Source organism: Streptomyces sp. NBC_01198 (genome assembly GCF_036010485.1).
GTDB lineage: Bacteria > Actinomycetota > Actinomycetes > Streptomycetales > Streptomycetaceae > Actinacidiphila.
In genome coordinates this window covers 7,437,834-7,553,176 of record NZ_CP108568.1, presented here as the reverse complement: position 1 = coordinate 7,553,176, position 115,343 = coordinate 7,437,834, and the positions used below count along the sequence as shown (strand labels likewise).

General features: G+C 73.6%; 72 protein-coding genes and 3 pseudogenes (2 of these 75 cut by a window edge). 43 read left to right on the top strand and 32 right to left on the bottom strand.

Annotation, left to right across the window (positions count from 1 at the left end; genetic code table 11):
• The 13 genes and pseudogenes from OG702_RS33620 to OG702_RS33560 form a co-directional block, all read left to right on the top strand.
• On the top strand, positions 1 to 4,316 hold the end of the coding sequence (locus OG702_RS33620; protein WP_327292735.1) for a type I polyketide synthase. It extends 10,588 nt beyond the left edge of the window; 4,316 of the gene's 14,904 nt are visible here — the last part of the coding sequence; its start codon lies beyond the left edge, outside the window; its stop codon occupies positions 4,314 to 4,316.
• A gap of 113 nt (positions 4,317 to 4,429) precedes the next feature.
• Positions 4,430 to 11,062: pseudogene (locus OG702_RS33615) on the top strand (beta-ketoacyl synthase N-terminal-like domain-containing protein); the annotation flags it as partial.
• 67 nt (positions 11,063 to 11,129) lie between these two features.
• Positions 11,130 to 17,738: an SDR family NAD(P)-dependent oxidoreductase gene (locus OG702_RS33610; RefSeq protein WP_442814758.1), complete on the top strand. Its 6,609-nt coding sequence runs from the start codon at positions 11,130 to 11,132 to the stop codon at positions 17,736 to 17,738.
• Between the two features lie 114 nt (positions 17,739 to 17,852).
• Entirely contained in the window at positions 17,853 to 29,708 is an 11,856-nt protein-coding gene (locus OG702_RS33605) for an SDR family NAD(P)-dependent oxidoreductase (protein ID WP_442814757.1), read from the top strand.
• Positions 29,709 to 29,901: 193 nt separating this feature from the next.
• Positions 29,902 to 31,776 carry an HAD-IIIC family phosphatase gene (locus tag OG702_RS33600; protein WP_327292731.1) on the top strand — a complete coding sequence of 625 codons (1,875 nt, stop codon included), beginning with the start codon at positions 29,902 to 29,904 and terminating at the stop codon, positions 31,774 to 31,776.
• Positions 31,773 to 32,921, top strand: a complete 1,149-nt coding sequence (locus OG702_RS33595; RefSeq protein ID WP_327292730.1) for an alpha/beta hydrolase — start codon at positions 31,773 to 31,775, stop codon at positions 32,919 to 32,921. Before OG702_RS33600 ends, OG702_RS33595 begins: the two co-directional genes overlap by 4 nt.
• A 77-nt stretch (positions 32,922 to 32,998) precedes the next feature.
• Positions 32,999 to 37,474 (top strand): annotated as a pseudogene (locus tag OG702_RS33590) (type I polyketide synthase); the annotation flags it as partial.
• A gap of 232 nt (positions 37,475 to 37,706) precedes the next feature.
• The gene (locus tag OG702_RS33585) at positions 37,707 to 39,368 is read left to right on the top strand and encodes an ABC transporter substrate-binding protein (protein ID WP_327292728.1); all 1,662 of its coding nucleotides are present in this window, start codon (positions 37,707 to 37,709) and stop codon (positions 39,366 to 39,368) included.
• Positions 39,365 to 40,399 carry an ABC transporter permease gene (locus OG702_RS33580; protein ID WP_327292727.1) on the top strand — a complete coding sequence of 345 codons (1,035 nt, stop codon included), beginning with the start codon at positions 39,365 to 39,367 and terminating at the stop codon, positions 40,397 to 40,399. The genes OG702_RS33585 and OG702_RS33580 overlap by 4 nt, the downstream gene beginning before the upstream one ends.
• On the top strand, positions 40,396 to 41,658 hold the full coding sequence (locus OG702_RS33575) for an amidohydrolase family protein (RefSeq protein ID WP_327292726.1): 1,263 nt from the start codon (positions 40,396 to 40,398) through the stop codon (positions 41,656 to 41,658). The genes OG702_RS33580 and OG702_RS33575 overlap by 4 nt, the downstream gene beginning before the upstream one ends.
• Positions 41,655 to 42,554, top strand: a complete 900-nt coding sequence (locus OG702_RS33570; RefSeq protein ID WP_327292725.1) for an ABC transporter permease — start codon at positions 41,655 to 41,657, stop codon at positions 42,552 to 42,554. Before OG702_RS33575 ends, OG702_RS33570 begins: the two co-directional genes overlap by 4 nt.
• The gene (locus OG702_RS33565; protein ID WP_327292724.1) at positions 42,554 to 44,662 is read left to right on the top strand and encodes an ABC transporter ATP-binding protein; all 2,109 of its coding nucleotides are present in this window, start codon (positions 42,554 to 42,556) and stop codon (positions 44,660 to 44,662) included. The genes OG702_RS33570 and OG702_RS33565 overlap by 1 nt, the downstream gene beginning before the upstream one ends.
• A gap of 63 nt (positions 44,663 to 44,725) precedes the next feature.
• Positions 44,726 to 45,562, top strand: a complete 837-nt coding sequence (locus tag OG702_RS33560; RefSeq protein ID WP_327292723.1) for a thioesterase II family protein — start codon at positions 44,726 to 44,728, stop codon at positions 45,560 to 45,562.
• Between the two features lie 75 nt (positions 45,563 to 45,637).
• Here OG702_RS33560 and OG702_RS33555 read toward each other — a convergent pair whose 3' ends face one another.
• From OG702_RS33555 to OG702_RS33515, 9 genes are all read right to left on the bottom strand, one after another.
• Complete coding sequence (locus OG702_RS33555; protein WP_327292722.1) at positions 45,638 to 46,774, bottom strand: AfsR/SARP family transcriptional regulator; 1,137 nt, start codon at positions 46,772 to 46,774, stop codon at positions 45,638 to 45,640.
• A 232-nt stretch (positions 46,775 to 47,006) separates the two neighbouring features.
• Positions 47,007 to 49,121 carry an MMPL family transporter gene (locus OG702_RS33550; protein WP_327292721.1) on the bottom strand — a complete coding sequence of 705 codons (2,115 nt, stop codon included), beginning with the start codon at positions 49,119 to 49,121 and terminating at the stop codon, positions 47,007 to 47,009.
• Positions 49,122 to 49,221: 100 nt separating this feature from the next.
• A complete protein-coding gene (locus OG702_RS33545; protein WP_327292720.1) occupies positions 49,222 to 50,859 on the bottom strand; it encodes a prenyltransferase/squalene oxidase repeat-containing protein in 1,638 nt (545 codons plus the stop codon).
• Positions 50,860 to 50,962: 103 nt separating this feature from the next.
• The gene (locus OG702_RS33540) at positions 50,963 to 52,480 is read right to left on the bottom strand and encodes an FAD-dependent oxidoreductase (protein WP_327292719.1); all 1,518 of its coding nucleotides are present in this window, start codon (positions 52,478 to 52,480) and stop codon (positions 50,963 to 50,965) included.
• Positions 52,481 to 52,592: 112 nt separating this feature from the next.
• Entirely contained in the window at positions 52,593 to 54,365 is a 1,773-nt protein-coding gene (locus OG702_RS33535; protein ID WP_327292718.1) for an FAD-dependent monooxygenase, read from the bottom strand.
• A 116-nt stretch (positions 54,366 to 54,481) separates the two neighbouring features.
• On the bottom strand, positions 54,482 to 55,414 hold the full coding sequence (locus tag OG702_RS33530; RefSeq protein WP_327292717.1) for an aromatic prenyltransferase: 933 nt from the start codon (positions 55,412 to 55,414) through the stop codon (positions 54,482 to 54,484).
• 91 nt (positions 55,415 to 55,505) lie between these two features.
• The gene (locus OG702_RS33525; protein ID WP_327292716.1) at positions 55,506 to 57,335 is read right to left on the bottom strand and encodes an AfsR/SARP family transcriptional regulator; all 1,830 of its coding nucleotides are present in this window, start codon (positions 57,333 to 57,335) and stop codon (positions 55,506 to 55,508) included.
• Positions 57,336 to 57,684: 349 nt separating this feature from the next.
• Positions 57,685 to 60,687, bottom strand: a complete 3,003-nt coding sequence (locus OG702_RS33520; RefSeq protein ID WP_327292715.1) for an AfsR/SARP family transcriptional regulator — start codon at positions 60,685 to 60,687, stop codon at positions 57,685 to 57,687.
• A 155-nt stretch (positions 60,688 to 60,842) separates the two neighbouring features.
• The gene (locus OG702_RS33515; protein ID WP_327292714.1) at positions 60,843 to 63,521 is read right to left on the bottom strand and encodes an AMP-binding protein; all 2,679 of its coding nucleotides are present in this window, start codon (positions 63,519 to 63,521) and stop codon (positions 60,843 to 60,845) included.
• Positions 63,522 to 64,004: 483 nt separating this feature from the next.
• Between OG702_RS33515 and OG702_RS33510 the strand changes: the two genes are divergently transcribed.
• Complete coding sequence (locus OG702_RS33510; protein ID WP_327292713.1) at positions 64,005 to 64,361, top strand: DoxX family protein; 357 nt, start codon at positions 64,005 to 64,007, stop codon at positions 64,359 to 64,361.
• Between the two features lie 113 nt (positions 64,362 to 64,474).
• Here OG702_RS33510 and OG702_RS33505 read toward each other — a convergent pair whose 3' ends face one another.
• The 4 genes from OG702_RS33505 to OG702_RS33490 all read right to left on the bottom strand — a co-directional run bounded on the left by OG702_RS33505 (position 64,475) and on the right by OG702_RS33490 (position 67,774).
• A complete protein-coding gene (locus tag OG702_RS33505) occupies positions 64,475 to 65,266 on the bottom strand; it encodes an ABC transporter permease (protein ID WP_327292712.1) in 792 nt (263 codons plus the stop codon).
• The gene (locus tag OG702_RS33500; RefSeq protein ID WP_442814667.1) at positions 65,263 to 66,246 is read right to left on the bottom strand and encodes an ATP-binding cassette domain-containing protein; all 984 of its coding nucleotides are present in this window, start codon (positions 66,244 to 66,246) and stop codon (positions 65,263 to 65,265) included. Before OG702_RS33500 ends, OG702_RS33505 begins: the two co-directional genes overlap by 4 nt.
• A 76-nt stretch (positions 66,247 to 66,322) precedes the next feature.
• Positions 66,323 to 67,168, bottom strand: a complete 846-nt coding sequence (locus OG702_RS33495) for a DUF4097 family beta strand repeat-containing protein (protein WP_327292710.1) — start codon at positions 67,166 to 67,168, stop codon at positions 66,323 to 66,325.
• A gap of 84 nt (positions 67,169 to 67,252) precedes the next feature.
• Entirely contained in the window at positions 67,253 to 67,774 is a 522-nt protein-coding gene (locus tag OG702_RS33490) for a toxin-antitoxin system HicB family antitoxin (protein ID WP_327292709.1), read from the bottom strand.
• A 323-nt stretch (positions 67,775 to 68,097) separates the two neighbouring features.
• Here OG702_RS33490 and OG702_RS33485 point away from each other — a divergent pair, with 323 nt between their 5' ends.
• Positions 68,098 to 68,469 (top strand): DoxX family protein, encoded by a 372-nt coding sequence (locus tag OG702_RS33485; protein ID WP_327292708.1) that lies wholly within the window; start codon positions 68,098 to 68,100, stop codon positions 68,467 to 68,469.
• 27 nt (positions 68,470 to 68,496) lie between these two features.
• On the opposite strand, the gene OG702_RS33480 is transcribed toward OG702_RS33485, so the two are convergent.
• The gene (locus tag OG702_RS33480) at positions 68,497 to 69,156 is read right to left on the bottom strand and encodes a TetR/AcrR family transcriptional regulator (protein WP_327292707.1); all 660 of its coding nucleotides are present in this window, start codon (positions 69,154 to 69,156) and stop codon (positions 68,497 to 68,499) included.
• 125 nt (positions 69,157 to 69,281) lie between these two features.
• Here OG702_RS33480 and OG702_RS33475 point away from each other — a divergent pair, with 125 nt between their 5' ends.
• Both OG702_RS33475 and OG702_RS33470 read left to right on the top strand, forming a co-directional pair.
• A complete protein-coding gene (locus OG702_RS33475) occupies positions 69,282 to 69,812 on the top strand; it encodes a carbonic anhydrase (protein ID WP_327292706.1) in 531 nt (176 codons plus the stop codon).
• Positions 69,813 to 69,959: 147 nt separating this feature from the next.
• Positions 69,960 to 71,222, top strand: a complete 1,263-nt coding sequence (locus tag OG702_RS33470) for an NAD(P)/FAD-dependent oxidoreductase (protein WP_327292705.1) — start codon at positions 69,960 to 69,962, stop codon at positions 71,220 to 71,222.
• A gap of 22 nt (positions 71,223 to 71,244) precedes the next feature.
• Here OG702_RS33470 and OG702_RS33465 read toward each other — a convergent pair whose 3' ends face one another.
• The 3 genes from OG702_RS33465 to OG702_RS33455 all read right to left on the bottom strand — a co-directional run bounded on the left by OG702_RS33465 (position 71,245) and on the right by OG702_RS33455 (position 73,664).
• Positions 71,245 to 71,913, bottom strand: a complete 669-nt coding sequence (locus OG702_RS33465) for a DNA-3-methyladenine glycosylase family protein (RefSeq protein WP_327292704.1) — start codon at positions 71,911 to 71,913, stop codon at positions 71,245 to 71,247.
• Between the two features lie 96 nt (positions 71,914 to 72,009).
• Positions 72,010 to 72,687 (bottom strand): RraA family protein, encoded by a 678-nt coding sequence (locus OG702_RS33460; protein WP_327292703.1) that lies wholly within the window; start codon positions 72,685 to 72,687, stop codon positions 72,010 to 72,012.
• Positions 72,688 to 72,710: 23 nt separating this feature from the next.
• Positions 72,711 to 73,664 (bottom strand): DUF5996 family protein, encoded by a 954-nt coding sequence (locus OG702_RS33455; protein ID WP_327292702.1) that lies wholly within the window; start codon positions 73,662 to 73,664, stop codon positions 72,711 to 72,713.
• A 198-nt stretch (positions 73,665 to 73,862) separates the two neighbouring features.
• On the opposite strand from OG702_RS33455, the gene OG702_RS33450 reads away from it, so the two are divergent.
• Complete coding sequence (locus tag OG702_RS33450; protein ID WP_327292701.1) at positions 73,863 to 75,524, top strand: RecQ family ATP-dependent DNA helicase; 1,662 nt, start codon at positions 73,863 to 73,865, stop codon at positions 75,522 to 75,524.
• Positions 75,525 to 75,690: 166 nt separating this feature from the next.
• Positions 75,691 to 76,446, top strand: a complete 756-nt coding sequence (locus tag OG702_RS33445) for a flavodoxin family protein (RefSeq protein WP_327292700.1) — start codon at positions 75,691 to 75,693, stop codon at positions 76,444 to 76,446.
• A 37-nt stretch (positions 76,447 to 76,483) separates the two neighbouring features.
• Here the strand turns inward: OG702_RS33445 and OG702_RS33440 are convergent, their stop codons facing one another.
• Together OG702_RS33440 and OG702_RS33435 are read right to left on the bottom strand one after the other, a co-directional pair.
• Positions 76,484 to 77,332, bottom strand: coding sequence for an ABC transporter permease (locus OG702_RS33440; RefSeq protein WP_327292699.1), 849 nt, complete (start codon positions 77,330 to 77,332; stop codon positions 76,484 to 76,486).
• On the bottom strand, positions 77,329 to 78,306 hold the full coding sequence (locus OG702_RS33435) for an ATP-binding cassette domain-containing protein (RefSeq protein ID WP_327292698.1): 978 nt from the start codon (positions 78,304 to 78,306) through the stop codon (positions 77,329 to 77,331). Before OG702_RS33435 ends, OG702_RS33440 begins: the two co-directional genes overlap by 4 nt.
• Before the next feature lie 192 nt (positions 78,307 to 78,498).
• Between OG702_RS33435 and OG702_RS33430 the strand changes: the two genes are divergently transcribed.
• Entirely contained in the window at positions 78,499 to 79,644 is a 1,146-nt protein-coding gene (locus OG702_RS33430; protein ID WP_327292697.1) for a PP2C family protein-serine/threonine phosphatase, read from the top strand.
• Between the two features lie 30 nt (positions 79,645 to 79,674).
• Here OG702_RS33430 and OG702_RS33425 read toward each other — a convergent pair whose 3' ends face one another.
• On the bottom strand, positions 79,675 to 80,694 hold the full coding sequence (locus OG702_RS33425; RefSeq protein WP_327292696.1) for a LacI family DNA-binding transcriptional regulator: 1,020 nt from the start codon (positions 80,692 to 80,694) through the stop codon (positions 79,675 to 79,677).
• 219 nt (positions 80,695 to 80,913) lie between these two features.
• Between OG702_RS33425 and OG702_RS33420 the strand changes: the two are divergent.
• A pseudogene (locus tag OG702_RS33420) lies at positions 80,914 to 81,702 on the top strand (class II aldolase/adducin family protein); the annotation flags it as partial.
• A 53-nt stretch (positions 81,703 to 81,755) separates the two neighbouring features.
• Here the strand turns inward: OG702_RS33420 and OG702_RS33415 are convergent.
• The 6 genes from OG702_RS33415 to OG702_RS33390 all read right to left on the bottom strand — a co-directional run bounded on the left by OG702_RS33415 (position 81,756) and on the right by OG702_RS33390 (position 85,888).
• Entirely contained in the window at positions 81,756 to 83,036 is a 1,281-nt protein-coding gene (locus OG702_RS33415; RefSeq protein ID WP_327292695.1) for an RNA polymerase sigma factor, read from the bottom strand.
• A gap of 56 nt (positions 83,037 to 83,092) precedes the next feature.
• Positions 83,093 to 83,443: a YciI family protein gene (locus OG702_RS33410; protein WP_327292693.1), complete on the bottom strand. Its 351-nt coding sequence runs from the start codon at positions 83,441 to 83,443 to the stop codon at positions 83,093 to 83,095.
• Between the two features lie 47 nt (positions 83,444 to 83,490).
• Positions 83,491 to 83,967 carry a YunG family protein gene (locus OG702_RS33405; RefSeq protein WP_327292691.1) on the bottom strand — a complete coding sequence of 159 codons (477 nt, stop codon included), beginning with the start codon at positions 83,965 to 83,967 and terminating at the stop codon, positions 83,491 to 83,493.
• A 56-nt stretch (positions 83,968 to 84,023) separates the two neighbouring features.
• The gene (locus tag OG702_RS33400; RefSeq protein WP_327292690.1) at positions 84,024 to 85,214 is read right to left on the bottom strand and encodes an alpha-hydroxy-acid oxidizing protein; all 1,191 of its coding nucleotides are present in this window, start codon (positions 85,212 to 85,214) and stop codon (positions 84,024 to 84,026) included.
• Positions 85,215 to 85,247: 33 nt separating this feature from the next.
• The gene (locus OG702_RS33395; RefSeq protein ID WP_327292689.1) at positions 85,248 to 85,439 is read right to left on the bottom strand and encodes a DUF6381 family protein; all 192 of its coding nucleotides are present in this window, start codon (positions 85,437 to 85,439) and stop codon (positions 85,248 to 85,250) included.
• 95 nt (positions 85,440 to 85,534) lie between these two features.
• Positions 85,535 to 85,888, bottom strand: coding sequence for an FCD domain-containing protein (locus OG702_RS33390; RefSeq protein WP_327292687.1), 354 nt, complete (start codon positions 85,886 to 85,888; stop codon positions 85,535 to 85,537).
• Here OG702_RS33390 and OG702_RS35595 point away from each other — a divergent pair.
• The 16 genes from OG702_RS35595 to OG702_RS33310 all read left to right on the top strand — a co-directional run bounded on the left by OG702_RS35595 (position 85,791) and on the right by OG702_RS33310 (position 103,222).
• Positions 85,791 to 86,447: a hypothetical protein gene (locus OG702_RS35595; RefSeq protein ID WP_442814666.1), complete on the top strand. Its 657-nt coding sequence runs from the start codon at positions 85,791 to 85,793 to the stop codon at positions 86,445 to 86,447. The two genes, OG702_RS33390 and OG702_RS35595, sit on opposite strands and share 98 nt — an antisense overlap.
• On the top strand, positions 86,381 to 86,548 hold the full coding sequence (locus OG702_RS33380) for a hypothetical protein (protein ID WP_327292685.1): 168 nt from the start codon (positions 86,381 to 86,383) through the stop codon (positions 86,546 to 86,548). The genes OG702_RS35595 and OG702_RS33380 overlap by 67 nt, the downstream gene beginning before the upstream one ends.
• Before the next feature lie 330 nt (positions 86,549 to 86,878).
• Complete coding sequence (locus OG702_RS33375) at positions 86,879 to 87,928, top strand: LacI family DNA-binding transcriptional regulator (protein ID WP_327292684.1); 1,050 nt, start codon at positions 86,879 to 86,881, stop codon at positions 87,926 to 87,928.
• On the top strand, positions 87,925 to 88,878 hold the full coding sequence (locus OG702_RS33370) for a carbohydrate ABC transporter permease (protein WP_327292683.1): 954 nt from the start codon (positions 87,925 to 87,927) through the stop codon (positions 88,876 to 88,878). The genes OG702_RS33375 and OG702_RS33370 overlap by 4 nt, the downstream gene beginning before the upstream one ends.
• A gap of 53 nt (positions 88,879 to 88,931) precedes the next feature.
• Positions 88,932 to 89,786, top strand: coding sequence for a carbohydrate ABC transporter permease (locus OG702_RS33365; protein WP_327293466.1), 855 nt, complete (start codon positions 88,932 to 88,934; stop codon positions 89,784 to 89,786).
• Positions 89,786 to 91,102 carry an ABC transporter substrate-binding protein gene (locus tag OG702_RS33360; RefSeq protein ID WP_327292682.1) on the top strand — a complete coding sequence of 439 codons (1,317 nt, stop codon included), beginning with the start codon at positions 89,786 to 89,788 and terminating at the stop codon, positions 91,100 to 91,102. The genes OG702_RS33365 and OG702_RS33360 overlap by 1 nt, the downstream gene beginning before the upstream one ends.
• 126 nt (positions 91,103 to 91,228) lie before the next feature.
• Entirely contained in the window at positions 91,229 to 92,332 is a 1,104-nt protein-coding gene (locus tag OG702_RS33355; protein WP_327292681.1) for an ADP-ribosylglycohydrolase family protein, read from the top strand.
• Positions 92,329 to 93,699 (top strand): ADP-ribosylglycohydrolase family protein, encoded by a 1,371-nt coding sequence (locus tag OG702_RS33350; RefSeq protein ID WP_327292680.1) that lies wholly within the window; start codon positions 92,329 to 92,331, stop codon positions 93,697 to 93,699. The genes OG702_RS33355 and OG702_RS33350 overlap by 4 nt, the downstream gene beginning before the upstream one ends.
• The gene (locus OG702_RS33345) at positions 93,683 to 94,828 is read left to right on the top strand and encodes an ADP-ribosylglycohydrolase family protein (protein WP_327292679.1); all 1,146 of its coding nucleotides are present in this window, start codon (positions 93,683 to 93,685) and stop codon (positions 94,826 to 94,828) included. The genes OG702_RS33350 and OG702_RS33345 overlap by 17 nt, the downstream gene beginning before the upstream one ends.
• Positions 94,825 to 96,264 carry an ADP-ribosylglycohydrolase family protein gene (locus OG702_RS33340; protein WP_327292678.1) on the top strand — a complete coding sequence of 480 codons (1,440 nt, stop codon included), beginning with the start codon at positions 94,825 to 94,827 and terminating at the stop codon, positions 96,262 to 96,264. Before OG702_RS33345 ends, OG702_RS33340 begins: the two co-directional genes overlap by 4 nt.
• Entirely contained in the window at positions 96,261 to 97,190 is a 930-nt protein-coding gene (locus tag OG702_RS33335) for a ribokinase (protein ID WP_327292677.1), read from the top strand. The genes OG702_RS33340 and OG702_RS33335 overlap by 4 nt, the downstream gene beginning before the upstream one ends.
• A gap of 53 nt (positions 97,191 to 97,243) precedes the next feature.
• Positions 97,244 to 98,509 carry a CaiB/BaiF CoA transferase family protein gene (locus OG702_RS33330; protein WP_327292676.1) on the top strand — a complete coding sequence of 422 codons (1,266 nt, stop codon included), beginning with the start codon at positions 97,244 to 97,246 and terminating at the stop codon, positions 98,507 to 98,509.
• A gap of 92 nt (positions 98,510 to 98,601) precedes the next feature.
• On the top strand, positions 98,602 to 99,432 hold the full coding sequence (locus OG702_RS33325) for an HpcH/HpaI aldolase/citrate lyase family protein (protein WP_327293465.1): 831 nt from the start codon (positions 98,602 to 98,604) through the stop codon (positions 99,430 to 99,432).
• 86 nt (positions 99,433 to 99,518) lie between these two features.
• Positions 99,519 to 100,322, top strand: a complete 804-nt coding sequence (locus OG702_RS33320) for a thioesterase family protein (RefSeq protein ID WP_327292675.1) — start codon at positions 99,519 to 99,521, stop codon at positions 100,320 to 100,322.
• 128 nt (positions 100,323 to 100,450) lie between these two features.
• Positions 100,451 to 101,950 (top strand): NADP-dependent phosphogluconate dehydrogenase, encoded by a 1,500-nt coding sequence (gene gndA, locus OG702_RS33315; protein WP_327292674.1) that lies wholly within the window; start codon positions 100,451 to 100,453, stop codon positions 101,948 to 101,950.
• A 633-nt stretch (positions 101,951 to 102,583) separates the two neighbouring features.
• Positions 102,584 to 103,222, top strand: coding sequence for a right-handed parallel beta-helix repeat-containing protein (locus tag OG702_RS33310; protein WP_327292673.1), 639 nt, complete (start codon positions 102,584 to 102,586; stop codon positions 103,220 to 103,222).
• 56 nt (positions 103,223 to 103,278) lie between these two features.
• Here the strand turns inward: OG702_RS33310 and OG702_RS33305 are convergent, their stop codons facing one another.
• Both OG702_RS33305 and OG702_RS33300 read right to left on the bottom strand, forming a co-directional pair.
• Positions 103,279 to 104,142 carry a DMT family transporter gene (locus OG702_RS33305; protein WP_327293464.1) on the bottom strand — a complete coding sequence of 288 codons (864 nt, stop codon included), beginning with the start codon at positions 104,140 to 104,142 and terminating at the stop codon, positions 103,279 to 103,281.
• Between the two features lie 284 nt (positions 104,143 to 104,426).
• Positions 104,427 to 105,395, bottom strand: coding sequence for an SDR family NAD(P)-dependent oxidoreductase (locus OG702_RS33300; protein ID WP_327292672.1), 969 nt, complete (start codon positions 105,393 to 105,395; stop codon positions 104,427 to 104,429).
• Between the two features lie 220 nt (positions 105,396 to 105,615).
• Between OG702_RS33300 and OG702_RS33295 the strand changes: the two genes are divergently transcribed.
• Genes OG702_RS33295 through OG702_RS33280 form a run of 4 tightly spaced genes read left to right on the top strand, consistent with a single transcriptional unit; the run spans position 105,616 to position 109,743 of the window.
• Positions 105,616 to 107,292 (top strand): FAD-dependent oxidoreductase, encoded by a 1,677-nt coding sequence (locus OG702_RS33295; protein ID WP_327292671.1) that lies wholly within the window; start codon positions 105,616 to 105,618, stop codon positions 107,290 to 107,292.
• A gap of 19 nt (positions 107,293 to 107,311) precedes the next feature.
• Complete coding sequence (locus OG702_RS33290; RefSeq protein WP_327292670.1) at positions 107,312 to 108,760, top strand: ATP-binding protein; 1,449 nt, start codon at positions 107,312 to 107,314, stop codon at positions 108,758 to 108,760.
• Positions 108,757 to 109,113, top strand: coding sequence for a UBP-type zinc finger domain-containing protein (locus OG702_RS33285; RefSeq protein WP_327292669.1), 357 nt, complete (start codon positions 108,757 to 108,759; stop codon positions 109,111 to 109,113). Before OG702_RS33290 ends, OG702_RS33285 begins: the two co-directional genes overlap by 4 nt.
• A gap of 21 nt (positions 109,114 to 109,134) precedes the next feature.
• Positions 109,135 to 109,743, top strand: a complete 609-nt coding sequence (locus OG702_RS33280; protein ID WP_327292668.1) for a GOLPH3/VPS74 family protein — start codon at positions 109,135 to 109,137, stop codon at positions 109,741 to 109,743.
• Positions 109,744 to 109,805: 62 nt separating this feature from the next.
• Here the strand turns inward: OG702_RS33280 and OG702_RS33275 are convergent, their stop codons facing one another.
• Genes OG702_RS33275 through OG702_RS33265 form a run of 3 tightly spaced genes read right to left on the bottom strand, consistent with a single transcriptional unit; the run spans position 109,806 to position 113,088 of the window.
• Complete coding sequence (locus tag OG702_RS33275) at positions 109,806 to 110,573, bottom strand: ABC transporter permease (protein ID WP_327292667.1); 768 nt, start codon at positions 110,571 to 110,573, stop codon at positions 109,806 to 109,808.
• Complete coding sequence (locus OG702_RS33270) at positions 110,570 to 112,171, bottom strand: ABC transporter permease subunit (RefSeq protein WP_327292666.1); 1,602 nt, start codon at positions 112,169 to 112,171, stop codon at positions 110,570 to 110,572. The genes OG702_RS33275 and OG702_RS33270 overlap by 4 nt, the downstream gene beginning before the upstream one ends.
• Complete coding sequence (locus OG702_RS33265; protein ID WP_327292665.1) at positions 112,168 to 113,088, bottom strand: ABC transporter ATP-binding protein; 921 nt, start codon at positions 113,086 to 113,088, stop codon at positions 112,168 to 112,170. Before OG702_RS33265 ends, OG702_RS33270 begins: the two co-directional genes overlap by 4 nt.
• A gap of 174 nt (positions 113,089 to 113,262) precedes the next feature.
• On the opposite strand from OG702_RS33265, the gene OG702_RS33260 reads away from it, so the two are divergent.
• Both OG702_RS33260 and OG702_RS33255 read left to right on the top strand, forming a co-directional pair.
• Positions 113,263 to 114,570: a sensor histidine kinase gene (locus OG702_RS33260; RefSeq protein ID WP_327292664.1), complete on the top strand. Its 1,308-nt coding sequence runs from the start codon at positions 113,263 to 113,265 to the stop codon at positions 114,568 to 114,570.
• Positions 114,567 to 115,259, top strand: a complete 693-nt coding sequence (locus OG702_RS33255) for a response regulator transcription factor (RefSeq protein ID WP_327292663.1) — start codon at positions 114,567 to 114,569, stop codon at positions 115,257 to 115,259. Before OG702_RS33260 ends, OG702_RS33255 begins: the two co-directional genes overlap by 4 nt.
• Before the next feature lie 57 nt (positions 115,260 to 115,316).
• Here the strand turns inward: OG702_RS33255 and OG702_RS33250 are convergent, their stop codons facing one another.
• Positions 115,317 to 115,343, bottom strand: the end of a protein-coding gene (locus OG702_RS33250; RefSeq protein WP_327292662.1) for a hypothetical protein. Its footprint extends 627 nt past the window's final position; 27 of the gene's 654 nt are visible here — the last part of the coding sequence; its start codon lies beyond the right edge, outside the window — the gene reads right to left on this strand; the stop codon is at positions 115,317 to 115,319.

Here is a 115,343-nt window from a genome sequence, read left to right as displayed (position 1 = left end):
GGCACCGGGCGGTGGTGCTCGCCGACGACCGGCAGGCCGCGCTGGGCGGGCTTGCCGCCCTCGCGGCGGGCGGGACGGCGGCGGGCAGGCAACCTGACGCGGCGAACGTGGCGCAGCTGGTCCAGGGCACGCCGGGCCGTACCGGCGGCACCGCGTTCCTGTTCACCGGGCAGGGCAGCCAGCGGCTGGGCATGGGCCGCGAACTGCACGCAGCCTTCCCGGAGTTCGCCGCTTGCTTCGACCGGCTGTGCGACCTGCTGGACACCGCGCTGGAACGGCCGCTGCGGGCGGTGGTCTGGGCGGCGGAGGGCTCGGCGGACGCCGACCTGCTGGACCGCACGGAGTACGCACAGCCGGCGCTGTTCGCCCTGGAGACGGCGCTGTACCGGCTGCTTGAGGCGCACGGGCTGGTGCCCGACGTGGTCATCGGGCACTCGCTCGGCGAGATCACCGCGGCCCATGTGGCCGGCGTCCTCTCGGAGGCGGACGCCTGTACGCTGGTCGCCGCCCGCGGCCGGCTGATGGGCGCCGTGCGTCCCGACGGGGCGATGGCGGCGATCGGCGCGCCGGAGGCGGAGGTCGCGGAGACCATGGCCGGATACGCCGGCCGGCTGTCGATCGCGGCCGTCAACGGCCTCTTGTCGACCGTTGTCTCGGGCGACGCGGACGCGGTCGCCGCGGTGGTCGGCACCTGGCGGGAGCGCGGCGCCCGCAGCAAGCGCCTGACGGTGTCGCGGGCCTTCCACTCCGCGCACATGGACGAGGTCGCGGCACCCTTCCGCGAGGTGCTGGCCGGGTTGCGGTTCGCCGCGCCCTCGATCCCGCTGGTGTCCAACCTGACCGGTGCGCTCGCCGGCGCCGCCGACCTCGCCGACCCCGAGCGGTGGGTGGACCACATCCGGCAACCGGTGCGGTTCGCCGACGGGGTGGCCGCTGCCGCGGCGCTCGGGGTCTCCCGCTGGGTGGAGTTGGGTCCCGACCCCGTACTGACCGCGATGGCAGGCGAGACGTTGCCGGCCGAGGGCGAGGGCGCGGACGGCTCCGCCGCCGGTGGCGCTTCGCTGATCGCGACAATGCGCTCGGGCCGCCCCGAGGTCCGCGAAGTCGTCGCGGCGCTGGCCGGCGCCTGGGCGGACGGGGTCGGTGTGCGTCTGCCGGGACTGCCCGGGCGGTCCGACGGCCCGCTGCCTGAACTGCCCACCTACGCCTTCCAGCGCCGCCGGTTCTGGCTGGCCGCCGAGGACGGTGGAGCCGGTGGCGGCGAGGCAGGTGCGGACCGGCTCGGCCTGGATGCGGCGGGGCACCCGTTGCTGGGTGCGGCCGTGCCGGTGGCCGGGGACGACGGGCTGCTGCTGACAGGGCGGTTGTCGACGGCGGCACACCCGTGGCTGGCCGATCACGTGGTGGGCGGTGCCGTGCTGCTGCCGGCCACCGCCTGGGTGGAGCTGGTGGCAGCCGCCGGCCGCCGGGTGGGCGCCGGGCAGGTCGCCGAACTCACCCTGGAACAGCCGCTGGTGCTGCCACCCTCCGGTGCGATGCGCGTGCAGCTCGCCGTCGCCGCGGCGGGACCTGACGGGTCCCGCCCGGTCACCGTGCACAGCCGGCCCGCAGGTGACGACGTGCAGCCGTGGACCCGGGTGGTGGCGGGTGTCCTCGCGCCTGAGCCTGACCCGGCAGCGGGCGGCTCGTGGGCGGGCGCCTGGCCGCCGGAGGGCGCGGAACCGGTCGCCGTGGACAGTGGCTACGCCCGGCTGGCCGAGCTGGGCCTCGGCTACGGGCCCGCCTTCCAGGGCCTGCGGCGGCTGTGGCGGCACGGCGACGACACTTACGCGGATGTCACGCTGCCGGCCGAACTCGAAGGCGCCGCAGGCGGATACGCGGTGCACCCGGCTCTCCTGGACGCCGCCTTGCAGGCACTCAACCTGACCGGGAGCGACGAGGCCGCCGCGCAACTGCCGTTCTCCTTCAGCGGCGTGACCATCCACGCCGACGGCGCCGAGTCCTTGCGGGTCCTGCTGTCGCCGACCGAGGGTGCCGCGGTCGCCGTACGGGCCTGGGACCCGGCGGGATCGCCGGTGCTGACCGCCGGGTCGCTGCTGCTGCGGGCGCTGCCGGCGGACGGCGGACGGCCCGCCGCGCCGCTGTACCGGACGCAGTGGCGGCCTGCGAGCGGGCCGGCGAACCGCGGCGGCACGGCGCCGGAAACGGAATCGGGTCCGGCATCCGGCTTCGCCGTGGTCGGGCCCTCCGGTGCCGGGCTCGCGGCCTCATTGCCCGTCCAGGCGAGGGTCTTCGCGGACGTCGAGACGCTGCTGGCCGCGCCCGGGCCGTTGCCGGACGTGGTGCTGCTGCCGTCAACGAAGGCCGGGCAAGGTCCTGTTGGCTCGGGTACGCCGGCCCCGCTCACCGGCCCCGAGGACGTAGCCACGCTGCACGCGCGGCTGCATCGGCTCACCCGCGAGGTGCAGGCCTGGACGGCCGGCGAGCGGTCGGCGGGGGCGAGGCTGGTCGTCGTCACCCGTGGAGGCGTCGCGGACGGATCGGACGACGGTGCCGTCGATCCTGGCGAGGCGCTGGCCTGGGGCCTGGTGCGCAGCGCGCAGACCGAACACCCGGGCCGCCTCTGCCTGGTGGACGTCGACGGGCAGACCGCGTCCTGGGCGGCCCTCGGCTCCGTGCTCGCGGGCAGCAGCGACTCCTCCGAGCCACAGGTCGCCATCCGGCAGGGCGAGGCTCTGGTTCCGCGGCTGGCCATGCTGCCGAGTGCGGCGGCACCCGGCACGCCGGCCCGCGACGGTAGGACCGCCGCCGTACCCGCTGCCCACTTCGGCCCTGACGGCACCGTCCTGATCACCGGCGGCACCGGCTCGCTGGGCGCGCTGGCGGCCCGCCACCTGGTGACCGACTACGGCGTACGGCACCTGCTGCTGGTCAGCCGGCGCGGCCAGGCCGCACCCGGCGCCGAGCTGCTGGCACAGGAGTTGACCGCGCTCGGCGCCGACGTCACCGTGGCCCGCTGCGACCTCGCCGACCGGGCCGCGCTGGCCGCACTGCTCGCCACGGTGCCGCAGGACCGGCCGCTGACCGCGGTGGTCCACGCGGCGGGCATCGCCGACGACGCGGCCTTCGACCGGCTGACCGACGACCGTACCGACCGGGTGCTCGCGCCGAAGCTGGACGCCGCCGTACACCTGTCCGACCTGACCGGCGGCACCGGCGCACCCGCCCTGGTGCTGTTCTCGTCGGTGGCGGGCACCTTGGGCACCGCGGGGCAGGCCCCCTACGCCGCCGCGAACGCGTTCCTTGACGCGCTGGCGGTACGGCTGCGCGCCGAGGGCCGGACCGCCCAGTCGCTGGCCTGGGGCTGGTGGGATCTCGATGCCGGCCTGGCCGCGGGGCTCGGCGCCGGCGACCGGCGCCGGCTGCGCTCCCTCGGGCTCGCCCCGCTCAGCGCGCAACAGGGCCTGGCCCGGCTGGACTCGGCTCTGACGAGCGCCGAGCCCGCGGTGGTCGCCGCTCGTCTCGACCTGGCCGGCCTGCCCGGGGCGGCAGAACCGCCCCTCGTCCTGCGGGACTTGCTGCGCCCGTCCGGACCTCGCCGGTTCGCGGCGAGCGGCGCGGCCGGACTCGGCGGGTACCGGGACGGGGAGGGCGAGGGCCCGCCCGAGGCGGAAGGCCGCAACGGCAACCGCGGTTCGGACGGCGACACCTTGCGAGCCAAGCTCGCCGACCTGTCCCCAGCCGATCAGCACACGCTGCTCGCCGACCTCGTCGGCACGCACGTCTCAGCCGTGCTCGGACATGCGGGCACCGATGCCGTCAGCGCCGAACAGCCCTTCCGCGAGCTGGGATTCGACTCGCTCACCGCCGTCGAGCTGCGCAACCGGCTCGGCCGGGCGACGGGCCTGCGCCTGCCGGTCGGCGTCGTCTTCGACCACCCGACGCTCGCGGCGCTCGCCGGACACCTGCACACCGCGCTGGCACCCGCGCCCGTGGACCCGCGCAGCCGCTTCCTCGACGAGCTCGAACGCCTCGAAGCGGTACTCGTGACCCTCGGCGCGACCGACCTGGGCGACCGCGCCGACGGTGCGGACGCCGGACAGGACGCGGCGGTCGCCTCACGGCTGCAGTCCCTGGCGTCCCGCTGGAACGGGCTCACCGAGGGCTCGGCCGCCGGCGGCGAGGCGCCCGCGGCCACCACGACCTCGGTTGCCGACGAGGTCGCCACCGCCACCGACGACGAGATCTTCGACCTGCTCGACCAGCGGTTCGGTCTGGGCCGGCACGACCCGCGACCCGACCTTCTCGACGACTGAGACGGATGACACAGATGGCCAACGAAAACCGGCTGCGCGACTACGTGAACCGGCTCGCCGTCGAACTGGACGACGCCCGCGAGCAGTTGCAGCAGGCAGCGGACCGCGAGCGCGAGCCGGTCGCCGTCATCGGCATGGCCTGCCGCTACCCGGGCGGCGTCCGTACCCCGGACGATCTGTGGACCGTGCTGCACGAGGGCACCGACGCGGTGGGACCGTTCCCCGCCGACCGCGGGTGGGACGTCGAGCGGCTTTACGACCCTTCGCCTGAGGCCGTCGGGCACTCGTACGTCCGCGAGGGCGGCTTCCTCCACGACGCGGCCGACTTCGACCCGGCCTTCTTCGGGATGTCCCCGCGCGAGGCCGCCGCCACCGACCCCCAGCAGCGACTGCTGCTGGAGACGGCGTGGGAGGCGTTCGAGCACGCACGGCTGGATCCGACGACACTGCGCGGCACCGCCACCGGCGTGTTCGCCGGGGTGATGTACGACGACTACGGCTCACGGCTCAAGCCCGCCCCGCCCGGCTTCGAGGGCTATCTGGTCAGTGGCAGCGCGGGCAGCGTGGCCACGGGCCGTATCGCCTACGCCCTCGGCCTTGAGGGCCCGGCCGTCACCGTGGACACCGCGTGCTCGTCGTCGCTGGTCTCGGCCCACCTGGCGTGTCGCGCGCTGCGCGACCGCGAATGCTCGCTCGCGCTGGCCGGCGGGGTCACGGTGATGGCGACCCCGGCGACTTTCGTGGAGTTCAGCCGGCAGCGGGGCCTGGCCCCCGACGGCCGGTGCAAGCCGTTCGCGGCCGCCGCCGACGGCACCGGCTGGGCCGAGGGCGCAGGACTGCTGCTGCTGGAACGGCTCTCCGACGCCCGGCGCAACGGCCACCGCGTGCTGGCCGTCATCCGCGGCAGCGCCGTCAACCAGGACGGCGCGAGCAACGGCCTCACCGCCCCGAACGGCCCCTCCCAGGAGCGCGTCATCCGTGCCGCGCTGGCCCACGCCCGGCTGGCACCGCACGACGTCGACGCGGTCGAGGCGCACGGCACCGGCACCGAACTCGGCGACCCCATCGAGGCGCAGGCCCTGGTCAACACCTACGGCCGCAACCGGCCCGCTGAACGGCCGTTGCGGCTTGGCTCGGTGAAGTCCAACCTCGGGCACACCCAGGCCGCCGCGGGTGTGGCCGGCATCATCAAGATCATCCTGGCGCTGGAGCACGGCTCCCTGCCGCGCACCCTGCACGTCGATGCCCCGTCGCCGCACGTCGACTGGGCGGACGGGGCGGTCTCGCTGCTCACCGAGCCGGTGCCGTGGCCGCGCACGGACCGGCCCCGGCGGGCGGCGGTCTCCTCGTTCGGCATCAGCGGGACGAACGCGCACGTGATCATCGAGGAGGCGCCGCAGCCGGCGGCCGGGGCGCAAGCGCACGAGCCCGCTCAGGAAGGCGGGTCCGCAGTGGGAGGCGGGGCTGCTGCCTCCGCGGCAACCGGGGCCGGCCCCGCGACCGAAGCCGGCCCGCCCTTCGTTCCCTGGGTACTGTCCGCACGCACCGAGGGGGCGCTGCGGGCGCAGGCCGAACGGCTGCTCGACCACGTGAGCCGCACGCCCTCCGCGGCGCCCGCCGACGTCGGGCTGACGCTGGCGACGGCGCGCACCGCGTTCCCCCACCGGGCAGTGGTCGTCGCGGCGGACCGTGACGGGCTGCTGGACGGGCTGCGGGCGGCGGCGGCCGGGCGGCACGCTCCCGGCCTGACCACCGGGAAGCGCCGTCACGGTGTGCGCACCGCGTTCCTCTTCACCGGCCAGGGCAGCCAGCGGCCCGGCATGGGGCGCGAGCTGTACGAGTCGTTCCCGGTGTACGCGGCCGCCTTCGACGAGGTGTGCGCGCAGCTGGATCCCCTGCTCGAACTCCCGCTCAAGCAGGTGGTGTTCGCAGCCGCGGACGATCCGCGCGCGGCGCTCGTCGACCGTACCGACGTCACCCAGGCCGCGCTGTTCGCCCTGGAGGTGGCGGCCTACCGCCTGGTGACCTCGTGGGGCGTGGTCCCCGACGCCCTGCTCGGCCACTCCATCGGCGAGCTGGCCGCCGCGCATGTCGCGGGCGTCCTCGACCTGCCCGATGCGGCCGCCCTGGTCGCCGCCCGGGGACGGTTGATGGCCGCCACCCGCAAGGACGGCGCCATGGCCGCGCTGGAGGCGACCGAGGAGGAGCTGCGCCCCCTGCTCGACGCCGAACCCGCGCTGAGCCTGGCCGCGGTCAACGGACCCGCGTCCACCGTCGTTTCGGGCGACGAGGACGCGGTCACCCGCACCGTCGAGTTGTGGCGGGCACGAGGGCGCCGCACCAAGCGCCTCGTGGTCGGACACGCGTTCCACTCGGCGCACATGGACCCCGCCCTCGACGCCTTCCGCGAGGTCGCCGGGACGCTGCGCTTCGGTACGCCGTCCGTGCCGATCGTCTCGGACGTCACCGGCCGGCCCGCCACCGACGCGGAGCTGCGCTCCCCCGACTACTGGGCCCGCCACCTGCGCGGCACCGTGCGATTCCACGAAGGGGTGACGTGGCTGCACGACAGCGGCGTCACGGCGTATCTGGAACTAGGGCCCGACGCCACCCTCACCGCACCGGCGCGGGAGACCGTCGAGGCAGCGTCAGACCCCGCTGCGGAGGCAGCGGCCGACGCGGCCGAGCCCGCGCATGACGGCGATGCAGCCGCGCCCGCCTTCGCGGCGCTGCTGCGGGCCGACCGGCCCGCCGCCCACACCGCCCTGACGGCCATGGCCGAACTCCACGTCCACGGTGGCACCGCGGCCTGGGGCACCTTCTTCGACCAGGCCGACGCACACCTGGTGGATCTGCCGGCCTACCCCTTCCAGCGGCAGCGCCACTGGCTGGACGTTCCCGCCGGGGCGTCCGGCGGCGACCCGGCCGGTGTCGGCCAGTCGGCCGCCGCGCATCCGCTGCTCGGTGCGGTGGTGCGGCTGGCGGCCGACGGCGGTTCGGTGCTGACCGGACGGCTGTCGACAGCGGACCACCCGTGGCTGGCCGACCACGCTGTCGGCGGTACGGTGCTGCTGCCCGGCACCGCTTTCGTCGAACTCGCCCTGCACGCGGGCGAGGACACCGGTCACGACACCGTCGAGGAACTGACCCTCGAAGCCCCCCTCGTCCTCGACCCGGACCGGGCGGTCCAGCTCCAGGCGACCGTCGGAGCACCCGACCCCAGCGGGCGGCGTAGCGTCAGCGTCCACTCCCGGCTCGAACCCTCCGACGAGGCCGAGGCGCCGCCGTGGACCCGGCACGCCACCGGGACCCTGGCGGCGGGCGGGGCGGCATCCGACTCGGCCCGGGACCGCGGCAGTTGGCCGCCGGCCGGCGCACGTCCGGTCGACCTCACCGGGGCCTACGACGCCCTCGCCGAGCGCGGGTACGACTACGGCCCGGCCTTCCGCAACCTCACCGCCGCCTGGCAGGACGGCGACCACCTCTACGCCGAGGTCCGGCTCGCAGCGGACGGGCAGGAAGAAGAGCAGGCACCGCGGTACGGGATCCATCCGGCGCTGCTCGACAGCGCGTTGCACGCCCTGGTGGTGGCGGCGGAGGGCGGGACGCGGCTGCCGTTCGCCTGGAACGGGGTACGGCTGCACGCCACCGGCGCGACGGCCGCGCGCGTCCACCTGACCCGGCACGGCGAGGACGCGGTGGCTGTCGAACTCACCGACGCTGCCGGGCATCCGCTGGCAGGCGTCGAACGGCTCACGACCCGCCCGCTGGATCCCGCCGCGCTGGCCGCCCTCACCGCACCTGCCGCCCGGGAGGGTGACGCCGCCTTCTACCGGATGGAGTGGACCGCGCTCCCGCTGGCGGACACGGCCGCGAGCACGGCCCGTTGGACGATCTGGGGCGACGAGGATCCGCTCGGACTCGGCCTGCCGAGCCATCCCGGCCTGGACACACTGGCCGACAGCGGCCCGGCACCCGAGGCCGCGGTGTTCTTCGTCGCACCGCCGGAGGGCGCGGACGTGGTGGAACAGGCCCATGCGGCAGCCGAGGACGCGCTGCTGCGGCTCCAGGGCTGGCTGGGCACTCCACAACTGGATGACACCCACCTGATCGTGGTCACCTCCGACGGCAGCACGGTCGAGCTCGCGGACGACCCGGATCTCGTGCAGGCCACCGTGACGGGTCTGGTGCGGACGGCGCAGAGCGAGCACCCGGGACGGATCACGCTCATCGACCTGGACCGCCACCCCTTCTCCCGCTCGGCTCTCGTCGCAGCGGTCACCGCGGCCCGGGCGGCCGACGAGCCGTACACCGCCTTACGCAAGGGCGAGTTGTACACACCACGGCTGACGAACAGCCCCCAGGCCCAGCTCACGATCCCCGACCCCGACAGCAGTGCCTGGCGGCTGGGACTCACCGCACCGGGCAGCCCCGACCAGCTCGCCCTCCTCCCCGCACCCGACCTGGAACAGCCGCTCCAGCCAGGCCAGGTACGCATCCGGCTCGAAGTGGTGGGCCTGAACTTCCGGGACGTGCTGATCACCCTGGGCATGTATCCCCAACCTGCCCCCCACGTGGGATCGGAGGGGGCCGGTGTCGTCACCGAAGTCGGCCCCGAGGTGACCGGCCTCGAAGTCGGCGACCGGGTGATGGGCATCCTCACCCACGGCACCGCGGCCACCACGGTCACCGACCACCGGCTGGTCATCCCGGTCCCGGACGGCTGGACGCCCGCCGAAGCCGCCGGGGCCATCGTCGTGTACGCGACGGCGTACTACGCGCTGGTGACACTGGCGGATCTCAAGGCCGGCCAGAACCTGCTGATCCACACCGCCACCGGCGGCGTCGGCCAGGCAGCCACCCACCTCGCCCGCCACCTCGGCGCCCACACCTACGCCACCGCCAGCCTCCCCAAACACCACACCCTCACCACCGAACTGGGCTACACACCGGACGACATCGCCAACTCACGCACCCACGAATACGCCGACCACTTCCTCGCCCGAACAAGTGGCGCAGGCATGGACGTCGTCCTGCACTCCCTCGCCCACGAGCACACCGACACCACCCTGCGGCTGCTCCCACACGGCGGCCACTTCATCGACATGAGCAAGACCGACATCCGCGACCCCGCCACCATCACCGCCCAACACCCAGGCACCCACTACCAGGCCATCGACCTCAACGACGCCGGACCGGACCTCACCCGGCAGATCCTGGGTGCGTTGAGCGGCCTGTTCGCCGACGAGACACTGCCCGCGCTGCCCACGGTTGGCCATCCTCTGCAGCAGGCCCCGCAGGCGATACGGCAGTTGAGTCAGGCCCGGCACGTCGGCAAGCTGGTACTGACCCTGCCCGCGCCGGTCCACCCCGAGGGCACCACGCTGATCACCGGCGGCACCGGCGCCCTCGCCGGACTCACCGCCCTGCACCTCGCCGAACACCACGGCCACCGACACTTCCTCCTCGCCAGCCGCTCAGGACCCGACTCCCCCACCGCAACCGACCTCACCACCCGACTCACCCAACTCGGCGCCACAGCCACCCTCACCGCCACCGACACCGCCGACCCCACCCAACTCACCCAACTCCTCGCCACCATCCCCGACAACCACCCCATCACCACCATCATCCACACCGCAGGCACCCTCAACGACGCCACCCTCACCACCCTCACCCCCCAACAACTCCACGCCACCCTCACCCCCAAAATCGACACCGCACACCACCTCCACACCGCACACCTCCCCCACCTCCACCACTACCTCCTCTACTCCTCCGCAGCCGCCACCCTCGCCAACCCCGGCCAAGCCAACTACAACGCCGCCAACACCTACCTCAACGCACTCGCCCACCACCGCCACACCCACCACCAACCCGCCACCACCCTCGCCTGGGGCCTCTGGCAACACACCAGCACGATGACCGGCAGCCTCGACACCGGACAGCACCAACGACTGCACCGCAACGGCGTCTCCGCCCTCGCCACACCGCACGCCCTCGCGCTGCTCGACAGTGCCCTGCGGTCAGGCCTGACGCTCGCGGTGCTCACCCCCATCGACAGTGGTGTGCTCCGCCGCCACCCGGATCCCCGCTCGCTGCCCTCGGTGCTGCGCGACCTCGTACGCCTGCCCCGACGCGCGGCGGTGGCCGCGCCTGCGACCGGTGACGCGGCCGACGCGCCGTCTTTCGCCGCGAACCTGAGTCGGCTGCCCGCCCCCGACCAGCGCAGCACCGTCCTCGCCCTGGTCCGCAGCCACACCGCCACCGTGCTGGGGCACGCCACTGCTGACCTCGTCCGCGGCGACAACGCTTTCAAAGAGCTGGGCTTCGACTCCCTCACCGCGGTGGAGCTGCGCAATCTGCTCAACGCGGCGACCGGAATGCGCCTCCCCACCACCCTCGTCTTCGACTACCCGACTCCGGCCGCGCTCGCCGGCCGGATCGTCGCCCTGGTCGCGGAGAGCACCGGCACCACCCCGCCCGTCGGCGGCGCCGACCCGCTCGGCGCGGAACTCGCGTCGCTGGAGGCCGCCATGGCGGCGCTCACCGGAGACGGGCCGCCCACGGAGGCGGATCCCGCGCAGCACGCCAAGACCGCTGCCCGCCTGCAGGACCTGCTGCGCGCGTGGAACTCCGCGTACGCCCCACAGGGCGGGACGAGTTCGGTGGGCACCGACTTCGACTCCGCCTCCGACGACGAGCTCTTCGAGGCGTTCGACAAGGGGCTCGGCTCCATCCCCTGACCCGCGTCCCCGCACCCGCCAGGCCCCGGCCGCCCATGGCGACGCGCCGCTCCGAGAGGAATGAGACCTGATGGACACCGAAGAAAAGCTCCGCACCTATCTCAGGCGTGCGATGGCCGATCTTCAGCAGGCTCGCGAGCGCCTGCACGACGTCGAGGCGGAGCGGCACGAGCCGATCGCAATCGTGGGGATGGCCTGCAGGTTCGCGGGCGGCGTACGCAATCCGGACGAGCTGTGGTCGCTGCTGGCCGAAGGAACCGACGCCACCGGGCCCTTCCCCACGGACCGCGGCTGGGATCTGGACCGCCTCCACGACCCCGACCCCGACCACCTCGGCACCAGTTACGCGCGCCGGGGTGGATTCCTCGATGACGCGGCCGAGTTCGACGCCCCCTTCTTCGGGATCAACCCGCGCGAGGCGTTGGCCACGGACCCGCAGCAGCGGCTGCTGCTCCACACCGCCTGGGAGGCACTGGAGAACGCCCGGCTGGACCCGACCACGCTGCGCGGCACCCGGACCGGCGTCTTCACCGGCGTGATCGCCCAGGAGTACGTGCCAGGCAGCCGCGACGCGTCAGGCACGGCCTGCGAGGGGTACCTCCTCATCGGTAACACGGCGTCGGTCGCGTCCGGGCGGGTGGCGTACACGCTCGGCCTTGAGGGGCCCGCGGTCAGCGTGGACACCGCGTGCTCGTCGTCCCTGGTCGCGCTGCACTTCGCAGCGCAGTCGCTGCGCCGTGGCGAGTGCTCGCTGGCACTGGCCGGCGGCGTGACGGTGCTGCCCAGCCCGAACCCCTTCCTGGAGTTCAGCCGGCAGCGCGGGCTGGCTCCCGACGGCCGCTGCAAGCCCTTCTCGGACAGCGCCGACGGCTTCAGCCTCGCCGAAGGCGCGGGCCTGGTCCTGCTGGAACGGCTCTCGGACGCCGAGCGGAACGGGCACCGTGTGCTGGCCCTCATTCGTGGCAGCGCGGTCAACCAGGACGGTGCGAGCAACGGCCTCACCGCTCCCAACGGGCCCTCCCAGGAACGGGTGATCCGGGCGGCGCTGGCCGACGCGCGACTGACCACGGGCGACATCGACGCCGTCGAGGCCCATGGGACGGGGACGCCCCTGGGGGATCCCATCGAGGCGCAGGCCCTCCAGGCCACCTACGGGAAAGACCGCCCGGCCGAACGGCCGCTGCTGCTGGGCTCGGTGAAGTCCAACATCGGCCACGCCCAGGCCGCCGCCGGGATCGCGGGGGTCATCAAGATGGTCCGCGCGCTACAGGAAGGGAAGTTGCCCGCCACCCTGCACCTCGACACGCCCTCAGGACACGTCGACTGGAGCGAGGGAAGCATCGCACTCACCCAGACGGCCGTCACCTGGCCCGAGGTGGACCGGCCGCGACGCGCGGCCGTCTCCTCCTTCGGGATCAGCGGCACCAACGCCCATCTCATCCTGGAGCAGGGGCCGGACACAGGAGAGGTGGCGCGGCACGAGGTCGGGACGAACCGGGACGGCGCGGAGTCGGCTGCGGTTCCGGTGGTGCTGTCCGGGCGCACGGCGGATGCGCTGGTGGCGCAGGCGGAGCGGCTGCGAGGCGCGCTGACGCGGAGTCCTGAGACGCCGGTCGCCGATATCGCGCTGGCGACGCTCACGACGCGGACGCATTTCGAGCACCGGGCGGCGATCGTCGCGTCCACCCGGGAGGACCTGACCGAGGCACTGGACCGCCTCGTGAAGGGCGAACCCTCACCCGACCTCTACACCGCCATCGCCCCGCCCGAAACACCGAAGACGGTGCTCGTCTTTCCCGGTCAGGGCTCGCAATGGCCCGGTATGGCGCAGGAGTTGCTGCGGACCGACCCGGCGTTCGCCCAGCACATCGAAGCCTGCCACCACGCCCTGGCACCCTTCACCGACTGGCACCTCATCGACACCCTCAACCAAGCCCCCAGCTCCGCAGATCCGGAACGTGTCGACGTCATCCAGCCCATGCTCTGGGCAACCATGATCTCCCTGGCCCGCCTCTGGCAACACCACGGCCTCACACCCTCAGCCGTCATCGGCCACTCCCAAGGCGAAATCGCCGCAGCACACATCGCCGGCGCCCTCACCCTCAACGACTCCGCCCGCATCATCGCCCTCCGCAGCCAGACCTTCAGCTCCATCGCCGGCCGAGGCACCATGCTCCACGTCCCACTACCAGCAGACGAGATCACCACCCGACTGCCCCAACACCCCGGCGTCACCATCGCCACCCTCAACAGCCCCATCAGCACCACCCTGTCCGGCGACACCGACGCCATCCACCACCTCCACCAGGCACTACAAGACGAGCATGTCGACAGCCGCCTCGTCCCCGTCGACTACGCCTCCCACTCCCCCCACATCGACCCCCTCAAAGACCAGATCCTCCGCGACCTCGCACCCATCACCCCCCAGCCCGCGACCATCCCCTTCTACTCCACCACCCGACCCCAACCCGACCCCACCGACACCACCACCCTCAACCCCACCTACTGGTACGACAACCTCCGCCAACCCGTCCAACTCCACACCACAACCACCCACCTCATCACCACCGGACACACCCTCTACATCGAACCCAGCCCCCACCCCGTCCTCACCCACGCCATCCACCAAACCGCCGAAAACCACCCCCACGGACAACCCATCACCGCCCTCGGCACCCTCCGCCGCAACCACGGCGGACCCACCCAACTCACCACCGCCCTCGCACACGCCCACACCCACAACGCACCCCTCACCTGGACCAACCACCCCGCACTCCACCACGCCCACCCCACCGACCTCCCCACGTATGCGTTCGAGACGAGTCGCTACTGGCTGATGCCGTCCGCCAACGCGGGCATCAGTGACCCGGGAGGAGTCGGCCAGCAGGCGGTGGCGCACGCCCTGCTGGGAGCAGCCGTCCACTTGCCGGATGGCGGAGTGCTCCACACAGGGCGGATTTCCCTCACCGAGCATCCGTGGCTCGCGGACCACGCCGTCGGCGGCACCGTGCTGCTGCCGGGAACGGCGTACGTGGACATCGCACTGCACGTGGCTGACGCCGTCCGGGCCGACGTGGTCGAGGAGTTGACGCTCGAAGCGCCGCTGGTGCTCACCGAGCGGCGGGCCGTGCAACTGCAGGCGACGGCGGCCGCGGCGGACGACACCGGCCGGCGGACCCTCACCGTCCACTCCCGCCCCGAGCCGCCCGACGCCGACGACCCCGGCACCACCACCTCGTGGACCCGCCACGCCACCGGCACCCTCACACCCTCCCAGGCGCCCGCCCCGAGTCGGCCGAACGCCCCCTGGCCGCCCGCCGGCGCCACCCCGCTCGACCTCACCGACGCCTACGCGGCCCTCGCCGGTCGCGGATACGAGTACGGCCCGGCCTTCCAGAACCTCACCGCCGCCTGGCAGCACGGTGACGACTTCTACGCCGAAGTCGTACTCGAACCCTCCGACACGACGGCTGACGCCGGCTCGGCCGACAGCGACACCGCCGATGCCTTCGCCGTCCATCCGGCGCTGCTGGACAGCGCGTTGCACCCGTTGGTGCTTGCAGCGGAGGGCGGGACTCGACTCCCGTTCGCCTGGAACGGGGTACGCCTGCACGCCACCGGCGCCACGGCTGCCCGCGTCCACCTGACCCGCACCGGCGAGGACTCCCTCGCTATCGAGCTCACCGACCCGGCCGGACACCTGGTGGCCGACGTCGAACGGCTCACCACCCGCCCGCTGGACCCAGCCGCGCTGGCCGCCCTGGGGGCCGCGGACCGCGACGCCTCCCTCTTCCGTGTCGAGTGGACTCCGCTCCCGATCGCCGACCCGTCTGCGGACGCGCCACGTTGGACGGTCTGGGGGGACGAGGATCCGTTCGGGCTCGGCGTGCCCGCGCAACACGACCTCGACGCCTTCGCCACAGCCGGACCGGAGGCGGCTCACGACGCCGTCCTGCTCGTGTTCGCCTCCGCGAACACCGCAGGCGACGTGGTGGCACAGGCGCACTCCGCCGCCGAAGACGTGCTCCTGCGCCTCCAGGACTGGCTGGGCCGAGCCGAGTTGGCAGCCGTCCCACTCGTGGTGGTCACCCGCAACGCCGCACCCGCCGAGCCCGCCGACGACCCGGATCTCGTGCAGGCCACGGTGACCGGCCTGGTGCGGACGGCGCAGAGCGAGCACCCGGGACGGATCACGCTCATCGACCTGGACGACCATCCCTTCTCCACCGCCGCGCTCGCAGCGGCCGTGGCCGCCGCACAGGGTGCCGACGAGCCCTACGCCGCCGTGCGCAAGGGCCAGGTGCTCACCCCCCGGCTGACGAACTCGCCACTGCCCACCCTCACCGCCCCTGCTGCGGACAGCGGTGCGTGGCGGCTGGAGCTGAGCTCGCCCGGCAGCCCCGACCACCTGGCGCTGCTGCCAGCCCCCGACCTCGACAAGCCCCTCGAACCGGGCCAGGTCCGCATCTCCTTGGAAGCGGTGGGCCTGAACTTCCGGGACGTGCTGATCACCCTGGGCATGTACCCCGAGCCCGCACCCCACCTCGGCTCGGAGGGGGCCGGTGTCGTCACCGAAGTCGGCCCCGACGTGACCGGCCTCGAAGTCGGCGACCGGGTGATGGGCATCCTCACCCACGGCACCGCGACCACCACCGTCACCGACCACCGGCTGGTCATCCCGGTGCCCGACGGCTGGACGGCAGCTCAAGCGGCGTCGGCGCCCGTCGCCTACGCGACGGCGTATTACGCGCTGGTGACACTGGCGGATCTACAGGCGGGCCAGAACCTGCTGATCCACACCGCGACCGGCGGCGTCGGCCAGGCAGCCACCCACCTCGCCCGCCACCTCGGCGCCCACACCTACGCCACCGCCAGCCTCCCCAAACACCACACCCTCACCACCGAACTCGGCTACGCACCAGAGGACATCGCCAACTCACGCACCCACGACTACGCCGACCGCTTCCTCGCCCGAACAAGTAGCGCAGGCATGGACGTCGTCCTGCACTCCCTCGCCCACGAACACACCGACACCACCCTGCGGCTGCTCCCACACGGCGGCCACTTCATCGACATGAGCAAGACCGACATCCGCGACCCCGCCACCATCACCGCCCAACACCCCGGCACCCACTACCAGGCCATCGACCTCAACGACGCCGGACCAATGGGGATCCACGCGGTGTTGGACGCTCTACGTGTGCTGTTCCAGGTCGGCGCGCTGCCTCCACTGCCCACCGTGACATACCCGATCGCCCGTGCACCCCAGGCGCTGCGCCACCTCAGCCAGGCGCGGCACACCGGCAAGCTCGCCCTCACCCTCCCCCGGCAGCCGCACCCCGACGGCACCACGCTGATCACCGGCGGCACCGGCGCCCTCGCCGGGATCACCGCCCTCCATCTTGCCGAACACCACGGCCACCGGCGTTTTCTCCTCGCCAGCCGCTCAGGACCGAAGGCCGAGCGGGTGGACGAGTTGACCCGACGCCTCGCGGAGTTCGGCGCCAGCGCGACCGCGGTGGCCGCGGACACGGCCGACGCCGATGACGTCTCCACGCTGCTGGCAGCCGTTCCCGACGGCCACCCGGTCACCACGGTCGTCCATGCCGCCGGGACCCTGCACGACGCCACGTTCAGTGCCCTCACCCCCGAGCAGTTGCACGGCGTCCTCACCCCGAAGGTCGACACCGCCCACCACCTGCACACTGCCGACCTCCCCCAGCTCCGCGAGTACGTGCTCTACTCGTCGGCTGCCGCGACCTTCGCCAACCCCGGCCAGGCCAACTACAACGCCGCCAACGCCTTCCTGGACGCACTCGCCCACCACCGGCACCGCCACCACCAGCCCGCCATCAGCCTTGGCTGGGGCCTGTGGGAGGACACCAGTTCCCTCACCGAGAACCTGGACTCCGGGCAGCACCGGCGGCTCGCCCGCCACGGCGTCTCCGCCCTCGCCACCTCGCACGCCCTCACCCTGCTCGACACCGCGCTCGCGGCGCCTGATCCGCTGCTCGTCCCGGTCGGCCTGGACGCGCGACGGCTGGACCCCGGCGTGGTACCGGCTCTGCTGCGCGGCCTCGTCAGGGCTCCGGGGCGGCGACGTGCGGCAGGTGCCCTGGCTGGTGGGGCGGACAGCAGAGCCGCGGGCCTGGCGGACCGGCTCGCGAGGCAGTCGCCGGGCGAGGGCGCCGAGACGGTGCTGTCGCTCGTGCGGGCCCACGCCGCCACGGTGCTCGGGCACTCCGCCCCGGACGCCGTCGATGCCGGCCGGGGCTTCCTCGACCTCGGGTTCGACTCGCTCACGGCGGTCGAACTGCGCAACCGGCTCGGTGCGGCGACCGGCCTGCGGCTCGGCAGCACCCTGCTGTTCGACTATCCGACGGCCGGGGCGCTCGCCCGGCACCTGTACGCCGAACTCGTGCCCGACAAAGCGGAGTCGGAGGCCTCACCCGCGGCCCTGATCACCGACCTCGACCGGTGGGAGGCGGCGTTGAGGGCCCCCGGCCTTGACCACGACGCACGCGCGACGGTCGCCGCACGGTTGCGCACCCTGCTGGCGACCGTGACCGGGCGCGACGACGATCCGAACGGCGGCCCGGACGCCGAGGACCGTATCGCCGACGCGACCGACGACGACCTTTTCGCCTACATCGACAACGAGTTGGGCGCTCCCTAGGCCGTGTCCCCGCTCACGACCCCTGGATCTCCGCTCATGGGAGATCGTCCTTCACCTACCGAGGGCTGATACCGGATGGCGAACGAAGAGAAGCTCCGCGACTACCTCAAGCGCGTGACGGCCGACCTCCAGCAGGCGCGCCGCCAGTTGGGCCAGGTGGAGGCAGCACGGCGCGAGCCGATTGCGATCGTGGGAATGGCCTGCCGGTTCCCGGGCGACGTACACACCCCGGACGAGCTGTGGTCGCTGCTGGTCGCGGAGACCGACGCCACCGGCCCGCTGCCGGACGACCGGGGCTGGAGCCTGGAGGAGCTGTACGACCCGGACCCCGACCGTACCGGGGCCTCGTACGCGCGTACCGGTGGATTCCTGCACGACGCAGGGGAGTTCGACGCCTCGTTCTTCGGGATCAACCCGCGCGAGGCGCTGGCCACGGACCCGCAGCAGCGGCTGCTGCTGCACACCGCCTGGGAGGCGCTGGAGAGCGCCCGGCTGGATCCGACGACGCTGCACGGGACGCGGACCGGCGTCTTCACCGGCGTGATCGCCCAGGACTACGCGGCCCGACTCGCCCCCGAGCACGCCCACGACCTGGAGGGTTATCTGGCCACCGGCAATACGACGTCGGTCGCGTCCGGGCGGATCGCCTACACCCTCGGGCTCGAAGGCCCGACCCTCACCGTGGACACGGCCTGCTCGTCGTCCCTGGTCGCCATCCACCTCGCCATGCAGGCGCTGCGCAACGACGAGTGCGGGCTCGCGCTGGCCGGGGGCGCCACGGTGATCTCCGCCCCGAACCCCTTCCTGGAGTTCAGCCGGCAGCGCGGGCTGGCTCCCGACGGCCGCTGCAAGCCCTTCTCGGACAGCGCCGACGGTTTCAGCCTCGCCGAAGGCGCGGGCCTGGTCCTGCTGGAGCGGCTCTCGGACGCGCGCCGGAACGGTCACCGTGTACTGGCCGTCATCCGCGGCAGCGCGGTCAACCAGGACGGCCAGAGCAGCCAGTTGACCGCGCCGAACGGGCCGTCCCAACAGCGGGTGATCCGGGCGGCGCTGGCCGACGCGCGACTGACCACGGGCGACATCGACGCCGTCGAGGCCCATGGGACGGGGACGCCCCTGGGGGATCCCATCGAGGCGCAGGCACTCCAGGCCACTTACGGGCAAGACCGCCCGGCCGAACGGCCGCTGCTGCTGGGCTCGGTGAAGTCCAACATCGGCCACACCCAGGCCGCCGCCGGGATCGCCGGGGTCATCAAGATGGTCCGCGCCCTCCAGGAAGGGCAGCTGCCCGCCACCCTCCACCTCGACACGCCCTCAGGACACGTCGACTGGAGCGAGGGAAGCATCGCACTCACCGACCGCGCCACCCGCTGGCCGGACGTCGACCGACCGCGACGCGCGGCCGTCTCCTCCTTCGGGATCAGCGGCACCAACGCCCATCTCATCCTGGAACAGGCGCCGGTGGAAGAGGACGAACCCGCGGTCGCTGCCCCGGGGTCACACTCGGTAATCGGGCCTTGGCTGCTGTCCGCCCGTACGCCCGAGGCCCTCACCGACCAGGCCCGCCGCCTGCACGCCCATCTCGACCAGCACCCCGAGCAGGACCCGCACCACATCGCTGCCGCCCTGGCCACCACCCGCACCCGCTTCGCCCACCGCCTCGCCGTCACCAGCACCACCCGCGACGACCTGGCCACGGCGCTGGACAGCTTCGCGAAAGGTGAGCCGTCACCCGACGTCTACCAGGCCGTTGCGGCGGCGGACGTACCGAAGACGGTGCTGGTCTTCCCCGGCCAGGGCTCCCAGTGGCCCGGTATGGCACAGGAGTTGCTGCGGACCGACCCGGTGTTCGCCCAGCACATCGAAGCCTGCCACCACGCCCTGGCACCCTTCACCGACTGGCACCTCATCGACACCCTCAACCAAGCCCCGGGCTCGGCCGACCCGGAACGTGTCGACGTCGTCCAGCCCATGCTCTGGGCGACGATGATCTCCCTGGCCCGCCTCTGGCAACACCACGGCCTGGCCCCTTCAGCTGTCATCGGTCACTCCCAAGGCGAGATCGCCGCAGCGCACATCGCCGGCGCCCTCACCCTCAACGACTCCGCCCGCATCATCGCCCTGCGCAGCCAGACCTTCAGCTCGATCGCCGGCCGGGGAACCATGCTCCACGTCCCGCTACCAGCAGACGAGATCACCACCCGACTGCCCCAACACCCCGGCGTCACCATCGCCACCCTCAACAGCCCCATCAGCACCACCCTGTCCGGCGACACCGACGCCATCCACCGACTGCACGAAGCACTACAAGGCGAGCGTGTCGACAGCCGCCTCGTGCCCGTCGACTACGCCTCCCACTCCCCCCACATCGACCCCCTCAAAGAGCGGATCCTCCGCGACCTCGCACCCATCACCCCCCAGCCCGCGACCATCCCCTTCTACTCCACCACCCGACCGGACACCGACCCCACCGACACCACCACCCTCAACGCCACCTACTGGTACGACAACCTCCGCCAACCCGTCCAACTCCAAGCCACAGCAAGTCAGCTCATCACCACCGGACACACCCTCTACATCGAACCCAGCCCCCACCCCGTCCTCACCCACGCCATCCACCAAACCGCCGAAAACCACCCCCACGGACAACCCATCACCGCCCTCGGCACCCTCCGCCGCAACCACGGCGGACCCAGCCAAATCGCAGGTGCGCTGGCCCGCGCCCACGTCCACAACGCCCCCCTCGACTGGACCACACACTTCGCCGACACCCCCGCCACCGACCTCCCCACCTACGCCTTCCAGACCACCCACTACTGGGTGAGGAGCAGTGCTGGGACGGGCGACGTGGCACAGGCCGGGCTCAGCCGCACCCGGCATCCGCTGCTCGGTGCGGTGGTGCGACTGGCGGAGGACGGCGGCTCGGTGCTGACCGGACGGCTGTCGGTACGCGACCACCCGTGGCTGGCCGACCACGCCGTCGCCGGTACGGTGCTGCTGCCCGGCACCGCCTTCGTCGAACTCGCGCTGCACGCGGGCGAGGACACCGGCCACGACACCGTAGAAGAGCTGACCCTCGAAGCTCCGCTCGTGCTGCACTCCCAGAGCGCGGTCCAGCTCCAGTTGACTGTCGGCGCACCTGACGAGGCCGACCGCCGCAGCCTCACAGTCCATTCGCGGCCCGAGCCGCCCGACGCCGACGACCCCGGCACCACCACCTCGTGGACCCGCCACGCCACCGGCACCCTCACACCCTCCCAGGCGCCCGCCCCGAGTCGGCCGAACGCCCCCTGGCCGCCCGCCGGCGCCACCCCGCTCGACCTCACCGACGCCTACGCGGCCCTCGCCGGTCGCGGATACGAGTACGGCCCCGCCTTCCAGAACCTCACCGCCGCCTGGCAGCACGGCGACGACCTCTACGCCGAGCTCGACCAGGGCGACGGCGCCGATCCCCAGGCCTACGGCATCCACCCCGCGCTCCTCGACGCCGCCCTGCACCCGCTGGCGCTGGCGGCGGACGGGGAGACGCGGCTGCCCTTCGCGTGGAACGGGGTACGGCTGCACGCCACCGGCGCGACGGCCGCGCGCGTCCACCTGACCCGGCTGGGTGAGGACGGGGTGGCCATCGAGATGTCGGACGCGACGGGGCAACCTCTCCTCACAGTCGAGCAGTTGGCGACGCGGCCGTGGAATCCGGCGGCTCTCGGCGCCGCGGTGGCGGCACGTCGCGACACCTCCCTCTACAGGGTCGAGTGGACCGCGCTCCCGCTGGCGGACACGGCCGTGGACACAGGCCGTTGGGTGATCTGGGGAGACGAGGATCCGGCCGGACTGGGCCTGCCGAGGCACCCGGAGCTCGATGCCATGGGCGACCCGGCACCCGCCACGGCGCTGCTGTTCGTGAGCCCGCAGGGCGGTGTGGACGTGGTGGGACAGGCGCACGCGGCCGCCGAGGACGCACTGCTACGGCTCCAGGAGTGGCTGGACCGACCGGACGTGGCGGATACGCACCTGGTGGTGGTGACGGTGAACGCCGCACCCGTCGAGCACGCGGACGATCCGGATCTCGTGCAGGCCACGGTGACCGGCCTGGTACGGACGGCGCAGAGCGAGCACCCGGGACGGATCACGCTCATCGACCTGGAAGGCCACCCCTTCTCCACCCGGGAACTGGTCCGCGCGATCACCGCAGCCCGGGCGGCGGAGGAGCCGTACACCGCGCTGCGCAAGGGCGAGTTGTACACGCAACGGCTGACGAACAGCCTGCAGAGCCGGCTCACGATCCCCTCTGTGGATGCCGGCGCCTGGCGGCTGGGACTCACGTCACCCGGCAGCCCCGACCGGCTCGCGCTGCTGCCGGCGCCCGACCTCGACAAGCCCCTCGAACCGGGCCAGGTCCGGGTCTCCTTGGAAGCGGTGGGCCTGAACTTCCGCGACGTGCTGATCACCCTGGGTATGTATCCCGAACCCGTGCCCCACCTCGGATCGGAAGGCGCCGGTGTCATCACCGAAGTCGGCCCCGACGTGACCGGCCTCGAAGTCGGCGACCGCGTGATGGGCATCCTCACCCACGGCACCGGCGCCACGACCGTGACCGACCACCGCGTACTCACCAGGGTGCCGCAGGAGTGGACGTCCGCGGAGGCGGCCTCGGCGACGCTGGCCTACGCGACGGCGTACTACACCCTCGTCACCCTGGCGGACCTCAAGGCCGGGCAGAACCTGCTGATCCACACCGCGACCGGCGGCGTCGGCCAGGCAGCCACCCACCTCGCCCGGCACCTGGGCGCCCACACCTACGCCACCGCCAGTCTCCCCAAACACCACACCCTCACCACCGAACTGGGCTACGCACCAGACGACATCGCCAACTCACGCACCCACGAATACGCCGACCACTTCCTCGCCCGCACCGACGGCCACGGCATGGACGTCGTCCTGCACTCCCTCGCCCACGAACACACCGACACCACCCTGCGGCTGCTCCCGCACGGCGGCCACTTCATCGACATGAGCAAGACCGACATCCGCGACCCCGCCACCATCACCGCCCAACACCCCGGCACCCACTACCAAGCCATCGACCTCAACGACGCCGGACCGGATGTTCTGCGGGACATCCTCGGCACGCTGCACCGGCTGTTCGCCGACGGCACACTTCCGCCGCTGCCGACCACCGCCTACGCCATCGAGGACGCCCCCCGGGCGCTGCGCCACCTGAGTCAGGCCCGGCACACAGGCAAGCTCGCCCTCACCCTCCCCCGGCAGCCGCACCCCGACGGCACCACGCTGATCACCGGCGGCACCGGCGCCCTCGCCGGACTCACCGCCCTGCATCTCGCCGAACACCACGGCCACCGGCACTTCCTCCTCGCCAGCCGCTCAGGACCCAAGGCGCCCCAAGCGGTTGCCCTCCTCGACCAACTGGCGGAGCACGGTGCCACGGCCACCGTCACGGCCACCGACACCGCCGATCCCGGCCAGCTGGCCGCGCTCCTGGCCACCGTCGGCGACGACCGCCCCATCACCACCGTCGTGCACGCCGCCGGCACCCTCAACGACGCAAGTTTCACCGCTCTGACCCCCGAGCAGCTGCATGCGACCCTCACCCCCAAGATCGACACCGCCCACCATCTGCACGCCGCCGGCCTTCCGTACCTCCACCAATACGTGATCTACTCCTCCGCAGCCGCAACGCTCGCCAACCCCGGGCAGGCCAACTACAACGCCGCCAACGCCTTCCTGGACGCCCTCGCCCACCACAGGCACCGCCACCACCAACCCGCGACCAGCCTCGCCTGGGGGCTTTGGGAGCAGACGAGTGCGCTGACCGGCGCCCTCAGCGCGGTCCAGCGCCAGCGCCTCAACCAGCAGGGACTGCGGGCGCTTTCCACTCCACGCGCCCTCGACCTCCTCGACTCCGCGCTCGCCGCACCGGACGCACTGCTCGTACCGGTCGAGCTCGACGCCCGGCGGCTGGACCCCGCCCTCGCGCCGGCCGTTCTGCGCGGCCTCGCCCGGCGTCCGAGCCGGCGGACGGCAGCGGGCAGGACGGTGGGCGGCGGGACGACCACGGACGCGCTGCGGCAGCAGTTGCGGCGGCAGCCGGCAGCGGATCAGAGCGAGACACTGCTGAGGCTGGTCCGTACGCAGGCGGCCGCGGTGCTCGGCCACCCGGACGGCGCGGACGCCATCCAAGTGGACGCGGCTTTCAAGGAGTTGGGCTTCGACTCACTGACCGCGGTGGAGCTGCGCAACCTGCTGGGCGCGGCCACCGGTCTGCGGCTGCCCACGACAATGATCTTCGACTACCCGAGCCCCGCTCGCCTGGCGGCCCACCTGCGGGACGAGTTGGTGGATCCGGCCACCGGCGGCTCGGGCAACGCCGGCGCCCTGGGTGTCGCTCAGACGCGTCCGGCCGGTGGCGCCGCCGGCGCGGCGGACGAACCGATCGCGATCGTGGGGATGTCCTGCCGCTTCCCGGGCGGGGTACGCAACCCGGAGGAGCTGTGGTCGCTGCTGACCGAAGGGGCCGACGCCACCGGGCCGTTCCCCACCGACCGGGGCTGGGACCTGGACCGCCTCTACGACCCCGACCCCGACCACTTCGGCACCACGTACAGCCGCGGTGGCGGATTCCTGCACGACGCGGGCGACTTCGACGCGGACTTCTTCGGGATCAACCCGCGCGAGGCGCTGGCCACGGACCCGCAGCAGCGGCTGCTGCTACACACCGCCTGGGAGGCACTGGAGAACGCCCGGCTCGACCCCGCCGCTCTGCACGGCAGCCGCACCGGCGTCTTCACCGGCGTCGTGGCGCAGAACTACGCGGGCCAGATCAGCGCCGAGAACACGCAGGAGTTGGAGGGGTACCTCGCCACCGGCAACACGACGTCGGTGGCGTCCGGCCGGATCGCCTACACCCTCGGCTTCGAGGGCCCGGCGATGACGGTCGACACCGCGTGCTCGTCGTCACTGGTGGCCATCCACCTGGCCGCCCAGGCGCTGCGCGGCGACGAGTGCACGCTCGCGCTGGCCGGCGGCGCGACGGTGATGGCGGTGCCGAGCCCGTTCCTGGAGTTCAGCCGGCAGCGGGGTCTGGCTCCCGACGGCCGCTGCAAGCCCTTCTCGGACAGCGCCGACGGCTTCAGCCTCGCCGAGGGCGTCGGAATGGTGCTGCTTGAGCGGCTGTCGGACGCCGAGCGCAACGGGCACCGCGTGCTCGCCGTCCTGCGTGGCAGCGCGGTCAACCAGGACGGCGCCAGCAACGGCCTCACCGCACCCAACGGCCCTTCCCAGGAACGCGTCATCCGCCAGGCCCTTGCCAACTCCGGCCTCGCACCAGGGGACATCGACGCAGTCGAGGCGCACGGGACGGGGACGCGGTTGGGCGACCCGATCGAGGCGCAGGCACTCCAGGCCACTTACGGTAAGGATCGCCCGGCCGAACGGCCGCTGCTGCTGGGCTCGGTGAAGTCCAACATCGGCCACACCCAGGCCGCCGCCGGGATCGCCGGGGTCATCAAGATGGTCCGCGCCCTCCAGGAAGGGCAGCTGCCCGCCACCCTGCACCTCGACACGCCCTCGGAGCACGTGGACTGGAGCTCCGGAACCATCGCACTCACCCAGACGGCCGTCACATGGCCCGAAGTGGACCGCCCGCGCCGGGCAGGAGTCTCCTCCTTCGGGATCAGCGGCACCAACGCGCACCTCATCCTCGAACAAGCCCCTGAGACAGCGGAGTCGGCAGCTCCGGTGGAGCGGCCAGCCTTCGGGCCCTGGCTGCTGTCCGCCCGCACTCCCGAGGCCCTCACCGACCAGGCCCGCCGCCTGCACGCCCATCTCGACCAGCACCGCGAACAGGACCCGCACCACATCGCTGCCGCCCTGGCCACCACCCGCACCCGCTTCCCCCACCGCCTCGCCGTCACCAGCACCAACCGCGACGACCTAGGCGGGGCGCTCGGCGATTTCGTCAACGGCCGGCCGCACTCGGACCTTTACGCGGCCGTCGCGCCCTCAGGGATACCGAAGACGGTGCTGGTCTTTCCCGGTCAGGGCTCGCAATGGCCCGGCATGGCACAGGAGTTGCTGCGGACCGACCCGGTGTTCGCCCAGCACATCGAAGCCTGCCACCACGCCCTGGCCCCCTTCACCGACTGGCACCTCATCGACACCCTCAACCAAGCCCCCAGCTCCGCAGACCCGGAACGTGTCGACGTCATCCAGCCCATGCTCTGGGCAACCATGATCTCCCTGGCCCGCCTCTGGCAACACCACGGCCTCACCCCCTCAGCCGTCATCGGCCACTCCCAAGGCGAAATCGCCGCAGCACACATCGCCGGCGCCCTCACCCTCAACGACTCCGCCCGCATCATCGCCCTCCGCAGCCAGACCTTCAGCTCCATCGCCGGCCGAGGCACCATGCTCCACGTCCCACTGCCCGCAGACGACCTCGAACAACGCCTGACCCAACACCCCGGCGTCACCATCGCCACCCTCAACAGCCCCATCAGCACCACCCTGTCCGGCGACACCCACGCCATCCACCACCTCCACCAGGCACTACAAGACGAGCATGTCGACAGCCGCCTCGTCCCCGTCGACTACGCCTCCCACTCCCCCCACATCGACCCCCTACGCGAACGCATCCTCACCGACCTCGCACCCATCACCCCCCACGCATCCACCATCCCCTTCTACTCCACCACCCGACCGGACACCGACCCCACCGACACCACCACCCTCAACCCCACCTACTGGTACGACAACCTCCGCCAACCCGTCCAACTCCACACCACAACCACCCACCTCATCACCACCGGACACACCCTCTACATCGAACCCAGCCCCCACCCCGTCCTCACCCACGCCATCCACCAAACCGCCGAAAACCACCCCCACCGACAACCCATCACCGCCCTCGGCACCCTCCGCCGCAACCACGGCGGACCCACCCAACTCACCACCGCCCTCGCACACGCCCACACCCACAACGCACCCCTCACCTGGACCAACCACTTCACCGACACCCCCACCACCGACCTCCCCACCTACGCCTTCCAGACCACCCACTACTGGGCGAAGTTGGCGGCAGGGAGCGGTGACCCGAGCGGGTTGGGGCAGCAGGCAGCGAATCATCCGTTCCTCGGGGCTTCGGTGCACCTGCCGGACGGCTCGGCACTGTTCACCGGGAGGTTGTCCACGGCGGACCATCCCTGGCTGGCGGACCACGCCGTCGGCGAGACCGTGCTGCTGCCCGGCACCGCCCTCGTCGAACTCGCGCTGCACGCAGGGGAGAACACCGAACAGCAGGCGATCGAGGAGCTGACGCTCGAAGCTCCACTCGTCCTGCGCGACGGCCGGGCGATCCAGCTCCAGGTCACGCTGGGCGCGTCCGACGATGCCGACCGGCGCACCCTCACCGTCCACTCCCGCCCCGAACCCGGCACCGACACGGCCCACGACGACCCCGACGCCACCGCCTGGACCCGGCACGCCACCGGCACCCTCACCGCTGCCGCGGCCGCGGGCTCCGCGTCAGCTGCGGGCGGCACCGTATGGCCGCCCGCGGGTGCGACGCCGATCGACCTCGCCGACGCGTACGGCATCCTCGCCGACCACGGCTATCTCTACGGGCCGGCCTTCCAGAACCTCACAGCGGCCTGGCAGGACGGCGACGAGCTGTACGCCGAGGTCGGCCTCGCCCCGGACCAGCAGGCGCAGAGCGCGCGGTTCGGCGTGCACCCGGCGCTGCTGGATGCGGCGCTGCACCCGCTGGCGCTGGCGGCGGACGGGGAGACGCGGCTGCCGTTCGCGTGGAGCGGGGTGCAACTGCACGCCACCGGTGCCACGACTGCCCGCGTGCACCTGACCCGCACCGGCGAGGACTCCCTCGCTATCGAGCTCACCGACCCGGCCGGACACCTGGTGGCCGGCGTCGAACGGCTCACCACCCGCGTACTGGACGCCGAACAGGTCGCGGCCATCGGGCGGCAGCCGGTGGAGGGCCTGTACCGGGAGGAATGGGCGCGGCTGGCGGTCGAACCGGTCGAGCCGAGCGCCGTGGACGTCTCGCGGTGGGCGGTGCTGGGCGAGGCCGGGGAGGGGGCTCCGGGCCGGGTGTATGCCGAGCAGGCCGCGGTGCCTGACGGCGACGAGCGGCCGGACACGCTGGTGCGCTTCCTCTGCCCGGCCGCCGACGACGTCCCTCCCGCGGACGGTGCCTCTCCGGACATACCTGCCCAGGCACATGCCGCGGCCGAGGCGGCGCTACTGTCGCTGCAGTCCTGGCTGGCCGACGACCGCCTGCTGGACGTGCACCTCGTCCTGGTCACCCGCGGCGCCGCCGTGGTGGATCCCGCCGAGGACCCGGACCTGGTGCAGGCCACGGTGACCGGGCTGGTGCGGACCGCGCAGAGCGAGTTCCCGTGGCGGATCACGCTGGTCGACACCGATGGCACGGCGGAGTCGGCGCAAGCGCTGGCAGGTGTGGTCGCGGCGGCCCGGGCGGCGGGCGAGCCGTATGTCGCGGTCCGCGCCGGTACGGCCTACGGGCTGCGGCTGGCACGCCATCTCCCGCAGGCGGACGACGCGGCGGCAGTCCGGAGCACCCCTCACCCCGAGGGCACCACGCTGATCACCGGCGGCACCGGCGCCCTCGCCGGACTCACCGCCCTGCACCTCGCCGAACACCACGGCCACCGACACTTCCTCCTCGCCAGCCGCTCAGGACCCGACTCCCCCACCGCAACCGACCTCACCACCCGACTCACCCAACTCGGCGCCACAGCCACCCTCACCGCCACCGACACCGCCGACCCCACCCAACTCACCCAACTCCTCGCCACCATCCCCGACAACCACCCCATCACCACCATCATCCACACCGCAGGCACCCTCAACGACGCCACCCTCACCACCCTCACCCCCCAACAACTCCACGCCACCCTCACCCCCAAAATCGACACCGCACACCACCTCCACACCGCACACCTCCCCCACCTCCACCACTACCTCCTCTACTCCTCCGCAGCCGCCACCCTCGCCAACCCCGGCCAAGCCAACTACAACGCCGCCAACACCTACCTCAACGCACTCGCCCACCACCGCCACACCCACCACCAACCCGCCACCACCCTCGCCTGGGGCCTCTGGCAACACACCAGCACGATGACCGGCAGCCTCGACACCGGACGCCGCAGGCGGCTCAACCAGCACGGTCTCCAGGCCCTGGCCACACCGCACGCCCTCACGCTCCTCGACACCGCGCTGGCCGCCCCTGACCCGGTGCTGCTGCCGGTCAGCCTCGACACCCGGGCGCTGCGGGCGCTCTCACCGACGCCCGCGCTGCTGAGGCAGCTGGTGCGGCGGCCCGCGCGCCGGGCGCAGGACGGGCCCGCAGGGGTGGCGGCGCTGGCCGGGCTGCCGCCCGAGGAGCAGCGGGGCGAGGTGGCGCAGTTGGTACGTGGCACGGTCGCCGCGGTTCTGGGGCACGCGGATCCGTCCGCGGTGGACGTCGAACGGCCGTTCAAAGAGCTGGGGTTCGACTCGCTGACCGGGGTCGAGCTGCGCAACAGGCTGGACGCGGCGACCGGGCTGCGGATGCCGGCGACGCTGGTGTTCGACGAGCCGACGCCGTCCGCGGTGATCGAGTTCGTACTGGGGCGGCTGGCGGACTCGCGGCCGGGCCCGGCGGCCCAGCTGTTCGCGGAGCTGGACCGGGTGGACGCGGCGGTCGCCGGCTTCGGCGCCGCCGACGAGGGGGCACGGGAGAAGGCGCTGGCCCGGCTGCGCGGCATCCTGTGGAGCCTGGAGGAGGCCGCGGGCGGCGGCTCCGCCGCCGGGGTGGCCGCGGGCGTGGCGGCGCCGTCCGACGGGGCCGACATCAGCACGGCGACCGCCGAGGACCTGCTGGATCTGATCGACCGGGAGTTCGATCTCGGCGGCTCGGCGGCGGAGGGTGCGTGAGCCGACGGCCCTGCCGCACCAGCCCGCTCACCCGACGCGCCGACCGTGTCACGAGCCGCGCCGACAGGTCTCCGTAAGGCGGACTTTAGCGCTGCTTATGAGCATGGGGCAGTACGGCCACGGAGCAGTGTCCACGCCACCACCGCACCACCACCCTCATCGCCCTATAGCTGATCTCGCCGAGAGGACCAGGATGTCCGTGCCCGAGGAGGATGTGTTCGGGTTGCTGCGAGCGGGGCTCGCGGTCAGCGGGTACCCGCGCCTGCGGGGGCTGCTCGCCGGTCTGCCCGACGCCGAACTGCAGCGAGCCGGGCGCCTGTTGGCGCGCCTGGATCCGGCGGAGATACTGCGCGAGCACCCCGGCACGCCGGTGGTGAAGGTCGCCGTCACCGGTCATGGCACGCTGTCGGCGCTGGTGCCCGCGCTCACCGCGCAGGCGGCCAGGCACGGATTGCTGCTGCGTCCGCACACGTCGGCCTTCGACAGCTGGATCTTCGAGCTGTCAGACCCCGACAGCGCGCTGTACGCGGCCGACGCCGACCTGACGCTCTGCGTGCTCGACCCCTTCGTGGTCTTCGACGAGGTGCCGGTCCCGTGGGGGCCCGAGGATGTCGAGCGGGTGCTCGCCGAGAAGCTGGCCACGCTGGAGCGGCTGGTGAAGACCTTCGACGCGGCTGGCCGTGGCGGCGTGCTGGTCGTCAACACGATCCCGCTCCCGAGGCGTTGGACCGCGCAGCTGGTGGACCTGCGGTCGCGGGCGGAGCTGGGCGCGATGTGGCGGGAGGCCAACGCGCGGCTGCTGCGGCTGGCGGGGGCCTCCGTCGCGGTGGTCGACCTCGACCCGTTGCTGGCCGAGGGCCTGCCGGTCACCGATCCGCGGCTGAGCGCGTACGCCAGGGAGCACCTGTCGCCGGAGCTGACGGCGGCCTACGCCCGCGAGGTGGTCCACCTGGCCCGCGGCGGGGCGGGGCGGACGAAGAAGGCGCTGGTGGTCGATCTGGACGAGACGTTGTGGGGCGGGATCCTCAGCGAGGAGGGAGTCGACGGCATCGAGATCGGCGAGGGCTTCCGGGGTGAGGCGTTCGCGGCGTTCCAGCGGGTGGTCAAGCAGATCGGCTCGCAGGGCGTGGTGCTCGCGGTGGCCAGCAAGAACGACGCCGGGCCGGTCGCGCAGGCCCTGCGTGACCGGGCCGGAATGGTGCTGCGCGAGGAGGACTTCGTCCGGGTGGCGGCCAACTGGCGGCCCAAGCACGACAACCTGACGGAGCTGGCCGCCGCGCTGAACATCGGTGTCGACAGCCTGGTCTTCGCCGACGACAGCCCCTTCGAGTGCGGCCTGGTCGGGCGGCAGTTGCCGGAGGTGGCAGTGGTGCGGCTGGACGACGAACCGGCGCTGCACATCGAACGGCTGCTGGCGGACGGCTGGTTCGACGTTCGCGAGGTGACCGCCGAGGACCGGGCGCGTACGTCCCGCTACCGCGACGAGCTGGCGCGGGCGGACTTCCGCGAGGGCTTCACGTCGGTGGGCGACTACCTGGCGGAACTGGACATCCGGGTGGAGCTGGCGGTGCCCACCGAGCGGGAGGTGCCACGGGTGTCCCAACTGACTCTGCGCACCAATCAGTTCAACCTCACCACCCGCCGACTGCAGCCTGCCGAGGTGAGCGCGTGGATCGCCGACCCGGCCGGTCTCGTGCTGCGGATCGCCTCCTCGGACAGATTCGGCGAGAACGGCCTGGTGGGCGCGGTCTTCGCCCGCTGGGAGGAGAAGGTGCTGCGGATCGACAACGTGGTGCTGAGCTGCCGGGTGTTCTCCCGCGGTATCGAGCAGACCTGCCTGGCCGCGGTGCTGGCGCACGCCAGGGCCTCGGGGGCGTCCGCGGTCGCGGGCGGCTACCGGGCGTCGGCGAAGAACGCGATGGTCAGGGACTTCTATCCGCGGCACGGTTTCACCCCGCAGGACGGGGGGGACGAGGCCGCCGCGTCCTTCCTGCACGACCTGCACGACACGGCCGATCCGCCGGCGCACGTACGGCTGACGACGACACTGAGCGGAGTAGCGCGATGACCGAGGGCAGGACGACGGCCGGCAGCGTTCCGACGGCGGGCGCCGCCAACGACGTCGAGGAGCTGAAACAGTTCGTCGAAGTGCACGCCAAGGCGCAGCAGTTGAGTCCCGACCGGTATCACCCGCTGCTGGCACGGATCACCGACGACGGCGAGGGCACCCCGGGGTCGTGGGTCTACGAGTGGAGCCGGGAGGGCGCCCGGGCCGAGGCGGCGGGCCGGCTGCTGGAGGCCAGCCGCTACTACAACATGGCGCGCTTCCCGTTCGTGAACGGCCCGGCCCGCCAGCAGGCACTGGATCGCTGTGTCGCCGCCTTCGACGCCTGGCGCGGCACCCGGAAGGGCATCGAGCGCCTGGACGTGGACCTGCCGGCCGGGCGGGTGCGCTGCTGGACCTCGGGGCTGCCCGCGGCCGGCTCCGGCGGGAAGCACCGGCCGCTGCTGCTGGTCACCGGCGGCATCGTGAGCGTGAAGGAGCAGTGGGCGCCGATCCTGGTGCAGGCCACCCGGCTGGGCGTGGCGGGCGTGGTCGCGGAGATGCCCGGGGTCGGCGAGAACACCCTCCCGTACGACGAGGACAGCCCCGCGATGCTGTCGGCGATCCTGGACGCGGTCGGCGAGCGGGCGGACACCGCGCGGACGTATCTGGTGGCGTTGAGTTTCAGCGGTCACCTGGCACTGCGGGCCGCGGCGGCCGACCCCCGGATCAGGGGTGTGATCACCGCGGGTGTGCCGGTCAGCGCGTTCTTCGCCGACCGCGCCTGGCAGGCGCGGGTGCCGAGGGTCACCGTCGACACGCTGGCGCACCTGCTGGGCACGGCGCCCGAGGGGGTCGGCGACCGGGTGGCCGGGTGGGGCCTGACCGACGGTGAACTGGCCGCGCTGGACGTGCCGGTGGCGTGCCTGTGGAGCCGGCGCGACGAGATCATCCCGGCCGCGGACCCGCAGGCGCTGCGGCGCTCGGTGCGGCGGCTCGACCTGGTGGACAACGACGACGTGCACGGCTCGCCGTCGCATCTGCTGGAAACCCGGGTGTGGGTGCTGCTGTCGCTGTTGCGGATGCTCGGCGTGCGGGACGTCAAGCGGTTGGTCTTCGGCGCACTGTGGCGTGCGCTGCGGCTGGCCGGCCGGCGGCGCGGCAACTGACCGCGGCGCGGACGCGGGAGAGGGTGGGAGTGGCCATGGCGGACGAGGCGAAGCTCGTCGACTACCTCAAGCGGGTGACCGCGGACCTGCGGCGCGCCCGGCAGCGGGTGCGGGAGTTGGAGGCCGAACGGACCGACCCGATCGCCGTGGTCGCCATGGGGTGCCGCTACCCGGGCGGGGTGCGCGGGCCCGAGGATCTGTGGCGGCTGGTAGCCGACGGCGTGGACGCCACCGGCGGCTTCCCGCCCGACCGCGGCTGGGACCTGGACACCCTCTACGACCCGGACCCCGAGCGGGCCACCACGTCGTACACCCGGCGCGGCGGATTCCTCTACGACGCGGACCGCTTCGACGCCGAGTTCTTCGGCATCAGCCCGCGCGAGGCGCTGGCCACCGACCCGCAGCAGCGGCTGCTGCTCGAAGTCGCCTGGGAGACCCTGGAGCGGGCCGGTATCGACCCGGCCGGCCTACGCGGCAGCGACACGGGCGTGTTCGCCGGTGTGATGTACGACGACTACGCCTCCCGGCTTCACCGGGTGCCCGACGAGGTGGCCGGTCTGATCGGCAACGGCAGCGCGCCGAGCGTGGCGTCCGGCCGGATCGCGTACACCTTCGGTTTCCGCGGCCCGGCGGTCTCGGTGGACACCGCGTGCTCCTCGTCGCTGGTGACGCTGCACCTGGCGGCGCAGGCCCTGCGAGCCGGGGACTGCGCGCTGGCGCTGGCCGGCGGGGTCACAGTGATGGCGACCCCGGGGCTGTTCGTGGAGTTCAGCCGGCAGCGGGGGCTGTCCGCGGACGGCCGCTGCCGCTCCTTCGGGGCCGGCGCGGACGGCGCGGGTTTCTCCGAGGGCGTGGGCCTGCTGCTGCTCGAACGCCTGTCGGACGCACGGCGGAACGGGCACCCGGTGCTCGCGCTGCTGCGCGGCAGCGCCGTCAACCAGGACGGCGCGAGCAACGGCCTGACCGCCCCGAACGGGCCCGCACAGCAGCGGGTGATCCGGCAGGCGCTGGCCGGTGCGCGGCTGCGCGCCGACCAGGTCGACGTGGTCGAGGGGCACGGCACCGGCACCTCGCTGGGCGACCCGGTCGAGGCGCAGGCGGTGCTGGCCACCTACGGTCGCGACCGGCCCGCGGACCGGCCGCTGCGGCTCGGCTCGGTCAAGTCCAACATCGGGCACACCCAGGCGGCGGCGGGGGCCGCGGGCGTCATCAAGATGGTGATGGCGATGCGGCACGGGGTGCTGCCGCGCACCCTCCACGCGCAGGAGCCCTCGCCGCACGTCGACTGGAGCTCCGGCGCGGTGGAGCTGCTGACCGAGGAGGTGCCCTGGCCGGCCGGCGCGAAGCCGCGCCGCGCGGCCGTGTCCTCGTTCGGCATCAGCGGCACGAACGCGCACGTGATCCTGGAGGAGGCGCCCCCGGCGGTCGGCGTCGCCCCTGAGGCAGCGGACCCGGAGTCGGGCGCCGACGATCCCGCCGCTGCCGCGCGGGCGTCGGCGGCCGCACCGCCGCTGGCGCCCTGGGTGCTGTCGGGCCGCACCCCGGAGGCGCTGCGGGCCCAGGCGGCTCGGCTGCTGGAGACGGTGGCCCCACACGCGGGCGCCGGGGAGTACGACGCCGTCGACGTCGGCCGCGCCCTGGCGTCCACCCGCAGCACCTTCGAACACCGCGCGGCGGTCGTCGCCGACGACGCCGGCGGTCGCTCGGCGGCGCTCGCCGCGCTGGCCGCAGGCGGCACCGCGCCCGGGCTGCTGACCGGCGCCGCCTCACCGGCGGTCAGGACGGCGTATCTCTTCACCGGCCAGGGCAGCCAGCGGCCCGGCATGGGGTGGGAGCTGTACGAGGCGTTCCCGGTCTTCCGTGACGCCCTCGACGAGGTGCTTGCGGAGCTGGATCCGCTGCTGGAGCAGCCGTTGGCTCCGCTGCTGCGGGCGCCGGCCGGCTCCGAGGAGGCCGCGCGCCTTGACCGCACCCGCTTCACCCAGCCCGCCCTCTTCGCGGTGGAGACCGCGCTGTACCGGCTGCTGGCCGACTACCGCCCGGCCCCCGACCTGCTGGCCGGCCACTCCGTCGGCGAGCTGGCCGCGGCCCATGCCGCCGGGATGCTGGACCTGCCGGACGCGTGCCGGCTGGTCGCGGCCCGCGGCGCGCTGATGGACGCGCTGCCCGCCGGCGGGCTGATGACGTCGTTGCGCGCCTCGGAGGCCGAGGTCCTGGAGTCCTTCGAGGGCGTGGCCGGCCGGATCGGGATCGCCGCGGTCAACGGCGCGCAGTCCACGGTCGTTTCGGGTGACGCGGACGCGGTCGCCGAGGTCACCGCCCGCTGGCGGCAGCGCGGCCGGCGGGTCAAGCAGCTGCGGGTCAGCCACGCCTTCCACTCCGCGCACATGGACGGCATGCTCGCCGAGTTCGAGCGGGTCGCGGCGGGCGTACGGTTCCGGGTGCCGGAGATCCCGGTGGTCTCCGGTCTCACCGGACGGCCCGAGGAGCGGATGGCCACCGCCGCGTACTGGACCGAGCAGGTGCGCGGCACCGTGCGCTTCCATGACGCGGTACGCCATCTCGTGGACGCGGGCGTCACCGTCTTCGTCGAGGTGGGGCCCGACGTGGCGCTCGCGCCGATGGCGCAGGAGAGCGGCGCGGCGGGCGCCGTGGTCGTACCGGCGCTGCGCCGGGGCCGGTCCGAAGTCCGCACCCTGGCATCGGCGTTGGCCACGCTGCACGTCAACGGCGCCCCGGTGGACTGGACTCGCTGGTACGGGACCGGCGGGACGGGGGGTGCGGGCCGCCATGTGCCGCTGCCGACCTACCCGTTCCACCAGGTGCGGTACTGGCTGGACGAGCCGGCCGCCGAGGCCCGGCCCGAGCGGTCGGACGACGCGTTCTGGGACGCGGTGGCCGCAGGCGATCTCGACGGCACCGCGGCGGCCCTGGGTCTGGCCGACCGGGCCGGTCCCGCGCTGCGCGCGCTGCTGCCCCACCTCGCCGCGTGGCGGCGCCGGCACGGGTGGTGGCACCGCTTCGGCTGGCGCCCGGCGGCCGCGGCCGCCGCGCCCGCCGACCCGGGCGGCTGGCTGCTGCTCGGCGGCGGGGACGGTCCTGGCGACGAGCCGGTGGGCCACGCGCTGGCGGCGGCCGGGGCCCAGCTCACCACCTCTCCCGTGCGGGCAGCCGGCGAGTGGCCGCGGCTCGCGGCCGACCCGTCGCTCGACGGGGTGCTGCTGCTGCCGGGCGCGGTCGCGGGGCCGGGCGAACTGGCTCGACTGGCGGCGGAGTTCACCGCCGCCGGGATGCGCGGCCCGCTGTGGGCGGCGACCCGGGTGGCGGTCGGTGTCGACGCCGACGACGACAGTCCGGCGGCGGACCAGGCGGCGCTGTGGGACCTGCCCGGCGACCTCCGGTGCGCCCTGGTCGATCTGCCCGCCGAGCTGGACGCGCCCGCGGCCGCCGCACTCGTCGCGGCGCTGGGGCAGGGCGGCGAGAACCGCCTGGCGATCCGGCGCACCGGCGCCTGGGTGCGCCGGCTGCTGCCGGTACCGGCACCGGAGCCCGATCAGAAGACCGCGGCCGCGCTGCGGTCGGGTACCGCCCTGGTGGCCGGATCGGGGCCGCTGGCAGGGGAGTTCGCGGCCGCGCTGGCCGCCCAGGGCGCCGGCCAGGTGCTGCTGGCCGGACCGGACGGCACCGCTCGGGCCGGCTCCGGCGTCACGCCGCTGGCGTGGGCGGACGGTGACGAGCAGGCGCTGGCCGCGGTCCTCGCCGCGCTGCCCGCGCACCTCCCGCTGGCCGCGGTCGCCGTGGTCGCGGAGAGCGGCACGCCCTCGGCGACGACGGGCGCGCGGACCGCTCAGCTGCTCGACCGGTTGACCCGCGCGTACGACCCGGCCGCCTTCGTCCTGCTGTCGGACGCCCTGCTGCCTGCCCTCGGCCTGCGGCAAGGGGCCACCGGGGAGTCCGCCGTCCATGCCCCGTTCGAGGCCGTCGCCCATGCGCGCCGCAACGCGGGCCTGCCCGCGGTGGCGCTGTCCCTGGGCCGCCGGCAGCCGGCCGGCAGCCCCGCGGCGGACGGCAGTGCGGAGAGCGGTGAGGAGTCGGCCGCGGTGCGGGCCGTGAACGTCGGCATGCTCAGCCACGCGCTGGCCGGGCCGGCCGTGTCGCTCGCAGTCGCGGACATCAGCTGGGAGGAGCTGGACGCCGAACAGCTGGCGACGGCGCAGGCGTTGCCGCTGCTCACGGACGTGTCCCGGCTGTCCTCGCCGGGCGGTCCCGGGCACCGCCCCGGCGGCGATCCGGCCGGCGCCGAGCACGTGCGGGACCGGCTGGCCACCGCGTCGGACGGTGCGCAGCTGGAGATCCTGGTCGAGCTGGTACGGGCGCACGCCGCGGGCGTCCTCGGCCACGAGTCGATCGCGTCGGTACCCGAGGAGGCGAGCCTGCTGGATCTGGGCTTCTCGTCCTTCACCGCGCTGGAACTGCGTGGCCTGCTGAGCAACGACACCGGGCTCGACGTGTCCGCGATGGCCGTCTTCGACCACCCGACCCCGCGCGCCCTGGCCCGCCACCTCCACGGGGCCCTGACCGGATCGCAACCCCCCGCCGGCACGGCTCCCGCCGAAGCGGAACCGGCACCGGGTCCGGAACCCGCAGGCCGGGACGGCGCCGGGGCGGATCAGGAACCGGCGGACCCCCATCCGGCCGCGACCCCTTCAGGTCGGTTTTAGACGCGCTGGCCATATTGGCGCACGAGCGCGGCCGGCCCGGCCGACGGGAGCGAAGGAGACAGGCTTGCTAGGCAGTCGAGGCGGGGGCTCGAAGCAGACAGGGCTGATACTCAAGACGGTGGCGGCGGGAATGGTGTGTCTGACCGCGGCGGCCTGCACGTCCGGCGGCTCCACCAGCAGCGGGAGCGCCGGCGGCGGCACTCCGACCGCGGGCGGCGACCTGAGGTTCGCCACGTCGGTGGAACCGGAGTGCCTCGACCCCGAGGTCGGCGCCCGGGACGTGGACGCGCTGATCGACCGGAACATCTTCGACTCGCTGGTGGAGCAGACCGCGAACGGCGGCTTCAAGCCGTGGCTGGCGAAGTCCTGGACGATCTCGCCGGACCGGCTCACGTACACCTTCACGCTCCGGACGGGGGTCGTCTTCCACGACGGGACCTGGCTGGACGCGGCCGCGGTCAAGGCCACGCTGGACCACGCCGTCGACCCGAAGGCCCGCTCCTACTACGCGGCGAGCCTGATCTCCGCCTACTCCGGTGCGACGGTGGTCAACCCGACGACGGTCGCGGTCCGCCTCTCCCGCCCCTCCCGGCCGTTCCTGCAGGCCCTGTCGACCCCCTACCTGGGCATCCAGTCACCGAAGTCGATCCGCGACGACTTCAAGAACCTGTGCCAGAAGCCGGTCGGCACCGGTCCGTTCGTCTTCGCCGGCTGGAGCAAGGGCAGCAGCGTGAAGCTGTCGCGCAACCCCAAATACGCCTGGGGCCCGTCGACGGCCGCCCACACCGGTGTTGCCCGGCTCGACAGCCTCACCTTCAGCTTCGTCGCCGAGAGCTCGGTGCGGCTGGGCGCCCTGACCTCCGGCCAGGCCGACGTGATCAGCGAGGTCCCGCCGCACAACGTCGCCCTGGTGCGCAAGGTCGACCAGCTGCTGACGGCCCCCGAGCCCGGCGCGGTCTACACGCTGCTGCTCAACACCAAGTACGGCCCGCTGACCGACGAGCGGGTCCGCAAGGCCTTCCAGCGCTCGGTCAACCTCGACAAGCTGGTGGACTCCGTCTACGCCGGCCAGTACAAGCGGGCCTGGAGCGTACTGTCGCCGGCCACCCCCGACTACGCCAAGACCACCGCGAACAGCTGGCCGTACGACCCCAAGCTCGCCGGCACGCTGCTCGACCAGGCCGGCTGGACCGGCCGGGACGCCCAGGGCTACCGCACCAGGAACGGGCAGCGGCTCACGCTGCGGTGGCCGTACTCCGCGATCCAGCAGCGCGACGACCGGGTGGTGTTCGGCCAGGGCATCCAGGCCGAGGCGAAGAAGGCCGGTATCGACGTGCAGTTCGCCAGCGAGGACCCGGGCAAGCTCGGCGCCGACCTCAACAGCGGCAAGAACCTGGAGATCTTCGCGATGAGCTTCGTCCGGGCGGACCCGGACATCCTGCACTTCTACTTCGGCACCGACCAGACCGTGGCCAAGGGCGGCGGCAACATGTTCCAGCTGTCGGACAGCAAGCTGGACGGCTGGTTCGGCACCGAGATCAGCACCGCCGACCCCGCGGACGCCGCGACCGCGGTCGGCCAGGCGCAGCAGTACATCAACGAGCACGCGCTGGCACTGCCCACCTACGCCTCCTCCTACCTGCTCGGGGCGTCGAAGAAGGTGCACGGCGTCACCTTCGACCCGACCGCCTACCCGCTGTTCTACGACGTCTGGCTGGGCAAGTGAGCCAGCCGGGCACGGCACACCCGGTGGACGATCCGGCGGCGGGCCCGCCGGCACCGGCCGCCGGGCCGGCCGGCCGGACCCGCCGGGCACCCCGGCCGAGCCCGCTGTGGCGGTGGCTGCTGCGCCGCCTGGTGCTGTCGGTGGTGGTGGTGCTCGGCTCGGCGACGGCGGCGTTCGTCGCGCTGTACCTGCTGCCGGGTGACCCGGTGCAGACGATGCTCGGGCCCACCGGCCAGACCCCGGCGCTGGTCGCCGAGGTCCGGCACGAGACCGGCTTCGACCACCCGGTGTACGTGCGGTACGGGCTGTTCATGGGGCGGCTGCTGCGCGGCGACCTCGGCCAGTCCTACCAGCTGCACCAGTCCGTCAAGAGCCTGATCTTCGGCCAGCTCGGCTCGACGGTCGAACTGGCGGTGGCCGGCTTCCTGCTGGCGCTGGCGGTGGCGACGGTGCTCGCCGTGACCACCGCGGGCCGCCGGCCGCTGCTGCGCGACCTGGCCTCCACCGTGGAGCTCGTGCTCGCCTCGCTGCCCGGATTCTGGATCGGGGTGCTGCTGCTGACCTTCTTCTCGTTCCGCTGGCAGCTGTTCCCCGCGGTCGGCGGCAGCGGGATCGACGGGCTGGTGCTGCCCGCGGTGACGCTGGCGCTGACGCTGCTCGGCGTGTTCGCCCAGGTGATGCGGGAGGGCATGGAACGGGCGCTGAGCGAGCCGTTCGTGCTCAGCTCCCGGGCCCGCGGCGCGAGCGAGACCACCGTACGGCTGCGGCACGCGCTGCGGCACGCGCTGGTGCCGATGGTCACCCTGTCCGGCTGGTCGGTCGGCGCGCTGCTGAGCGGCGCGGTCATCATCGAGACGATCTTCAGCAGGCCCGGGCTCGGCCGGGTGCTGGTCTCGGCGGTCAACAGCCGGGACCTGCCGGTGATCAGCGGCGTGGTGGTGGTCTCCGCGATCGCCTTCAGCGCGGTCAACATCCTCACCGACGTGCTCTACCGCGTGGTCGACCCACGCCTGAAGGAGGCGCAGGCATGACGCGACGAGTGCTGGCGGCAGAACTGGTGCTGCCCGGCGGCGGCCAGGAGGCTGTGCCGGACGGCGCGGTGCTGGTCGACGGCGACACGATCGCCGACGTCGGCCCCAGGGCCGCGGTGATCGGGGACGCCCCGGACGGCACCCCCGTGGTGGAGCTGGGGGCGGCCACGATCCTGCCGGGTCTGATCGACTGCCACGTGCACCTGGTCTTCGACGCGAGCGAGGACCCGCTGACGCCGTTCCTGGCGGCGGACGACGCCGCCCTGCTGCCGGCGATGGCCGGCCGCGCCGCGCGACTGCTGGACGCCGGGGTGACCACCGCCCGCGACCTGGGCGACCGCAACGGCCTGGTGCGCAAGGTGCGGGACGCGATCACCGCGGGCGACATCCCCGGGCCGCGGCTGCTGACCGCGGGCACCCCGGTGACCGTCACCGGCGGCCACTGCTGGTTCCTCGGCGGCGAGGCGGACGGCGAGGACGCGGTACGTGCCGCGGTGCGCCGCAACCTGCGCGATGGCGCCGATCTGACCAAGCTCATGGTGACCGGCGGCACCATGACAACCAGCGGGCCGCGCCCGCACCAGGTGCAGTTCACCGCCGCCGAACTCGCCGCCGCGGTCGAGGAGTCGGCGCGCTTCGGCCGCCCGGTGGCCGCCCACGTGCACGGCACCGACGGCATCGAGGCCGCGCTGGTGGCCGGGGCCGACACGCTGGAGCACTGCACCTTCGCCTCGGCGGTGCCGCGCCGGCCGGCCTTCGACCACGAGCTGATCGACCGGATGGCGGCCGACGGGGTCTTCGTCTGCCCGACGTTCAGCAGCACGCTGGACACGGTCGTACGGGACCGCGGCGCCGACGTCGTCAAGCCCTACCTGGACCTGGTGCGGCGGGAGTACGAGGCCGGGGTGCGGCTGGTGGCAGGCACCGACGCCGGCGTCCACCTGGCGACCTTCGAGGGCTACGCGGAGGGCCTGCTGTGGTACGAGCGGGCCGGGCTGCCGGTGGAGGCGGTGCTGACGATGGCCACCTCCGAGGCGGCCGCGGCGCTGGGCCTCTCCGACCGCACCGGCCGGATCGCGCCGGGCCTGGCCGCGGACCTGCTGGTGGTGCCGGGCGACCTGCGGCAGGACCTGCGGGCGCTGCGCGACCCGTTGCTGGTGCTGGCCGGCGGCCGCACCCACGTGCCGCCCGCCGCGGCCGAGCGGGCGGTGCTCGCCGCCGCGGCCGCGGGCAGGGTCTCGGAGGGGGCCGTCCGATGAGCGCACTGGACGCGGTCGGCGGGGGCACCGCCGGCGGTGGGCGGGGCGCGCTCGGCCCCGGCTCGGCGCTTTCCCGGGCGCGGGCGGTACGCCTGCCGGCCTGGAGCGTGCTGGTCGCCGGCCTGGTGACGGCCCTGGTGCTGGTCGCTGCCCTCTTTCCCGGCCTGCTGACCTCCACCGACCCCAACGCCGCCGATCCGGTCACGGCCCTGGCCGCACCCGGCGGCGGGCATCTGCTGGGCACCGACCAGCTGGGCCGGGACGTGCTGGCCCGGATCATCTACGGCGCCCGGCCCTCCCTCTTCATCGGCGTCGGCGCCACCGCGCTGGCCGTCGCGGCCGGTTCGGTCCTCGGCATCCTCGCCGCGACCGGCGGCCGGGTGCTGGACGAGGCGATCATGCGGCTCACCGACGTCTTCCTGGCCTTCCCCGGGCTGCTCCTCGCCCTGGTCGTCGCGGCCGTGCTCGGCCCCGGCACCGGCGACGCCACGCTCGCGATCGGCTGCTCGCTCACGCCCGGTTTCGTACGGCTCGCCCGCGGCCAGGCCCTGGTGGTCAAGAACGCGGACTACGTACGCGGCGCGGTGGCCTACGGGCGCGGGCGGCTGAGCAACGGCGTGCGGCACCTGCTGCCGAACACCCTGCCGCCGCTGCTGGTGCTGGCGACGATCAATATCGGCACGGCGGTGATCGCCGGGTCGTCGCTGAGCTTCCTCGGCCTCGGGCCGAAGGCGCCCACCGCCGAGTGGGGCGAGATGCTGTCGGACGGGCGGGACTTCCTGGCCACCGCATGGGCGATGGCCGTCTTCCCCGGGGTGGCGATCACCGTGACGGTGGTCGCCGTGAACGTCCTCGGCCGCGACCTTCGGCGGCGCTTCGAAGGCCGGGAGGCGTGATGGCGAAGGACCCGGGCGGCCCGCGCGAGCCGGGCGCGTCCCCGGCCGGCTACGGGACCGGGGCGTCCGCACCGTCCGCGGCGCCGGCGGCCGGGGTGGATCCGGCCCGGCCGCTGGTGGCCGTGGAGGACCTGCGCGTGACGTTCCGCGGCGCCGGCGGCAGGGTCGTGGACGCCGTCCGCGGGGTGGACCTGGCCATCGCGCCCGGGGAGTGCCTGGCGGTGGTCGGTGAGTCCGGCTCCGGCAAGAGCGTGACCGCGCGGGCGCTGGTCGGCCTGGCCGGCGCGGGCGCCACCGTGCACGCGGAGCGGCTGGAGGCGGGCGGCCGCGACCTGCGCGGGCTGAACGACCGCCAGTGGCGGGAGATCCGCGGCCGCCGGATCGGGCTGATGCTGCAGGACGCGCTGTCCTCCCTCGACCCGGTCCGCACCGTCGCCGCGGAGATCGCGGAGGCGCTGCGGGTGCACCGCACCGTGCCCAGGGCGGAGGTACGCGGCCGGGTGGTGGACCTGCTAGCGCAGTCGCGGGTGCCAGAGCCCGAACTGCGGGCCAGGCAGTATCCGCACGAGCTGTCCGGCGGGCTGCGGCAGCGCGCGCTGATCGCCTCCGCCATGGCGGCCGACCCCGAGGTGCTGATCGCCGACGAGCCCACGACGGCGCTGGACGTCGCGGTGCAGGCGCAGATCCTCGACCTGCTCGCGGCGAAGAAGGCCGAGGGCACCGCGGTGCTGCTGATCAGCCACGACCTGGCGGTGGTGGCGCGGCTCGCCGACCGTATCGCGGTGATGTACCGCGGGGTGTTCGTCGAGACCGGCACCGCGGAAGAGGTGCTGCGCTCGCCGTCCCACCCCTACACCCGGCAGCTGCTGGCGGCCGTGCCGGCCGCGCACGCCAAGGGCACCCGGCTGTCGCCGTGGCCCACTGGCCAGGCCGCGGCGGCCGGCCACCGGGACGGCACCGGCTGCTCCTTCGCCGACCGCTGCCCGCTGGCCGTGGACCGCTGCCGTGCGGAGGAACCTCCCGCGCTCAGAGCGGGCAGCGCGGGTGAGCCGGCCGGCGCGGACGGGGTCGAGGACGGCCGCCCTGCCGGAGCCGGACACCGGGCGCGCTGCTGGCGGCTGGACGTGCCGTGGCCCGCGGTGCCGGCCGCCTCCCGCGATCAGACGCGCCGTGCACGGGCGGGCGAGGGGGCCGTCCTCGAAGTGGACGGCATCAACAAGGGTTTCGCCGGCCCCGACGGCGTCCACCGGCTGGCCGTCGACGGCGTGTCGTTCACGCTGGACGCCGGGGAGACCCTGGGCGTGCTGGGCGAGTCCGGCTCGGGCAAGAGCACCACCGCCGCCGTCGTCCTCGGCCTGCTGGAGCCCGACGCGGGATCGGTGCGGGTGCTCGGCCGGCCCTGGTCGGGGCGGCCGGAGTCCGAGCGGCGGGCGGTGCGCAGCCGGGTCCAGCTCATCCACCAGGATCCGCTCGGCTCGTTCGACCCCCGCTTCACGGTGGAGCGGGTGATCAGCGAGGCGCTGGGGGTTCCCGGGCGGCGTACGGTACGCCGGGAGCGCGCCCGGATCGCCGAACTGCTCAGGCTGGTGGGCCTGGACCCGTCGGTGGCCGGCCGCCGCCCGCGCCAGCTGTCCGGCGGCCAGCGCCAGCGGGTGGCCATCGCCCGGGCCATCGCGCCGGAACCCGACCTCGTCGTCTGCGACGAGCCGGTGTCCGCGCTGGACGCCTCGGTCCAGGCGCAGATCCTCGACCTGCTCGCCGATCTGCAGGACCGGCTCGGCATGGCACTGCTGTTCATCTCGCACGACCTCGGCGTCATCCACCACACCAGCGACCGGGTACTGGTGATGCGTCAGGGGAAGGTGGTGGAGAGCGGGCCAGTGGAGGAGGTCTTCCGCGCTCCCGCCCACCCCTACACTCAAGAACTGCTCGCCGCCCTCCCGAGGGTGGACGATCCCGCGGCCGTACCGGACGAGGAGGTCCGGACCGTATCGACGGCCAAGGCGGCCAGGTCGGCGTGCTCCGTGCAGGACGCGACGGCGGCCGGCCCGACCTCCCCACCCCCTCCTACCGCACGGACCGCCCGCAAGGGGGCACCGCTGCGCTGATGCCGGCGCCCCCGGCCGTCCGAAGGCCCGCACGTCCGTCCGGAGACCGACGAGGACCCCACCATGGCTCTCAACCCGTCCGCCCCGACCGCCCGTTCCGCGGCCGCCGCCGATGCCGCGGCCGGCACCGGCACCGACATCACCGACTGGGTGCGGGTGCACCGCCCGCGCCCGGACGCCGCCGTACGCCTGGTGTGCTTTCCGCACGCCGGGGGTGCGGCGTCCGCGTTCTTCCCGTGGGCGGTGGCGCTCGACGACGTCGAGGTGCTCGCCGTCCAGTACCCCGGGCGCCAGGACCGGCGGGCCGAACCGCTGGTACGGGACCTGGCGCGGCTGGCCGCGCTGGCCGCGCCCGTGCTGTCCGCCGCCCTGGACGACGGCCGCCCGTACGCGTTCTTCGGCCACAGCATGGGCGCGGCGCTCGCCTTCGAGGTGGCCAGGCTGCTCGAAGCACGGGGCGGGGGGCCGTCGTTGCTCGCCGTCTCCGGCCGCCGGGCCCCGTCGCTGCCGGCCACCATCGGCCCGGTCGTGCTCGGCCTCGACGACCCGGGCCTGACCGCCCACCTGGGCGATCTCAGCGGCACCGACCCGCGGCTGCTGGCCGACCCGGAGATCCGGCAGATGATCCTGCCGGTGATCCGGGCCGACCTGCACGCGGCCGAGACCCATCTGCTCCCCGCGGGCACCGCGGTCGCCGCACCGATCCTGGCCCTGACCGGGGACGACGACCCCTGGGCGACGGTCACCGCGGCCCGCGCCTGGGCCGCGCACACCACCGGGGGCTTCGAGTTCCGGGTGCTGCCTGGCGGCCACTTCTACCTGGTGGACAACCAGCGGGAGGTGCTCTCCCTGCTCACCGAGCGGACGACCGCGGCCGCCGCCGGTACGCGCGCGCCCTGACCCGGGAGCCGTGCCCTCCCGCACGGCGGCGGCGGATTCCCGGCGCCACCGTGCGGGAGCGCGGCACGCCGGGATCTACTGGACCCTGCCGGGGGCCCTGAGCTCCGGTGCCTGGCGCAGGATCTCCATCTCCAGGTGCTGCAGCGCGGGGCTGGGCGAGATGCCCAGGTCCTCCACCATCCGGTTCTGGTGGGCCCGCAGCACGGACAGCGCGTTGGCCTGCCGGCCCGCCCGGTACAGCGCGAGGCTCAGCAGTTCGCAGCCGTACTCGCGCAGCGGGTGCGCCTGGGTGAAGGCGGCCAGTTCGGGCACCGCCAGCTCGTGGTCGCCCACCGCGATCAGGGTCGCGCAGCGGCCCTCGATCATCGACAGGCGCAGCTCCTCCAGGCGTACCGCCGCCGGTGTGACGTGCCGGGCGCCGGCCACCTCCGCGTACGCCTCGCCGCGCCACAGCGCGAGGCCCGCCTCGAACGCGTGCAGCGCCCGCTGCGGGTCCCCCCGGTCCAGCGCACGCCATCCGGCGGTGGCGCTCTCCGCGAAACGGTGGGCGTCGACCTCGACGGCCTCGCCGTCCAGCAGATAGCTGCGCCCGCGGGTGCACAGCACCGCCGCCGGGCTGCGCGGCGCCCGGTGCGGTTCGAGCACCCGCCGCAGGTTGGCGATGTAGGCGTGCAGCGAGGGGATCGCCGACTGCGGTGGCCGGCCGTCCCACAGCGCCTCGACCAGCATGTCGACCGATACCGGCTGGCCCACCTGGCTCACCAGCAGGGCCAGCGCCGCACGCTGCTTGGGTGCCCCCAGGTCCACCCGGCGGCCGTCCGCGATCGCCTCGATCGGGCCGAGGACCCGGAACTCGACCCTGGCGGCGGCCGGTTGCGGCCCGCGGGCGGGTCCGTGCCCGGCACCCGGTGCGGGACGGCGCAACGGGTCGGCGGTGTCCTCGGGGTGTCCGGCGGCCCCGGTGACCTGCTCCTCACGGTGCCGCGGGGTGAGGAGGGCCTTGCTGACGTACTGCTTGAGCGCCTCGTTCGCGCGTCTCAACTCCGACACCTCGGCCTCGAGTTCGGCGATGCGCTGCTCGCGGCCCGCGGCCCCCTCGATCCCGGCCGGCCGCTGCTCGGCAACGGGCCGCGGTCCGCTCCCGTCGACGGCCACCGGGACGGCGGTCAAGGTGCCGCGGCGGATCTCTCTGTCCAACGTCTTCGCACGCATGGAATCTGCCCCCGAAAATCTGTGTCCGGACATGCCCCGGACTGCGCCTGCGATCGCCTCTGCCACGAGGCCGGTTCCGAAGTGCACCCCCTTTCGTCCCGGTTGCCGGCTGATCGGACCGAACGGCCCGCTCCCGGCCCCTGCGCCGCGAGCCCCGCGCGCCCCGCGCGCCCCGCTCACGGGCCCGGCACCGCCGTGCGCGGCAGCGCCGGGAACCCGTGGCGGGGGCTGCTCACCGGCCGGTGAGCGTGGGCACGGATTCGAGGTCGTCCACCGACGGCAGGGTGTCGTCCTGACGCCGGAAGAGCTTGCTCGGCCACCACATCCAGCGGCCCACGTCCAGGGTGAGCGCGGTGACCAGCACCGAGCGGACCACGATCGTGTCGAGCAGCACCCCGAAGGCCACCGTGAAGCCCAGCTCCGCCGCGAAGACCAGCGGCAGCGAGGCCATCGCGCCGAAGGTGCCGGCCAGCACGACGCCCGCCGAGGTGATCACTCCGCCGGTGGAGGTCAGCCCGGTCAGCGCCGCGCGCCTGGTGCCCTCCACCAGCACGCCTTCGCGGATCCGGGTGACCAGGAAGATGTTGTAGTCGATGCCCAGCGCGACCAGGAACACGAAGGCGAGCAGCGGGAACGACGCGTCGGCCCCGGCGAAGCCGAAGACGTGCTCGAACATCAGGCTGCTCACCCCGAGGGCCGCGCCGAACGACAGCAGTACCGTCGCCATCAGCAGCAGCGGTGCGACCACCGCGCGCAGCAGCGCCGCCAGGATGAGCAGCACCACGACCAGGACGAGCGGGATGATCACCTTGTTGTCGCGGGCCGCGGCGTCCTCGGTGTCCACCATGATCGCGGTGCTGCCGCCGACCTGCGCGTCCGCGCCCTCGATCCGGTGGACCGCGGTCCGCGCCCGGTCGACGGTCCGCATCGCCGCCTCGCTGCTCGGCTCGTCGGTCAACTGCGCGAGCAGCACCGCCTCGCCGCCCTTGACCACGGGGTCCGCGACGTGGGCGACCCCGGACATCCCGTCCAGCGCCGCCTTGACCTGGGATGCCGTGGCGGCCTTGGCCGCGACGTACATGGGGTCGCCGGCGCCGGCGGGGAAGTGCTCGGCGCGCAGTTCCTCGCCGACCGCCATCTGCGGCTTGTCGGTGAACTGGTCCTTGTTCGCCAGGCCCGAGGCGTCGAGCCCGAGCGTGCCGATCGCCAGTGCGGCGAGCACCAGGACGGTGCCCGCCCACACCACGCGCGGGCGGCGGGAGATGGTGCTGCCGACCCGGCTCCAGACGCTCTCCTTGCGCTGCGCGGCCGGGGCTCCGTAAGCGGGCTTGACCGGCCAGAAGATCCACCGGCCGCAGACCACGAGCAGGGCCGGCATCAGGGTGACCATGGTGAGCAGGCCGACCAGGACGCCGATGGCGCAGGCCGGGCCCATGCCCTTGGTGGAGTTCAGGACGGCGAGCATCAGCAGCATCAGGCTGACCGCGACGGTCGCGGCGCTGGCCACGATGGCCGGGCCCGAGCGGTACAGCGCCTCCGCCATCGCCTCGTGCCGGTCCTCGTGGCGCAGCAGTTCCTCCCGGTAGCGGGAGATCAGCAGCAGCGCGTAGTCGGTGGCGGCGCCGAAGATCAGCACGGTCAGGATGAAGCTGGTCTGCTTGTTGATGACCAGCCCCGCGTGCTGGGCCAGCAGGTAGATCAGCGCCTCGGCGCCCATCAGGGCCACGCCGACGGTGATCAGGGGCAGCAGCGGCAGCAGCGGGCTGCGGTAGGTGAGCAGCAGGATCACCACCACGACCACTGCGGTGATCGTGGTCAGCGCGCCGCCGCCGCCGAACGCCTTGATCGAGTCGGCGCCGTAGCCGGCCGGTCCCGCGACGTGGAAGCCGAGGCCGTCGGCTCCCTTCTTGCCGACGTCGGTCATCTTGTCGACGACCTTGCCGAGCCCCTCCCATCCGGACTTGTCCTTGTGGACCTGCACGATGGTCTGGATGGCCTTGCCGTCCTGGGACGCGACCGGGTCCTGCTGCGGGCCGACGACGTTGTCGATGCCCTGGAACGCCTTGGCGTCCGCCTGCGCCTTGGCCAGGTCGGCGGGGGTGACCCCGGCGGCCCGGTCGTAGATGACGATGGCGGGCACGGTGTCGGCGGGCATCAGCTTCTCGGCGCGCTCGACGACCGCGGTGGACTCCGAATTCCCCGGCAGCCAAGCCGAGTTGTCGTTCTGCTCCGCGCCGGAGAGCTTCCCGGCCAGCATCACCGCCGGCACCAGCAGGACCGCCCAGAGCGCGAGGACGACCCACTTGCCCACTTTTCCGCTGGGCAGGGCTGCCAGTTTTCGCATCATGCGGGTGACTCCGTGTTCTGTGGGGGCGAAAGGGTTTTCTCAGGGGCGTCCGGGGGACCTGACCGCATGTCAGGCGCCGCGGACGGGCTCGGGATGACCGTCACCCCACGCCGTGGAGCACGCTCTGCGGGTCGGCGAGCCGGGCGCGGACGTGCCCGAGGCCGAGCAGCACCGGGATGTCGGTGAGCAGCGGGAAGTGGTAGGCGAAGGGGCGGGGGCCGACCATGTCGGGCACGCCGCCGTAGCTGCCGTCGGCCTTCTGCTGGGCGAGCAGCCAGGTCAGCGCGTGGCCGAGGGGCCGCGGGTCGTCGGCGTAGCAGAGCGCGATCAGGCCGTAGGCGGTGCTGATGTCGTCGCTGGGGTCGCCGGGCTGCATGCCCCAGCCGCCGTCGGCGTTCTGCGTCTCGCGCACGGTCTGCTCGATCCGCTCGGCCATCAGGGCGGCGCGCGGGTTGTCAGGGCCCGCCGTGCAGGCCGCGAGGCGTACCCGGAACAGGCTGTGCAGGCGGCTGCGGCTCCAGCCCGGCTCGAAGTTCCCGTCGGCGAACTGGTTGTCGGCGAGGAAGGCCATCGCCCTGTCGCGTGCCGGTGCGGTGGCACGGTGCGGGGCCAGCGCGCAGATCGCGGCGGCGGTCATGCACGGCTCGGAGGAGGCGCCCGCCACATAGGTCGGGAAGCCGCCGTCCGCGCCCTGTACGGCCAGCAGCGCGTCGATGCCGCGCCGCACGGCCCCGGCATGCGTGACCGGGTCGACCGCCTGCAGGAACTCCAGGGCGCAGGCGGTGTCGTCGACGTCGTTCTGCGCGACGATCGTCGACATCGACCAGCCGCCGGTCAGCGGCGCGCCGCGGGAGAGCGACCGCAGCGGGGCACCGCCCTGGTGGGCGGCGAGCATCGCCGCCATGCGGCGCAGCAGCACCGGGTCTGCGCCTGCCGCGTGCAGTGCCAGACCGCCGGTGGACGTGCACCAGTTGTGCATCTCCAGCACGAACGGGAATCCGCCGTCGGGGCGCTGGTGGCGCAGCAGCGTGTCGAGGCCGCGCCGCGCGGTCTCCTGCTGGCCGGGCAGCCCGGCGAGGGCGTGCAGCGCCAGCAGGTGCATCAGCGCGTAGCCCTCCCACACCGTGGTGGCGGGGTCGGTGGCCAGCAGGACGCCCAGGGCTGCCTCGGTGGCGCGGTTCCGTACGCCCATGGCGCCGGCCAGGATCAGGGTGATGGACGCCTGCTGCACGGCGGCCCACGAGTGCAGCGGGTCCGTGGGGGCCTGCCCGCCGCCCGGGAGTTCCGCGTCGGCCGGCAGCGGGCAGCCGAGCACCGAGAGGACCGCGTAGACCATCAGCCTGCGGCGGACCGAGATGAAGCCCGGCGCGGCGGCCAGCACGCCCGCCGCCAGGGTGTCGACCAGCACGCTGTCGGCGCCGGGCTCCCGGCCCACGGCCCGCCCGATGGCGAGGGAGGCGAGCACCCGGTCGAGCTTGTCCGGGGACTCCTGGTGGCCGCGCAGATAGGCGAGCAGCCGGTCCCTGGCCGGCGACTGCACGCCGGTGCGGGCCATCAGCGACAGCGCGAGCGCGGACTCCAGCACTCTGCTCTCGCAGTGCCCGCGCAGCGCGCCGTCCGGATCGGCTCTGCCGCTGATGTACGCGATCAGCCGGGACGTGGCAAAGCGCACCAGGTCCGGGGAGATCTCGTCGGGCAACTGCAGCGGGGCCGGGCCCGCAGGGGTCGCAATCTTCATGGAGTGCTCCTGTCTGGGCCGGACCGAACCGGCCGGAATGGCCTGATGGTGCGAGGAAGGGCCCGGCCCCGCCGGGGGAACCCCGTGCGGGGCCGGGCGCCGGTCAGCGGACGCTCTGCGCGAACCGGAAGAACCGGTACGGGTCGTACTTCTCCTTGACCTGGGCCAGCCGTGCGTAGTTCTCGGCGTAGTAGGAGCGCCGCCAGTCCGGCAGGCGCGGGTCGATGAAGTTCTGGTAGGTCTCGCCGTTGGAGTACGGGTCGATCACCGCGAAGCCGCCGTCGACGTACTCGTAGGCGGCGGCCTCGGCCTCCGCGGAGATCGGCGCGACGGGGTCGGAGGTGAGGTAGCTGACCGAGAAGAGGCTGTCGCGGTGGACGTAGGCGGTGGCGTCGCGGGCCGGGGTGTTGGCCTGGCCGCCGAGGGAGGAGATCTGCAGCTGGCGCATCTGCCCCGGGTAGCGGTGCGCGTCGAAGGCCTCCAGGGCCTTGGCCCACCCGTCGCGCGGCATCGACTGCTCGAACAGGCGGCTGCGCCAGGCGCCGAACGCCGGGCGCTGGATCTGCCCGGAGGGGGAGGTGTCGACGCGGTGGCACTGCTGCACCGACAGCTCTGAGCACTGGTACAGCTGCATCAGCACCGACCGGTAGGGGGCGGTGAACTTCTGCTGGAAGACCGGGGGACGGCCGACCAGCGAGGTCAGCCGGGCGATCTCGGTGTCGAAGCCGGGGCCGGTGTCGACCGAGGCGAGGAAGACCGAGGCGGTCGGCACGGTGCCGGGCCCGGCGTCGGTGAGCGTGACGTTGACGCCGCTGCCGATGGTCCACGGCGCGTCGGGCAGCCACCGGGCCCAGCCGTCGAGCATGTCCAGGCACTGGTCGAAGGTCCAGACGAGGTTGATCGCGGCCACGTCGGTCAGCGGCGAGGGGGTGACGTCGTAGGAGGTCACGATGCCGAAGTTGCCGCCGCCTCCGCCGCGCAGGGCCCAGAACAGGTCCTTGTGGCTGGTCGGCGAGGCGGTGACGGTCCGCCCGTCGGCGAGCACCACCTGCGCCGAGGTCACCTTGTCGGAGGCGATGCCGACGCTGCGGGTGAACAGGCCCATGCCGCCGCCCTGCAGGAACCCGCCGGCCGCGACGGTGGGGCAGTAGCCGCCGGAGATGCCGAGGCCGGCCGGCGCGAGGGTGTCCATGATGTCGACGAGCTGGGCGCCGGGCCCGATCCGGGTCGAACCGTTGCCGAGCACCACGGAGTTGAGTCCGGAGACGTCGACGATCAGGCCCTTGGTGGTGGAGTAGCCGCCCGCGCTGTGGCCGCCGCTGCGCGCGGCGACCGGGATGCCGTGGGACTCGGCGAAGCGGATACAGGTGGCGACGTCCGCGGTGGAGGCGCAGTAGGCGACCGCCTTCGGGCTGGTGGCGTCGAACTGCACCTGGTAGAGCTGCTTGGCCGTCTGGTAGCCCGCGTCGGACGGGAGCACCAGGCGTCCCTGGAGCCGGTCGGCGAGCCTGCCCCACTGGGTTCGGGATGCGTTGGCCTTGGCCTGGGTGGCGCCGGCCAGTGCGGTCGTCGCCACTGCGACACCACCGGCGCCGGCGAGGAAGGACCTTCTGTTGATCATGCTGTTACTTCCGTGTTCGTCAGGGCGTTCACAGGCGAATGCACCGGGGCGGGTGTCTTGTCGGGTGCGGCGGCCGGCGCGGCCGCCTCGACGCGCGGAGCGGTGCCGGCGGTCACGGGACCCGGTGGCCGAGGACGAGCGAGAGCGCGTCGGTCAGGGCGCCCGCCGGGTCCGTCTCGGCGCCGCCGGCGCGCCAGGCCACGTGCTGGTCGGGCCGGACCAGCACGGCGCCGGCCCCGCCGGTCTCGCACAGGTGCTGCCAGGCGCCGTCCGCGTCGGCGTACTCGGCTCCCTCGCCGATCCGGACCGCGGTGACCGGCACGGAGAGCTTCTCCGCCGCCTGCGCGGCTGCCTCGGCCCATGCGTCCCCCTCCGCCCCGGTGATCAGGACGAAGCCGGTGCCGGAGCCGACCAGGTCGTGGGTGGACACGCGCCGGCCGTCCTGCTCGATCCACGCGTGCGGCAGCAGGTGTCCCGGGCGGGTGGTGGGCCGGTACACGTCGCCCAGTGGGGAGCGGGCCGGCGGGCGGCTGCCGTCGGGGACGACCGCGCCCTGCTCGTAGGCGAATCCGGTCTCCACGCCGATCGCCTGGCACTCGCCGCGGTGGGTGGCGAAGATCTCCGCCGCCCGGGCGCGCTGGGCGACACCCATCGGGGTCGGCGCGAAGTAGCCGAAGAACATCTGCGGGCGGCGCTCGGGCGGCACGTGCGGGCCGAGGCCGATGGCGGCGTCGATGACGACCTGGTGGTGCGCCGCGGCGGACATCGCCCAGCCCAGGTTGTACTGGCCGACGGGCCGGCGCTCGGCCTCGTAGGCGTCCAGCAGGCTGTCGCCGGCCTTGCCGGAGAGCACGGCGGCGAGCTTCCAGGCGAGGTTGTGGACGTCCTGGATGCCGGTGTTCAGGCCGAGGCCGACGGCGGGCGGCTGGCGGTGGGCGGCGTCGCCGACCAGGAACACCCGGCCGTGCCGGTAGCGCTCGGCGATCACCGCCTCCACCGTCCAGCTGGTCACCTCGTGCAGCGTCAGCTCCAGTTCGGGCAGACCGAGCACCTCGCGGATGCGGGCGGTGACCGCCTGCTCGTCGGTGCGGTCGATGCCGAACAGCGGCAGGTGCAGGCCCCACTCCTCGCAGTGCTTGCCCCAGGTCGGTCCCATCTCGATGAGGGCGCTTGACAGGTCGGCGCGCTGCGGGTTGAGGAACCAGGTGATGATCGAGCCCTCGGTCCACCACGGCGACAGATCGGCGGAGAAGTACGCCGTGGTGGCGTCGAAGAGGGCGGGCAGGCCCTCCATCCGCACGCCGAGGGCGGGTCCGACCGTGCGGCCGCCGTCCGCCGCGATCACGTAACGGGCCGTCACCGTGGTGGTCTCGCCGGTCTCGACGGAGCGGATCTCGGCGGTGACGGACTCGCCGCCCTCGTCCTCGGCCAGCGAGACCAGTTCGTGGCCGAACAGCACCCGCCCCGGGTTGCGCTGCTCGGCGTGCCGGCGCAGCACCGGCTCCAGGCGCAGCTGCGGGAGCTTGGCCGGGAGCACCGGGCCGGCCGCCTCGTAGGCCTCGCGGAGCGCGCCGCCGCCGAAGCCGTCCATCTCGTGGATGACCCGCCCGTCAAGCGGGCCCTGCCCGGTGAGCGTGGTCTGCCACCGGACCTTGCCGAACTGCTCGGTGTCGGCGCTCAGTTCGGTCACGTCGTCCACCAGGCCGTGCTGGCGGAAGATCTCCATGGTGCGCTGGTTGATGTAGTGCGCCTTCGGCAGGCGCGAGGTGTCCGCGCGGCGCTCCACGAGCAGGTGCTCGACGCCGTGGTCGGACAGGATGACGGACGCGGACAGGCCGGAGCCGCCGCCGCCCACGATCAGTACCGGAACCTCTACGGTGCCCAAGGTTTCGTCCTTCCGGAGATAGTGCCCGGGCGGCAGGAAGCATCCAACTTCCGCCGGGGCATGGAGAGTTCGAGAAAGCAACAGCCGTCACAGGGACGACGGGGGAAAAGGGGGGGCTACACCGGGTCCGCGAGGGATCCCTCGGGCAGCTGCATGATGTCCGGCACGCCGGCACCCCACCGGTAGTAGGACTGGAGCTTGTAGTAGGCACCGTCGGGCTGGGAGGCGACGGCGTAGACGAACTTCGTGTCCGGGTCGGAGCGCAGCACGTGCCGCACGAACAGCTCGATGCGGTCGTCGAGTTCGACGTCGAGACCGGACGGGTCCGTCGTCGCCACGGCGAAGGAGATCCGCTCGATCACCGGCGAGTCCCAGCTGAGGGTCACGTAGACGCCGAAGGCCTGGCGGCCGAGGCTGAGCACCTGCTCGGTGGGTTCGGCCTGGTCGATCTCGCGGAGCATCGCCCGCACCGACTCGGGGGCGATGCCGCCGGCGGGCGGTTCGCCGAAGTAGATGTTGACGCTGCGGTTGCGGTAGTCGATGCCGAGCAGGCCCACGGTGTCGCCCAGGCCGTGCCGGGCGATGAACTCCAGGCTGTTTCCCAGGCTGGGCGGCATCGACGGGAGGCCGGCCAGCGCGGCGACCTGCTGGAGCCCGGTCCTTGGCAGCACCACCCAGATCTTCTTGAACCCTCCGACGACGCCGAAGTCGATGCCGTATCCGTCGACGGGGCAGTTGTCCCGGATGTCCGCGAGCAGCCGGGAGACGGGGTGGTCCGTCTGGTCCAGCAGCCCTTTGTCCACCGCGAGTTCGTAGGGGTCGACGTCCTGCGGCACGGTGAACCGGCAGTCGAGCTCGCCGGAGCGGCGCGCACCGGTCGACACCCGGAACGCCACGATCCCCTGGGCGAGATCCCCCCCGTACAGGTCGAGGATCCGCAGCACCTCGTCACGTCTGTAGTCCACCTCCAGCAGTCCGGCCGCTTCCTCGATGGCCGAGTGGAGGGCCTGCACCGCGTCTTCCTGACTGATCAGGGCCGCCTCACTCATGGCGGTCACCTTCCGTACGCTTCATGGCGGCCAGCCTCGGCCACCGATCTTGAACAGACCTGTGACGTGACTTGTCGCCGGCTTGGCGTGATCATCGGGGCAGTTCCCTTCTGGGCAGTTCGCCCGCGTGCAGCAGGACCAGGGGGTGGAAGCGGTAGCGCTCCTCGCCGAGTGCGGTGCCGCCGGGCTCGGAGGAGAGCAGGCACGCGTCGACCAGCTCCTCCAGGGCGCGCTCCGCCTCGGCCAGGCCGATCACGTCGCCGGCCAGCCGGGCGGTGAACGGACCGGGGCCCACCGCCGCGAGCCAGGGCAGGACGGCCGCGGTGGCCGGACTGAGCCGGGACAGCGCGCGGTTGAGGGTGCGGGTCAGTTCCAGCTCGCCGTAGGACAGCGCGGCGAGCCGGGAGCGCGGGTCGGCCAGCTGGGCGACCAGCCGGGCGACCGGCCAGTGCGGGCGGGCGGCGAGCCGGGCGCCGGCGATCCGCACCGCCAGCGGCAGCCCCGCGCAGTAGCGCACCAGGTCACGGGCCGCGGGGAGTTCGGCGTGGATGCGTTCGGCGCCGACGGTCTCGGCGAGCAGCGCCACCGCGTCCTCGTCGCCGAGCGGTTCCAGCGGGACGGTGCACACGGCGGGCACCGTCACCAGGCGGGTCCTGCTGGTGACGAGCAGCGCGGTGTCCGGGCTGGCGGGCAGCAGCGGGGTCAGCTGCGCGTCGCTCGACGCGTCGTCCAGCACGATGAGCAGCTGGAAGTTGGCGGTCCTGGCGCGGTAGCGGCGCACCAGGTCGTTCAGGTCGGACCGGGACGCCTGCCCGGCGTCCCCCGGGTCGCCCAGCGCGGAGAGGATCTCGGTGAGTACGGCCGCGGGCCGGCGGGCGGCCCCGTCGGCGTCCTGGAGGTCGGCGTGCACCACCCCGTCAGGGAACGCCCGGGCGCAGCTGTGCGCCACCTCGGCGGCCAGCGCCGTCTTGCCGCTGCCGGGCATCCCCGTGACCAGCGCGGCCCGCAGCCGTGAGCCCGGGCCGGAGGGGCGGCGCAGCAGCAGCGACCTGAGCCGGGACGCCTCGGCCGTACGCCCGGTGACCGCGGCCGCCCGCACCGGCAGCAGCACGAGCGGCCTGCGCTGCGCGCCGGCGCCCTCGCCGCGCAGCATCCGCAGGTAGGCCCGGCTGAGCTGCTCCCCCGGCACCACGCCGAGCTGCTCGTCCAGGATGCGGCGGCCCTCGCCGTACACCTGGACCGCCTCCGCCTGCCGGTCGGAGCGGTGCAGCGCGGTGATGAGGTGGGCGCGCAGATTCTCTTCCATGGGGAAGCGGGCGACCAGGGAGAGGAGTTCGGGGACCAGGGAGCGGTGCCTGCCGAGTGCCAGGTCCGCCTGGATCCGGCGTTCCAGCGCCTCTGCGCGCAGGAATTCCAGCCGCGGCCGCTCGAACTGCAGCAGGTGCTCTGTGACGTTGTCCAGTGCATGGCCGCTCCAGCAGCCGAGCGCCCGGCCGAGCAGCCGGCCGGCCTCCTCGTGGCGGTGCTCCTTCAGGGCCTGGCGGCCCTGCCGGTCGAGCTGTTCGAAGGAGAACAGATCGACGTCGGCGCCTTTCACGTCCAGGACATATCCAGGACCTTTCCTGGAAATCCGGACGGCGTCGCCGAGGACTTTCCTGAGCCGCGAGACATAGGTGTAGATCTGCGAGTTCGAGGTGGGCGGCGGGGCGTCGCCCCACAGCGCGGCGCTCAGCCGGCCGTCGGCGACCAGGGCGCCTCGCGCCAGCAGGAGCACGGCGAGGACGGTGTGGATCTTCGTTCCCGGCAGCGGGACCGCCGTACCGGAGCGGGTCACGGAGACCGGTCCCAGCAAACGGAATTCGAGCACCGCCGCCGCGTCCGTATGCGGTTCGGCGCTCCCATCGGCGGGCCGGACGGCCACACCCCCAGAGTTCAGCACAGCATGATCCCCATCCCACGGCATCCCCGGCGAAATTCTCTCCGCAACCTATCCGCAGGCACTTTTCCCGCATTATCGAGTCGATTTCGCACACGCGAAATTACGGGGAAATCTCGCCAAAAGCGCCCGCGCCTAGGGTGCCGTCAGGAAAGCCGCTCAGGGGAATTGACGCAACAACACGGGGAGTCAATCATGCGCAAGCTCAGCTCGGTCGCAGCGGCGTTCGTCACCGCCGCGCTCCTTTTCCTGCCGCTTCTGCTCGCGATGAACGCCGGCCTGGGGACCAACGACCTGCCCTGGACGTGACCGCCCGCGGGGACGGGAGTGCCGGTCAGCCGTGGAGCAGCCGGGCCAGCACCTTCCCCTCGATGGGGCCGACCCCGTCGTAGGACTCCAGGGCCTCGCGCAACCGGCCGGCCCGCCGCGCCCACACCGGGGCGTTGAGCGTACGGAACTCCTGCTGGGCCCACTTCAGCGGCGCGTCGGCGCCGGTGCCGCCGCAGATCGCCTCCGCGCAGGCGAGGTTGGTGGTGATCCGGGCCTGCAGGAACCGGTCGTTGACCTCCTCGGCGGCGCGCAGCGCCCGCAGCAGGCTGGCGCGCGCCTTGTGCGGCTCGTTCTGCCGCCACTGCGCCTCGCCGAGGACGCACAGACCGTGGGCCTCACCCAACCGGTCGCCCTGGCCGCGGGTGAGGCCCACCACGTCGTGACAGACCCGCTCCGCCTGCGCCGACTGCCCGGCGCCGAGCAGCGCCTCGGCGAGGCGGTAGAGGTTCTGCGTACGGCTGCGCAGTGACCCGGCCTCGTAGCTGACCTCGATCGCCTCGTTGCTCAGCTCCACCCCGCGTTCGGGATTGCCCTGCTCGATCTCGATCTGGGCCAGCAGCCCCAGCGCGTGCGACAGGCCGGAGGAGTCCCCGGCCCGCCGGAAGAGCACCAGGGACTCCTCGCAGCAGCGGGCCGCGCCGGCCAGGTCGCCGGAGAACCTGGCGCAGACCGCGAGGTTGCGCCGCGCGATGGCCCGGCCCTGGATGTCGTCGCTCTGCTCCAGATGGTCCAGGGCGGCCAGCAGCCGGTCCCGCGCCTCCTCGTACCGCCGTTGGTAGATGGCCAGCGTCCCCAGCGAGCGGAGCATGGTGCCGATGCCGCGGATGTCGCCCGCGCGCTGCGCGCCTTCCAGGGCGCACTCGGCCATCTGCCGCCAGTCCTCCAGGTAGTTGCGGGTCTCGAAGAAGGGCACGGAGCCCACCGCGAGGACCCAGGCGCGGCCGGCTTGGCCGCCGCGGGCGGCCTGCGCCACCAGCGCGCCGAGCACTTCCCGCTCGCTCTCGAACCACTCGATGGGGTCGGCGACCAGCTCGCTCGCCGTCTCGCCGGGGATCTCCTGGGTGTGCGCAGGGTCGTGCGGAGCGACCTCGGCCTTGCCGTACAGCTGCTCCTGGGCCGCGTGCACCAGGGTGTTCATGGCGGACAGCACCCGGTCCAGCGTCTGCTCGCGCTCCCGCGCGCTGTCCTCGGCAAGACAGCGCTCCTGGGCGAACAGGCGCATCAGGTCCTGGATGCGGAAGCGCGTCCCGCCGCCCTGCACCGGGGTGCTCTCCAGCAGCTGGGCGCCCGCGAGCTGGTGGAGCAGTTCCTCGGAGACCGCCGGGCTGACACCGAGGACGGGGGCGCCGATCCAGGCCGGGAAGTCGGGCACGTCCAGCATGCTCAGCTGCCGGTAGAGGCGCGCCGCCTGGACCGACAGGGCGCGGTAGTTGAGCCACAGGCCCGAGCGCACCCCGCTCTCGCCGGGGCTGAGCACGTCGAGCCGCTCGCGGCGGTCCTCCATCCGTGCCGCCATCCGGCGCAGCGACCAGCGGTTGTCGGACAGTAAGCGGGTCGCGACGATCCGCAGCGCCAGCGGCAGCCGGTCGCACAGGTCCACCAGCCGCCGCGCGGCCTCCGGTTCCGCCGCCACCCGCTGGTCGCCGATGGTGGCGGCGAGCAGGCCCAGGGACTCCTCGGGGGTCATCCCGTGCAGTTCGAGCCGGACCGCGGCGAACGCGCCGGCCAGCCCGTTCAGCGGGTCCCGGGTGGTGAACAGCGCCCGGGCCGGGCCGCGGCCGGGCAGCAGCGGGCGGATCTGCTCCAGGGAGCGCGCGTTGTCCAGCACGACGAGCAGCCGCCTGCCCTCCAGGGTGCTGCGGTAGAGCGCGGCCCGGTCCTGGAGGCCCACGGGGATCGAGCCGCCGGGCACGCCGAGGGCGCGCAGCGCCCGGTCGAGGGCCGACTCGGCGGTGACCAGACCGCTCGGCCCGTGCAGGCCCTGGAGGTCCAGGTAGATCTGGCCGTCGGGGAAGCGGCCCGCGACGCGGTCGGCCCAGTGCAGCGCGAGCGCGCTCTTGCCGACCCCGGCGGCGCCGCAGACCGCCGCGATCCGCACCGGCAGGCCGCCGCCTTGCGCCGGGACCGGTTGCACCAGCCGTTCGAGCAGTTCCAGTTCGGCCGCCCGCCCGACGAACGGCTCAGGCGGCAGGGGTAGTTGCCGGGGTACGACATCGGCCGCCGGGGCGGGCGCGGCGGCCTGCACCGGGGCCGGCCCATCACCCTGGAGCACCCTGCGGTGGAGCGCCTGCAGTTCGGCGCCCGGCTCGACGCCCAACTCCGCGATGAGGATCCGGCGGCCTTCCCGGTAGCAGTCCAGCGCCTCGGACCGGCGGCCCGACAGGTGGTAGGCCTGCATGAGCACCGCCCTGGCGTGCTCGCGCAGCGGGTACTCGGCCACGACCGGGGTCAGGCTCGCCACCACCGACCGGTAGCGGCCCTGCTGGAGCTGGACGGCAGCGTACTCCTCGGCGAGGTCGATCCGCAGCTCGGTGAGCCGGCTGACCACCCCGGTCAGGGAGCCGCCGTCCATGCCGTCGAGCACCGGGCCCGACCACAGCGCGAGGGCGTCCTCGAACCGGGCGGCCGCGGCCTCCGGGTCGCCGGCCTCGGCGGCGGCACCGGCGGCGGCGGCCGACTCGTAGAGGTCGACCACGTCGACGTAGTGGCCCTCGGTGTGCAGCACGTAGCCGGGCAGCACCGTCTCGATGAGGCCGTCGACACCCGCCTCGTCGCGGAAGGTCTTGCGCAGCGCGGAGACGCAGATGGCGATCTGGTTGCGCGCGGTGGCCGGCGGGTCACTGTGCCAGACGGCGTCCGCCAGCGAGTCCACCGAGACGACGCGTCCCGGGGTGAGCAGCAGCACCGCCAGAATCGTGCGCTGCCGCGCGCTGCGCAGCACGAGTGACTTGCCGTCCACGCTCACCTTGAGCGGGCCGAGCACCTGAAAAGACAGCCAGGGCGACACACCGTCCCCTTCCCGGCGGAGCGTACGCCCCGCCCCCCCGCGGGAGACATTGCAGAGACATTCTGTGTACTACTACTGATCTCTACAACACAGTTCGGACCCCCCTCACGCTACGTACCGGTCACGTTGTCCGTGCCCTGCGCGTCTTCCGAACCTCACCACGTTCCGTCACCCAATGGCCAGCGCCTGTCCGTCGTTTGGCGTATGCCGTTCAGCCGGACGGCGATCTCCCTCCGCGCCCGCTCCCCGGCGCGGCTGTTGGCGAGCACCACGAGGCCGCGGCCGGTCCGCAGACGGAGTGCGGAGGCCGCGTAGTAGCCGGGCGGGGCGCCCTCGTGCCCGAACTCCGTGTCGGAGCCGAGGATGTCGACCATCGTGCCGAGGCCATAGAGGCTGTCAGGGCTCGGTGTCAACATGCGGGCGGCGGTGTCGCGGGCGAGCAGCGCGAGCGGGGCGCCGAGCGCGGAGCGCCGGATCTCCAGCGCCACCCGGCCCAGGTCGGCCGCGGTGCTCCACAGCTCCGCCGGGTCCATCGCCGTGGCGGCGCCGGCCAGCGGGCGGCCGGCGGCGTCGTGGCCGATTCGGGCCGCCGGCGCGCCGGTCCTGCCGTTGCGGTGCGGCGGCGGCCCACCGAACCAGCTGTCGTCAAGGCCGAGCGGCCCGAGCACCAGGCGCCGCATCAGCGGACCGAACGGCTCGCCCGTGGCGTCCTCGAGCAGCGCCGGGAGCCGGTCGGCGCCGGCGTCCGCGCCGCGGTGCCCGAGCAGGTCCGCCAGCGTGGCCGTCGTGCCCCCCTCCCCGCAGGACTCCGCGTCCAGGGCCAGCAGCCCCTCGTCCACCAGGCGCAGCGCACCAAGGGCTGCGACATGCCGGCCAAGGCCGCCCACCGGGAAGGCGGTGCGCGGGGTGACCGCGCCGCCTTCCCCGTCCGTTCCGGCGGCCTCGACCGCGACCAGGTCGCCGCACCGCATGACGGCGACGGAGGCGCCGGGCACCCGGCAGGCGGCCAGCACCTCCGCGAGGGCGCGCCCGGCGAAGGGGGCGCGCCGGCCCGTGGCGGCACGCCTCAGGGCGGCGCCGGGCACGCGCGGGGCGTCGGGCCCGCCCGGCGCGCGCCATCCCGGCCTGGGCAGTGCCGCCAGGTCCACCCGCCCGTCGGGGGCGCGCGGCACCTCGTCGAGCAGGGCGAGGCTGGCGGGCACCAGATGGCCGGGCAGCCGCCGCCGGCAGTGCGCCGCAAGCGCCGCCGCGTCCAGGTCCTGCGCGCCCGGGCGCGGCACCACGTAGGCGGCCAGCCGGACGTCGTCCGGCGCGTCCCGCACGCCGATGACAACGGCCTCCCCGACGCCGGGGTGGTCGTGCAGGGCCTCCTCGGTCTCCGCCGGGTCGGCCCGGTGGCCGCACACCCACACCTGCCGGTCGGCGCGGCCGAGCAGTTCCACCTCCCCCGCCGCCGTTCGCCGCGCGAGTTCCCCGGTGCGGTACATCCGCGTCCCCGCCGGGCCGTAGGGGTCGGGAAGGAACCGCTCCGCGGTCAGCGCGGGGCGTCCGTCGTAACCGCGGGCCACGCCGGGCCCGGCCACGTAGAGCTCGCCGACGCCGCCGGCCGGTACCCGGCGGCAACTGCCGTCAAGTACCCGTATCCGCGTGTCCTCGCCGGGCCGCACGGGCGGCAGGCAGGTGCCGTAGGACGTCTCGGCCGTCCCGTACGCGGTCAGCAGCCGCCCGGCGCCGAGGAGTTCGGCGAGCCGGGCGGTGGCGGGCCCGGGAGCGCCGCCCGCGATGAGTAACGTGCCGGCCAGTGCCGCGACCCCCGCGTCACCCAACTGCCGCACGAGCAGGTCGAGCTGGCCCGGGGTCAGGGTGAGGAAGCCGAACGGCCCGCTCGCCGTGAGCCACTCCCCCAGCCTCGCCGGGTCCACGGCCTGCGGAGCGAGCATCACCCGCTGCCCGGCGCCCAGCGGCGCCCACAGGCCTGTCGCCGTCAACTCGGAGGCCACCGAGGTGAAGACGGCCGTGCCCCCGCTGCCCGCGCCGGTGAACTCCCGTTCGGCCCAGGCAACATGGTGTGCCAGGCCGCGGTGCGTGACCGACACGGCGTGCGGGCGCCCGGCCGGCGCGGGCACATGCGTCACGCACGCCACGTCGTCAGGATCCGGCGCCCCAGCGGGTGGTTCGCCCGGGTGCCTGGCCAACTCGTCGGCGAGCTCGGGGTCGTCCACGCACAGCATCAGGCCCTCGAACCCGTCCGGTCCGTAGGCCGCCTCGGTGACCAGTGCCCGCGCCCCCGCGTCGGCGAGTAACCAGTGCAGCCGGGCCTCCGGGAACTCCGGGTCCAGCAGCAGGCATCCGGCGCCCGCCTTCCACACGCCCAGCGTCACGGCGTGCAGTTCGGGGCCCCGGCCGAGCAGCACCCCCACCAGCTCGCCGCGTCCCACGCCCCGCTCGCGCAGGCTGCGGGCCCAGCGGTCGGAGGCCGCGTCGAGCCCGCCGAAGGACAGAGTGAATCCGTCACCCTGCACGGCGACCGCCTCCGGGTTCCGACGCGCCTGACGTGCGACGAGTCCGGGAACGCAGTCGCCACCGGCCGTCCCACCCCCCGCTGTCCCCGCCGCGGCCGTCCCTGCCGCCCCGTCGCGGCGGCGCAGACCGGCCGGGCGCGGGTCGGTCCACCGCTGCTGGATGTGGGCGAGGCACCGCTCCCGTGACCCGCTGGTCCCCTCGGCGTACCAGCCGGCGGGCAGCGCGCGGTCGACCCACCAGATCGAGAACTGCCCCTCGCTGTTGAGCACGACGCGTCGGTCCGCGGGGGCGGCGGTCTGCGGTTCTGACAAGGTCGCTCCTGTCGGGTCCACGGGCGTTCCCCGGTTCGGGTGGGTCGGCCATCACCTTGCCCCGGCGTGCCATACACGACCTATACCGGTCCTTCAGGCGTGCTGTGTTCTCGGGCAGCAGCCTTCTTACCGGTCCCGGGGTTGCCAGGTCGAACCGACGCCCCGCGCGGTTGCGCACCCCGGCGATGTCGCCCAGGCGAAGCCCGACAGCCGTTCCACCAGGGCCAGTTGACCGCCCCGGGGTCCTGCCGGGGGTGGTGACCCGGTACGATCATCGGCGCGCGGGCGGCATCCCAGCCCTCGTCAGCCATCTCACGTGGAGTCGCGCGACGGCTGCCAGCCGTCAGAGATCATCGGCAGACCGGGCTGCCGATCGATGTCCCCCATCGGGTCGCGGACCTGTCCTGCACGACATGCCATGCCAGGAGAACGGCATCCCGCACGGGTGCCCAGCGACACAGTTCCCACAGAAGCGGAGAAAACGTGCTCGCCGCCTATCTCACGGTCACCATCGTCGGTGCGGTCTTCAATGCCGGCGCCGCCGTCACCTACCTGATCGGCCATCAGTACCCCCTGAGCCAGATGGACATGAAGGGCCTGCCCCGGAAGTACGCCCCGGTGCTCGGCGGGCTGCTGGCGGCCGGCACCGTGGGGCTGCTGGCCGGGCTCGCCGTGCCGGTCCTGGGCACCCTCGCCGCGGCCGGGCTCGTGCTGTACTTCATCGGCGCGATCATCGCCCACCTGAGGGTCGGCTCCCACGACATCCTCGGCGGCATCGTCTTCCTGGCCACCGCGGTGGCCGCACTCGTCCTGGGCGTGATCCACCACGGCGCCTGGTAAGCCACCCGGCGAACCGCCCGTGGCGCGGAGCGCGGGCGGGGCGGCGCACGCGACACCGTGTCGCAGTACGCCGCCCGAGGTCCGGACGAGCCGCGGGCCCGGTCCTTGGCCGGCTACTTCGGGTCGCGGTTGAACAGCGAGGTCGACCAGAGGTAGCCGAGGAAGGTCAGCGCCAGGCACCAGGCGACGGCGAGCCACCCGTTGTGGCCGATCGCGGTGCCCAGCAGCAGCCCGCGCAGCGTCTCGATGGCCGGGGTGAAGGGCTGGTACTCGGCGACCGGCTGGAACCAGCCAGGCATCGCGTGCACCGGCACGAAGGCGCTGGAGACGAGCGGCAGCACCATCAGCGGCATCGCGTTGTTGCTTGCCGCCTCGACGGTCGGGCTGGACAGGCCCATCCCGACGGCGATCCAGGTGAGCGCCAGGGCGACGAACGCCAGCAGCCCGACGGCCAGGATCCACTCCACCGCGGTGGCGTCCCTGGACCGGAAGCCGATCGCCACCGCCACGGCACCGACGAGGACCACGCTCATCACGCACTGCAGCACGCTGCCGACGACGTGCCCGACGAGCACGGAACCGCGGTGGATCGCCATCGTGCGGAAGCGGGCGATGATGCCCTCGGTCATGTCGGTGGAGACCGACACGGCACTGCCGATCGTGGTGCCGCCGATGGTCAGGAACAGGATGCCCGGCACGAGATACGCCAGGTAGTCCGACCGGTCCGCCCCGCCCTCCCCGATGCCGGCGCTCATGGTGTCGCCGAAGATGTAGACGAAGAGCAGGAGCAGCATGACCGGCGTGAGCAGCAGATTCAGCGTCAGGGACGGGTAGCGGCGGGCGTGCAGCAGGTTGCGCCTGAGCATCGTGGACGAGTCGCGCACGGCGAGGGTCAGGGAGCTCATCGGGCTTCCTCCTTGGGGTGGTTCTGCACGTTCCCGCCGGTGAGGGCGAAGAACACGTCGTCGAGGTCGGGGGTGTGCACGGTCAGCTCGTCGGCCTCGATGCCGCCCGAGTCGAGCCGTTCGAGGACGGCCCGCAGCTCGCGCTGGCTGCCGTCGCTGAGGACCTGCAGCGTGAGCGCCTGGTCGTCGCGGGCGGCGTCGTGCAGCGCGAGGGCGGCACTGCGATACGCGGCCGGGTCGGCGAAGCGGAGCCGCACGTGACCGCCGGGGACGAGCCGCTTCAGCTCCTCGGCGCTGCCCTCGGCGGCGATCCTGCCGTCGTCGAGGACCGCGATGCGGTCGGCGAGCTCGTCGGCCTCGTCCAGATACTGGGTGGTGAGGAAGACGGTGACCCCGCCGGTGACCAGCTCGCGGATGATCTGCCACATCGTGTGGCGGGAGCGCGGGTCGAGGCCGGTGGTCGGCTCGTCGAGGAAGATGATCCGCGGCGCGCCGACCAGCGTCATCGCGATGTCCAGCCGGCGCTTCAAGCCGCCGGAGTAGCTCTGCGCGGGCTTCCTGGCCGCCTCGGCCAGGTCGAACCGCTCCAGCAGCTCCGCGGCGACCCGCCGGCCCTCGCGCTTGGGCAGGTGGTGCAGGTCCGCCATCAGCAGCATGTTCTCCTCGCCGGTGATCAGCCCGTCGACTGCCGAGAACTGCCCGGTGACCCCGATCGCGGCCCGCACCCTGTCCGGTGCGGTGGCGATGTCGTGGCCGGCGACCTGGGCCTGGCCGCCGTCCGCGGTGATCAGCGTGGAGAGGATCTTCACCGCGGTCGTCTTGCCGGCGCCGTTCGGCCCGAGCAGCGCGAACACCGACCCGGCCGGGATGCGCAGATCGACGCCGTCGAGCACGGTCTTGCCGCCGTAGGACTTGCGCAGGCCGATGGCGGAGATGGCGGCCGGCACCGGGCGGACCTCATCCTGTCTGGACGTGGGCATGACAGAAGAAGGCATGAAGCCCCCCATTTCAAGGCTGGAGTGGACCGGGGTGTGGGTGAGCCGGCGAGACCGGTGGTCAGGCCCGGGCGCGGCGTACGTCGATGTTGCCGAAGCGCGTCCTGGCCCGGACCTCGACGGTTTCCTCGGACTTCTCCGGGGCGGCGGAGGCGTCGAGGGTGTTGCGTACCTGCCCCTGGTCGGAGCTGACATCGAGCCAGGCGGCGGTGCCCTCGCGGACACCGACCTCGATGGCACCGTAGGAGGTCTCCAACTGCACCCGGCCGCGTGCGACTTCGGCGACCCGCAGGGTGCCGTGCGCGGTGGTGGCGACGACCGAGTCCTCGGCGCGGCGGATCTCGATGTCGCCGTTCGCCCCGCTCACCCGCAGCTCACCGGTCGCGGCACCGACGGTCGTGGTGCCGTGCGAGTTCTTCAGCACGGCGGGACCGTCGAGGAGGCCGACACGCAGGCTGCCGGAGCTGGTGGTGATCTCCGCCAGGCCCTCGACCCGGTCCACGGTGATCGAGCCGTGCGACGCCTTCAGTTGCAGCGGGCCGGTGGTGTCGAGGCGGACGTCACCGGAGGACGTCTTCACCCGCACCTCGCCGAGCCGGCCCTCGCCGAGCACCTGGGCCCAGGCACCGGTCATGTCGACGCGCGATCCGGTGGGCAGTGCGACCGTCACGTCGACGGTGCCGGTGCGCCCGAGCAGATAGCGCTGCTTGGGCGTCCTGACGGTCAGCGCGCCGCCGGCGAAGGTGACCTCGGTCTGGTCGGCCGCCCGTACGTCCTGGTCCCGCTTGGGGTCGCGGGGCCTGACCTCGACGACGGTGTCGGGGCGGTCGCCCGCGGTGAACTGGATGGAACCGGCCTCCACGTGCGCGGTGGCCGAGATGGGTTCGGGAGTGTCGAAAGTAGGCATGGCTGTCGCGTTCTCCTGGGTCTGCTGAGCGTCCCCGCTGGTGGGACGTGGTGTGTGGGTGAAGTGCCGGGGCGGGGCGGGGGGCTAGCGCACCCAGCCGCTGTAGCTCTGCCCGAGGGTCTGGGCCTTCTCCGGCGTACGCGGCCGGATCCCGCCGCCGCCGACGGCGGCCGACACGGCACGGACCAGCCACGCGTTGACCGACAGGCCCTCGCGGGCCGCGGCCTCCTCCGCGCGCGTCTTGAGGTGGGCCGGCAGACGCAGGTTGACGCGGGCGGTGCCGCCCTCGTCGCCGTCGGCCGGGTCGGGGATCGTGCGCGGTTCCACGGGTCCGGCCGGCTCCGCGGTGACCCCGCCGCCGGTGGGCGGCCTGGTCACGACGAAGTCGGGGTCGAGCCCCCGCAGCCGTACGTCGACCGAGCCGGGGGCGAGTTCGCGGGTGATCTCGTCCATCGCGGCGGAGAGCACGTTGAGCATGGTCAGCCGGGTCGCCGACTCCAGGGGAGCGGTGAGCCTCTCGGCCAGCTCGCGGGCATCGTCGCCGCCGGCTTCCGCGGCCACCGCGAGTTCGCGGCGGAGGCTGTCGACGTAGGGGGTGAGGTCCATGGCGCCATCATGACACCATAGTGGCGCCATCCGCAAGCCATTCGGTGGCACCTCTGCATCGGCGACTAGCAACACCAGCTTTGACCTGCAACAACAACATGGCACCCCGCTGCACAACAGTGGCATCATCCGCTCTCTCGTCCGTGCGGGAGCCGTTCGTGGCACCAGGATGGCGCCACGATGCGCCAACCAGTGCCGCCCTGGCGCGGTGTTACGCCGCCGACCGCTTTCCCGTCCCAGCAGTAGGACCCGCGGCGCGGGCGGTCCGGCCGACCTGCGAGCCGTCCCCACCTGCCGCGGACAGACAACCGAGGAGACATCGCGTGCACACCGCTGTGTGGATCGTCGCCGGACTGCTGGCCACGGTCTTCCTGATCGCCGGCGCCAACAAGCTGTTCATTTCCCGGGAGAGGCTTGCCAGGGCGCCCGGCGGGGGGTGGGTCCTGGACTTCGGCGCCGGATTCGTCAAAGGCCTCGGGGCCGCCGAACTGCTGGGCGCCGCCGGGCTGGTACTGCCCGCCTGGCTGGGCCTCGCACGGATACTGGCGCCGCTGGCCGCCGTCGGGCTGGGCCTGGTCATGGCCGGTGCGGCGGTCGTGGAGTTCCGCCGCCGGGAGTATCCGCACGCCGCGCTGAACCTGGTCTACCTCGCCCTGGCCGTCGTCGTCGCGGCGGGCCGCTTCGGCGGCGCCTGACCAGGGGGCGCCGGTCGGGCCGCCGGCCTACCGTAGCGTCTCGCCGATCATCGTCAGGGTGAGCTCTTCCAGCCGGCCGCGATCGGCGTCGGGCACCTCGCGCAGCGGCCCCTGCCCGGACAGCACCGCCGTTCCGTGCACCGCGGACCAGATCGGGTACTCTATGCCCGGCCTGCGCCGCGGGTCGAGCACGCCGGCCTCGACCAGCTCGTCCAGCGCGGCCCGGAGCAGGGCCAGCGGCGTGCGGCCCGAGCCCACCGCGCCGTCCGGTGTCCCGTACGCGTGCTGCTGCGGCAGGGCGAAGGCGGTCGCGAAGAGTCCCGGCTCGCCGCGGGCGAAGGCGAAGTAGGCCGTGCCGATCGCCCGCAGCCGCTCGCCTGCCGCGCCGGGGTCGCCGTGCTCGCCGGGGACGGCCGCGACACCCTCGGCCATCCGGTCGGCGAGCTCCCCGATCGCGGCCGCGCAGACCGAGGCGAGCAGTTCGTCCCGGTCGGCGAAGTGGCGGTAGGCGGCGTTGGGCACCACGCCCACCGCCCGCGTCACCTCGCGCAGCACCACGGCGTCCGGGCCGCCGCCCCTGGCCAGTTCGAGCCCGGCGGCGACCAGCCCGTCCCGCACCGCACCACGTGGGCGGCGCCGCGGCTCTGCTGCCGGGGACGTCTCCGCTGCTGGTCGGCCGGGGGTCATGGGACCAGGATAGCAATCGGTGGACAGTGTCCACTTCCCGTGGCTAATGTGGACAGCGTCCACTTGTGCTGCCGCGGGTCGTCCGCACGATCCCGCGGCCTGATCGTCAGCGGGATGGAAGTGCCATGACCAGGTTGGCCCCACTGCTCGAACGCAACGAGCGGTTCGCCCGCGACCATGTCCCGGTCGCGCTCGGCCTGCCCACCGCGCAGGTCGTCGTCGTCACCTGCCTCGACCACCGGATCGACCCCGCGGCCGTCCTCGGCCTGCGCCCTGGCGAGGCGCCGGTCATCCGCAACGCGGGCGGGCGTATCACCCCGTCGGTGATCAACGACCTCGGCTACCTGGCCTTCCTCGCCGAGGAGCTCTTCAGCGTGACCGGTCCGCTCTTCGAGGTCGCGATCATGCACCACACCCAGTGCGGAACGGGATTCCTCGCCGACCCGGCCTTCCTGCAGCGGGCCGCGCAGGCGACCGGCGTCCCGGAGGCGGTGCTGCGGGCATCCGAGGTGGCCGAGCCGGAACGGACCGTCCGGGAGGACGTCGAGCGCCTGCTCGCGTCGCCGGCGCTGTCGTCGCGGGTGAGCGTGTCCGGGCATGTGTACGCCATCGAGACCGGCCTGGTGACGACCGTGGTCGACGCGGTGACCGTCTGACGGCCTCCCGTCGCGCCCGACGGTCCGCGGGGGGACGTCGGCGAGGTTCCCGCCCCGGCGGACGGCGCGGGAACCCCACACGCGTTGCCGGCCACTGCATCATCGGAGCGACGGCGGACGCGGGTGGACGGAAGGTCGGTGACGGCGGTGGCGGCTGATCCGGATGTGCTGGTCGTCGGCGCCGGGGTGGCGGGACTGGCGTGCGCGCAGGACCTGACGGCCGCGGGGCTGCGCGTCCGGGTGCTCGAGGCCTCCGACGGGGTCGGCGGCCGGATGCGTACGGACGTACGCGACGGCTTCCGCTTCGACCGCGGCTTCCAGGTCGTCAACACCTCGTATCCGCAGATGCGCCGGCGGCTGCAGCTGAGCGAGCTGTATCTGCGCCCGTTCAGCCCCGGCGTCCTGCTGCACACCCCGCACGGCAGGCTGCGCTTCGCGGACCCGACGCGCACCCCGCGGCAGGCCGCCGACCTGCTGCCCGGCCGGCTGGGATCGTTGCGCGACCTGGCCGCCCTGGCGATGCTCAGCGGCCGGGACCTGCTCGCGCCGCCGCGGGTGCTCAAGCGCGCGGAGGACCGGACGACCCGCACCGCGCTGGCCGACGCGGCCATCGGCGAGGAGCTGGTGGAACGGCTCTTCCGGCCCTTCCTGTCCGGGGTGTTCCTGGACGACGAGCTGGAGACCTCCAGCCGCTTCTTCCACCTGGTGTGGCGCTCGATGCTGCGCGGCACGCTGTGCCTGCCGGCCCGCGGCGTCGCGGCGGTGCCCGAGCAGATGGCCGCCGGGCTGAACGAGGGCGCGGTCCTCCTGGGCACCCCGGTTAAACGGCTCACCGACGGCGGTGTGCTGACCGCGCTCGGGCAGCAGCAGGCCGCCCCGGCCGTGGTGGTCGCGACCGGACCGCGCGCGGCGGCGGAGCTGCTGCCCGGCCTCGACGTGCCGCAGGTCCGCTCGGTCACCACCTACTACCACGCCGCGCCCACCAGCCCGCTGGCCGAGCCGACGCTGGTCGTCGACACCGCGCGGCGCATCCTGAACACGGTGGTGCTCAGCGAGGTCACCCCCAGCTACGCGCCTCGCGGCCGGGCACTGGTGGCGACCTCCGTACTCGGCGCGGACGAGCGGCCGGGCCGGGAGGCGGAGATCCGGCGCGTCCTCGCCGAGGTCTACGAGGCCGACACCGACGGCTGGGAGCCCGTGGGCGTCTACCCGGTCGCCGAGGCGCTGCCCGCGATGGTCCCGCCGTGGCCGCTCAGCCGGAGCACCCGCCACTCCCCCGGCGTCTACGTCTGCGGCGACCACCGGGCCACCGGGTCGGTCCAGGGCGCGATGGCCTCCGGCGCCCGCGCCGCCCGCGAGCTGCTCGCCGACCGCCGCAGCCGGAAGCGGTCGGCCGCGCCGGCCGGCTGACCCGGCCCGGCGTGGGCGGGGATCAGACCTGCGGTGTGGTCTGCGCGGTCCCCCAGAGGTAGATGCACGCCAGCGTCCGGTAGGGGCGCCACGGCTCCGCGATGCGCTCCAGCACGTCGGGGTCCGGCAGGGTGGGAAGCTCGTACGCCTTCTCGACGGCGCGGCGCAGCCCGAGGTCCCCGACCGGGAGCACGTCCGGCCGGTTCAGGTGGAACATCAGGAACATGTCGGCCGTCCAGGTGCCGATGCCCTTCACCTGGTCGAGCTGGCTGACCACCTCGTCGTCCGGCAGCTCGTGCAGGCGTTCCAGGTCGAGCTCCCCGGAGGAGACGTGCTCGGCGAGCGAGCGCAGCGAGGCCGTCTTCGCCCTGGACAGGCCCGCCGCGGTGCGCATCTCCTCGGGGTCGTCGTCGAGGATCTGCCGCGGTGTCGGGGACCGGCCGCCGAAGCGGTCCTTGAGCCGCTGGTAGATCGACCGCGACGCCCCGCCGGAGATGTTCTGGCTGATGATCGCGCGCACCAGGACGCCGTAGCGGTCGGTCGGCAGGTTCGGATCGTGCTCCTGTGACGGGTCAGGCGGCACGGATGGCCGGCTGCCGCCGCGGCTCGCGGCCTCGTCGATGACCTCTGCCAGGACAGGGTCGGCGCGGCGCAGGTGATCTTCCGGGCTCTCCGTGCTCTGCCGTGTCATGGTGCCGACCCTAGGACCGGGCCCGGCGCGCTGCCCGCGGTCCTGGGCCAGGAGAGTGCACGCCGCCACGTGCGGCCCTCGCGGTCGGCGCCACGCTCAGAGCTCGTCGCCGCTCCCGTCGCCCGCGCGCAGCCGCCGGGGGTCCTCGGAACGGATCCGGGCCGTGGCCGTGTCGTCCTCCGCGTCGATGCGGCGGGCCTCGGCCGCGACATCGGCCAGGCTGGCCGCGGGGAGGACGACGGCGCCGGACATGTCGGCGTACACGTAGTCGCCGGGGACGACGCAGACGCCGCCGACCTCGACGGGCACGTCGGCCGCCGCCGGGCTCACGATGTCGCCGCCCCAGTGGGTGGCCTCACCCCTGCACCAGGCGGCGAAGTCGTAGGAGGCGAGTTCGCCGAAGTCCCGCAGCCGGCCGTCGGTGAGCACCCCGGCCAGGCCGTGGTTCTGCACGCGGGACAGCTTGGTGCCGCCGCCGTGCGAGGCGTCGGGGTAGCCCCCGCTGGAGAGCACGAGCACCTTGCCGCCCGGGTCGTCCCCGACGGCACGGTAGAACCATCCCCCGAAGCCCGGGCCGTTCGTCTCGGTCCGGTCGCTGCGGAACGGCAGGAAGGCGATGGTGACCGCCTGGCCGAACAGGGACCGCTCCGGCGCTGGGCTCACCAGGCTCAGGATGTGCGCCCGGTGCCCGTGGACCCGGCCCATCGCGTCCACCAGCGACGCGCACGCCAGTCCCTCGACCAGCGACCGCGGATCGGTGTTCCGCTCTGCCATACGGGTGCCTCCTCGCGGCTGGATCAGTGGTGCGCCATGCTCCGCTCCGGGTGGAGCTCAAGCGCGTCGCGGTCCCACCCGGCGGTGTCGGCGGCGGCCTCGTAGGTGCTCTGCAGGAACTCCATCAGCGCCCGGTCGGGATCCGCGGCGGTGCGGACGGCCTCGTAGGGGAGCAGGAACTCGCCGGCCTCCGCGCTGTAGGCGGCGGCGGACGGCCGGACCGGACGCCGGGCGTAGCCCTCGGGTTCCGGATAGGCGTAGGAGTAGAAGCTGCCCTCGGCGGAGCCGCCCGGCCAGTAACCGCAGCTGGACACCTCGTGCGAGTAGGCCTCGACCATGACCCGGTCCGCGAGGTTCGGCGCCCCTCCCGGGTGGGGCGGGGCGGGCCGGCCGGAGAAGCGGGTGACGGCGAGGTCCATCGCACCCCAGAAGAAGTGCACCGGGCTGACCTTCCCGATGAATCCGGCACGGAACTCCAGCAGCACCCGCTGGGCCGAGGTGAGCTGGGCCCAGAAGCGGCGGGCGTGCTCCGGCCGGTACGAGCGGGGTCCGGTGTCGTCGGGGAAGGGCGTCGTGGACTCGACCTCGACGGGTGTGGGCCGGATCGCCACCTCGACGCCGAGTGCTTCGAGCGCCGCCATCGTCTGGTGGTAGAAGGCGGCCACCGGCTTGGGCTCCAGGGCCACGCGCCGCTCCTCGCCGTCGCTGGAGCGCACGTGCAGCTGGTGGTCGCAGAAGTCGAACTCCATCTCGACGGTGCGGTCACCGGCCGGGATGGCGGAGGTGGTCAGCCCCCGGGCGGACACGTAGAGCGGCACCTGCCACCAGTGGTTGATCATCGGGGCCAGCGCCAGTCGCACCTTCCCGACGATCTGGGTCCACATGTGCAGGGTGTCCCTGGTCGCGCTCCACTCGTCCAGGGGTGCCCGCGGCCAGGCCTCGAAGGCGGGCGGGAGGGGCTGCCGGGTGGTGGACATCGGGCGATCCTCCGTTACCTCGGATGGCTGCACCGGACCACCTCTCGATTCTCCGCCGGCCACCGGTGCCGCGCCATTCGATACGGCGCCGCGCGATCCGATCGCGTTTCCCGGTGTCCCGACCCGGTGTTCCGGCGGTCCCGGCTCTGGTGTCGCGGTTGTGCGGGGGCGGTGCTTCCCGGAGTAAATTGGTGAGGCATGAACGGCTCAGGCCTTACGCCTGCCGCGGTCGCGAGCGCGCTGTTCGACTTCGCCTTGCGGCCGTCGCAGAATCGCGCCGCCGGCGCTGTCGTCGGGGGCCGGGACACGCTTGCCGTCCTGCCGACCGGCAGCGGGAAGAGTGCCATCTACCAGGTGGCGGGCCTGTCGATCGGTGGCCTGACCGTGGTCATCTCGCCGCTGATGGCGTTGCAGCGGGACCAGATCGCCTCGATCGCGGGACGGGAGTTCGGCGCGGGAAGGACCATCGGCGCCGCGCTGCTGAACTCCGCGCAGAAAGTCCGCGAACGGCGCGACGTCCTCGCCCGGCTGGAGAGCGGCGACCTCGATTTCCTGCTGATCGGGCCCGAACAGCTCAGCAATACCGAAACGCGGGAGGCGATCCGGGCCGGCGCCCGCGAAATAGGGTTGTTCGTGGTGGACGAGGCCCATCTGGTCAGCGAATGGGGCCGGGAGTTCCGGCCCGAATACCTGCGGCTTGCCGACGCGGTCGCCGAATTCGGCAGGCCCACCGTCCTCGCCCTGACGGCGACGGCCGCCCCGCCGGTACAGGCGGACATCACCCGCCGGCTGGGGATGCGGTCCGCGGAGGTCCTCGTCGCCGATTTCGACCGGCCGAACATCTCACTCGGCATGCGGCAGACCCAGCCGAGCCGGCGCGAGGCGCCTGCCGTCGACGACCGCTGTGTCGACGTGATCATCGAACACGAGACCCCGGCACTGGTCTACGCGCTCACACATGCCCGGTGCGAGGCTCTCGCCGACCGGCTGCGCCACGACGCCTTCCGGGTGGCCCCCTATCACGGCGGCCTGAGCGCGCGGGCCCGCGCGGAAACCCAGGACAGGTTCTTCGCCGGGAAACTGGACGTGGTGGTCGCGACCAGCGCCTTCGGCCTGGGCATCGACAAACCCGACATCCGGACCGTGGTGCACGCCGGGGTCCCGGCCAGCATCGACGACTACTACCAGGAGATCGGGCGGGCAGGGCGGGACGGGAAGCCCGCCGCGGCGGTCCTGGTCCACGATCCGCGCACCATCCGGATCCCCCGCATGCTCGCGGCCCGCACCCACCTCGGCGAAGCGACGCTCCACCAGGTGGTCGACGCGATCGAGAACGCCGCAGGGGCGGTTCTCCTCGCCGACCTGGCGAAGTCCGCGGCGGTTCCCGTGCACGCCGTCGAGCGGATCGTCGACGAGCTGGCCGAGCTGGGATTCGTCGTCGTCAGCGGATCCGGCCGCCACCTCGTCGTCGAACCCGCGAAGGACCTGCCGCCGCCCGCCGAGCTGACCGAGCAGCTGGAGGGCGTCAACCAGCGGCAGCAGGCCGTGCTGGCCAGCCGGATCACCGCGGCCCGGGAGTACGCGGAGACCACCCGCTGCCGGCGGGCGGAGCTGCTGGCGTACTTCGGCGAGCACTACCCGCCGCCCTGCGGCAACTGCGACAACGACGAGGCGTCGCCGGCCGCGGCGTCGGGGTCCCACCCTTCGGTCATCGGCGGGATTCCGGTGCGGCATCGGCTCTGGGGGGACGGCCAGCTGATGAGCCGGGACGACCACGAACTGCTGGTCTTCTTCGACAGCGTCGGATACAAGCACCTCACGGCGTCGTCGTTGGACTCCGGGATCCTCCAGCGGCAGTGAGCCGCCGGGATCGCGGACCACGGCGGTGAGCCGCCGGCGCGTTAGCCCGCCGGGGTGATTGTCGGCGGTACGCCGAGCCAGCGGGACGGTGTCGCGGGGCTGGGCAGCACGATGGTCCGGGTGGTCCGCCGTGAACGACACGGCGGCAGGATCCCGGGAGCGTTCCATGGCCGACCGACCGCCGACCAGCGACCGACCGCAGACCGCCGACGGACCCCCGGCCCGTTACGACGACCTGCGCGCCCTCTTCATCAACTGCACGCTGAAGAAGGCGCCCGAGCCCAGCAACACCCAGGGCCTGGTCGACCGCAGTGCGGGCATCATGCGGGCGCAGGGCGTGGCCGTGGACGTGGTGCGGGCCGTCGACGTCGACATCGCCACCGGTGTATGGCCTGACATGACCGTGCACGGCTGGGACAGCGACGACTGGCCCGCCCTGCACCGGACGGTGATGGCGGCGGACATCCTGGTCATCGCTGCCCCGATCTGGCTCGGCGACAACAGCTCGGTGACCAAGAGGGTGATCGAACGTCTCTACGGCGACTCCAGCCTGCTCAACGACGCGGGTCAGTACGCCTACTACGGGCGGGTCGGCGGCTGCCTGATCACCGGGAACGAGGACGGCATCAAACACTGCGCCATGAACATCCTCTACAGCCTCCAGCACCTCGGCTACACGATCCCGCCGCAGGCCGACGCCGGGTGGGTCGGCGCGGCCGGCCCGGGACCGTCCTACCTCGACCCCGGTTCCGGCGGCCCGGAGAACGAGTTCACCGAGCGCAACACGACCTTCATGACGTGGAATCTGCTCCACCTCGCCCGCATGCTCAAGGACGCAGGCGGCATCCCCGCCCACGGAAACCAGCGCACCGTCTGGGACGCCGGCTGCCACCGCCACTTCGACAACCCCGAGCACCGCTAGCCCGGATCCGGCACCTCTGTCGGCGCTGCCGTCCGGGTCACACGGCCCTGCGGTAGAGCCACACGCCGAGCGGCGCGAACACCGCCACGATGCCGGCGTCCCAGGCCAGTGCCTGCCAGACGTCGGCGGTGGCCGGACCGCCGAGCACCAGCACCCGGACGGCGTCGGCGGTCCTGGAGACCGGCTGGTGCACCGCGAAGGCCTGCAGCCAGCCCGGCATGGTGTTGACGGGGACGAAGGCCGCCGAGGCGAAGACCAGCGGTGCCAGCACCGGGAAGGCCGCGGCCTGGGCGGTCTCCGGGTCGCCGACAGCCATGCCGACCACCGCGAAGATCCAGGACATCGCGAAGCCGAAGGCCAGGACGAGCAGCACCCCGCCCAGGAACGACAGGACGCCGGCGTGGATGCGGAAGCCGATGGCGAACCCGACACCGGTCATCAGCGCGACGACGAAGACGTTGCGTACGAGGTCGGCCGTGGTACGTCCCACGAGTACCGCCGATCGGGCCATCGGCAGCGAGCGGAAGCGCTCCATCAGCCCGGTCTGCATGTCGGTGGCCAGGCCGATCGCGGTGTTCATGGACCCGAAGACGGCGGTCTGCACGAAGATACCCGGGATCAGGAAGTCGACGTAGCTGACGCCGTGCAGAGCCGGGGCGACCACGCCGCCGAAGACGTAGCGGAACATCAGCACGAAGACCAGCGGCTGGATGGTGGAGAAGACCAGCAGCCGGGGCACCCTGCGCAGTCCGATCAGGTTCCGCCAGGCGACGGCGAGGCCGTCCTGCGCGGTGCTCAGCAGCCGCGGGGCCGGGTGGGTGAGCGGCCCCCGTGGGCCGGCCGGGCGGGGGTCCGCGGAGGGGCCGGGGGCGGCGGCGCCGGTCACGAGCCGCTCGCCGTGGACGGGCCGTCCGCGGCGGGGTCCGCCCCGGAGCGGCCGGTCAGCTGGAGGAACACGTCGTCGAGGCTGGGTTCCCTGACCGCCACGGTGCCGGGTGCCAGGTCGTGTCCCTCCAGCCGGCGCAGCACGTCCAGCAGCGGGCGGGAGCCCTCGCGGGAGACCAGGCTGACCCGCGGACCCTCGACACGGGGCGGCTCCTCGAAGCCGCCACGCAGCAGGTCGGCGGCCCTGGCGGCCCGGTCCGCACCGACCATGTCGAGTTCGATGACGGTGTTGCCGAGATGGGACTTGAGCAGTGCGGGCGTGTCGTCGGCGATGACCCGGCCGCGGTCGATGACCACGACACGGGAGGCGAGCTGGTCGGCCTCCTCCAGATACTGGGTGGTGAGCAGCACGGTCGTCCCGTCGGCGACGAGCCGGCGGATCAGGTGCCACAGCGCGTTGCGGCTCTGCGGGTCGAGGCCGGTGGTCGGCTCGTCAAGGAAGAGCACCGGCGGGTCGGGTACCAGGGCGGCGGCGACGTCCAGGCGCCTGCGCATCCCGCCGGAGTAGGTGCGCGCCGGGCGGTCCGCGGACTCCGTCAGCTCGAAGCGCTCCAGGAGTTCGGCGGCCCGGCGGCGGATACGGGAGCGCCGTACGTGGGTGAGGCGCCCGATCAGCCGCAGGTTCTCCCGGCCGGTGAGGTTCTTGTCGACCGCCGCGTACTGCCCGGCCAGGCCGATCAGCCCCCGGACGGTGGCGGGCTCGCGGACCACGTCGTGCCCGAACACCTCGGCGCGGCCGCCGCTGGGGGGCAGGATCGTGGTCAGGATGCGGATCGCCGTGCTCTTGCCCGCGCCGTTCGGTCCCAGCAGGCCGAAGACCGTGCCGGGCTCCACGTCGAAGTCCACCGATTCCAGTGCCGTCACCGACCCGAACCGCTTGCTCAGGTTGCTGACGGTGATCGCCGGCCGGCCCACGGAACCACCTCGCTCGCTGGGTGACGCCCCCTGGGTTCCATAGTCACCTCAGGGCCCCAGCCCCGCAGCGGAGGTTCTGCCGCACGGGACAACCCCTCACAGCAATCGGGGATTTAAACCTCACGGCGGAATATTGCCGACAACTTGTACGCTGTTTTCCGCAATGACGCGACGGCACCGAAAGGAGCCCTCATGCATGTCCGGTCACGGCTCCTCCCGCCGCGGCGGGAACTGGGTGCCCGCGAGTTCGCCCTGACCGTGCTGGCGGCCGTGCTGATCACGCTGGTGCCGGTGGTGGACCACTTCGTGCCGCCGGACATCCACCTCGCACACGCCCTGGTGCTCCCCGTCGCACTGATCGCCGTCTTCGTCGGCCCCCGCCGCGCAAGCCTCACCGCGGGTTTCGCGGTGCTGGCGCTGGTCACCGCCGGGGCCGAGCGAATGGCCCTGACCACCGAGAACGTGCTCGTGCAGCTGGGGTCCCTGGTGCTGCTCTCGATGCTGCTCGTCCTGGTCAGCTGCCTGCTGGAGTGGCGCCGCCACGAGCTGGCGGGCCTGCGCCGGGTGTCCGAGGCGGTGCTGCGTCCGCTGCCCCGGCGGGCGGGCCCGGTCTCCATCGCGTCCGCCTACCGGGCCGCGGACATCGGGACACCTGTCGGCGGCGACCTCTACGCGGTGGCCCGCACCGCCGACTCCACCCGGCTGCTCATCGGTGACGTCCGCGGCAAGGGGCTGGGATCCATCGGCGACACCGAACTCGTCCTCGGCGCCTTCCGGGCCGCGGCACACCGCCAGTCGCCGCTGCCGGAACTGGTCGCGTCGCTGGAGGGCAGCGTCCGCTGGGGCCTGAACGAGCGCTTGGACACCCCCGCGGGTGTGGACGCGGCCGAGCGGTTCGTCACGGCGGCGGTCATCGAGATCCCGGACGACGAGCCGTACGTGCACGTGGTCAGCTGCGGGCATCTGCCCCCGCTGCTCTTCCACGAGGGCGTGGTCACCGCGCTGGACACGGCGGATCCCGCTCCCCCGCTGGGCCTGGGCTCGCTCGTCGGCAGCGGCTACACCCCGACCACCTTCCGCTTCGCGCCGGGCGACCGGCTGCTGATGTACACCGACGGGGTGACCGAGGCCCGCGACGCCAAAGGCGACTTCTACCCGCTTCTCGAGCGTGCCGCGGCCTGGGGCGAGCACCGTCCCTGCTCGCTGGTGGCCGCCGTGACCGCGGACCTGCGGATGCACGCACCGGCCGGGCTGAACGACGACATGGCCCTCGTCGCCCTGCAACGCGACGTACCGCGGGCCGCCGGGGTCCCCGAGGACCTGGCCGTCACCGGCTGACGCGGCACGGCCGGGGCGAAGGGGTCGCGGTCAGCGGCTGGGCAGGCTGGAGCCGCGGACGACGAGTTCAGGTTGCAGGACGATCTGGCGGTGGCTGTGGTCGGCCGGGTCCCCGACCGTCTCCTCCAGCAGCGTCTCCGCCGCGAGCCGGCCCATGGAGACGGCCGGCTGGCGTACCGAGGTGAGCGGGACGGCCGCGGCCGCGGCGAACTCGATGTCGTCGTAGCCGACGATCGCCATGTCGTCGGGGACGCTGATCCTCGCGGCGAACATCGCCTGGAGCACGCCGAGTGCCACCAGGTCGTTCGCGCAGAAGACCGCGGTGGGACGGTGGCCGAGGCCCAGCAGGCGGGATCCGGCGTCGCGGCCCGCGGCCACGTCGAGGCGCTCGGCGGAGATCTCGGTCAGCGACTCGGCCGGCAGCCCGGCCTCCGCCAGCGCGGCCAGGGCGCCCGCCTTGCGGTCGTGGACCTGGGTCACCTCGGGCGGACCGCCGACGTAGACGATCGCCCGGTGGCCGGCCGCGATGAGGTGCTGCACGGCGAGCCGTCCGCCGGCCACGTCGTCCACCGAGACCGAGCAGACCGAGGGGTCCGCCGAGACGCGGTCGACCAGGACGAAGGGGATGCCCTGGCTGCGCAGGCCGTCCAGGCTGCGCCCGGTCGGGTCGGCCGGTGTCACCAGGACGCCGCGGACCCGCTGCTCCGCGAAGAGCGAGAGGTACTCCAGCTCCTCGCTCACGCTCTGCGCGCTGTTGCAGACCATCACCCCCAGGCCGGCCGCCCGGGCGGTGCGCTCGGCGCCGCTGGCGACGGCCACGAAGAACGGGTTCCCCATGTCGAGCACCAGCAGCGCCATGATGCGGCTGGCGCCGGCCCTGAGCTGGCGGGCCGACTCGCTGCGGACGTAGCCGAGCCTGGCGATGACCGACTGCACCCGCGTCCTGGTCTCCTCCGCCACCAGATCAGGCCGGTTGATCACGTTGGAGACGGTGCCCACCGAGACGCCGGCCTGCCGCGCCACGTCTTTGATCCCCACCATGGATGCCACGCTCCGTCCCGCTCCCACCGCCGGTTTCCTCGTGCACGGGCCGACGCTCCGCGGGGTCGCCCCCGAACTGCCGATTGAACCCGTTCAACCATAGGCGCCTACCCCAGTGTCGCAGCACAGGACGGTGCTCCAACGGCTTGGCGAAGCGCGGGAAATGAATCGCTTCACCCACCCGGCTCCGGCACACGCTCGGCACGTCTCCGGTGTTGTCCACCCGAGGTGGAAGACCTCACTGAGCGGAACCATAGCGGCATCGGGCGCGGCACCGTCCGATTCCCCGAAGAAGCCGGCCGTCTCCGCGGGCCGGCCGGCCCACCCGCGCGGCGGGCCGCGAACACCGACTACGCCGGCGACACCGAACTGATGTGGATCAAGGGCTCCGGCGGCGACCTGGGCACCCTCACAGAAGGCTGCCTGGCCGTGCTGCGCCTGGACCGGCTGCAGGCCCTCACCGAGGTCTATCCCGGTGCCGAGCGCGAGGACGAGATGGTGGCCGCGTTCGACTTCCGCCTGCACGGAAAGGGCGGGGCCGCACCCTCCATCGACACCGCGACGCACGGCCTGGTCGACGCGCCGCACGTCGACCACCTCCACCCCGACTCCGGCATCGCGCTGGCCCGCGCCGCCGATGGCGAGAAGCTCACCGCCGAGTGCTTCGGCGACACCGTGGCCTGGGTGCCGTGGCGGCGGTCCGGCTTCCAGCTCGGCCTGGACATCACCGCGATCAAGCAGGCCGACCCCCAGGCTGTCGGCTGTGTCCTCGGCGGCCACGGCATCACCGCCTGGGGCGACACCTCGCAGGAGTGCGAGGCGAACGCGTTGCACATCATCCGCACCGCCGAGGCCTTCCTCGCCGAGCGTGGCCGGCCTGAGCCGTTCGGGCCGGTGCTCGACGGCCACCTGCCGCTGCCGGGCGCCGACCTGCGGGCGGGCGCGGCCGCGTTGGCGCCGCTGATCCGCGCGCTGGCCTCCGCCGACCGCCCGCAGGTCGGCCATTACACGGACACGCCCGAGTTTCGGGGAACAGGGCGCGGACCGCCGGGGCGGTCAGCCGCCGGCCGTCAGCCCGGCTGCTCCGCGTCGAGCGCGTCGATCCGGGCGAGCAGGAAGTCCCGCTCGACGGCGTTCGAGGTGTGCAGCAGCGCCTCGCGATACGCGGACCCGGCTGTGGCGAGGCGGCCGAGGCGGTGCAGGAACTCGCCGCGGGCGACGGACGCGTAGGGGTAGCCGGCGAGTCGCTGTTCCGCCGCGAGGCCGTCGAGGGCGGCGAGCCCCGCCGCGGGGCCGTCCGCGAAGCCGACGGCGACCGCGCGGTTCAGCGCGGCCACCGGGGTGGGGCGGCGGCCCAGCAGCAGGTCGTAGAGTCCGACGATCTCCTGCCAGTCCGTCGCCTCCCATGAGGGTGCCTCGGCGTGCACCGCCGCGATCGCCGCCCGCAGCCCGAACGGGCCGGGCGGCCGGCGGCGCAGCGCCCGGCGGACCAGGACCAGGCCCTCGGCGATCGCCGCGCGGTCCCACCGGCCGCGGTCCTGGTCGGCCAGCAGTACCGGGGCGCCCGCGGTGTCGAGCCGGGCCGGCCGGCGCGCGTCGGTGAGCAGGATCAGTGCGCGCAGGCCCGCGACCTCCGCGTCGCCCGGCAGCAGGTCGCCGAGCATCCTGGCCAGGTCGGCGGCCCGGGCGATCAGGTCGGTGCGCAGCAGCGCCGGCCCTTCGGGCGCGACATGCCCGGTGGTGAACACCAGGTCGACCACCGTCAGCACCGCGTCGACCCGCTCGGGCAGATCGCCGGAGTCCGGAATCCGGTACGGGATGCGGGCCGCGGTGATCTTCTTCTTCGCCCGGGTGATCCTGGCCGCCATGGCCGTCTCGCCGACCAGGAAGGCGCGGGCGGTCTCCGCCGTCGTCAGCCCGCAGACCAGGCGCAGCGTCAGGGCCACCCGGTCCTGCGGGGCGAGGGCGGGGTGACAGCAGGTGAAGATCAGCCGCAGCCGCTCGTCGGGGATGTCCTCGCCGTCGGCCGGTCCGGTCACCGTCTCGTCGTCGTCGGCGGCCAGCAGCGGCAGCGCCGAGCGGAAGAAGGCGTCGCGCCGGATGACGTCCACGGCACGGTTGCGGGCGGCGGTCGTCAGCCAGGCGCCCGGGCGAGCCGGAATGCCGGCCGAGGCCCATGCGACCAGGGCCTTGGCGTAGGCGTCCTGCACGCACTCCTCCGCCAGGTCCAGGTCGCGGGTGACCCGGACGGTCGCGGCCAGTACGAAGGCCCACTGGCCGCGGTGCGCCTCGGCGACGGCGCGGGCCACTGCGGCCTTCCCCGGCTCGCGGCTCTGCCGGTCGGTGGGCATCGCCCCTCCTCCTGTCCCGACGACGGACTGATCGCCGCCCGCCCGCCGCGGCCGGGTCAGAAGAGCGGGCGCACCTCGACGGCGGCTTCCCCGGTCCTGCCGAAGAAGGGCAGCCGCTTGGCGACCGCGAGCGCGGCGTCCAGGTCGGAGACCTCGATGATGTAGTAGCCGCCCAGCGCCTCCTTGGTCTCGGCGTAGGCGCCGTCCGTCACCAGGTGGCCACCGGCGCCGTCCTCGCGCACCACCGTCGCGGTCGAGGTCGGCTGCAGGTGCTCGCCACTGAGGATGACGTCCTTGTGCTCGCGGTCGAAAGCCGCGTGGGCGTCGTCGAGTGCCCTCCTGACGGTGTCGTCGGCGGCCTGGTAGTCGGCCTCGTTGTCGTGGATGAGCAGCAGATAGCGCGTCATGGTCGTGCGTCCCGTCGTCGGTCCCGAGGGGCTCGGTCCGGCCCCCGTCAACTTTCCGACGAACGGGGAGGGCCGGGTATCGACATCTGCCCTGCCCCGTCGGCGGCCCGCTGGACCATGGTGTCCGGCTCCGGCAGCGGGCCGAGGTGGCGGGTGACCCGCTCGCGCAGCAGCAGATACTCCGCCCAGCGGCGTGGCAGCGGCCCCGGCGGGCGGTTGACGACGCGGGCGGCGGTGACCTGCTGGCCGTGCAGGAACTGCTCGCGGGTCAGGTCCAGCTCCACGCCGCTCGGCAGCACGTTCCACCAGTGGAAGCCGTGCTGCTCACCGGCGTGGTGGACCTCGCCGACCTTCAGGTCGCCGCCGAAGAGGTCATGGACGAGCAGCGCGCTGATGTCGCAGTGCCCCCACGCCGGATTGTCCTGGTGCCACCGGCCACGCACCAGGTCGTCGGGCGAGCAGGTGTCGGCGGCCCACGACGCGCGCAGCGCCTGATCGAGGTCCAGCAGATTCCATGTGGTCATGGGTGCAGCCTCGCACCCGGCACTGACAACGCCCCCCCCCGGCGCCCGCTCCCGCCTCACGGCAGCGGGCGCAGGCTGGCCGGGGTGAGGTCGGCGCGGCTCGGGTAGCCGTCGACGGCCATGATCAGGTCGGCCTCCGCCAGCACGGTCCTCAGGACGTGGACGATGCCGTCGGTGCCGCCGAGCGCGCAGCCGTACGCGTACGGGCGGCCGATGCCCACCGCCGTCGCCCCCAGCGCCAGCGCCTTGACCAGGTCGGCGCCCGAGCGCACGCCGGAGTCGAAGAGCACGGGCAGCCCGTCCGCCGCGGCCACCACCTCGGGCAGCACGGCAAGCGCGGGCAGGCCGCCGTTCGCCTGGCGGCCGCCGTGGTTGGAGCAGTAGACGCCGTCGACGCCGCCGTCCTTGGCGCGGCGCGCGTCATCCGGGTGACAGATGCCCTTCACGATCAGCGGCAGGGTCGTCACCGAGCGCAGCCAGCCGAGGTCTTCCCAGGTCAGAGCGTTGCCGAAGAGCTGGGTCCAGAGCAGTACGGCCCCCTGCGGGTCGTCCCCCGGGTCCTTGCCGAGCAGCCGGCGGAAGACCGGGTCGGTGAAGTAGTTGGCCAGGCAGTGGCCACGCAACTGGGGGAAGTTACCGGTCGCCAGGTCGCGGGGGCGCCAGCCGGTGACCCAGGTGTCGAGGGTGACGACGATCGCGGCGTATCCCGCGCTTTCCGCCCGGTGGATCAGGCTCTCCGCCAGGTCGCGGTCGGTGGGCGTGTAGAGCTGGAAGAATCCGGGTGTGCCGCCGAGCTCGGCCGCCACGTCCTCCAGCGGGTCGACCGTCAGCGTCGAGGCGACCATCGGCACCCCGGTGGCGGCCGCGGCCCGTGCCGTGGCGAGGTCGCCGTGCCCGTCCTGCGCGCACAGCCCGATCACCCCGACCGGCGCCATGAACAGCGGCGCGGGCCAGGTCCTCCCGAACAGCTCGACGGACAGGTCGCGCTCACGGGCGCCGACGAACATCCGCGGGTAGAGGCCCCAGCGGGCGAAGGCGTCGACGTTCGCCCGCTGCGTGGCCTCGTCGCCGGCGCCGCCCGCGACGTAGGACACCAGCGAGGGCGCCATCGCCTCGGCCGCACGGGCCTCCAGCTCGGCGAAGGTCATCGGCAGGTCCGGCAGGACGCCGCCGAGTGCGCGGAGATAGATGTCGTTCTGGTAGTTCCCGAACGCGGTGGGCAGGTGCGGTGGCGGCTGGTCGCTCATCGGGCGTCGTCCTCGCGGTCGGGCGGGCATGGATCACTGCGCGGGGTAGATGTCCCCGGCCGCCATCATGCTCTCCTGGTCGCTGTCCGACTCCAACTGCTCCGCCCTTTCCTGCAGTCGGGAGCGCTCCGACGCGTTCGCGGCGCGTTCGGCGTCGGCGGCGAGCTTGTCCGCCTGGGCGCGGAGCTGTCGTACATGACGCTGCGACTGGTCCATCGGTGTCATGGCGTGGCCTCGTTTCCCGCGAAGGAGTGACCTTTCCAGCGAACCAGGGTGCGGCCGGGACGGCCACCCGCCAGGGCGCTTCGCCGGCGCCGGGGTCAGACCGGGCCGGTGGCGGCCACGGCTCCGGCGGCGCCGGTCCAGCGGTCGAAGCGGGCGGTGATGTCGGCGAAGTGCTCGGCGATCCTGGCCGCGGCGGCGTCCGGATCACGGGCGGCGACGGCCTCCAGGACCTGGCGGTGCCATGTCGAATGTCGACAATACCGAGCGCCTGCAGACCCTTGAGCTTCACGCACCGAGTTGCGGCTGACACCGAGCGTACGCATCAGCTCGGGTTCGCTGTTCGCCTTCCGCATGGTCGTCGGGCTCGGCATGGCGGGCGAGTACAGCGCGAGCGCCACGTACATCATCGAGAGCCGGCCGCAGCGGATGCGGAACACCGCCTCCGGCATGCTGCTGTCCGGCTACCCGCTGGGCGGGGTGCCGGCCGCCAAGACGTACGCCTGGGTGGTGCCGCACACCAGCTGGCAGGTGCTGTGGATCGGCATCCTGCCGGTGATCTTCGCGGTCCACCTGCGCCGCCGGCTCCCGGCGGCCACCGAGTGGCAGCAGTCCAAGGACGCCGGAGAGCGGCCGGCCGGCGCGACCGCGCTTCTCTTCACCGGACACGCCCGGGCGTGGACCATACCCGTCTGCCCGGTGGCGGGGCTCGCCCTGCTACAAGCTCCCGTCGTCGCTGCTCGGCGAGCTGGCGCAGGCCAGGGTGATCGCCGCGGTCAAGGACTCCTCGGGCGACCTGGAGGGCTTCCAGCGGGCGCTGGACGGCACGGCGGGCAGCGGGGCCGGCTGCCTCACCGGTTCCGAGACACTGGCGGACCTGGCGATGGCGCGCGGCGCGGACGGCATCGTGCCGGGCCCTGGGCAACGTCGACCCGCACGGATACGTGCGCCTCTACCAGGCCGCCCGGGCCGGGGACACCGCGGCCGCCCTGGCCGAACAGCGGCGGCTGACCGAGCTGTTCGGGATCATCGATGTCGCCGACCGCGGCCGGGTGGGCCGGATGTCGGGCGCGCTGGGCGCCTTCAAGGCGGCGTGGTCGCCCGCGGGGTGATCCGGCACCCGTACACCCAGGCGCCGTTGCTGCCGCTGACGGACGCCGAGTCGCGGGCGGTCGCGGACCGGGTCGTCGCGGCCGTGCTCGCTCTGATCGAATAGCCCACAGGGCGAGGGCAGTTGACTGCCCGTCGTGTCCGCGGCGCGGGTCGCGCCGCGGACAGGATTCCCTGAACGCTTCCCTCCGGGGCGTGATTCAGGTCACAATTGTTTGACTGTCAGTGAAACTTCCGCGCAACATTGCGGAAACCACTCCTCCAACGAGGAACCGTAGAAGCATCGTTCTGTAAACGTTTACAGTTTGCCGCCGGACATCGAGGGGACGACTATGACGACTTCGGGTGGACCGCCCACCGTGGAGACCATCGCCGAGCGGGCGGGGGTGTCCATCGCCTCGGTCTCCCGCGTTCTCAATGGTCACGGGGCCCGTCCCAACACCGTCCGGCGCGTGGAGCAGGCCGCGGCCGAACTCGGCTACGTGCCCAACGGGGTGGCCAGATCCCTCAAGGGCGGGCGTACACGGCAACTGACCTTCGCCATGCCCGATGTGGGCAATCCCGCCTATGTCTCGATGGTCCGGCAGATACAGACGGTGACCAAGCCGCTGGGCTACCGGCTGCTGCTGCACTCCACCGACGCAATCGCCGAGGACGAGTTGGACGTGGTGCGCAGCCTCGCCGACCGGACCACCGACGGGCTGATCCTGTGCCCGATCCGGGTGACCGACGAGCATCTTGAGGTGCTGGCGCGCGCCGCCCGGCCGGTGGTCGTCATCGGGTCGCTGCCCGGCACCGCGACGGTGGACAGCGTGCGCGCCGACTCGGTGTCCGGCACCGTGCTCGCGGTGCGGCACCTGATGGAGCGCGGCCGGCGGCGGATCGCGTTGATCAACGGGCCCGCGGACACCGTGCCGGGACGCAACCGCAGGATCGGCTACGAGACGGCGCTGCGCGAGGCCGGCCTGGTGCCCGACCCCGCGCTCACCGTGACCACCGAGTTCGGTATCGAGGCCGGGGCGCAGGCCGCCCACCGCCTGCTGGACGCGCATCCCGGCATCGACAGTGTCTTCTGCGCCAACGACCAACTCGCCCTCGGCGCGGCCCATGCCGCGCACGACCGGGGTCTGCGCATTCCCGACGACCTCGCGGTGGTGGGGATGGACGACAGCGAACTGGCCATGGCCGGCCACCCGGCGCTGACCAGCGTGGACCTCGGCTCGGCGGAAAGGGGGCGGCTCGCCGCCGAGATGCTGGTCGCCCGGCTGGACGGCGGCGACCACCCGGTGCGCTGCGAGACGGTCGCACCCCGGCTGGTGGTCCGCGAGTCCACCACCGGCGCTCGGGCCCGGGCCGCCGGTGTCGCGGCGGTCGCCTCATGAGCGCCGCCACCGCCACCCAGCCGCGGCCCGGCGCCGGCACTCCCCCGCCGCGTACGACCGCCGCCCGCCGCCGGATGCTGGGCCTGGACCGGGACGCCTGGTTCCTGCTGCTGCCCGCGCTGATACCCGTGCTGGTGCTGAGCGTCGGACCGCTGGTGTACGGCATGTCGCTGGCCTTCACCGACGCCCAGTCGGGCGTCACCCGGTCCACGTCCTTCACCGGCCTGCGCAACTTCGCCGACCTGCGGCTGGATTCGCTGTTCTGGGACTCCTTCAGGATCGGCCTGATCTGGGCGGTCTGCGTCACCGCCCTCCAACTGCTCATGGCGCTCGGCCTGGCGCTGCTGCTCAACCAGAATCTGCGGTTCCGCTGGCTGGCCCGCACGCTGGCTCTGGTGCCGTGGGCGATGCCCGAGGTCGTGGTCGGCATCATGTGGCGGCTGGTCTACAACCCGGACGCGGGCATCCTCAACAACACCCTGCGCCATCTGCATCTGTCCTCGGGGCACACCGACTGGCTCTCCAGCCTGTCGCTCGCGCTGCCCGCGGTGATCGTGGTGGGCGTATGGGCGGGGATGCCGCAGACCACCGTGGTGCTGCTGGCCGGCCTGCAGAACGTACCGGTGGAGCTGCACGAGGCGGCCGGTATCGACGGCGCCGGGCTGTGGCGCCGCTTCACCACTGTGACCTGGCCGACGCTCAAACCGGTGGTGCTGTCCATCACCGCACTCAACTTCATCTGGAATTTCAACTCCTTCGGCCTGGTGTACGTGCTGACCAGCGGCGGCCCGGGCGGCAAGACCCGGCTGCCGATGCTCTTCGCCTACGAAGAGGCCTTCCGCTACGGCCAGTTCGGCTACGCGGCGGCCATGGGCCTGGTGATGATCGCGGTGATCGCCGTGCTGCTCACCGTCTTCCTGCGCAACCGTCTCAAGGAGGCCGACCAGTGAGCGCCGCCGTCCCCGCCTCGGAGCAGGCCGCCCCGCAGCCCGTCCCCCGCCGGCTGCCGTCCCCCGCACGCCGCCGCCTCGGCCGCCGTGCCGGCCGGACCGGGCAGTACGCGGCGCTGCTGTGCTATCTGGTCTTCCTCGCCTTCCCGCTGCTGTGGCTGATCTCCACCGCGTTCAAGTCGCCCAGGGAGCTGGGTTCTGTCGACCCGACCTGGCTGCCGCGGCATCCGACCCTGGGCAACTTCCGTACCGCGCTGGACGAGCAGCCGCTGCTGCACGCGGCACTCAACAGCCTGCTGGTGGCCGGCGCGGCCGCGCTGATCTCGGTGGGCGTCGCGGTGCCCGCCGCCTACGCGATGGCGCGCTTCAAGGGCGCGGTCAGCAGGGCGGGGACCAGCTGGATCCTGGTGAGCCAGATGTTCCCGCTGGTGCTGATCATCATCCCGTTGTTCATGGTGCTGAAAAATCTGCACCTGATCGATTCCCGGCCGGGCCTGGTCGTCGTTTACGTGGTGTGGACGCTTCCTTTCGTGCTGTGGATGCTGCAGAGCTACGTCCGAGCGGTGCCGGTGTCGCTGGAGGAGGCCGCCGCGATCGACGGCTGCAGTCGCCTGCGGACGCTGCGCAGCGTGGTCCTTCCGCTGCTGACACCCGGGCTGATCGCGACCCTGATGTTCGCTTTCGTCACCGCCTGGAACGAGTTCTTCTTCGCCCTGGTCCTGCTCAAGACGCCGGAGAAGCAGACGATGTCCGTGATCCTCACCCACTTCACCGGTGCCGAGGGCGCCGCGGACCTCGGCCCGCTGGCCGCCGCGTCGCTGCTCGCCACCATTCCCAGCCTGGTCTTCTTCGCGCTGCTGCAAAAGCGTCTGGTCGGCGGGATGTTGTCCGGGGCGGTGAAGGGCTGATGCGCCGCCGTACGCTGCTCGCCGGCGCCGCCGCGACCGCCGCTGCCGCCGGCTCGGTCCCCCTGCTGTCCGGCTGCGGCTCGTCGGCCGGCTCCGGCGTGCCCACCCTGGACTTCCTGTCGCTCGCCTGGCAGGAGGAGTCGGTCAAGGCCAACAAGGCGCTGGTCGCCCAGTGGAACTCCGCGCACCCCGAGGTGCAGGTCCGCTACGTGCAGGGCAGTTGGGACGACGTCCACGACCAACTGCTGACCTCCTTCGAGGGCGGCGCGGCACCGGACATCATCCACGACGAGGGCAACGACCTCACCGACTTCGGCTCCGGCGGCTACCTGGCCGACCTGACCCGGCTGCTGCCCGCGGCCACCCGGCGCCGTATCCCCTCGGCCGCCTGGGACATGGCCCGCTTCGGCGGCGGGCTGTACGGAGTGCCCTTCCTGCAGGAGCCGCGAGTCCTGATCGCCAACCGCACGCTGCTGGCCAAGGCCGGCGTCGCCCTGCCGGACGCGGCGAAGCCGTGGACCTGGGACGAGTTCGATGACATCTGCAAGCAGTTGTCGCGCGGCGGTTCCGGCGAGCGCTACGGCGTGGCCTGGCCGATGAGTTCACCGGTGAGCCTGACGCTGAATCTGGCGGTGACCACCGGTGGCCGGATCCTCTACGGAAAGGACGACGGGGGCACCGAAGTCCGCCTGGACCGGGCCGACTCCGCCGTCGCCGAGCTCGTACGCCGCCAGGTCGGCACCGACCGGTCGGCGCCGGCCACGGCACTCGGCATGGCCGGCGGCGACGCGCTGCCGGGCTTCTTCGCCGGGCGTTACGCGATGCTGCCGCTCAACCTGTCCTACCGGCAGCAGATAGAGCAGCAGGCCCCGGCCCACTTCGACTGGGTCACCCTGCCGCTGCCGGTCGGCGCCGGCGCCCCGGACGGCGGGCGCGCCCAGGGCGTCAGCCCGCAGACGCTCTCGGTGGCCGAGGACTGCGGTCACAAGCAGGAGGCGGCCGCCTTCATCGACTTCATGACGCAGACCGGCCACCTGGTGGAGCTGGCCAAGGGCGACTGGATGGCGCCGACCGGCACCGACGCGCTGCGCGATCCGTCGCTGACCACCGACAAGCTCGGCTGGAGCACCGGCATGTCGGTGTCCGCGCACCTGGTGGCCTCCCCGGCGCTGGGCCGGCGCGGCTACCCCGAGTGGTCGGAGAAGCTCGCCACTCCGGCCCTGCAGCAGTTCTACAGCGGCGCCATCGACCTGGACTCGCTGCGCAAGAAGCTGGTGCGCGACGGCAACCGGATCTTCGACCGCTACCGCGCCTGACAGCCGAAGGAGCCACCGACATGTCCGCAGCCGCGAGCGGCCCGCCGCCGCGAGCGCCGCCCGGCCGCGCAGGAGCACGGCGGACGCACGCACCACACAGCAGGACTCACCAGGAAATGGCACGGCATGAGCACAACTCCCGCCTCACCCGATCCCTCCGGCCCGTATCTGACCCCGTCGCCCCACACCGCCCGCCGGCCCGCCCCCGTCCCCGGCTCGCCGCGCGACCACGCGCGCGGCGCGCTGACCGGCCTCGCGGTCGGCGACGCGCTGGGGGCGCCGGCCGAGAACATGAAACCCTCCGCGATCCGCAAGCGGTGGGGACGTATCGAGGACTTCGTCACCGACGACCCGGCCGGCACCGACGACACCGAATACGCGATCCTGTCCGGGCTGCTGCTGGCCAGACACGGATCGGCCCTCACCACGGGCGACGTCGAGACGGCCTGGCACGTATGGATCGCGGACCGCGACGAAGGCCCTTTCAAGGGGGCCGGGTTCAGCGAGCGCGGCACGCTGGAGAATCTGCGCCGGGGCCTGGCGTCGCCGATCACGGCGCAGCACCGGCACGCCTGGAGCGACGGTCTGGCGATGCGCGCCGCGCCCTGCGGTGTCTTCGCCGCCGGGCGGCCCGCGGAGGCCGCCCGGCTGGTCGCCATCGACGGCACGGTCAGCCATGAAGGCGAGGGGATCTACGGCGGGCAGGCGGTCGCGGCCGGGGTCGCGGCGGCGATGGGCGGCGGGGACTCCGCGGTGGTCATCACCGCGGCACTGTCCGTGGTGCCCGAGGACTCCTGGACGGCCCGCTCGCTGCGGCGGGCGGTCACGGTGGCCCGCCGGGTCAGGCTCGACCCGGCCCTGACCGTGCTCGACCGGGAGCGTGCGCTGCGCTCCGCGGTCGTCATCGGCGGCTACCCGTGGACCGATCTGGCGCCCGAGGCGGTGGGGCTGGCCTTCGGCGCCTTCGCCCTGGCGGGGGGCGACTTCACCGGCTCGGTGCTCACCGCCGTGAACATGGGCAGGGACGCCGACACCACCGCCGCGGTCGCGGGCGCCCTGGCCGGCACGCTCGGCGGCTGGTCGGCGATCCCGGCCCGCTGGTCACGGGCCGTCAGAGCGGTACGGGGCAGCTGCCTGCCCGCGATGGCCGGCTACCACGTCCACGACATCGCCGACCTGCTCTCCCCCGACGAGCCCGGCCACGCCACCACCGGGCGGGCCGCCTCATGACGCACTGCACAGAGCCGACCCCGGCCGGGCCGCGCGCCGCTGACGCGCCGGCCGCCGGATCCACCGGCCAGGACGCCGTGCCGCAGCTCCAGGTCCCCGCGGCCCGCACCGACGCGTCGCGTCCCGGCTCGCGCCCGCCGGCGGGCACGGGCGGCCGCCCGCACGGGCGGGCGGCGGAGGGCGCCGCGTCCGGCGACGGGGACCGTTCCCGGGTGGAAGGGCTGCTGCTGGGGCTCGCGGCGGGAGACGCCGCAGGGTGGCCGGCGGCGCGGCACCGGGCGGCGCGGATGCCCGAGTGGACCCGGCGCCTGACCCGGGAGCTCGACACCTTCGCAGAGCAGAACGAGACGACCACCCTGCCGGTGCCGATCGCCCTCAACCAGCCGCCGGAGCCGCTGCGGCTCGGCCCGTCCGACGACGCCGAGTGGGCGGCCTTCACCGCCGAGGCGGTGCTCGCCTCGCGCGGGGCACTGCTCAGCGACCTGTCCCGGGACCGGCGGGTACGCGCCGCGGTGGACCTGGCATGGATGTCGCTGGCCGCCGAGATCTCCTCGGCGGCGGCCCGCGCGCCCGAGGTCGAGTCCGCGGTGATCCCGCTGCGGGCCAGGATCTCGGTACGAGCGGGACTGGGCAATCTCGCCACCGGCCTGCGGCCGCCCGCCACCGGGCACGACAACCCGCACTTCTTCGACGACGCCGCCTGCGGGCGGGCCTGCGTCCTGGCGGTCGTCCACCCCGGCGACCCGGCGGCCGCGGCGGACCTCGCCGAGTACGACGCGCGCTACACCCAGGACGAGGACGGGGTGCACGGCGCCCGTGCGATGGCCGCCGCCGTCGCGCTCGCGCTGGCCGGCGCGCCGGCGGCGGACTGCGTGGCAGGCGCGCTGCGCCAGCTGCCGCCCGGCTCGGAGATCGCCCGCAACGCGCAGCACGCCGTGGCGCTCGCCCGGGCCGCCCGGGCGGCCGACGGCGGCTGCCACGGGCAGGCCTTCGGGCTGATCCCGCTGCTCGAACACCAGATCATCGACCACGTCTACAGCTACGGCATCGCCGCCGCAGACACCGTGCCGGTCGCCCTCGCCCTGGTCCTGGCCAGTGACGGCGCCGTGGAGGAGGCGGTGCCCGCCGCGGCGTGCCTGTCGCGGGTCGCGGACTCGGCGCCCGCGCTGGCCGGCGCGCTGGCCGGCGCACTCGGCGGCGCGGAAGCCCTGCCCGCCTCCTGGCGGGCCGCGTGCAGGACTCTGGCCGGCTGCGCGCTGCCGCGGCTGGCCGGTCTCGACCTCGTGGAGTTGGCCGGACGGCTGGCCGGTATCGAACCGGCCGTCACAGCCCAGGAAGGACTCGGAATCCATGAAACTGACGCTTGAGGACCGTATCGCCGGCTGCCTCGTCGGCGCCGCCGTGGGCGACGCGCTCGGCGGCCCGGTGGAGGGCTGGACGCCGGAGCAGATCGCCGAACGGCACGGCGGCCGGGTGCGCGGCATCGTCGGCCCGTTCCACGACGACTGGCGCACCGCGCGGCCCATCGCGCCGTACCACAAGGGTGACGGCCACGTCACCGACGACACGTTGATGACGCACGCGCTGGTCCGGGTCTACGCGAAAGTACGCGACCACCTGGACGCGTACAGCATCGCCGAGCACCTGGTGCCCGACCTGATCACCACGCCGCGGTGGATACCGGAACTGGAGGCCGAGGCGCTGCCGTTGCAGCGGATCTTCCTGGCCGAGAAGTGGATCGTGGCCCGGCTGCACTACGGGCATGTGGACCCCCGGGAGGCCGGCGTCGGCAACATCGTCAACTGCGGTGCGGCGATGTACATGGCGCCGGTGGGCGTCGTCAACGCCGGTAATCCGGCGGCGGCTTACGCGGAGGCGCTGGAGGTGGCGGCGCCGCACCAGTCGTCGTACGGCCGCGAGGCGGCGGGGGTCTTCGCCGCGGCCGTGGCGGCGGCCTTCGTCCCCGGTGCGACCGCGGCGAGCGTGGTGGACACGGTGCTGGGGCTGGCCAAGGACGGTACGCGCTCGGCGGTCGAGGCGGTGTGCGAGCGCGCGGCCTCCTACGACGACTGGGAGCAGGCGCTCGGGCCCCTGCGGGAGGCGGTCGCGCCCTTCGACACGGTCGGGCCGCGTTACCGCGAGCCCTCGCTCGGCGCCCGGCGGCCGTCCCGGCTGCACGCGATCGAGGAACTGCCGGTCGCGCTCGGGATGTTGCTGGTCGCCGGCGGCGACTACGCGCCCGCGGTGCTCGGCTCGGTGAACTACGGCCGGGACTGCGACTCGATCGCCACGATGAGCGGAGCCGTCGCCGGCGTGCTCGGCGGTGCCGGGTCGGTGCCCTCCGACTGGACCGCCGAGGTGGGCCGGGCCAGCCGGCTCGACCTGCACGGTCCGGCGGCCGAGCTGACCGCCGTGACCCGGGAGGTCTTCGCCCGGGACACCGAGCGCCGCCGGGCGCACGAGGCGGCGTTCACGGCCGTGGCGGGGGTGCGATGACGACCCCGCCGGGGCACCTGCGGCTGACCTGGGTCCAGCCCGAGGACCTGCTCGGCCACGAACTGCGGCAGGCCGCGGAGGACGGCCGCGACGCCGCCGGTGTCCGCCGCCGCTGGCTGGCGGCGGGCGGCCATCTCGCCCCCGACCGGGCGGGGGCCTCCCCCGGTCCGGCCACGGCGGCGCTGCGCGCCCTGGCGGAATCCCTGCTCGACGAACTGGCGTCGGTGCCGCCGCCGTCCGCCGCGGACGAGCCGACGGCGCTGGCCGCCGTCCACGCGGCGTCCCCGGCGTGGTCGGCCGAGGGCCCCAGCGGTGCGGCCGCCCGGCGGCGTGTGGAAGGAGACCGGGCGGGGCTGGCGGTCCGGCTGGAAGCCGGCTGGCTGGGGCGGGCCGCCGGGTGCCTGCTCGGGAAGCCGGTGGAGAAGCTGACGCTCGGCGGCATCCGGGAGATCGCCCGGGGGACCGGGAACTGGCCGCTGGACGGCTGGTTCACCGCCGTCGGGCTGGATCCGGCGGTCGCCGCCCGGCATCCGTGGAACCGCCGCAGCGCGGGCACCTCGCTGGCCGAGAACATCAGCGGGATGCCGGAGGACGACGACCTCAACTACCCGCTGCTCGGGCTGCTGTTGCTGGAGGCGCACGGCCACGGCTTCAGCACCGCCGATGTCGCGGAGCTGTGGCTCGCGGAGCTGCCCGCGGGCCGCACCTTCACCGCCGAGCGGGTCGCGTACCGCAATCTGCTGGACGGGATCGAGCCGCCGCACACCGCCACCCGGCGCAATCCCTTCCGCGAGTGGATCGGCGCGCTCATCAGGGCCGACGTCTACGGCTGGACGCACCCGGGCGACCCGGTCGCGGCCGCCGACGAGGCGTGGCGGGACGCGGTGCTCACGCACACCGCCAACGGCGTCTACGGTGCGATGTTCGCCGCGGCGACGATCGCCCGCGCGGCGGGCGGGGACACCGACGTCCATGAGTGCCTGGCCGCCGGGCTCGCCGTGCTGCCGAGCGGGTCGCGGCTGGCCGCGGCGGTGCGTTTCGGCGTCGCTGCGGCCCGCGCGGAGCCGACCGGGACGCCCGGGGGCTTCGCGGACGTCGTGGACGCGCTGCACAGCGCCTACGGCGGGCACCACTGGGTGCACGTCGTGCCCAACGCGAGCCTGCTGGCCGCCGCCCTCACCCATGCGGACGGCGACTTCACCGGCTCCATCACCCGCGTGGTGTCCGGCGGTTGGGACACCGACTCCAACGGGGCGACGGCCGGTTCCGTGGCCGGGCTGCTCGCGGGTTCGCCCGCCGCCCTGCCCGGCCGCTGGACGGACCCGCTGAAGAACCGGCTGTCGACCACGGTCGGCGGCCTCGACGGCATCGGCTTCGACACGCTGGCCCGGCGCACCGCCGCGCTGGCTGTCCTCCCGCAGGAAGGCACGTCATGACCGCAGCGCCCGCAGGGCCTCCTGGGATCGCGGTCCTGGGCAGCGCCAACATGGACCTGGTGGCGTACGTCAGGGCCGCACCGGCCCGAGGTGAGACGGTGACCGGCGAGTCGTTCCGCACGGTCGCCGGCGGCAAGGGCGCCAACCAGGCGATCGCCGCCGCCCGGGCGGGCGGCGCGGTCACGATGATCGGCGCGGTCGGCGACGACGACTTCGGCCGGCAGCTGCGTGCCGCGCTGGAGGGCGCCGGGGTCGGCACCGGCCGGCTGCGCACGGCGCCGGGCCCGAGCGGCATCGCGCAGATCGTGGTGGACGGCGAGGGGCACAACGCGATCGTGGTGGTGCCGGGCGCCAACGGCACGGTGAAGGAGCTGACATCGCAGGACGAGGCGGCGATCGGTGCGGCCGGCGCGCTGCTGCTGCAGCTCGAACTCCCGCTGGCAGGCGTACTCGCCGGGGCGCGGGCGGCCAGGGCGCACGGCGTGCGTACGGTGCTGACCCCCGCCCCCGCACAACCGCTGCCCGCCGAACTGCTGGCCGTCACCGACCTGTTGGTGCCCAACGAGCACGAGGCCGCCGCGCTCAGCGGTGAGCGCGATCCGCGTGCGGCGGCCCGCGCGCTGCTCGACGCGGTACCGGAGGTGGTGATCACGCTGGGCGGGGCGGGCTGCCTGCACGCGGTACGCGGCCGGGAGCCGCTGGCCGTCCCGGCGCTGGCCGCCGACGTGGTGGACACCACCGCCGCGGGCGACACCTTCGTCGGGGCGCTGGCGGTGGCGCTCGGCGAGGGCCGCGCGACCGCCGACGCGCTTCGCTGGGCGACCGCCGCCTCCGCGCTGTCCGTCGAACGCCCCGGCGCCTCCTCCTCGATGCCGGACCGCGCGGCCATCGACGCCCGCGCCGCCCTGGCCCGCCCGGCCCCGTAGCCGCCCGCACACACCCTCGGAAACACCGGAACACCGAAACAGAGGTAGGACCCATGCACCATCCGCATCCGCAGGAAGCGGCCCCCTCCGCCCCGCCGGATCCCGGCTCCGCCCCGGCGAGCCCGCCGGCCGCCGCGGGACCGCTGGCCGGGATCCGGGTGCTGGACCTGGCGACGCTCTTCGCCGGTCCTGGCGCCGCGACGCTGCTCGGCGACTTCGGCGCCGACGTGATCAAGGTCGAGCACCCGAGCAAGCCGGACCCGTCCCGGGGCCACGGCCCGGGCAAGAACGGCGTCGGCCTGTGGTGGAAGCACCTCGGCCGCAACAAGCGCAATGTCACCGTCGACCTGTCCACGCCCGGCGGCCGCGAGGTGCTGCTCAAGCTGGCCGCGTCCGCCGACGTGATCATCGAGAACTTCCGCCCGGGCACCCTGGAGAAGTGGAGCCTGGGCTGGGAGGAGCTGTCCGCGGCCAACCCCCGGTTGGTGCTGGCCCGGGTCACCGCCTTCGGCCAGTTCGGCCCGTACGCGCGCCGCCCGGGCTTCGGCACCCTCGCCGAGGCGATGAGCGGCTTCGCGGCGACCACCGGCGAACCGGAAGGACCGCCGACGCTGCCGCCGTTCGGCCTGGCCGACGCGGTGGCCGGGCTCGCCACGGCGTACGCGGTGATGGCGGCGCTCGCGGGCCGCGACCGTACCGGCGCCGGGCAGGTGGTGGACATGGCGATCATCGAGCCGATGCTCGCGGTCCTCGGCCCGCAGCTGCTCTGGTACGACCAACTCGGCTATGTGCAGCCGCGGATGGGCAACCGCTCGTCCAACAACGCCCCCCGCAACACCTATCGCACCGCGGACGGCAGCTGGCTGGCGGTGTCGTCGTCGGCGCAGTCGGTGGCCGAGCGGGTGCTGCGGCTGGTCGGCCACCCGGAGTTCGTCGACGAGCCGTGGTTCGCGACCGGCACCGGGCGGGCCGCGCACGCCGAGGAGATCGACAAGGTGGTCGGCGACTGGATCGCCCGGCACGACCGGGACGAGGTGGTGGCCGCGTTCGAGTCGGCGCAGGCCGCGGTCGCCCCGGTCTACGACGTGCGCGACGTGGTCGCCGACCCGCAGTTCCGGGCGCTGGGCACGGTGGCGCGGGTGGAGGACGAGGATCTGGGCCCGCTGCGGATGCAGAACGTGCTCTTCCGGCTGTCCGGCACCCCGGGCGGCATCCGCTGGGCCGGCCGGGCGCACGGCGCCGACACCGACGACGTGCTGGCCGAACTCGGCCTGACCGCACCGCAGATCGAGGCGCTGCGCGAGGAGGGCGCGCTGTGAGCCCGCAGGTCCGCGCAGCGGGCTCGGTACCGGCCCCCGGCGGTGACCCGCAGGCGGCCGGGGGGCGGCAGCCCGGCCGCTCCGGCGTCGTCCTGACCTGGCTGTACGCGCCCGGCGACCGGCCGGAGGTGGTGGCCAAGGCGCTGCGGTCGGGGGCTGACGTGGTGCTGGTGGACCTGGAGGACGCGGTCAGGGCCGACCGCAAGGACTATGCCAGGGCCGCGACGGCCGAACTGCTGGCGGACCCCGTCTCCGGCCCGACCGCCGTGCATGTCCGGGTCAACGCGCTGGAGGGTCCGCTGCTCGCCGCCGACCTGGCCGCGCTCGCCGGGCTTCCCGGGCTCGGCGGGCTGCGGCTGCCGAAGGTCGGCGCGCCCGGCGACGTCGGCCGGGTGGTGCGGATGCTGCGCCAGGCCGGGGACGTACCCGCGCTGTATCCGCTGCTGGAATCCGCGCTCGGCGTGGAGAACGCCTTCGCGATCGCGTCGGCGGACCCCGCCGTCCGGGGCATCGCGCTCGGCGAGGCGGACCTGCGGGCGGACCTCGGGGTCGCCGACGAGGAGGCGCTGGAGTGGCCCCGGGTCCGCACGGTGGTCGCGGCGCGGGCGGCGGGACTGGCGGCGCCGGCCCAGTCGGTCTACCCCGACGTCAGGGACGTGACCGGGCTCGCCGCCTCCTGCCGGCGCGGCCGGGCGCTGGGCTTCCTCGGCCGGGCCGCGATCCACCCGCGCCAGCTGCCGGTGATCGAGCGGGCGTATCTGCCCTCCGCGCCGGAGATCGCCGCGGCCCGGGAGACGGTGGCGGCGGCCGACGCCTCGCCGGGCGCGCTGGCACTGCCCGACGGGCGCTTCGTCGACCCCGCGGTGGTGGCCGGCGCCCACCGGGTGCTGGCACTCGCGTCCCGCGCGGAGGCGACTACCTGAGCCGGCCGCGGTACGGCCCCGGGAGCCGTACCGCGGCGGCGGGTCGCTACGATCGGCGGCCACCGTCCCCGGCCGAGGAGTCCCGTGTGAGCAGTGAGGCGTTCTACCGGAGTCTGGGCGGCGGCCGGTACGCGAGCACTCCCGCGACGGCGGGGCCGTGGAGCGCCGGGACGCAGCACGCGGGTCCGCCGTCCGCGCTGGTCGGCCGGGTGATGGAGGGTCACCGGCCCAGGCCGGGCATGCGGATCGCCCGGCTGACGGTCGACCTGCCGCGCCCGGTGCCGGTCGGCGACCTCGACGTGGAGGTGACGACGATACGCAGCGGCGGGCGCAGCGAACTGCTGGAGGGCCGGATCACCTCGGGCGGCAGGACGGTGCTGCTGGCCAGGGCCTGGCGGCTGGTGGCGGCGCCCGACGACACCCCGGCGCTGAGCCCGTTGCCACCCGTACCGCCGCTGCCGGGCCCGCAGCCGCCGCAGACGATGGCCGGGGCGTATCTGGACGGCTACGTCTCGGCGATGGAGTGGCGCTTCCCGCCGGGCGCGCCGGGCGCGGCCGAACCGGGCTTCGACACGCCGGGACCGGGTACGGCCTGGGCGCGGCAGCGGGTGCCGCTGGTCGCGGGCGAGCCGGACACCCCGCTGACCAGGGCGCTGGCGCTGGCCGACAGCAGCTGGGCGGTCGGCTTCGAGCTGGACCACCACCGCGGCCTGGTCATCAACACCGACGTCACCCTGGTGCTGCACCGCGACCCGGTCGGCGAGTGGCTCTGCCTGCGCTCGGCCACCGCCGCGGCTCCGGGCGGCGCGGGCCTGGCCCACGGCGAGTTGCACGACGCGACGGGCGAGTGCGGGCGGATCCTGCAGACGCTGCTGGTCGCCGAACGCTGAAGGGCCGCGCGGGCGGCGCGCCGAGCCTATCCGTTTCGCGGTGATGTGTCGGCCATAATCGCGGGCAGGGAGCAGTCTGTAGCACCGTCAGCAGCACGGCATCCGGCGATACGACAAAGGGTGGATCCATGGCCTCCGCAGACCAGGCGGCGCAGAACAGCAAGAGTCCGGGCGGCGGGACGCCGCACGGCACGGCGCAGATCGGGGTGACCGGGCTGGCCGTGATGGGCCGCAACCTCGCCCGCAACCTCGCCAGGCACGGCTACGCCACCGCGATCCACAACCGCACCGCCGCGCGCACCCGGGCGCTGGTCCAGGAGTTCGGCGACGAGGGCAGGTTCGTGCCGTCCGAGAGCGCCGAGGACTTCGTCGCCTCGCTGGAGCGGCCCCGGCGGATCATCGTCATGGTCAAGGCGGGCGACCCCACCGACGCGGTGATCGAGGAGTTCGCACCGCTGCTCGAACCCGGCGACATCATCGTGGACGCGGGCAACGCGCACTTCGCCGACACCCGGCGCCGGGAGAAGGACCTGCGCGAGCGCGGCATCCACTTCGTGGGCACCGGCGTGTCGGGCGGCGAGGAGGGCGCGCTGCACGGCCCGAGCATCATGCCGGGCGGCTCCGCCGAGTCCTACGAGGCGCTCGCGCCGATGCTGGAGGCCATCGCCGCCAAGGCCGACGACGGCACGCCGTGCGTGACCCACATCGGCCCGGACGGTGCAGGACACTTCGTCAAGATGGTGCACAACGGCATCGAATACGCCGACATGCAGCTCATCGCCGAGTCCTACGACCTGCTGCGGCACGCGCTCGACCTGCCGCCCGCGCAGATCGCGGAGGTCTTCCGCGAGTGGAACCGCGGGCGCCTGGAGTCCTACCTCATCGAGATCACCGCGCAGGTGCTTGCGCACACCGACGCCGAGACCGGCAAGCCGTTCGTGGACATCGTGCTCGACGAGGCCGAGCAGAAGGGCACGGGCCGCTGGACCGTACAGACCGCGCTCGACCTCGGGGTGCCGGTCAGCGGCATCGCCGAGGCGGTCTTCGGGCGGTCCGTCTCCGGCCACGCCGAGCTGCGCGAGGCGGCCCGCGACCTGCCGGGTCCGACGCCGACGCTCCTGGACAGCGCGGCCTACGACCGCTTCGCCGACGACGTCGAGCAGGCGCTGTACGCGTCGAAGATCGTCGCCTACGCGCAGGGCTTCCACCAGATCGCGGCCGGCAGCGCCGAATACGGCTGGGACGTCGACCAGGGCGGTGTCGCGGCGATCTGGCGGGCCGGCTGCATCATCAGGGCGGCCTTCCTCGACCGGATCAGGGCCGCGTTCGACGCCAGGGCCGATCTGCCGACGCTGCTCATCGACGAGCACTTCGGCGAGGCGCTGCGGGGTGCGCAGAGCGCGTGGCGGCGGGTGGTGAGCACGGCGGCCGAGCTGGGCATCCCCACGCCGGGCTTCGCGGCCGCGCTCGCCTACTACGACAGCCTCCGCGCGGAGCGGCTGCCCGCCGCGCTCATCCAGGCCCAGCGCGACTACTTCGGCGCGCACACCTACCGTCGTGCCGACCGCCCGGGCACGTTCCACACCCTCTGGGCCGAGTCCTCCCGCCCGGAGGTCACCCCGTCCTGACCCCCCGCTCCCCCGCGCACCGGGGTGATCGCCACTCGCGATGGCATCGGGCCTCCCGATGCTCCCTGGTGCTCGGGCTCGGGTCACCACGCCGTCCACGCACGCCACCGCGTCCGCCTGCTCGAACAACTCATCGCGCCGGGCAGTCAGATACTCGTCGTCAACCGCTCAGACGTGACCTCTCGCAGCGAAGGTTGAGCGCCGATCGCGCGAGTGGGGCCGGTCGAGATAGCTGTCACTGGCCGCGTCGGTTCGCCGGGCTGCGATCATGCTGGGATGGCCCGTGACGTCCTGTTCTTCCTCGCCGCCGACGACGAGGCTGCGGCGGCTGCGCGGCTGCGGGGACCCGGTGCCGCCTTCGAGCCCGCCAGGTGCCACTTCATAGATCCGGACACGGTCATTGCCGAGTGGGACATGTACTTCGAGGAGCCCTCGGCCGAGGCCCCGTCATCTGAGCGGCTGTATGCGTGGCGGCCTTGGCCTGAGTGGGTCGTTCCTCCCTTGAACGATGGCGTTGAGGTGCTCGCTCTGCCGAAGCGGCTGACTCGTGCGCTGGCCGACGCGAGCCTCGCCGAATTGGAAGAGCTTGCCAGTCGCTGGACCACGCGGCTCCGGTCCGAGGACGGGGACGAGATGACGGACGACGATCTCCTGGCGGTTCTCCGGAAAGTCGCCCGGCCCGTCGCCTGCCCGACCGGCGGGGTCGGGTACGGCCTGTGGCTGAACGGGGCGCCGTACTGGCACCTGACCGGCTTCACTGTGGACACCGCCGCCAAGGGCATCGTCCTCGACGCCTCACCGCACGTCACGGTGGACGGCGTCGAGGTCCGCAACATCGGCGACGAGGGGGTGCACTTCCGCAAGGGCAGCGCCGACGGGGTGATCAGGAACTCCTTCGTGCACGACGCCGGCCAGAACCAGCCGGACTACGGCGTCGTCTCGGGCAACACCTTCAACGGCAGCGGAGAGCAGAACCAGAACTCCGCGGATTCCGCCATCGACGCCAAGGGCGACGGCTACCGGATCGACGGCAACACCGTGACCGACCCCTACCTGGACGGCTTCCAGACGCACACCGCCCAGTCCCCCTACGGCTGCGGCAACACCTTCTCCGGCAACAAGTTCACCGTCACCGCCTCGGACGGCTACGGCATCAACGTCACCAACAACAGCAAGAGCAAGTGCGGCGGCAGCAGCCCCAACGTCGTCCACGCCTCCAACACCTCGACCGGCGGGAAGGGCCTGACGAACATCACCGTCGCCACACCCTGACCGCCCCTCGCACCGGCGGCCGGCGCCCCACCCCCACGGGGGCGCCGGCCGTCCGCTCAGGTGCCCAGCTCGGCGATCAGCGGCACCGCCCGGGACAGGTGCACGGTGCCGGCGATGATCAGCGCGATCCCGGCCAGCTCCGGCACGATCCACCAGCCGACGCGGATGTGCTCGGAGTAGACCAGCACCCCGAGCAGCAGGCTGACGGTCGCGTCACCGAGGGTCAGGGCGGGCTGGGAGGCCGCGATGGAACCGGCCTGCAGCGCGTTCTCCAGCAGGAAGACCGCCGTCACCCCGCACACGGCGAAGCCGTAGGTCTGCCAGGCGGTCAGGAAGGCGTCGAAGCCGCTGGCGGAGAAGGTGTTGGCGGCCGACTTGATCAGGGCGGCGGTCAGCGCGTTGGAGATCGCGGCCCCGGTGCCGAGCAGTGCCGCCCGGGTGGCACCCGACGGGCGGTGCCTGGCCGCGGCGACCGTGAAGACGGTGCCCCCCGCGCACAGCGCCACCGCGGGAATCCAGCGGGTCATCGGCGCCTGGTCCGTCCCCCCGTCCGGCGCGGCACTGGCCAGCGCCACCACCAGACCCGCGACCATGCAGCCGACCGAGATCCAGCCCGACGCGGGCAGGGTGCGGTGCAGTACCGGGATGGCGATCAGCAGCGCGAAGGGCAGTTCGAGGATGAAGACCGGCTGCGCCAGCGCCAGCGGCCCCTCCACCAGCGCGAGTGCCTGGAAGAGCGCCGCCCCGACCACTCCGCAGATGCCCAGCAGCCATACCGGCTGCCTGACCATGTCCACCATCAGCCGCGGCTTGAGCGCGTCCTGGGCCGGCACCGACAGCGCGGCCTTGCGCTGCAGCACCGTCCCGGCGGCGTTGCTCGCGGCCCCGAGGAGCGCGAAGATCACGCAGAGCACCAGCAGGGTCGGCCTCCGGTGGCGTCATGGCCCGGTGCGCGGCACGGATCGGGCGGAAGAGGGTCCGCGGCCGGGCGCGGACGGCTGTCCGCCCCAGCATCCGTCGTGCGGGCCACCGCACCGGCCACCGGCCGGGCCGACTGGCGCGCCCTTCACCCGATCGCGCCAGCGCCCCGGGCCTGAGCCCCGGGGCGGACGGTTCCGGGCCGGTGCGGACGGTCCAGGACAGGTGCGGACGGTCCAGGACAGGTGCGGACGGTTCCGGTGCGGCCCGGGGCCCACCCGGTGCCTCAGGCCGCGAAGGCGTCGACGCCGGTGAGCTCGGCCGACAGCGCCCAGAGCCGGGCAGCCTGGTCAGGGTCGATCGCGTAGTCGCGCACGCCGCGGCGAGCGGCGTTGGCCGGTGCGGGCTCGGCGACCTCGCAGTCCTCCAGGTACACCCCGCCCAGCCCGTCGAGCGCGGGCGAGGTCGCCGCCCAGACCTGGGTCGCCGCGCCCTCCTGGGTGGACTTGAAGCCGGGCGGGTTCAGCGGCCTGCCGTCCTCGTCGATCCAGCCGCGCTCCACCATCTCGGCCTTGGGCAGGTGCCGCTGCAGCGGGGTGAGGATGCTGCCCGGGTGCAGCGAGAAGGCGCGGACACCCCGGCCGCGGCCGAGCGTGTCGAGCTGCCGGGCGAAGAGCACGTTGGCGGTCTTGGCCTGGCCGTAGGCCTCCAACTTGTCATAGCCGTGGCCGAAGTGGATGTCGTCCCAGCGGATCGGCGAGTTGTGGTGGCCGCCGGAGGAGACCGCCACCACCCGCGCGCCCGGCTTGATCGCCGGCCAGAGCCGGTTGACCAGGGCGTAGTGGCCCAGGTGGTTGGTGGCGAACTGGGCTTCCCAGCCCGGACCGACCCGGGTCTCCGGGCAGGCCATGACCGCGGCGCTGTTGATCACGATGTCGATGCCGCGGCCGGTGGCGAGGAAGCGGTCGGCGAAGTCGCGGACGCTGTCGAGGTCGGCCAGGTCGAGCCGGTCCACCTCCACGCCCTCGATACCCGCCAGCGCCTCGGTGGCGGTCTCCGGGCGACGGGCCGGCACCACGACGTGGGCGCCTGCCTTGGCCAGAGCCCGGGTGGCCTCAAGACCTATGCCGGAGTAGCCACCCGTGACGAGCGCGAGCTTTCCGGTCAGGTCGATGCCGCGCAGCACGTCGTCGGCGGTGCTCTTGGCACCGAAGCCGGAGCCGATCGGTCTCTGTGGCGTCTGTGGCGTAGTCATGGCGTCGAGGCTAGGAGCTGAAGTGCGCTTCAAGGCAAGTGGCCGCGGGATCGTCCGTACGGCCCCGGATGCGGGGTCAGGCAGCGCGGACGGCCGGCGGTGGTCATGATCACCCCGGCCGCGGCGGGCGCTGCGCGCTGCGGGTCCCGCATCAGGCCACTAGGCTGAACGGCGGACCTGTAGCGAAACGCGCAGGAAGCGGATCGGGACGGGGATGCCCATGACAGCACCGGACAGCGCACGCCGAGCCGTACTCCTCACCGTCGACGACGACCCGGGAGTCTCCCGCGCGGTCGCCCGCGACCTGCGGCGGCGGTACGGCGAGCGCTACCGGGTGGTGCGGGCCGAGTCCGGCGACTCGGCCCTGGACGCACTGCGGCAGATGAAGCTGCGCGGCGACCTGGTCGCGGTGATCCTGGCGGACTACCGCATGCCGCAGATGAACGGCATCGAATTCCTCGAGCAGGGCATGGACGTCTACCCCGGCGCCCGGCGGATCCTGCTCACCGCCTACGCCGACACCGGCGCCGCGATCGACGCGATCAACGTCGTGGACCTGGACCACTACCTGCTCAAGCCGTGGGACCCGCCGGAGGAGAAGCTCTACCCGGTGGTCGACGAGCTGCTGGAGAGCTGGCTGGCCTCCGACCACCGGCCGGTCCCGGAGACCAAGGTCGTCGGCCACCGCTGGTCGGCGCGGTCGTCCGGGGTCAGGGAGTTCCTCGCGCGCAACCAGATCCCCTACCGCTGGTATCTGTCCGACCAGTCCGAGGGACGGCGGCTGCTGGACGCGGCCGGCCACGACGGATTGCGGCTGCCGCTGGTGATCGCGCCCGGCGGCGAGGTGCTGATCGAGCCGTCGGACCAGGATCTGGCCGCGCAGGTGGGGCTGGCGACCACGCCGGCGGAGGAGTTCTACGACCTGGTGGTGATCGGCGCCGGACCGGCGGGCCTCGGTGCGGCGGTCTACGGTGCCTCCGAGGGCCTGAAGACCGTCCTGATCGAGCGCACCGCGACCGGCGGCCAGGCCGGGCAGAGCGCCAGGATCGAGAACTACCTGGGCTTCCCCGACGGTGTCTCCGGCGCCCAGCTCACCGACCGCGCACGCCGCCAGGCGACCCGGTTCGGCGCCGAGCTGCTCAGCGCGTGCGAGGTCACCGGCCTGGAGGTGAGCGGCCCGACCCGGACCGTGCGCTTCGCCGACGGCAGCTCGGTCTCGGCCCAGAGCATCATCCTCACCACCGGGGTGGCCTACCGGCTGCTCGACGTGCCGGGGCTGGCGGAGCTGACCGGCCGCGGTGTCTACTACGGGTCGGCGCTGACCGAGGCCGCGGGCTGCGAGGGGCAGGACGTCTACATCGTGGGCGGCGCTAACTCGGCCGGCCAGGCCGCGGTCTACCTGTCGCGGGGTGCCAAGTCGGTGACGCTGCTGGTGCGCGGGCCGTCGCTGGAGGCGTCCATGTCGCACTACCTGATCCAGCAGATCTCGGCGATACCCACCATCAGCGTCCGTACCGGCACGGTGGTCGCCGCCGCCCACGGCGAGGACCACCTGGAGGGCCTGACCCTGCGGGACAGCGCCGGCGGCGGCACGGAAATGGTCGACGCCCAGCGGTTGTTCGTCTTCATCGGGGCCGCACCGCGCACCGACTGGCTGCAGGGCGTGCTGAGCAGGGACGCGCACGGTTTCCTGCTGACCGGCCCTGATCTGGCGGCCGAGGGCGAGCGCCCGCCCGGCTGGGAGCCGGACCGGCCGCCGTACCACCTGGAGACCAGCGTGCCCGGGGTCTTCGCGGCCGGCGACGTCCGGGCGGAGTCCGCCAAGCGGGTCGCGTCCGCGGTCGGTGAGGGCGCGATGGCCGTCATGCTCGTCCACCGCTATCTGGAGGGGCTGTGAGCGTCAGTCTGGAGGGACCGTGAACAGCTGTACGAAGCCGTGCGACCCGGAGGAACTGCGGTCGCTGTTCCTGTTCGAGCACCTGACACCCGAGCAGCTGGGCCGGCTGTGCAGCGCCGGCCGGGTGGAGAGCGCGGAGCCCGGCCAGGTCTACGCCGAGGGCGACCCCGCGAGCTGCTTCTACGTGCTGCTCGACGGCACCGTGGTCACCTCGCGGCGGGTCGGCAACGACGACATCGAGGTCAACCGCACCTCGATGCGGGGCGTGTACGCCGGGGCCTTCCAGGCCTATCTGGGCGACCGGGTCCCGCAGCTCTACACCAACTCGCTGCGGGTCACCGAGCCGTCCCGGTTCTTCGTGCTGTCCGCCGACGACTTCGCGCAGATCATGCGGGACTGGTTCCCGATGGCCGTGCACCTGCTGGAAGGGCTCTTCTTCGGCAACAAGACCTTCCAGCAGGTGGTCAGCCAGCGTGAGCGGCTGCTGGCGCTGGGTTCGCTGTCGGCGGGTCTGACCCACGAGTTGAACAACCCGGCCGCCGCGGCGCTGCGGGCCACCTCGGCGCTGCGCGACCGGGTCGCCGGCATGCGCCACAAGCTCAAGATCCTCACCGCCGGCCCCTACCGGCAGTCCGACCTCGACACCCTGATCGGGGTGCAGGAGCGGGCCGTCGAGCGGATCGCCAAGGCGCAGGCGCTGAGCCCGATGGAGACCGCCGACCAGGAGGACGCGGTCGGCGACTGGCTCGACGACCACGGCATCACCGGCGGCTGGGACCTCGCGCCGGTCTTCGTCCAGGCCGGCCTTGACCAGGAGTGGCTGGACCAGGTCGCGGCCGCGGTGGACGGCGAGCTGCTGGAGAGCGCCGTGCGGTGGCTGAACTACACCGTCGAGACCGAGCTGCTGATGAACGAGATCGAGGACTCCACCTCCCGGGTGTCCGGTCTGGTCAACGCCGCCCGGCAGTATTCGCAGCTGGACCGCGCCCCCTACCAGGTGGTCGACATCCACGAGCTGCTGGAGAGCACGCTGCAGATGCTGGGCGCGAAGATCGGCCCGGAGATCAGGGTGGTCCGGGAGTTCGACCACACGCTGCCGCGCGTCCCGGCCTTCCCGGGCGAGCTGAACCAGGTGTGGACGAATCTGATCGACAACGCGGTGTCGGCGATGGACGGGACGGGCACACTCACCGTGCGCACCTCGCGGGAGCACGGCAGGCTGGTGGTGGACTTCGAGGACACCGGTCCCGGGGTCCCGGAGGAGATCCGGCAGCGGATCTTCGAGCCGTTCTTCACCACCAAGCCGGTGGGGCAGGGCACCGGCCTCGGGCTCGACATCTCCTGGCGGATCGTGGTCAACAAGCACCACGGCGACCTGGAGGTCGAGTCGCAGCCGGGCACCACCCGTTTCCGGGTCAGACTGCCGATCGCCGCCAGCACCCCCGACGCCGAGGAGGCCACCGAATGAGCACCGCTGAAACCCCTGGGATCGACCCGTCCGTGCCGCCGAGCGGCGACGGCTGCGTGGACTGCGACAAGGCCGGCGGCTGGTGGCTGCACCTGCGCAGGTGCGCGACCTGCGGGCACATCGGCTGCTGTGACAGCTCCCCCTCGCAGCACGCCTCCGCGCACGCCTCGGCCAGCGGCCACCCGGTGATCAGGTCGTACGAGCCGGGCGAGGAGTGGTTCTGGAACTACGCCTCCAACAGCTACGTCGAGGACGGCCCGGATCTGGCGCCGCCGATCTGCCACCCGACGTCGCAGTCCACCCCGGGCCCCGCCGACCGGGTGCCCGGCGACTGGCGCTCCCAGCTGCACTGACGCTGTCTGGAGCGCTCCCGGATGACCACCGCACGAGATCTGCTTTTCGTGGCCATGGACATGCCCTCGACCCGGCCGCTGGAACGCGGCGACCTGTCCCTGGCGCTGGCCGGGGCCGAGCTGATCGATCTGCTCGGCCCCGGCGTCGTCACGCTCGACGGCGAGTTCGTGCTGCCCACCGGCCGGACGGCCAGCGCCGACCCGCAGCTCGACCTGGCCTTGGCCGCGGTCGCCCCGGTGGCGGACGGCGAGACCGTCGAGGACTGGCTGTGGCGCCGGGGGCGCGGGCTGTCCGACGCGTATCTCGCCGCGCTCGAAGCGGACGGGCTGCTCGGCCGGGAGGAACGGCGCCGCTTCCTGGTCCTGCGCACCAGCCGGATGGTGCTCGCCGACTCCCCCGGGCGGCGGCGGGCGGCGCACCGCTGGGCGGCCGACGAGCCGGTGCTGCTCGCGCTGGCGGCCGTCATCGGCATCTCGGGGCCGCCCCCCGTCCCCGAGCCGCCCGCCGGCCCGGTCAGCACGATCCTCACCGCCGTGCGCCACGCGGTCGAGGAGCTCACCGCTGAGCGCCACCGCCGCGCGCGCCGCCTCGACGAGGCCCGCCAGACGTACGTCCGCCGCGGCTTCTGACCCGCTCCCCTTCCCCGAGGGAGACCCCGGGGGTGCTGCGTGCGCGGCTCCCCCGGACGCGCTCAAGCGTCCCGCCGGTGGAGAACCGCCAGGCCCGCCAGCAGGCCGCCCGCGGCCCACGCGGTGAGGACGCCCAGCCCCCCGTACGGCCCGATCGGCGCATCGGAACCCGGGAGCGTGGCCTGGACCGCGAGTCCCGCCGTCATGGGTCCGATCTGCTGCAGGTGCCGGTACCAGTCCGGATCGGCCACGACCGACGCGAGGATCGGGAAGAGGTAGAGCAGCCCGAGCACCGCCCCGATCGCCGCCGCGGAATCCCGCACCGCGGTGGCCACACCGAGGCTGAGCAGCGCGACCAGCACCAGGTAGACCACCGAGCCGGCAGCGGCCCTGAGCGCCGGCCCGTGCGCGGGCGAGAAGCCCGTGAAGCCGTTCCCTGGCAGGATCAGCCGCCCGGCCAGCACCGAGCCGCCCACGGCGAGCACGCCGGCGGCCAGCACCAGGCCGGTCAGGACCGCGACCTTAGCCGCCAGGACGATGGTCCTGTGCGGTACCGCGGCGAGCGTGGTGCGGATCATGCCAGTGCCGTACTCCCCGCTGATCAGCAGCGCCGCGAGCACCGCCACCCCGGCCTGCCCGAACTGCACGCCGGTCAGGCTGAGCCTCCCGGGGTCCTGCGAGCACCCGGCGGCCGGGCAGTGGACGGCGGCGGCCGTCGCCGCGCTCACCGCCGCGGTGAGCACGGCGACCGCGGCCAGGAGCCACAGCAGGCCGGGCAGGGTGCGGACCTTGGTCCACTCGGCGTGCACCGCCTGCCGCAGCCCGCTCACGCGTCCCTCCTGCGCAGCAGTACCGCCGCAGCGGCGACCACCGCGGCCGCGTAACCGCACAGCACCCCGAGCCCGCCCCACGGCGGTAGCGGGAAGTAGCCGTCCGCCGGCGTGTAGTCCGCGGCGACCTGCGCGTACTGATGGACGCTCTGCTGTACGGCGAAGGCCGCCGCCGGGGTCAGCCGGGTCAGCCAGCGGGACGGCCCGGCGGGCATCACCGCGGCCACCGCGAGGATGTACGGCAGCACGATCGCGACGACGACCGCGGCCACCGCGCCGGCGCTGCGCCGCAGCACGGCGCCGAGCGCCAGCGCGAGGACCGCGGTGACGGCGAAGAGCGCCCCGGTCCCGACGACCAGCCGCAGGTCGGTCGCGAACGGCGTGCGGTAGAGCGGGAACTGCTTGCTCTTCTGGACCGCCTCGACCAGCGGCACGGCGATCGCGGCGGCCGCCAGCCCGGTGACGAAGGCGACCGCGCCGATCACCGTCGCCTTGGCGGCCAGCACCCGCCCGCGCCGGGGACTCGCGGTGAGCGTGGTGCGGATCAGGCCGCGGCGGTATTCCGCGGTGACGAACATCGTGGCCACCACGGTCACCACCACCAGCCCGGCGAAGGTGCCGATGAGCGTGCTCTCGACGGTCTTGGCGGGCGAGCCGCGCCCTGGCACGTCCGGCGCGACGTCGCCGCTGCCGGTCAGCGTGAAGGTGCCGCCGGACTGCCGGTACCCGAGGTCGGGGAGGCCGCCCGCGCCGGGCCCCCGGTCCGTGCCGCCGACGACGTCCTCGGTCCAGCCGCCGCCCGCCGTGCCCCGCAGCGCCACCGAGTCGAAGGCGGCTGTCGCCCTGGAGGGCCCGCCGCTCGAACTCGACCCGCCGAGCGAGTTGCTGGTGACGGTGTATTCGGGCGAGGTGGCGAACAGCCCGGCCTGGACGGTGGCGGGCAGGCCCGCGAGGTGGGCGGTGCCGATGGCCTTCCAGTGCGTGCCGTCGGCCGAGTCGTAGCCGGTGAGGGTGTCGCCCGCCCGGGTCAGCCGCAGCCAGCGCGGCACGGAGGGGGGGGCGGGGGCGGGCGGACCGGCCAGGTCGTGGGTGTAGTCGTACTGCATCCGTACGCCGTGGGCGCCGGTGAGCGCGACCGCGGCGTACGCGGAGCCCTGCCTGGTGCCGTCCTTGACGATGACGCCGGCCTTAGCCCACGGCTGCACACCGGGGAGCAGGCCGGCGGCAGGGCTGCCGCCGCCCGCCGGCAGCCGGCCGTCGGGCGGGTACAGGCCGGTCAGCGAGGTGATCCGCACGGTGATGCTGCCGTCCCCGGTCAGCGGCCGGTGCACCAGCGTCATGGCGTCGTGGACCTCCTCGCCGCCGGGTCCGGTCAGCGGGGCCCGGTGGCAACCACCGCCGCCGCCGCAGACCATGCTGTTGCCGGCCGCGCCCAGCAGCCCGACCGCGACGGTGACCAGGCCGGCCACCAGCATGCCGACCACCCAGCCGCGTACGGTCCGGAATTTGGTCCACTCCCCGTGCAGCTGCCGCACGAAGCTGTCGCGCCCCACCGGCTGTGCGGAGCGGTACGGAACGGCGGTCGTCGTGGCGGTCATCGGACTCCCCCCGACGGGAACTCGACGGCGTCACGGGTCAGTTCCATGTACGCCTCCTCCAACGTGGCCCGGTGCGCGCCGATCTCGGAGAAGGGCACCTCGGCGCGGCCGAGCAGGGCCGCGACGCGCTGCGCCGCGATCCCCGACACGGTGAGGGTCTCCGGGCCGGTGGCGGCGACGACGGCGCCGGCCTGCGCGAGCACCGTCATCGCCTGGGCGCGGGCGGTGGTGCGCAGCGTGATCCGATCGCCGGAGGCCGCCGCGATCAGGTCGGCGACGCTGGTGTCGGCGATGACCTTGCCCCGGCCGACGACCAGCAGGTGCTGGGCGGTGTCCTGGAGTTCGCTCATCAGGTGGCTGGAGACCAGCACCGCCCGGCCCTCGGCGGCCAGCGAGCGCAGCAGCCCGCGCATCCAGACGATGCCCTCGGGGTCCATGCCGTTGAAGGGCTCGTCCATGATCAGCACGGGCGGGTCGCCGAGCAGCGCGGCGGCGATACCGAGCCGCTGGCGCATGCCGAGCGAGAAGCCGCCCGCCTTGCGCCGGGCGGCGGACCCCAGGCCCGCGTACGCGACGACCTCGTCGACCCGGCGGGCGGGCAGTCCCTGCGAGTGCGCCAGCCACAGCAGGTGGCCGCGGGCGCTGCGGCTCGGCTGCAGCGCCCCGGCGTCCAGCAGCGAGCCGACGTGGCTGAGCGGATTGCGCAGCGCCCGGTAGCGCAGGCCGCCGATCAGGGCGGTGCCCGAGTCGGCCGCGTCGAGGCCGAGTATCACCCGCATCGTGGTGGACTTGCCCGCGCCGTTCGGCCCGACGAACCCGGTGACCCGCCCGGGCGTGACCGTGAAGGTCATCCCGTCCAGTGCCGCCGTGGCGCCGAACCGCTTGCGCAGACCGGACACTTCGATGGTTGCTTCCATGCGGTGAAGGCTAGGGAGCCGGGCGCGCCGGATCGTCCCGCCGTGGAGCGGTCCTTCCCGTCACCACCACGGGGGACGCCGCAGCCGGGTGTCCCCCCTGAGATGTACGGCGATGTCCCTGGCCAGGAGGACGCGGTGGCCGGCGGGGTTGGACACAATGCAGGAGTGAGGCTGATGAACAGCGGGCGAGCGCGGGAGGCCGCGGCGTCCCCGCACGCTCCCGCGGTGACCGCCGCGTTGCTCGCCGCGGCAGCGGTCGCCGAGGCGGCGCTGCGGGCCGCCCTCACCGGCGGGTACGGCAGGTCCTTCACGACCGGGCTGCTGGCCGTCGCCGTCCTGGCCCTGGCCACGACCGTCCCCCCGGCCTTCCTCAGCGCTCCCGCCGCGGCGCTGGCCGTCTCCTCAGGGGCCGTCCTCTCCCTCGTCGCCTTCCGGACGCTGACCGCGGCCGGCGCCCTGGCGCTGCTGCTGAGCCTCCGCCATCTGACGGCGGCCGCACCTGCCGACGGCGCGCCGCGCGGGGAGGACCACGACCGGCCGCGACGGCGCGGCCTGCGGCAACCCGCCGCGAGCGGCGCCCACCCGGAAGGGCCGGATGCCGGCCGCCCGACCCGTGGGGTCCGCCGCACCAGTACGCTGCAAGGCCTCGTGCTGGCCGTTCCGTTCACCGCCGTCGCGCTGCTCGACCCGCACCTGGCCGGCGAGGCGCGCGCGCTGGCCGTCCTGCTCGCGTCCACCGCCCCGGCCGCGGTGCTTGCGGGGGCGGCCGGGGCGGCCAGGGCCGAGGCCCGGGTGCACAGCGCGGCCCGCGAGCTCACCGCGCGGAGCGTGCGGGAGCACACCGCCCGCGGCGAACGGGCGCGTATCGCCCGCGAGTTGCACGATGTCGTCGCGCACCACATCTCGATGATCGCCGTGCAGGCGGAGACCGCGCGGCTGACCACCCCCGGCATGCCCGCCGCCGGCGCCGCGCGGCTCTCGGAGATCGGCGACACCGCACGCGCCGGCCTGACCGAGATGCGGCGCCTGCTCGACGTGCTGCGGCAGGACGCCGAGGTGCGGACCCCGGAGCGGCGCCCCCAGCCGGGCCTCCAGCAGCTCAACGAACTGCTGGACGAGGCCAGATGCGCCTCGGGCGCCGGCGTGCGGCTGATCGTGTCGGGCCCGGCGGCCGCGCTCGACCCGGGCGTCGAGCTGGCCGCCTTCCGTATCGTCCAGGAGGCCCTCACCAACGTACGGCGGCACGCCGGCGGTGCCGCGGTCGACGTCGAACTGCACTACGCCGCCGACGCCCTGTGGCTGCGGGTCCGCGACAACGGCCCCGGTCCGGTGCCGGCCGCGCGGACCGGCGGGCACGGGCTGCCCGGCATGCGCGAACGCGCGGCGGCGGTCGGCGGCACGCTGCGCACCGGCCGGGCGGCGGGCGGCGGCTTCCTGATCGAGGCGTCGCTGCCGGCGGGCGCCGAGGTGGTGGCCCGGTGACGGCCGCTCCCCCGCCGGTGCGGATCATCGTCGCCGACGACCACCACGTCGTACGGACCGGCTTCGCGGCGCTGCTCGACACCCAGCCGGACCTCACGGTCGTCGGCACCGCCTGCGACGGGGCCGATGCGGTCGCCGCGTGCGGCGAACTGTCCCCCGACGTCGTGCTGATGGACGTGCGGATGCCCGTCATGGACGGCATCGAAGCGACCCGCCGGCTCGCCGGTTCCGGCCAGTCCCCGCCCCGCGTCCTCATCCTGACCACCTTCGACCTGGACGCCTACGTCTACGACGCGCTGTGCGCCGGGGCGAGCGGCTTCCTGCTCAAGGACGTGACCGCGGAACGCCTCTTCGAGGCGGTCAGGGTCGTGGCCGCGGGCGAGGCGCTGCTCGCGCCGGGCGTCACCCGCAGGCTGATCGCCGAGTTCACCCGCCTGCGCCCCGCCGCCGGGGCGCGTCCCGCCCCGGAGCTCGCGGCGCTCACCCCGCGCGAGACGCAGGTACTCCGGCTGGTCGCCGAAGGCCTCTCCAACGGCGAGCTGGCCGTCCGCCTCACGGTCACCGAGGAGACGGTGAAGACACATGTGAGCAGGATCCTGGCCAAACTGGGCCTGCGCGACCGCACGCAAGCGGTGGTGACGGCGTACGAAACAGGGCTGGTGACCCCCGCCCACCGCCCGCGCGCCTGACGGCCCCCGCGAAGCGGCGGCGGACCCTCTCGGCGGCCCGCTCCCGGGGGCCGGCGCTCATGGCGCCGCGAGGAGCCCCCACGT

Bases quoted from the DNA above. Each gene is read 5' to 3' on its own strand.
- OG702_RS33600 (WP_327292731.1), top strand. From the start codon at position 29,902: ATGTCCGTGCCCGAGGAGGATGTGTTCGGGTTGCTGCGAGCGGGGCTC.
- OG702_RS33595 (WP_327292730.1), top strand. From the start codon at position 31,773: ATGACCGAGGGCAGGACGACGGCCGGCAGCGTTCCGACGGCGGGCGCC.
- OG702_RS33575 (WP_327292726.1), top strand. From the start codon at position 40,396: ATGACGCGACGAGTGCTGGCGGCAGAACTGGTGCTGCCCGGCGGCGGC.
- OG702_RS33570 (WP_327292725.1), top strand. From the start codon at position 41,655: ATGAGCGCACTGGACGCGGTCGGCGGGGGCACCGCCGGCGGTGGGCGG.
- OG702_RS33565 (WP_327292724.1), top strand. From the start codon at position 42,554: ATGGCGAAGGACCCGGGCGGCCCGCGCGAGCCGGGCGCGTCCCCGGCC.
- OG702_RS33560 (WP_327292723.1), top strand. From the start codon at position 44,726: ATGGCTCTCAACCCGTCCGCCCCGACCGCCCGTTCCGCGGCCGCCGCC.
- OG702_RS33555 (WP_327292722.1), bottom strand. From the start codon at position 46,774: ATGCGTGCGAAGACGTTGGACAGAGAGATCCGCCGCGGCACCTTGACC.
- OG702_RS33550 (WP_327292721.1), bottom strand. From the start codon at position 49,121: ATGATGCGAAAACTGGCAGCCCTGCCCAGCGGAAAAGTGGGCAAGTGG.
- OG702_RS33545 (WP_327292720.1), bottom strand. From the start codon at position 50,859: ATGAAGATTGCGACCCCTGCGGGCCCGGCCCCGCTGCAGTTGCCCGAC.
- OG702_RS33540 (WP_327292719.1), bottom strand. From the start codon at position 52,480: ATGATCAACAGAAGGTCCTTCCTCGCCGGCGCCGGTGGTGTCGCAGTG.
- OG702_RS33530 (WP_327292717.1), bottom strand. From the start codon at position 55,414: ATGAGTGAGGCGGCCCTGATCAGTCAGGAAGACGCGGTGCAGGCCCTC.
- OG702_RS33505 (WP_327292712.1), bottom strand. From the start codon at position 65,266: ATGAGCTCCCTGACCCTCGCCGTGCGCGACTCGTCCACGATGCTCAGG.
- OG702_RS33500 (WP_442814667.1), bottom strand. From the start codon at position 66,246: ATGCCCACGTCCAGACAGGATGAGGTCCGCCCGGTGCCGGCCGCCATC.
- OG702_RS33495 (WP_327292710.1), bottom strand. From the start codon at position 67,168: ATGCCTACTTTCGACACTCCCGAACCCATCTCGGCCACCGCGCACGTG.
- OG702_RS33490 (WP_327292709.1), bottom strand. From the start codon at position 67,774: ATGGACCTCACCCCCTACGTCGACAGCCTCCGCCGCGAACTCGCGGTG.
- OG702_RS33480 (WP_327292707.1), bottom strand. From the start codon at position 69,156: ATGACCCCCGGCCGACCAGCAGCGGAGACGTCCCCGGCAGCAGAGCCG.
- OG702_RS33475 (WP_327292706.1), top strand. From the start codon at position 69,282: ATGACCAGGTTGGCCCCACTGCTCGAACGCAACGAGCGGTTCGCCCGC.
- OG702_RS33465 (WP_327292704.1), bottom strand. From the start codon at position 71,913: ATGACACGGCAGAGCACGGAGAGCCCGGAAGATCACCTGCGCCGCGCC.
- OG702_RS33460 (WP_327292703.1), bottom strand. From the start codon at position 72,687: ATGGCAGAGCGGAACACCGATCCGCGGTCGCTGGTCGAGGGACTGGCG.
- OG702_RS33455 (WP_327292702.1), bottom strand. From the start codon at position 73,664: ATGTCCACCACCCGGCAGCCCCTCCCGCCCGCCTTCGAGGCCTGGCCG.
- OG702_RS33450 (WP_327292701.1), top strand. From the start codon at position 73,863: ATGAACGGCTCAGGCCTTACGCCTGCCGCGGTCGCGAGCGCGCTGTTC.
- OG702_RS33445 (WP_327292700.1), top strand. From the start codon at position 75,691: ATGGCCGACCGACCGCCGACCAGCGACCGACCGCAGACCGCCGACGGA.
- OG702_RS33430 (WP_327292697.1), top strand. From the start codon at position 78,499: ATGCATGTCCGGTCACGGCTCCTCCCGCCGCGGCGGGAACTGGGTGCC.
- OG702_RS33415 (WP_327292695.1), bottom strand. From the start codon at position 83,036: ATGCCCACCGACCGGCAGAGCCGCGAGCCGGGGAAGGCCGCAGTGGCC.
- OG702_RS33410 (WP_327292693.1), bottom strand. From the start codon at position 83,443: ATGACGCGCTATCTGCTGCTCATCCACGACAACGAGGCCGACTACCAG.
- OG702_RS33405 (WP_327292691.1), bottom strand. From the start codon at position 83,967: ATGACCACATGGAATCTGCTGGACCTCGATCAGGCGCTGCGCGCGTCG.
- OG702_RS33400 (WP_327292690.1), bottom strand. From the start codon at position 85,214: ATGAGCGACCAGCCGCCACCGCACCTGCCCACCGCGTTCGGGAACTAC.
- OG702_RS33395 (WP_327292689.1), bottom strand. From the start codon at position 85,439: ATGACACCGATGGACCAGTCGCAGCGTCATGTACGACAGCTCCGCGCC.
- OG702_RS35595 (WP_442814666.1), top strand. From the start codon at position 85,791: ATGGTCGTCGGGCTCGGCATGGCGGGCGAGTACAGCGCGAGCGCCACG.
- OG702_RS33390 (WP_327292687.1), bottom strand. From the start codon at position 85,888: ATGCCGGAGGCGGTGTTCCGCATCCGCTGCGGCCGGCTCTCGATGATG.
- OG702_RS33375 (WP_327292684.1), top strand. From the start codon at position 86,879: ATGACGACTTCGGGTGGACCGCCCACCGTGGAGACCATCGCCGAGCGG.
- OG702_RS33370 (WP_327292683.1), top strand. From the start codon at position 87,925: ATGAGCGCCGCCACCGCCACCCAGCCGCGGCCCGGCGCCGGCACTCCC.
- OG702_RS33360 (WP_327292682.1), top strand. From the start codon at position 89,786: ATGCGCCGCCGTACGCTGCTCGCCGGCGCCGCCGCGACCGCCGCTGCC.
- OG702_RS33355 (WP_327292681.1), top strand. From the start codon at position 91,229: ATGAGCACAACTCCCGCCTCACCCGATCCCTCCGGCCCGTATCTGACC.
- OG702_RS33350 (WP_327292680.1), top strand. From the start codon at position 92,329: ATGACGCACTGCACAGAGCCGACCCCGGCCGGGCCGCGCGCCGCTGAC.
- OG702_RS33345 (WP_327292679.1), top strand. From the start codon at position 93,683: ATGAAACTGACGCTTGAGGACCGTATCGCCGGCTGCCTCGTCGGCGCC.
- OG702_RS33340 (WP_327292678.1), top strand. From the start codon at position 94,825: ATGACGACCCCGCCGGGGCACCTGCGGCTGACCTGGGTCCAGCCCGAG.
- OG702_RS33335 (WP_327292677.1), top strand. From the start codon at position 96,261: ATGACCGCAGCGCCCGCAGGGCCTCCTGGGATCGCGGTCCTGGGCAGC.
- OG702_RS33330 (WP_327292676.1), top strand. From the start codon at position 97,244: ATGCACCATCCGCATCCGCAGGAAGCGGCCCCCTCCGCCCCGCCGGAT.
- gndA (WP_327292674.1), top strand. From the start codon at position 100,451: ATGGCCTCCGCAGACCAGGCGGCGCAGAACAGCAAGAGTCCGGGCGGC.
- OG702_RS33310 (WP_327292673.1), top strand. From the start codon at position 102,584: ATGACGGACGACGATCTCCTGGCGGTTCTCCGGAAAGTCGCCCGGCCC.
- OG702_RS33300 (WP_327292672.1), bottom strand. From the start codon at position 105,395: ATGACTACGCCACAGACGCCACAGAGACCGATCGGCTCCGGCTTCGGT.
- OG702_RS33295 (WP_327292671.1), top strand. From the start codon at position 105,616: ATGACAGCACCGGACAGCGCACGCCGAGCCGTACTCCTCACCGTCGAC.
- OG702_RS33285 (WP_327292669.1), top strand. From the start codon at position 108,757: ATGAGCACCGCTGAAACCCCTGGGATCGACCCGTCCGTGCCGCCGAGC.
- OG702_RS33280 (WP_327292668.1), top strand. From the start codon at position 109,135: ATGACCACCGCACGAGATCTGCTTTTCGTGGCCATGGACATGCCCTCG.
- OG702_RS33270 (WP_327292666.1), bottom strand. From the start codon at position 112,171: ATGACCGCCACGACGACCGCCGTTCCGTACCGCTCCGCACAGCCGGTG.
- OG702_RS33265 (WP_327292665.1), bottom strand. From the start codon at position 113,088: ATGGAAGCAACCATCGAAGTGTCCGGTCTGCGCAAGCGGTTCGGCGCC.
- OG702_RS33260 (WP_327292664.1), top strand. From the start codon at position 113,263: ATGAACAGCGGGCGAGCGCGGGAGGCCGCGGCGTCCCCGCACGCTCCC.